The 114,013-nt window shown below is 65.0% G+C and carries 99 protein-coding genes and 2 tRNA genes (1 of these 101 cut by a window edge); 38 read left to right on the top strand and 63 right to left on the bottom strand.

All coding sequences use genetic code 11. The annotated features are described in order from the left end of the window. Positions 1–147, top strand: the 3' portion of a protein-coding gene (locus tag ACUJB0_RS24655; protein WP_161090664.1) for a hypothetical protein. Its footprint begins 54 nt before the window's first position; only the last 147 of its 201 coding nucleotides appear in the window; its start codon lies off the left edge, out of view; it ends in the stop codon at positions 145–147. Here ACUJB0_RS24655 and ACUJB0_RS24650 read toward each other — a convergent pair. The 7 genes from ACUJB0_RS24650 to trhA all read right to left on the bottom strand — a co-directional run bounded on the left by ACUJB0_RS24650 (position 137) and on the right by trhA (position 5,015). Then, complete coding sequence (locus ACUJB0_RS24650; RefSeq protein ID WP_444847527.1) at positions 137–874, bottom strand: LytR/AlgR family response regulator transcription factor; 738 nt, start codon at positions 872–874, stop codon at positions 137–139. The two genes, ACUJB0_RS24655 and ACUJB0_RS24650, sit on opposite strands and share 11 nt — an antisense overlap. A 3-nt stretch (positions 875–877) precedes the next feature. Further along, positions 878–1,957, bottom strand: a complete 1,080-nt coding sequence (locus ACUJB0_RS24645) for a sensor histidine kinase (protein WP_444847526.1) — start codon at positions 1,955–1,957, stop codon at positions 878–880. 3 nt (positions 1,958–1,960) lie between these two features. Further along, the gene (locus tag ACUJB0_RS24640; protein ID WP_444847525.1) at positions 1,961–2,668 is read right to left on the bottom strand and encodes a LiaF transmembrane domain-containing protein; all 708 of its coding nucleotides are present in this window, start codon (positions 2,666–2,668) and stop codon (positions 1,961–1,963) included. After that, on the bottom strand, positions 2,665–3,042 hold the full coding sequence (locus ACUJB0_RS24635; RefSeq protein ID WP_161090660.1) for a LiaF transmembrane domain-containing protein: 378 nt from the start codon (positions 3,040–3,042) through the stop codon (positions 2,665–2,667). The genes ACUJB0_RS24640 and ACUJB0_RS24635 overlap by 4 nt, the downstream gene beginning before the upstream one ends. Positions 3,043–3,147: 105 nt before the next feature. Then, positions 3,148–3,306, bottom strand: a complete 159-nt coding sequence (locus ACUJB0_RS24630; RefSeq protein ID WP_175047973.1) for a hypothetical protein — start codon at positions 3,304–3,306, stop codon at positions 3,148–3,150. Positions 3,307–3,475: 169 nt separating this feature from the next. After that, complete coding sequence (locus tag ACUJB0_RS24625; RefSeq protein ID WP_161090659.1) at positions 3,476–4,357, bottom strand: LysR substrate-binding domain-containing protein; 882 nt, start codon at positions 4,355–4,357, stop codon at positions 3,476–3,478. A 40-nt stretch (positions 4,358–4,397) separates the two neighbouring features. Continuing rightward, positions 4,398–5,015 (bottom strand): PAQR family membrane homeostasis protein TrhA, encoded by a 618-nt coding sequence (gene trhA, locus ACUJB0_RS24620; RefSeq protein ID WP_444847524.1) that lies wholly within the window; start codon positions 5,013–5,015, stop codon positions 4,398–4,400. 255 nt (positions 5,016–5,270) lie between these two features. On the opposite strand from trhA, the gene ACUJB0_RS24615 reads away from it, so the two are divergent. The 5 genes from ACUJB0_RS24615 (at position 5,271) to ACUJB0_RS24595 (ending at position 11,990) form a co-directional block, all read left to right on the top strand. Further along, complete coding sequence (locus tag ACUJB0_RS24615; RefSeq protein WP_444847523.1) at positions 5,271–5,666, top strand: BlaI/MecI/CopY family transcriptional regulator; 396 nt, start codon at positions 5,271–5,273, stop codon at positions 5,664–5,666. Further along, a complete protein-coding gene (locus tag ACUJB0_RS24610) occupies positions 5,663–7,513 on the top strand; it encodes a peptidoglycan DD-metalloendopeptidase family protein (protein WP_444847522.1) in 1,851 nt (616 codons plus the stop codon). Before ACUJB0_RS24615 ends, ACUJB0_RS24610 begins: the two co-directional genes overlap by 4 nt. Positions 7,514–7,598: 85 nt before the next feature. After that, positions 7,599–9,731 carry a TonB-dependent receptor plug domain-containing protein gene (locus tag ACUJB0_RS24605; RefSeq protein WP_444847521.1) on the top strand — a complete coding sequence of 711 codons (2,133 nt, stop codon included), beginning with the start codon at positions 7,599–7,601 and terminating at the stop codon, positions 9,729–9,731. 11 nt (positions 9,732–9,742) lie between these two features. Continuing rightward, on the top strand, positions 9,743–10,843 hold the full coding sequence (locus ACUJB0_RS24600; RefSeq protein WP_444847520.1) for an acyltransferase family protein: 1,101 nt from the start codon (positions 9,743–9,745) through the stop codon (positions 10,841–10,843). Between the two features lie 25 nt (positions 10,844–10,868). Further along, a complete protein-coding gene (locus ACUJB0_RS24595; protein WP_444847519.1) occupies positions 10,869–11,990 on the top strand; it encodes a patatin-like phospholipase family protein in 1,122 nt (373 codons plus the stop codon). Here the strand turns inward: ACUJB0_RS24595 and ACUJB0_RS24590 are convergent, their stop codons facing one another. After that, a complete protein-coding gene (locus tag ACUJB0_RS24590; RefSeq protein WP_444847518.1) occupies positions 11,991–13,682 on the bottom strand; it encodes an FAD-dependent oxidoreductase in 1,692 nt (563 codons plus the stop codon). Positions 13,683–13,747: 65 nt separating this feature from the next. Continuing rightward, the gene (locus ACUJB0_RS24585; protein ID WP_444847517.1) at positions 13,748–14,095 is read right to left on the bottom strand and encodes a hypothetical protein; all 348 of its coding nucleotides are present in this window, start codon (positions 14,093–14,095) and stop codon (positions 13,748–13,750) included. Positions 14,096–14,244: 149 nt separating this feature from the next. Between ACUJB0_RS24585 and ACUJB0_RS24580 the strand changes: the two genes are divergently transcribed. Further along, positions 14,245–15,333, top strand: coding sequence for a type II asparaginase (locus ACUJB0_RS24580; RefSeq protein WP_444847516.1), 1,089 nt, complete (start codon positions 14,245–14,247; stop codon positions 15,331–15,333). Between the two features lie 4 nt (positions 15,334–15,337). Here ACUJB0_RS24580 and ACUJB0_RS24575 read toward each other — a convergent pair whose 3' ends face one another. Then, positions 15,338–15,961 (bottom strand): flavin reductase family protein, encoded by a 624-nt coding sequence (locus ACUJB0_RS24575; RefSeq protein ID WP_444847515.1) that lies wholly within the window; start codon positions 15,959–15,961, stop codon positions 15,338–15,340. Positions 15,962–16,068: 107 nt separating this feature from the next. Beyond that, positions 16,069–16,554: a septal ring lytic transglycosylase RlpA family protein gene (locus ACUJB0_RS24570; protein ID WP_444847514.1), complete on the bottom strand. Its 486-nt coding sequence runs from the start codon at positions 16,552–16,554 to the stop codon at positions 16,069–16,071. A gap of 230 nt (positions 16,555–16,784) precedes the next feature. Here ACUJB0_RS24570 and ACUJB0_RS24565 point away from each other — a divergent pair, with 230 nt between their 5' ends. Both ACUJB0_RS24565 and ACUJB0_RS24560 read left to right on the top strand, forming a co-directional pair. After that, the gene (locus tag ACUJB0_RS24565; RefSeq protein WP_444847513.1) at positions 16,785–18,722 is read left to right on the top strand and encodes a CocE/NonD family hydrolase; all 1,938 of its coding nucleotides are present in this window, start codon (positions 16,785–16,787) and stop codon (positions 18,720–18,722) included. Positions 18,723–18,824: 102 nt separating this feature from the next. After that, on the top strand, positions 18,825–20,927 hold the full coding sequence (locus tag ACUJB0_RS24560) for a TonB-dependent receptor (protein ID WP_444847512.1): 2,103 nt from the start codon (positions 18,825–18,827) through the stop codon (positions 20,925–20,927). Between the two features lie 127 nt (positions 20,928–21,054). Here ACUJB0_RS24560 and ACUJB0_RS24555 read toward each other — a convergent pair whose 3' ends face one another. The 10 genes from ACUJB0_RS24555 to ACUJB0_RS24510 form a co-directional block, all read right to left on the bottom strand. Next, positions 21,055–21,468, bottom strand: a complete 414-nt coding sequence (locus ACUJB0_RS24555) for a DUF6691 family protein (RefSeq protein WP_444847511.1) — start codon at positions 21,466–21,468, stop codon at positions 21,055–21,057. Then, positions 21,465–21,893 (bottom strand): YeeE/YedE family protein, encoded by a 429-nt coding sequence (locus ACUJB0_RS24550; protein ID WP_444847510.1) that lies wholly within the window; start codon positions 21,891–21,893, stop codon positions 21,465–21,467. Before ACUJB0_RS24550 ends, ACUJB0_RS24555 begins: the two co-directional genes overlap by 4 nt. A gap of 61 nt (positions 21,894–21,954) precedes the next feature. Further along, the gene (locus ACUJB0_RS24545) at positions 21,955–22,659 is read right to left on the bottom strand and encodes a hypothetical protein (protein ID WP_444847509.1); all 705 of its coding nucleotides are present in this window, start codon (positions 22,657–22,659) and stop codon (positions 21,955–21,957) included. 76 nt (positions 22,660–22,735) lie between these two features. Then, entirely contained in the window at positions 22,736–23,197 is a 462-nt protein-coding gene (locus ACUJB0_RS24540) for a hypothetical protein (RefSeq protein ID WP_444847508.1), read from the bottom strand. 119 nt (positions 23,198–23,316) lie between these two features. Beyond that, a tRNA-Arg gene (locus tag ACUJB0_RS24535) sits at positions 23,317–23,391 on the bottom strand. Between the two features lie 106 nt (positions 23,392–23,497). Next, positions 23,498–23,574, bottom strand: a tRNA-Pro gene (locus tag ACUJB0_RS24530). 71 nt (positions 23,575–23,645) lie between these two features. Next, entirely contained in the window at positions 23,646–24,995 is a 1,350-nt protein-coding gene (gene glmM, locus ACUJB0_RS24525; RefSeq protein WP_444847507.1) for a phosphoglucosamine mutase, read from the bottom strand. A 12-nt stretch (positions 24,996–25,007) separates the two neighbouring features. After that, positions 25,008–25,859 carry a dihydropteroate synthase gene (gene folP, locus ACUJB0_RS24520; protein ID WP_444847506.1) on the bottom strand — a complete coding sequence of 284 codons (852 nt, stop codon included), beginning with the start codon at positions 25,857–25,859 and terminating at the stop codon, positions 25,008–25,010. Positions 25,860–25,930: 71 nt separating this feature from the next. Next, entirely contained in the window at positions 25,931–27,814 is a 1,884-nt protein-coding gene (ftsH, locus tag ACUJB0_RS24515; RefSeq protein WP_444847505.1) for an ATP-dependent zinc metalloprotease FtsH, read from the bottom strand. Between the two features lie 202 nt (positions 27,815–28,016). After that, on the bottom strand, positions 28,017–28,718 hold the full coding sequence (locus tag ACUJB0_RS24510; protein WP_161082378.1) for an RlmE family RNA methyltransferase: 702 nt from the start codon (positions 28,716–28,718) through the stop codon (positions 28,017–28,019). Between the two features lie 43 nt (positions 28,719–28,761). On the opposite strand from ACUJB0_RS24510, the gene ACUJB0_RS24505 reads away from it, so the two are divergent. Further along, positions 28,762–29,232: a YhbY family RNA-binding protein gene (locus ACUJB0_RS24505; RefSeq protein ID WP_117009902.1), complete on the top strand. Its 471-nt coding sequence runs from the start codon at positions 28,762–28,764 to the stop codon at positions 29,230–29,232. 63 nt (positions 29,233–29,295) lie between these two features. On the opposite strand, the gene ACUJB0_RS24500 is transcribed toward ACUJB0_RS24505, so the two are convergent. The 12 genes from ACUJB0_RS24500 to ACUJB0_RS24445 form a co-directional block, all read right to left on the bottom strand. Then, positions 29,296–29,778, bottom strand: a complete 483-nt coding sequence (locus ACUJB0_RS24500) for a DUF4149 domain-containing protein (RefSeq protein ID WP_117009901.1) — start codon at positions 29,776–29,778, stop codon at positions 29,296–29,298. Beyond that, positions 29,778–30,254: a transcription elongation factor GreA gene (gene greA, locus ACUJB0_RS24495; RefSeq protein ID WP_161082377.1), complete on the bottom strand. Its 477-nt coding sequence runs from the start codon at positions 30,252–30,254 to the stop codon at positions 29,778–29,780. The genes ACUJB0_RS24500 and greA overlap by 1 nt, the downstream gene beginning before the upstream one ends. 113 nt (positions 30,255–30,367) lie before the next feature. Next, positions 30,368–33,598, bottom strand: a complete 3,231-nt coding sequence (gene carB / locus ACUJB0_RS24490) for a carbamoyl-phosphate synthase large subunit (RefSeq protein ID WP_444847504.1) — start codon at positions 33,596–33,598, stop codon at positions 30,368–30,370. A 1-nt stretch (position 33,599) separates the two neighbouring features. Further along, positions 33,600–34,763, bottom strand: a complete 1,164-nt coding sequence (gene carA / locus ACUJB0_RS24485) for a glutamine-hydrolyzing carbamoyl-phosphate synthase small subunit (protein ID WP_444847503.1) — start codon at positions 34,761–34,763, stop codon at positions 33,600–33,602. Positions 34,764–34,986: 223 nt separating this feature from the next. Further along, entirely contained in the window at positions 34,987–35,415 is a 429-nt protein-coding gene (locus ACUJB0_RS24480) for a toxin-antitoxin system HicB family antitoxin (RefSeq protein WP_444847502.1), read from the bottom strand. Between the two features lie 314 nt (positions 35,416–35,729). Beyond that, positions 35,730–36,719, bottom strand: a complete 990-nt coding sequence (locus ACUJB0_RS24475) for a heparin lyase I family protein (RefSeq protein WP_444847501.1) — start codon at positions 36,717–36,719, stop codon at positions 35,730–35,732. Positions 36,720–36,859: 140 nt separating this feature from the next. Further along, positions 36,860–37,270, bottom strand: coding sequence for a heme-binding protein (locus ACUJB0_RS24470; protein WP_161082374.1), 411 nt, complete (start codon positions 37,268–37,270; stop codon positions 36,860–36,862). A 36-nt stretch (positions 37,271–37,306) separates the two neighbouring features. After that, positions 37,307–38,227, bottom strand: coding sequence for a patatin-like phospholipase family protein (locus ACUJB0_RS24465; RefSeq protein ID WP_444847500.1), 921 nt, complete (start codon positions 38,225–38,227; stop codon positions 37,307–37,309). Positions 38,228–38,279: 52 nt separating this feature from the next. Continuing rightward, positions 38,280–39,632: a Gfo/Idh/MocA family protein gene (locus ACUJB0_RS24460; protein WP_444847499.1), complete on the bottom strand. Its 1,353-nt coding sequence runs from the start codon at positions 39,630–39,632 to the stop codon at positions 38,280–38,282. Between the two features lie 16 nt (positions 39,633–39,648). Further along, positions 39,649–40,983, bottom strand: coding sequence for a DUF3472 domain-containing protein (locus tag ACUJB0_RS24455; protein WP_444847498.1), 1,335 nt, complete (start codon positions 40,981–40,983; stop codon positions 39,649–39,651). Positions 40,984–41,003: 20 nt separating this feature from the next. Further along, positions 41,004–43,985 carry a TonB-dependent receptor plug domain-containing protein gene (locus tag ACUJB0_RS24450; RefSeq protein WP_444847497.1) on the bottom strand — a complete coding sequence of 994 codons (2,982 nt, stop codon included), beginning with the start codon at positions 43,983–43,985 and terminating at the stop codon, positions 41,004–41,006. A gap of 93 nt (positions 43,986–44,078) precedes the next feature. Further along, the gene (locus ACUJB0_RS24445; RefSeq protein ID WP_444847496.1) at positions 44,079–47,366 is read right to left on the bottom strand and encodes a TIM-barrel domain-containing protein; all 3,288 of its coding nucleotides are present in this window, start codon (positions 47,364–47,366) and stop codon (positions 44,079–44,081) included. 270 nt (positions 47,367–47,636) lie between these two features. On the opposite strand from ACUJB0_RS24445, the gene ACUJB0_RS24440 reads away from it, so the two are divergent. From ACUJB0_RS24440 to ACUJB0_RS24415, 6 genes are read left to right on the top strand one after another with little or no spacing between them, the layout of a single operon-like run. After that, the gene (locus ACUJB0_RS24440) at positions 47,637–48,767 is read left to right on the top strand and encodes an SIS domain-containing protein (protein WP_444847495.1); all 1,131 of its coding nucleotides are present in this window, start codon (positions 47,637–47,639) and stop codon (positions 48,765–48,767) included. Then, a complete protein-coding gene (locus ACUJB0_RS24435; protein WP_444847494.1) occupies positions 48,754–49,770 on the top strand; it encodes an ROK family protein in 1,017 nt (338 codons plus the stop codon). Before ACUJB0_RS24440 ends, ACUJB0_RS24435 begins: the two co-directional genes overlap by 14 nt. A gap of 25 nt (positions 49,771–49,795) precedes the next feature. Beyond that, on the top strand, positions 49,796–51,151 hold the full coding sequence (locus ACUJB0_RS24430; protein WP_444847493.1) for a D-tagatose-bisphosphate aldolase, class II, non-catalytic subunit: 1,356 nt from the start codon (positions 49,796–49,798) through the stop codon (positions 51,149–51,151). Positions 51,152–51,184: 33 nt separating this feature from the next. After that, positions 51,185–51,952 carry a DeoR family transcriptional regulator gene (locus ACUJB0_RS24425; protein WP_444847492.1) on the top strand — a complete coding sequence of 256 codons (768 nt, stop codon included), beginning with the start codon at positions 51,185–51,187 and terminating at the stop codon, positions 51,950–51,952. Beyond that, positions 51,949–53,055, top strand: coding sequence for an N-acetylglucosamine-6-phosphate deacetylase (gene nagA, locus ACUJB0_RS24420; RefSeq protein ID WP_444847697.1), 1,107 nt, complete (start codon positions 51,949–51,951; stop codon positions 53,053–53,055). Before ACUJB0_RS24425 ends, nagA begins: the two co-directional genes overlap by 4 nt. Positions 53,056–53,066: 11 nt before the next feature. After that, positions 53,067–54,875 carry an MFS transporter gene (locus tag ACUJB0_RS24415; RefSeq protein WP_444847491.1) on the top strand — a complete coding sequence of 603 codons (1,809 nt, stop codon included), beginning with the start codon at positions 53,067–53,069 and terminating at the stop codon, positions 54,873–54,875. A gap of 15 nt (positions 54,876–54,890) precedes the next feature. On the opposite strand, the gene ACUJB0_RS24410 is transcribed toward ACUJB0_RS24415, so the two are convergent. Further along, positions 54,891–55,664, bottom strand: a complete 774-nt coding sequence (locus ACUJB0_RS24410) for an alpha/beta fold hydrolase (RefSeq protein ID WP_444847490.1) — start codon at positions 55,662–55,664, stop codon at positions 54,891–54,893. 124 nt (positions 55,665–55,788) lie between these two features. Next, the gene (locus tag ACUJB0_RS24405; protein ID WP_444847489.1) at positions 55,789–56,835 is read right to left on the bottom strand and encodes an RNA-guided endonuclease InsQ/TnpB family protein; all 1,047 of its coding nucleotides are present in this window, start codon (positions 56,833–56,835) and stop codon (positions 55,789–55,791) included. A 119-nt stretch (positions 56,836–56,954) separates the two neighbouring features. Here ACUJB0_RS24405 and ACUJB0_RS24400 point away from each other — a divergent pair, with 119 nt between their 5' ends. Next, positions 56,955–58,265 carry a M24 family metallopeptidase gene (locus ACUJB0_RS24400; RefSeq protein WP_444847488.1) on the top strand — a complete coding sequence of 437 codons (1,311 nt, stop codon included), beginning with the start codon at positions 56,955–56,957 and terminating at the stop codon, positions 58,263–58,265. Between the two features lie 6 nt (positions 58,266–58,271). Here the strand turns inward: ACUJB0_RS24400 and ACUJB0_RS24395 are convergent, their stop codons facing one another. Then, positions 58,272–60,167: an FAD-dependent oxidoreductase gene (locus ACUJB0_RS24395; RefSeq protein WP_444847487.1), complete on the bottom strand. Its 1,896-nt coding sequence runs from the start codon at positions 60,165–60,167 to the stop codon at positions 58,272–58,274. A 251-nt stretch (positions 60,168–60,418) separates the two neighbouring features. Here ACUJB0_RS24395 and ACUJB0_RS24390 point away from each other — a divergent pair, with 251 nt between their 5' ends. Beyond that, positions 60,419–60,952 (top strand): phasin family protein, encoded by a 534-nt coding sequence (locus ACUJB0_RS24390; protein ID WP_444847486.1) that lies wholly within the window; start codon positions 60,419–60,421, stop codon positions 60,950–60,952. 7 nt (positions 60,953–60,959) lie between these two features. On the opposite strand, the gene ACUJB0_RS24385 is transcribed toward ACUJB0_RS24390, so the two are convergent. Beyond that, positions 60,960–61,622: a glutathione S-transferase family protein gene (locus tag ACUJB0_RS24385; protein ID WP_444847485.1), complete on the bottom strand. Its 663-nt coding sequence runs from the start codon at positions 61,620–61,622 to the stop codon at positions 60,960–60,962. 181 nt (positions 61,623–61,803) lie between these two features. On the opposite strand from ACUJB0_RS24385, the gene ACUJB0_RS24380 reads away from it, so the two are divergent. Both ACUJB0_RS24380 and ACUJB0_RS24375 read left to right on the top strand, forming a co-directional pair. Then, positions 61,804–62,616: a MipA/OmpV family protein gene (locus ACUJB0_RS24380; RefSeq protein ID WP_444847484.1), complete on the top strand. Its 813-nt coding sequence runs from the start codon at positions 61,804–61,806 to the stop codon at positions 62,614–62,616. 56 nt (positions 62,617–62,672) lie between these two features. After that, a complete protein-coding gene (locus ACUJB0_RS24375) occupies positions 62,673–63,530 on the top strand; it encodes a CPBP family intramembrane glutamic endopeptidase (RefSeq protein WP_444847483.1) in 858 nt (285 codons plus the stop codon). Between the two features lie 4 nt (positions 63,531–63,534). Here the strand turns inward: ACUJB0_RS24375 and phoR are convergent, their stop codons facing one another. The 7 genes from phoR to pstS form a co-directional block, all read right to left on the bottom strand. Further along, positions 63,535–64,848 carry a phosphate regulon sensor histidine kinase PhoR gene (gene phoR / locus ACUJB0_RS24370; RefSeq protein WP_444847482.1) on the bottom strand — a complete coding sequence of 438 codons (1,314 nt, stop codon included), beginning with the start codon at positions 64,846–64,848 and terminating at the stop codon, positions 63,535–63,537. After that, the gene (locus tag ACUJB0_RS24365) at positions 64,848–65,537 is read right to left on the bottom strand and encodes a response regulator (RefSeq protein WP_117009873.1); all 690 of its coding nucleotides are present in this window, start codon (positions 65,535–65,537) and stop codon (positions 64,848–64,850) included. The genes phoR and ACUJB0_RS24365 overlap by 1 nt, the downstream gene beginning before the upstream one ends. Before the next feature lie 10 nt (positions 65,538–65,547). Then, positions 65,548–66,261, bottom strand: a complete 714-nt coding sequence (phoU, locus tag ACUJB0_RS24360) for a phosphate signaling complex protein PhoU (protein ID WP_008447308.1) — start codon at positions 66,259–66,261, stop codon at positions 65,548–65,550. 37 nt (positions 66,262–66,298) lie between these two features. Beyond that, on the bottom strand, positions 66,299–67,099 hold the full coding sequence (pstB, locus tag ACUJB0_RS24355; RefSeq protein ID WP_117009871.1) for a phosphate ABC transporter ATP-binding protein PstB: 801 nt from the start codon (positions 67,097–67,099) through the stop codon (positions 66,299–66,301). A gap of 33 nt (positions 67,100–67,132) precedes the next feature. After that, the gene (gene pstA / locus ACUJB0_RS24350; RefSeq protein ID WP_444847481.1) at positions 67,133–68,002 is read right to left on the bottom strand and encodes a phosphate ABC transporter permease PstA; all 870 of its coding nucleotides are present in this window, start codon (positions 68,000–68,002) and stop codon (positions 67,133–67,135) included. Next, positions 67,999–68,997, bottom strand: coding sequence for a phosphate ABC transporter permease subunit PstC (gene pstC, locus ACUJB0_RS24345; RefSeq protein WP_117009869.1), 999 nt, complete (start codon positions 68,995–68,997; stop codon positions 67,999–68,001). The genes pstA and pstC overlap by 4 nt, the downstream gene beginning before the upstream one ends. 149 nt (positions 68,998–69,146) lie before the next feature. Further along, a complete protein-coding gene (pstS, locus tag ACUJB0_RS24340; RefSeq protein ID WP_444847480.1) occupies positions 69,147–70,193 on the bottom strand; it encodes a phosphate ABC transporter substrate-binding protein PstS in 1,047 nt (348 codons plus the stop codon). A gap of 295 nt (positions 70,194–70,488) precedes the next feature. On the opposite strand from pstS, the gene ppk1 reads away from it, so the two are divergent. Both ppk1 and ACUJB0_RS24330 read left to right on the top strand, forming a co-directional pair. Further along, positions 70,489–72,585 carry a polyphosphate kinase 1 gene (gene ppk1, locus ACUJB0_RS24335; protein ID WP_444847479.1) on the top strand — a complete coding sequence of 699 codons (2,097 nt, stop codon included), beginning with the start codon at positions 70,489–70,491 and terminating at the stop codon, positions 72,583–72,585. Between the two features lie 45 nt (positions 72,586–72,630). Next, positions 72,631–73,098, top strand: coding sequence for a SixA phosphatase family protein (locus ACUJB0_RS24330; protein ID WP_444847478.1), 468 nt, complete (start codon positions 72,631–72,633; stop codon positions 73,096–73,098). A gap of 277 nt (positions 73,099–73,375) precedes the next feature. Here ACUJB0_RS24330 and ACUJB0_RS24325 read toward each other — a convergent pair whose 3' ends face one another. From ACUJB0_RS24325 to ACUJB0_RS24315, 3 genes are all read right to left on the bottom strand, one after another. After that, positions 73,376–74,488: a polyamine ABC transporter substrate-binding protein gene (locus ACUJB0_RS24325; RefSeq protein ID WP_444847477.1), complete on the bottom strand. Its 1,113-nt coding sequence runs from the start codon at positions 74,486–74,488 to the stop codon at positions 73,376–73,378. 79 nt (positions 74,489–74,567) lie between these two features. Next, a complete protein-coding gene (fliD, locus tag ACUJB0_RS24320; protein WP_444847476.1) occupies positions 74,568–75,947 on the bottom strand; it encodes a flagellar filament capping protein FliD in 1,380 nt (459 codons plus the stop codon). A gap of 338 nt (positions 75,948–76,285) precedes the next feature. Beyond that, on the bottom strand, positions 76,286–77,644 hold the full coding sequence (locus tag ACUJB0_RS24315) for a CoA transferase (protein ID WP_444847696.1): 1,359 nt from the start codon (positions 77,642–77,644) through the stop codon (positions 76,286–76,288). Positions 77,645–77,745: 101 nt separating this feature from the next. Between ACUJB0_RS24315 and ACUJB0_RS24310 the strand changes: the two genes are divergently transcribed. Then, positions 77,746–79,047, top strand: a complete 1,302-nt coding sequence (locus tag ACUJB0_RS24310) for a citrate synthase (protein ID WP_444847475.1) — start codon at positions 77,746–77,748, stop codon at positions 79,045–79,047. Here the strand turns inward: ACUJB0_RS24310 and ACUJB0_RS24305 are convergent. The 3 genes from ACUJB0_RS24305 to alr form a co-directional block, all read right to left on the bottom strand. Further along, a complete protein-coding gene (locus ACUJB0_RS24305) occupies positions 79,028–79,348 on the bottom strand; it encodes a PilZ domain-containing protein (protein ID WP_444847474.1) in 321 nt (106 codons plus the stop codon). The two genes, ACUJB0_RS24310 and ACUJB0_RS24305, sit on opposite strands and share 20 nt — an antisense overlap. Before the next feature lie 72 nt (positions 79,349–79,420). Then, on the bottom strand, positions 79,421–80,797 hold the full coding sequence (radA, locus tag ACUJB0_RS24300; protein ID WP_161087716.1) for a DNA repair protein RadA: 1,377 nt from the start codon (positions 80,795–80,797) through the stop codon (positions 79,421–79,423). Between the two features lie 4 nt (positions 80,798–80,801). Then, entirely contained in the window at positions 80,802–81,896 is a 1,095-nt protein-coding gene (gene alr, locus ACUJB0_RS24295; RefSeq protein WP_444847473.1) for an alanine racemase, read from the bottom strand. A 128-nt stretch (positions 81,897–82,024) separates the two neighbouring features. Between alr and lplT the strand changes: the two genes are divergently transcribed. Then, entirely contained in the window at positions 82,025–83,287 is a 1,263-nt protein-coding gene (gene lplT, locus ACUJB0_RS24290; RefSeq protein ID WP_444847472.1) for a lysophospholipid transporter LplT, read from the top strand. Between the two features lie 7 nt (positions 83,288–83,294). Here the strand turns inward: lplT and ACUJB0_RS24285 are convergent, their stop codons facing one another. The 4 genes from ACUJB0_RS24285 to tsaB all read right to left on the bottom strand — a co-directional run bounded on the left by ACUJB0_RS24285 (position 83,295) and on the right by tsaB (position 86,665). Beyond that, positions 83,295–84,269, bottom strand: a complete 975-nt coding sequence (locus tag ACUJB0_RS24285) for a DUF1853 family protein (protein WP_444847695.1) — start codon at positions 84,267–84,269, stop codon at positions 83,295–83,297. Positions 84,270–84,390: 121 nt separating this feature from the next. Beyond that, positions 84,391–85,476 carry a uracil-DNA glycosylase family protein gene (locus ACUJB0_RS24280; RefSeq protein ID WP_444847471.1) on the bottom strand — a complete coding sequence of 362 codons (1,086 nt, stop codon included), beginning with the start codon at positions 85,474–85,476 and terminating at the stop codon, positions 84,391–84,393. A gap of 8 nt (positions 85,477–85,484) precedes the next feature. After that, entirely contained in the window at positions 85,485–85,955 is a 471-nt protein-coding gene (rimI, locus tag ACUJB0_RS24275; RefSeq protein WP_444847470.1) for a ribosomal protein S18-alanine N-acetyltransferase, read from the bottom strand. Next, entirely contained in the window at positions 85,952–86,665 is a 714-nt protein-coding gene (tsaB, locus tag ACUJB0_RS24270; RefSeq protein ID WP_444847469.1) for a tRNA (adenosine(37)-N6)-threonylcarbamoyltransferase complex dimerization subunit type 1 TsaB, read from the bottom strand. Before tsaB ends, rimI begins: the two co-directional genes overlap by 4 nt. A 97-nt stretch (positions 86,666–86,762) precedes the next feature. On the opposite strand from tsaB, the gene ACUJB0_RS24265 reads away from it, so the two are divergent. After that, positions 86,763–87,191 carry a thioredoxin family protein gene (locus tag ACUJB0_RS24265; protein ID WP_444847468.1) on the top strand — a complete coding sequence of 143 codons (429 nt, stop codon included), beginning with the start codon at positions 86,763–86,765 and terminating at the stop codon, positions 87,189–87,191. Positions 87,192–87,206: 15 nt separating this feature from the next. On the opposite strand, the gene ACUJB0_RS24260 is transcribed toward ACUJB0_RS24265, so the two are convergent. The 3 genes from ACUJB0_RS24260 to ACUJB0_RS24250 form a co-directional block, all read right to left on the bottom strand. Beyond that, positions 87,207–88,271, bottom strand: coding sequence for an MBL fold metallo-hydrolase (locus tag ACUJB0_RS24260; RefSeq protein WP_444847467.1), 1,065 nt, complete (start codon positions 88,269–88,271; stop codon positions 87,207–87,209). A 120-nt stretch (positions 88,272–88,391) separates the two neighbouring features. Beyond that, positions 88,392–90,665, bottom strand: a complete 2,274-nt coding sequence (locus ACUJB0_RS24255; RefSeq protein ID WP_444847466.1) for a xanthine dehydrogenase family protein molybdopterin-binding subunit — start codon at positions 90,663–90,665, stop codon at positions 88,392–88,394. 18 nt (positions 90,666–90,683) lie between these two features. Continuing rightward, positions 90,684–93,803 carry an EAL domain-containing protein gene (locus ACUJB0_RS24250; RefSeq protein ID WP_444847465.1) on the bottom strand — a complete coding sequence of 1,040 codons (3,120 nt, stop codon included), beginning with the start codon at positions 93,801–93,803 and terminating at the stop codon, positions 90,684–90,686. Between the two features lie 174 nt (positions 93,804–93,977). Between ACUJB0_RS24250 and ACUJB0_RS24245 the strand changes: the two genes are divergently transcribed. Then, positions 93,978–94,487 (top strand): DUF1993 domain-containing protein, encoded by a 510-nt coding sequence (locus ACUJB0_RS24245; protein WP_161087207.1) that lies wholly within the window; start codon positions 93,978–93,980, stop codon positions 94,485–94,487. 11 nt (positions 94,488–94,498) lie between these two features. Here ACUJB0_RS24245 and ACUJB0_RS24240 read toward each other — a convergent pair whose 3' ends face one another. Together ACUJB0_RS24240 and ACUJB0_RS24235 are read right to left on the bottom strand one after the other, a co-directional pair. Next, positions 94,499–94,687, bottom strand: a complete 189-nt coding sequence (locus ACUJB0_RS24240; RefSeq protein WP_117010535.1) for a DUF1289 domain-containing protein — start codon at positions 94,685–94,687, stop codon at positions 94,499–94,501. Next, entirely contained in the window at positions 94,687–95,244 is a 558-nt protein-coding gene (locus tag ACUJB0_RS24235) for a DUF1415 domain-containing protein (protein ID WP_444847464.1), read from the bottom strand. The genes ACUJB0_RS24240 and ACUJB0_RS24235 overlap by 1 nt, the downstream gene beginning before the upstream one ends. 226 nt (positions 95,245–95,470) lie before the next feature. Between ACUJB0_RS24235 and ACUJB0_RS24230 the strand changes: the two genes are divergently transcribed. Together ACUJB0_RS24230 and fabI are read left to right on the top strand one after the other, a co-directional pair. Beyond that, positions 95,471–96,847 (top strand): transglycosylase SLT domain-containing protein, encoded by a 1,377-nt coding sequence (locus tag ACUJB0_RS24230; RefSeq protein ID WP_444847463.1) that lies wholly within the window; start codon positions 95,471–95,473, stop codon positions 96,845–96,847. A gap of 209 nt (positions 96,848–97,056) precedes the next feature. After that, positions 97,057–97,848 carry an enoyl-ACP reductase FabI gene (fabI, locus tag ACUJB0_RS24225; protein ID WP_161091635.1) on the top strand — a complete coding sequence of 264 codons (792 nt, stop codon included), beginning with the start codon at positions 97,057–97,059 and terminating at the stop codon, positions 97,846–97,848. A gap of 62 nt (positions 97,849–97,910) precedes the next feature. Here the strand turns inward: fabI and ACUJB0_RS24220 are convergent, their stop codons facing one another. Continuing rightward, a complete protein-coding gene (locus tag ACUJB0_RS24220; RefSeq protein ID WP_444847462.1) occupies positions 97,911–98,447 on the bottom strand; it encodes a serine/threonine protein kinase in 537 nt (178 codons plus the stop codon). Continuing rightward, entirely contained in the window at positions 98,444–99,235 is a 792-nt protein-coding gene (locus ACUJB0_RS24215) for a thioredoxin domain-containing protein (RefSeq protein ID WP_444847461.1), read from the bottom strand. Before ACUJB0_RS24215 ends, ACUJB0_RS24220 begins: the two co-directional genes overlap by 4 nt. Positions 99,236–99,606: 371 nt before the next feature. On the opposite strand from ACUJB0_RS24215, the gene ACUJB0_RS24210 reads away from it, so the two are divergent. Next, entirely contained in the window at positions 99,607–101,010 is a 1,404-nt protein-coding gene (locus tag ACUJB0_RS24210) for a DEAD/DEAH box helicase (protein WP_444847460.1), read from the top strand. 118 nt (positions 101,011–101,128) lie between these two features. On the opposite strand, the gene ACUJB0_RS24205 is transcribed toward ACUJB0_RS24210, so the two are convergent. Both ACUJB0_RS24205 and ACUJB0_RS24200 read right to left on the bottom strand, forming a co-directional pair. Further along, the gene (locus tag ACUJB0_RS24205; protein ID WP_444847459.1) at positions 101,129–101,290 is read right to left on the bottom strand and encodes a hypothetical protein; all 162 of its coding nucleotides are present in this window, start codon (positions 101,288–101,290) and stop codon (positions 101,129–101,131) included. A gap of 261 nt (positions 101,291–101,551) precedes the next feature. After that, positions 101,552–101,944: a helix-turn-helix domain-containing protein gene (locus tag ACUJB0_RS24200; RefSeq protein WP_444847458.1), complete on the bottom strand. Its 393-nt coding sequence runs from the start codon at positions 101,942–101,944 to the stop codon at positions 101,552–101,554. A gap of 74 nt (positions 101,945–102,018) precedes the next feature. On the opposite strand from ACUJB0_RS24200, the gene ACUJB0_RS24195 reads away from it, so the two are divergent. From ACUJB0_RS24195 to ACUJB0_RS24155, 9 genes are all read left to right on the top strand, one after another. Beyond that, positions 102,019–102,843, top strand: a complete 825-nt coding sequence (locus ACUJB0_RS24195) for a class I SAM-dependent methyltransferase (RefSeq protein WP_444847457.1) — start codon at positions 102,019–102,021, stop codon at positions 102,841–102,843. A 65-nt stretch (positions 102,844–102,908) separates the two neighbouring features. Then, positions 102,909–103,463 carry an RNA polymerase sigma factor gene (locus tag ACUJB0_RS24190; protein WP_444847456.1) on the top strand — a complete coding sequence of 185 codons (555 nt, stop codon included), beginning with the start codon at positions 102,909–102,911 and terminating at the stop codon, positions 103,461–103,463. 19 nt (positions 103,464–103,482) lie between these two features. Then, the gene (locus tag ACUJB0_RS24185; RefSeq protein ID WP_444847455.1) at positions 103,483–103,800 is read left to right on the top strand and encodes a hypothetical protein; all 318 of its coding nucleotides are present in this window, start codon (positions 103,483–103,485) and stop codon (positions 103,798–103,800) included. Continuing rightward, positions 103,793–105,049, top strand: a complete 1,257-nt coding sequence (locus ACUJB0_RS24180) for an MFS transporter (RefSeq protein WP_444847454.1) — start codon at positions 103,793–103,795, stop codon at positions 105,047–105,049. Before ACUJB0_RS24185 ends, ACUJB0_RS24180 begins: the two co-directional genes overlap by 8 nt. Before the next feature lie 116 nt (positions 105,050–105,165). Then, the gene (locus tag ACUJB0_RS24175) at positions 105,166–105,357 is read left to right on the top strand and encodes a hypothetical protein (RefSeq protein ID WP_175001269.1); all 192 of its coding nucleotides are present in this window, start codon (positions 105,166–105,168) and stop codon (positions 105,355–105,357) included. Between the two features lie 218 nt (positions 105,358–105,575). Then, entirely contained in the window at positions 105,576–106,541 is a 966-nt protein-coding gene (locus ACUJB0_RS24170; protein ID WP_444847453.1) for a LysR family transcriptional regulator, read from the top strand. Positions 106,542–106,605: 64 nt separating this feature from the next. Beyond that, positions 106,606–108,573, top strand: coding sequence for a glycoside hydrolase family 97 protein (locus ACUJB0_RS24165; protein ID WP_444847452.1), 1,968 nt, complete (start codon positions 106,606–106,608; stop codon positions 108,571–108,573). Positions 108,574–108,583: 10 nt separating this feature from the next. Beyond that, entirely contained in the window at positions 108,584–110,758 is a 2,175-nt protein-coding gene (locus tag ACUJB0_RS24160; protein ID WP_444847451.1) for a glucosidase family protein, read from the top strand. A gap of 127 nt (positions 110,759–110,885) precedes the next feature. Continuing rightward, on the top strand, positions 110,886–113,891 hold the full coding sequence (locus ACUJB0_RS24155; protein ID WP_444847450.1) for a TonB-dependent receptor: 3,006 nt from the start codon (positions 110,886–110,888) through the stop codon (positions 113,889–113,891). Positions 113,892–114,013 lie beyond the last annotated feature (122 nt).

Here is a 114,013-nt window from a genome sequence, read left to right as displayed (position 1 = left end):
ATCGACGCCACCGTCGGTGCCGCCCATGCGTGGGCCTACCTCAGCGCGCTCGACGTGCCGCAATCGACCATCCTGAGGGTGCTGTCCAGCACCGGCCAGCGGCGCGCCTCCGACCCGCAAGCGGCGCGCCAGCTGACTACTGGATGACCGCGCGGATCTTCTGGTAACCGCTGCGGCTGACCGGAACCTTGCCGCCGTCCTTGAGGATGGCGACGTAGCTGTCCTTGGTGGCCTGTTCGATGCGGTCGACGCAGGCGATGTTGACGATCCACGAGCGGTGAATGCGCAGGAACTGTTCGGCGTCCAGCTGCGCCTCCAGCTCCGCCATGCGCTGGTTCTTCAGGTAGGACTTGCCCTCCGAGCGGATCTGCACGTAGTCGTCCTGCGCCTCGATGACCTCGATCTTGTCGCTGTTGATGACGTGGACCTTGGCGCCGTCGCGTATCAGCACGCGGCCGAGCGGCTTGTTGCGGGAGGCCGCCTCGCGCACCATGTTCTCGACGGCGGCGTCGCCGTCGCCCTTGCCCAGGTTGGCGCGCGCGTGGGCCAGCGCTTGGTCGAAGCGCTGCTGGCTGAAGGGCTTCAGCAGGTAGTCGAGCGCGTGGAACTCGAAGGCCTTGATCGCGTACTGGTCGTAGGCGGTGGCGAAGATGTAGCGCGTCTTGCGACCCGCCAGCTCGGCCACCTCGAAGCCGTCCAGCTTGGGCATCTGTATGTCCAGGAACACCAGGTCCGGCGCCAGCTCGGTGATGGCCTTGACGGCCTCGAAGCCGTTGGCGCATTCGGCCACCACCTCCACATCCGGGTGCTCGGCCAGGTACTCGCGCACGACGCCGCGCGCCAGCATTTCATCGTCGACGATGATGATACGCATGCTCTACTCTCCTTCTTCGCCTGTTTGCGCGGGCATCGCGATGTCCACGCCAAAGCTGTTTTCGTGACGTCCCCAGTGGATGCTGGCTTCGTGCTTGTAGGCGCCGGACAAACGCTGGCGCACATTGGTCAGGCCGATGCCGTGGCCCTCGCTGCGGAGGCCCGACATGTCCGGGTCCACCGGATTGTCGACGCGGATGTGCAGCATCGAACCGGCGCGGCGCGCCGTCACCCGTATCGTGCCGCCGTCCGGCATGTTGCAGATGCCGTGCTTGACGGCGTTCTCCACCAGCGGCTGGATGATCATCGGCGGCACCAGGCAGGCGGCGGCTTCCGCCTCGACCTGCTCCTCCACCTGCAATCGCGCGCCGAAGCGCACCTGTTCGATCGCCAGGAAGTGGCGTATCAAGCGCATCTCCTCGTCCAGCGTGACTTTCTTGTGCGCCTCCATGCCCAGGCTCTGGCGGAAGAAGCTGGCCAGTTCCAGCGTCATGCGGCGCGCCGCCTTCGGGTCCTGCGAGGTCAGCGCGCTGATCGAATTGAGGCTGTTGAACAGGAAGTGCGGATCGATCTGCGTGCGCAGCATGCGCAGCTCGGCCTCCTGCGCCATCAGCAGCGATTCCAGCTCGCGCTGTTCGGCGCTCTTGGCGCGCACGAACTCGATCACCAGGTAGTGCACCGCCGCCGCGAAACCGTACAGCAGGATGCCCAGGCCGACGATCAGCGCCGACAACTGCGGGCTGAAAGCTATGCCGGCCCACGACACACCCAGCATCTGGCAGGCGCCGTTCCAGGCGCGCCCCACCGCCAGCCACAGGAAGCCCGACACCGCCGCCGCCACCGTCAGCACCAGCGCTGTGGCGGCCGGCCGCTTGCCGCCCAGCGGATAGGCGCGGCACACGTAGTAGGCCGAATAGCCGGCGGCGAACGCGTACAGCAGGTTCAGTGGAATCGCGAACGCCATGGCGTTGGCCAGCGGCGCGTCGCCCGCCAGCGAGATCACGCCGCCCAGCGCGATCCCGAGGAACAGCCACACCAGCAGGTAGATGACGATGCCGCGCCGGCTGGAGGAAATCTCCTGCATGCTTTAGTTACGCACTTCCAGGCCGCCCATGATGGCGTAGCCACGCACGACCAGGCGCTTGGCCGGCGTTGGAGGCGGCACGGTCTTCTCCTCGAAGCCGCCCATGATCGGCGTGCCTTCCAGGACCACGGTCCAGTCGACCGGCACCTTGATGGTGATCCCGCCGAACATCGAGAACACGTTCAGCACCGCCTCGCCGTTGATCGAGCATTGACGCAGGTCCAGGTCGCAGCCGCCCATCACCGTGGTGATCTCGCCGCCGCGGAAGTCCGGCGACGTGATGCGGCGCTTGAAGCCGCCCATGATAGCCGTGATGTTGACGACCGAATCGTCGCTGGTCTTGTCCAGCATGTCGGCGCGCGGCTCGAAGAAGGAGCGGCCGGTGGTGGACTTGAACATCACCGACAGGCCGGCGGCGATCAGTATCAAGGGCCACAGCGAACGCCAGGCGATGTCGATGAAGCCGGTCTCCTTCAGCAGGATCAGGCAGCCGACCAGTATCAGCGCGCCGCCGACCACGGCGCCGGACGTGGTGCGGGTCTGCACCACCTTCAGGATGCCGAAGAAGATCAGCGCGGTGGGCCACAGGTGCAGCGTGAAGTCCAGGTCCAGCCAGCCCAGGTTATCGAGCAGGAACACCATGCCGATGATGACGACGGCCACGCCGACGACCAGTTGCGAGGCGGGATCGCGTTGACGTTTCGAGCTCATTTCTGCTCCTTGATCGAGGCGGAGATATTTTCCAGCAAAGGACGCAGCACCAGGCCGATGCCGCAGGCGACCACCAGCGCGGGCCAGGTCTCGCCGAAGCCCAGGCCCCAGATGTGGTTGAAGGAGACGTACCACCAGCCGGCCAGGAAGATCTCCCACAGGCCGTTGAGGAAGTAGCGCGGCGTGGTCGGCGGAATGATCTTGGTGACGCCGGAGATGACCAGCAGCCAAGGCCACCAGCGCCAGAAGTTCAAGGGGTTGAAGTCCAGTTCGATGATGTCGGCGCGGTCCAGCAGCAGCACGGTGCCGGCGATGACCAGCGCCATGCCCCAGACCATTTGCTGGCGCCAGCGGTAAGCGGTGTGAATACTCATGTCAGTCCCCAAAGTCGGTATGGATGTAACGATACCGGGGAACCGCGGGCGGGGAAACCGCTATTCGGCGAACGGCGGAAAAGGGCCGGTGAACGGCGAAAAAAATCAGCTGCGGCCGTTACCGACCTTTTGTTCGAACCCCATCATGCCCCAGCCGAGCTGACGCCGGATCTCGTCCGGGGTCGGCGGCGGCTGGACAGCGTGGGATCGGCGCTCAAGGTAGGCGCGCACCAGGAACTTCGATGGATGAGTAGTCTGCGACATGATGGCCTCCCTGCGGTGCCGACGCGTTGTTGGTGCCGATATTCGAGGCTATCGGCTCACCTGCTGCCGGAGCGCTCACCGGGTTGGTCCGGGTGCTGCTCCAAGCACGCAAGGCCAGTGTAACGCCGCACCCGATAGGTATCTGTACGGCGCCGCACACTGTGCCGCTTCAGAGTTTCTGCTGCAGGAACTCGAGGAAGCAGCTGATGCGCTGGGCCAGCTGCGTGTTGCGGTAGTAGACCGCGTGGATCTGCTGGCAGTAGCCGGTGTTGGCGTCTTCGAGGATGCGCACCAGGCGGCCGGCCTCGATGTCGGCGCGGGTCATGAAGTCCGCCAGGCAGACGATGCCCTGGCCGGTCAGCGCCAGCTGGCGCAGCGTCTCGCCGCTGGAGGCCGCGATCGACGGCGTGATCGTCAGGCTGTTGCCGGCCGCGTGGCGCAGCGGCCAGTTGTTGCCCTGCTCGTACTGCGCGAAGCCGATCAGCGAGTGGCGCGCCAGCTCCTGCGGCGTGTCCGGCGTGCCGTGGCGGCGCAGGTATTCCGGGCTGGCCAGCACGTGCAGCGGGCTCGATGTGAGCGCGCGCGCATGCAGCGTCGAATCGGTCAGCGTGCCGATGCGGATGGCGATGTCGGTGCGGTGCTCGATCAGGTCGGTGATCTGGTCGTTGCTGCTCAACTCCAGCTTGATCTCCGGGTACAGCGCGCGGAACTCGGCCATGTGCGGCACCACGCAGTGGAGCATGAACGGCGAAGCCGCGTCCACGCACAGGCGGCCCGCAGGCTTCTGGCGACGGATGCGGATGGTTTCCTCGGCTTCTTCCATCGCGCCGAGGATGGCGCGCGCGCGTTCGAGGAACAGGTGTCCCTCTTCGGTCAGTTCCATGCGGCGCGTGGTGCGGGTCAACAGCGAAGTGGCCAGCTTGTCCTCGAGCCGCGACAGCGCGCGGCTGACGCCGGACGTGGTCTGGCCGAGGTGGACCGAGGCGGCACTGAGGGTGCCGCTGTCGATCACGGTGATAAAGGTTTTCAGGTCGTCGGAATTAATATCCACTGGTGCTCTACTCTCGAAATCCTACAGTTGTACAGGTGCTTCACGCTACATACAGCAATACCGCGCCAAAATGGCAAGCGCTGCCGCCCAGCACGAACAAGTGCCAGACGCCGTGGCCGTAGCTCCATTTGTGGTCGGTGACAAAGAAGGCGATGCCCACCGTGTACACCACGCCACCGGCCGCGAGCCAGGCGAATCCGTTCCAGCCCAGCGCGTCGATCAGCGGGCTGGCGCCGATCACGCCGACCCACCCCATCGCCACGTAGATCAGCAGCGAGAGGACGCGCGCGCCCTTGGCGAACCAGATTTCCTGCAAAATGCCGATCAGTGCCAGTCCCCAGACCACGCCGAACAAGGACCAGCCCCACGGTCCACGCAGGCTGACCAGCGTGAACGGCGTGTAGCTGCCGGCGATGAGCAGGTAGATGGCGCAATAGTCCATCTGCCGCAGCACGTCCTTGGCGCGGCCGCGCAGGCTGTGGTACAGCGTCGACGTCAGGTACAAACCCAGGAGCGTGGCGGCATAGATGCTGAAGCTGACCACCTTCCACGCGTCGCCGCTGCGCGCCGCCAGCACAATCAGCAGCGTGCCGCCGATTGCCGCGAGCGCGGCGCCCACGGTGTGAGTGATGCTGTTGAAGCGCTCTCCGTAATACATATGTGTTTCCAATACAGTGAGGCAGCAGCGGAAAGCTGCGGCCTCAAGCATTGTATAGCGCATTTCATAACGGTGCTGCGGGTTTCACCTTGCCGCCTGTTCCACGCGACTGTACACAATTTGGCAATTAGCAAAAACTTAATCGTAACATATAAGGAATTAATGCAAAGCAATGTTACAAATTTTTAGACAACAATTGACGGGCATGTGACATCTGTCGCATAATCATCCCATCTGTCGCAGAAAGGCTAACCCATGAGCATCCCGATTCCCATCCCGTCGGTCACCGAGCTGACCTTGCTGAAAGCGCTGTGGAAACAGCAGCCGCTGAGCGCCCGCGAGCTGCACGACGCCGTCGCCGACGAACTGGACTGGTCGTTCTCGTCCACCCGCAAGACGCTGGAGCGCATGCTGGACAAGCATATGCTGGCCCAGCACACGGCGCATGGCGTCAACGTTTACAGTGCGCGGCTGGAAAAGGTCGGCACGCTGGCGGCCTTCGCGCACGATTTCGGCAGCCGCGTGATGGAGATGGCGGCGCCGCTGCCGGTCACCATGTTCACCGGCAGCAAACTGGTCGACCAGGCCGAGCTGGCGCAGCTGGAGCAGCTGCTGCAGGATTGGCCGGCCGACGAGGGCGGCAAGCCATGATGCTGGCCTATGTGATGCTGTTCAAATGGATGCTGGCCAGCGTCAGCTGCGTGCTGGCCGGTACGCTGGTGTGGGCGCTGCTGGCCGTCGCGCTGCGCCGCTGGCCGGCCCTGCTGCCGCGCCGCGCGCTGTGGCTGGCGGCGCAAGGCGTGACGGCCGGCGCCGCGCTGCTGGCACTCCTGCCGCACAGCGCGCAGCACAGCCTGGCGCCGACCGTGACGCTGAGCGCGGCCGAGTCGTCCGCCATCCGCGATGCGCTGCCGTCGCTGGCCGATTCGCAGGCCCTCCGCGACACGATGCCAGCGCCGGCCGAATCGCCGGCCCTCCGCGACACGCTGCGGGCGCTGGCCGGCGCGACGACGCAGCATACATCCGTCGGCATCGCCCCCGCCGTCGCCGTCTCAGCGACCGTCCCATCCTCCGCCTCAGCAGCCGGCCCGGCGGCCGTCACCCCGACTGCATCGCAGGTGCAAGCCAACGATGCCGGCGATTCCGATCTGCCTCCCCTCACCCTGATCCTGCCCGCCGCCTGGACGCTGGTATATGCGGCCGGCCTCGCGTGGATGCTGGCGCGCTGGCTGCGCGCACGGCGCGTCTGGCGCGGCTTGCTGACCGCATCACAGCGCCTGTCGCCACAGGAGCTGCGGGCGCACGGCGCCTTCGACACCGCGCAGCTGACCGAAATCGCCAGCCACCACCTGGCCGTGAAAGAGACCGACGCCGCCATTTCGCCGATGCTGGTCGGCGTACGGCGCCCGGTGCTGCTGCTGCCTCGCCACCTGCGCGGCTTCAGTCCCGAGCAGCAGCACATGGTGATCGCCCACGAACTGCACCACTGGCGCGCACGCGATCCGCTGTGCCTGGGCGTGGCCGCCTTGCTGCAAACGGTATTCTGGTTCAACCCCGCGCTGCGCTGGATGAACGGCAAAATGGAATGGGCACTGGAGCTGATCTGCGACCAGCGCGTGCTCGCCGGACGCCCGCAACAACAGCGCAAACAATACGCCGCCGCCCTGCTGCTGCAATGGAAAGCGCAAACGGCGGCGATGCCGACCGGCGGCGTGGCCTTCGGCGGCATCGACGGCGCCACCGCCACGGCACGCATCCGCCAGATGCAGCAGGCGGCGCTGCCGGTGCCCAGCAAGGCCGCAGCGTGGAGCGTGGCCGCATTGATGGCCGCCGTGCTGGCCGGCGGCGCCCTGCTGCAGCCTGCGCTGGCCTTCAATGTGGATCGCCAGCTTACGCCCGCGCCAATGCTGGCCGTACCTCCTACCGGCGCGGCGATGCCGACCGCGCGCCCGGCGGACGGTAGCCCAGCAGCCGCTCCTACCGCCAATGCAGCGATGCAGGCGGCGCAGCGGACGGGCGACGGCGCAGCGTCAATGGCGTCTCCCGCCGACAAAGCCTGGCGCAACCCACTGGACAAGATGCGCGTCACAGGCCTGTTCGGCGTGCGGCGCGATGTGCTGGTCACGCCGCATAAAGGCATCGACATCGCGGCGCCGAGCGGCACGCCGGTGCATGCGGTGGCGGATGGCGTCGTGGTCAGCGCCGGACAGCTGACCGAGAACGCCAGCCGTTACGGCAAGACAGTCATACTCCAACACGGCGCACAGCGCACACTGTACGCGCATCTGACCAGCATGAACGTCAAGCCCGGCGCCATCGTGAAGGCCGGTCAGCAGATCGGCACCGTCGGCGAAACCGGCTTCGCCACCGGTCCGCATCTGCATTTCGAGGTGCGGCAGGACGAAACGTCAATCGACCCCGCCACCAAACTGGCCAACCTGGACGCCGTCAGCACCAGGCACGCCCTGCTTGTGCGCCGCCAGCAACTAGGCTACTAAGCTCCCCCTAAACGTTCCCCAAACCGCAGCCACCACACTGCGGGCGGGGGAACTATCGCCCGCGTTTTTGAAGACAAGGATGAATATGCAGCTACATCACATCGCCGGCAGCCTGTTGCTGCTCGCCGCAAGCGCCCACGCCGCAGACAACGAGACGCCGCAACCGCCGCAGGTCAAGGTGAGCGGACTGCGCGCCGACCAGCGCCAGCGCGAGACCACCACCAGCATCATCGTCAACCACGAAGACATCATGCGCCAGGGCGACCAGACCCTGGCCGATGTGCTCAAACGCCTGCCCGGCATCAGCATCACCGGCGTACCGGGACGCGGTGGCACGATCAGCATGCGCGGCCTGGGTAACGGCTACACGCAGATCATGCTGAATGGCGAACCAGTACCTGCGGGCTTCTCGCTCGACGCCATCGAACCGGAAGCCATCGAACGGATCGAGATCATGCGCAGCGCGACGGCGGAGTTCAGCAACCAGGCGGTGGCCGGCACGATCAACATCATCCTCAAGAAAACCATACGGCGCGGCCAACGCTCGGTGAGCGCCAGCCTCGCGCGGCAAGCCGGCGTCGACACGCCGGCTTTGTCCGCGACGCTGTCGGACCAGGATGGCGGCTATTCCTACAGCCTCGCCGCGACGTTGACGCGCAACCGCACCGCGGCATCGTTCAACGACCTGGAAGAACTGAGCAACGCAAGCGGCGCCCTCGTGGAGCAGCGCCGCACGGCGAAGAAGGAAACCGGCCGCATCGACGCCCTCACTCTCACGCCGCGCCTGAACTGGACCTTCGCCGGCGGCGATACGCTGACCTGGCAAAGCTTCGCCAACCTGCGTCACTTCGACAAGATCCACAGCGAAGACGAGACCGCGCAGCTCGGCCCGCACAGCGAGTATCCGCGCAACCAGAACCATTTCGCCGCCAACTTCGTCACGCTGCGCAGCGACCTGAATTGGACACATCTGCTGGAGAGCGGAGCCAAACTGGAAACCAAGCTGGGACTAAGCCACAACCGGCGCACCGGCACCTTCGACTTTGACGGCATGGATGTCGACGGCAAGCCCTCCGGCCGCCACCACGTCGACTCCGGACCGTCGGAAACCAGCGTGACGGCCAGCGGCACCTACCGCCATCCGGTGGGCGAGCACCATGCGATCGCGCTGGGCTGGGATGCCAGCCACGCGGTGCGCAACGAGGATCGCAACGAGACGCTGTTCGACGGCAGCGGCGCGCAGACCGGCAGCAACAACGCCGACTACCGCGCCAACGTCAACCGCCTTGCCCTGTTCGCGCAGGACGAGTGGCAGGTCACCGAGCGCTATTCGCTGTATCTGGGCCTGCGCCACGAAAGCCTGTCCACATCCAGCCGCGCGAACGCCGCCAACGCGCCGGATGCGCTGGACTTGCGCTCGCAGGTGTGGAGTCCCTCGCTGCAATCGCGCTATCAACTGCCGAACAAGGACGTGTTGCGGCTTGCCGTCAGCCGCACCTACAAGGCGCCGCCCTTGTCGCAGCTGGTCCCGCGCCGCTACACCAACGACAACAACAATAACGAAACCAATCCCGATGAACAAGGCAACCCGAACCTGCGGCCGGAACTGGCCTGGGGCATGGACGCGGCTTATGAGCACTATCTCGGCGCGGGAGCGCTGGTCAGCGCCAGCACCTATGTGCGCCGCATCCGCGACGTGACCATGTTCCGCCTGTTCCAGCAAGACGGTGAATGGGTGGAAGCGCCGTTCAACAACGGCAACGCCAACGTGTACGGGATCGAGCTGGAAGCCAAGCTCCCGCTGTCGTCCAAGCTGGACCTGCGCGCCAACATGTCGCGCAACTGGTCGCGGGTGGACAGCGTGCCGGGGCCGGATAATCGGCTCGAAAACCAGGTGCCGTTCACGGCCAACCTGGGTGCGGACTATCGCCTGCCCGGTGCGGCGTGGACCTTGGGCGGTAACCTGAACTACCAGGCTGGCGGCCCTGTACGGCAATCGGCGCTGGTGCTGACGAACACCAGCCCGAAACGCGAGCTGGATCTGTACGCGTTGTGGAAGATGGACGCGAAGACGCAGCTGCGCTTCTCGGCCAGCAACCTGCTGCACCAGCAGTCCTTCGAGGCGCATGGATACGTCAATGACCAGGGGCGCCGCTACCGCATTTCGCAAACGCCGACCAGCGCCACCTTGCGCATCCTGCTGGAGCATCAACTGTGAACGGACACCCGTTGAGAAACCGCCATATCGACACCTTGCGCGGCGCAGCCATCATGTGCGTGCTGGTGCTGCACTTTACACTGGCTTACGGGCTGAAAAACAGCCCGCTGGGCGACATCCTGTCCGGCTGGCTGCTGCGCGCGGCGCTCCAGGGGAACTTCGGCGTGACGATGTTCTTCACCGTATCCGGCTATCTGATCACATCGATGTCGCTGCGGCGCTGGGGCGAGCTGTCGCGGATCGATATCCGTACATTCTATTTATACCGTTTCGCGCGCATCATGCCCGCCCTGCTGCTGGCGTTGGCGATCATCGTGGTGCTGGGGACTTTCAACGTTCCCTTCTTCTCCAACTCGGACGGCGACGTGGCCCGGCCGGCCAGCTACTTCTTCGTCGCCGCCGGATCGGTGCTGACGTTCTGGCACAACCAGCTGATGCAAACCGCCGGCTACTTCAACTACTGCCTCAACGTGTACTGGTCGCTGTCGGTCGAGGAGATGTTCTACCTGCTGCTGCCCCTGTCATGCCTGCTGCTGCGCCGCAGCTGGATGATCGTTCTGCTGTGCTGCGTCGCCATCGCGGCCGGGCCGCTCTACCGCAGCCAGCACACCGACAACGAAATCTATTTCATGTACGGCTACCTGGCCTGCTTCGACGCCATCGCCATCGGCTGCCTGACGGCGATGCTGGCGCGGCGCGAAGTGCCGGACGCGCGGCAGGGACGCCTGTTGCGCATCGCGGCCGGCATCGCGCTAGCGGCGCTGTGCCTGCGCGGCATCGAAGGCCACGAAGTGTTTGGCTTCACGCTGGTGTCGTTGGCGAGCGGTGTTTTCCTGCTGGGCAGTTCGGCGCCTTCCGCGACGGAGCGCGCGCCGCGCGTGTCGGTGCTGCGCTGGTTCGGCAGGCACAGCTACGAGATCTACCTGTTCCACATCATCGTGCTGGCGGGCATGCGCAACGTGGTGGACAAGGCGCATCTGAGCTACGGCGCCCGGCTGCCATGGCTGCTGCTGTTCCTGTGCCTGACGGCGCTGGCCGCCGCCCTCGTCGCCCGCTACGTCTCCGAGCCAGCCAACGCCGCCCTGCGCAGGACACGGATCAAGAGCATGTAGCGCCTGTTGTGGTATGGTTCGGCTTATGACGCAAGCACAAATTCAACCTTGGCAACAATCGTATAAACCGTATAAACGCTGCATGGTGCTGGGCGGGGGCGGATTCCGCTTCGGCATGTACATCGGCATGTACGCCGCACTGCGGCAGGCCGGCCGCGCGCCCGACGTGCTGCTGGCCAGCTGCGGCGGCGCGATCGCGGCCACCATCATCCACAACCTGCCCGACCCTGAGGCGCAGCATGCCTGGCTGTCGTCGCGTGAGATGTACCAGTTCTGGTGCAGCCTGAAATCGACCCAGCGCGCGGACCTGATGGGCAGCTTGATGCGCGCCGCCAAACGCAAGCTGTCGACCGCCAAGGCGCCCGTGATCCCCGACCTGTTCGGCGACTACCTGTTCGAGATCCCGTCGCAACTGCCCTTCCCGCCCGCCACCGGCACGCCGGACGTGGACGTCGCCATCATCGGCGGCAAGCTGCTGTTCGACGAATCGGAAGTGGGCCAGCCGCGCGCGGGCCGCAAGCTGTTTGCGGAGACGGTGTTCTGCGGCGAGCAGGCAGCCGCGCTGCTGCAAGGGATGCAGTCGCCGCTGAGCGACACCCGCTGGGGCCAGCACGCAGTCGCACACGACCTGCTGGTCGACGGCAGCGTGCCGCTGGCCGACGCCGCGCGCATCTCCATCGCCGACATGATCTACTTCCGCTGCCAGCAATATCGCGGCCAGGAGTACATCGGCGGCGTGCTCGATCTGTTCCCGGTGGAGATCGCGCGCCGCCTCGGCGCGGAAGTCATCATGGAATTCAAGGAAGCCTTCGACCAGGTGTTTGCGATTCCCGCCTGGCGCTCGGTGCTGGGCATCGACGGCAATGCGCGGCTGCGCTATGCCAACACCCACCTGGCCGATATGCGCATCGATTCGTCGGACGTGTCGGTGGTGCTGGCCAAGCAGCAGCTGCAGCAAAAGCTGGACTGGCGCCGCAACCGCATCGAGCTGGCGATGCCGCCAACGTACGACACCTTCGTCCAGCACATGAACGACCAGTGGCAGTACGGCTACGACCGCGCCATGGAGGCGCTGGCGCACCCGCCGGGCAAGCATCCGGCGATCCGGCGATCCACCCGCTACAGCAAGCCGCTGCGCAGCGTGTGATCAGTCGCTGGCCAGCACCTGGTGCAGCGACTGCACCGCCGCCGAACCTTCGCCCACCGCCGCAGCCACGCGCTTGACCGAACCGCTGCGCACATCGCCCACGGCGAAGATGCGCGGACGGCTCGTTTCCAGGAAATGCGGGCTGCGCTCCAGCGGCCAATCCTCCATCGGGACCTGAGGGCCGGTCAGCACGAAGTGCTTGTCATCCAACTCCACGCAATCGCCCAGCCACGCGGTGTTCGGCTCCGCCCCCAGGAACAGGAACAGGTGGCGCGCGGGCGCGGTCTTCACTTCGCCGCCGGCGGTCTGCCAGCTGATGCGTTCAAGCTTGTCTTCACCCTGCAGCGCGACGATCTGTTTGCGCGTATGCAGCGTGATGTTGGGCGCGGCCTCGATGCGCTGGATCAGGTAGCGCGACATGCTGGCGGCCAGGCCGTCGGCGCGCACCACGATGTGGACGTGCTTCGCGTGCCCTGCCAGGAATACCGCCGCCTGTCCCGCCGAATTGCCGCCGCCGACGATCACCACTTCCTCGTTGGCGCAGAAGGTCGCTTCCATGAACGAGGCGCTGTAATAAACGCCGCAGCCTTCGAAGCGCTCCAGTTCCGGCAAGTCCGGCTTGCGGTAGCGCGCACCAGTGGCGATGACGATCGAGCGCGCGCGCAGACGCTCGCCGCTGTCGATGGCGATCTCGAAGTCCGGGCCCTCGCAGTCGACGGCGCTCACGCGCACCGGCACCGCCACCTCGGCGCCGAACTTGCGCGCCTGCGACAAGCCGCGGCCTGCCAGCGCCTGGCCGGAGACGCCGGTCGGGAAGCCAAAATAGTTTTCGATCTTGGAGCTGGAGCCGGCTTGGCCGCCGGGGGCCTTCGAGTCCAGCACCGCCACGCTTAGACCCTCCGAGGCCGCGTACACGGCGGCCGCCAGTCCGGCCGGCCCGGCGCCGACCACCACCAGGTCGAAGGTGCGGCCGTCGATGTTGTCGGAACTGAGGCCGATGCTGTCGGCCACCTGGCGCAGCGTGGGATGGCGCAGCACCTCGCCCGACGGCGTGACGATGGCCGGGATGTCGGCCTCGGTGACGCCGAAGCGCTCCATCATCTCCGCCGTTTCGGCGTGCAGTTCGGTGTCGAAGTAGGCGGTGGGCTGGCCGTTGCGGGTCAGGAAATGGCGCAGAACCAGGGTCGCCTGCGAGTGGCGCGCGCCGAACATCACCAAGCCGCCGGCCTGGTCCTGCATGTAGGCCACGCGCCGCAGGATGTAGGCGCGCATGATGGTTTCGCTCAGCGCGGCTTCCGAGATCACCAGCGTGCGCAGGGATTCCTCGCTGATGACGATGAATTCGCCGTCGGCCACCACGCGCCCGGTGGCGACGGCCGCGCGGCCGGCCAGCGTGCCGATTTCACCGGTGAACATGCCGGCGCCGTGGGTGCCGTGGACCACCGCGCCGCCCAGCGCCGAGGCGCGCTCGATCTCGATCGCGCCGGAGATGATGACGTACATGGGGATGTGGCGGTCGCCCTGGCGGAACAGGATGTCGCCGGCCTTGAAGTGGCGGCGTTCGCCGTAGCGGCTCAGCAGTTCGAATTGCGCCTCGTTCAGCGCCGGCAGGATTTGATGGCGGCGGTTGCCGATGTCGGTCGATGCGGCTTCCGGGAGCGCGCCCTGGCCCCCTGCGGTTTTTGGTTCCATGCCCATGCGTTTCCTCAGTCAATGTCCGCCCATGATAGCGCTAAACGCGCCCGACGGCAGGCGAGCTATCTGCAGAGCTGGTTCCAGTTTTGTTCGAACTCGGAGGGCGAGACATCCTGCGCCAGCAGGGTCAGGTCGCGCGCCACCGAAATGTAGCGCTGGTAGCCGATGTAGGCGCCGAACGCGTCCTTGGCGTTGAACTCGCCGCAGGTGGCGCCACCCTTGCCGACCACCTGGTTGCGGAACATCGCCGAGGCCGGTTCGCGGACCTTTTCCTTCACATATTTCTCGCCCAAACTGGTCAGCGTCGCGGCTTCTTCCTGCCGCTTTTCCGCCGCGCTTTTACCGCAGGCGGCCAACACGGCCATCAGCGCCAGCACCGCGACCCTGCGCGTGGTGTTAGCAAAGTTCATAATATTTTCTCTTTTATAATTTTCTTACGGCAATTATCTATGTAAACATGATCTCACGCCACCCATAACGCGGCAACGGTCCGCATTGTTGACATGCGGGCTATTTGTTACTATCTCAAGCTTTACAACTAGCTCGGTCAGGAGATCGCATGACGCACCCAATCCCCGCACGGTTTCTTAAAGCAGTGTTCGCTTGTGCAATGTTGCTCAGCGCCTATGCCGGGGCAGCAGAAAAAGCCGCCGCGCCGCTCGCGCATGTGACCATCCTGGCCACCGGCGGCACCATCGCCGGCAGCGGCGCCACCAGCACCACCACGGTCGGCTACACGGCCGCCACCGTCGGCGTCGACCGCCTGATCCAGGCTGTGCCGGAACTGGCCAAGGTGGCGCAAGTGAAGGGCGAGCAAGTGTTCCAGATCGCCAGCGAAAACATGAGCAACGAGCATTGGCTGACCCTGGCCAAGCGCGTCAACACGCTGCTGGCCCAGCCTGACGTGGACGGCATCGTCATCACCCACGGCACCGATACGCTGGAAGAGACCGCCTACTTCCTGGACCTGGTCGTCAAGAGCAAGAAGCCGGTGGTGCTGGTCGGCGCCATGCGTCCGGGCACCGCGCTGTCGGCCGACGGTCCGATCAACCTGTACAACGCCGTGCTGCTGGCCGCCAGCCAGGAAGCCGTCGGCAAGGGCGTGCTGGTCGCGATGAACGACCAGATCCACGGCGCCCGCGACGTCACCAAGACCAACACCTCGACTCCGGACAGCTTCAAGACCACCGAGCTGGGCATGCTGGGCTACATCCAGGGCAACAAGCCTTACTTCTACCATGTGTCCACCCGCAAGCACACGGTTGACACCGAGTTCGACATCAGCAAGCTCGACGCGCTGCCGCAAGTCGACATCGTCTATGGCTACGCCAACGTCGGTCCGGTCGCGCTGAACGCGCTGGTGGCCGCCGGCGCCAAGGGCATCATCCACGCGGGCGTCGGCGACGGCAGCCTGGCCACCAAGGTCCTGCCTTCGCTGACCGCGGCCCGCAAGCAAGGCGTACTGATCGTGCGCGCCGCGCGCGTCGGCCAGGGCATCGTGGCCCGCAACGGCGAGGCCAACGACGACGAGCTGGACTTCGTTGTGGCCGATACGCTCAATGCACAGAAGGCACGCATTCTGCTGATGCTGGCGCTGACCAAGACCAGCGACAGCAAGGAAATCCAGCGCATGTTCTACACCTATTGATCCATCAAGGATAGTCTGGCCGCCGCATGCGGAACAGGCTGTCCCGGTTGATCTCGAAGTAATCGGCAGGGCCGCCCGCGCGCAAGATCGTCCGCGACCCTGCCGTGTCATATACGCCGTCGCGCAGCAGGTCGCGCGCGATGTGCACCCCCACCACTTCCCCCATGATGAGCCAGCCATCGGTCGGCGCGCCGGATGCGTCCTGCAGGCGGATGATCTGGCTGCATTTGCATTCGAACGCGACCGGGCTCTCGGCCACGCGCGGCACCCCGACGATGGTTGACGGCGCCGGCGTCAGGCCGGCCAGCGCGAACTCGTCCACGTCCGCAGGCGCCGGCGCGCAGGTGGCGTTCATCGCCTCGGCCAGCGGGCGCGTGGCCAGGTTCCATACGAACTCGCCGGTCTGCTCGATGTTGTGCAGCGTATCCTTGCGGCCCTGGCTGGAAAAACCGATCAGCGGCGGCGTGTAGTTGAAGGCGTTGAAAAAACTGTAGGGCGCCAGGTTCAGCGCGCCTTCCGCGCTGCGCGAGGATATCCAGCCGATCGGGCGTGGTCCGACGATGGCGTTGAAGGGATCGTGCGGCAGGCCGTGGCCCAGCGCGGGCTGGTAGAAATAGCGGTCTTCCATGCTGGCTCCAAATGACGCGTTTGCGCCGGTGCGGCATTTTCGCACAAGCCCTGGACTGGCGTTTCCAGCCTGTCGTCCCCTTCTTTTGCGGTGACTGCCGCGCCGGCTCAGTGCGACTTGCCGGACGGGGCCGATGCGGCCTCATTCTTGGGCGGCAGCTTGAGCGGCGTGACGGCCACCGGCGCAACGCCCTCTTCCTTCATGCCCAGCTTGTCGGCAGTCTGGGGCGTGACGTCGATGATGCGGCCCGGCACATACGGACCGCGATCCTTGACCACCACGACGTCGCTCTTGTTGTTGTCCAGGTTGGTCACCTTGGCAACCGTGCCCACCGGCAGCGTCTTGCTGGCGGCGGCGTTGCTGTCGGGCTTCATGGCCTCGCCATTCGCCATTTTCTTCCCGTGGAAGCGGCGGCTGTAGTACGAGGCCTTGCCCCTGCGGGTCCGGCCGGAACGGTCGCGATGACGGTCCGATGGCGCCACTTGCCGCGCTTTTTCCGCCGTTGCCTGCTTCTCGGCCCGCTCCGCCTGGACAGGAACGGCCAGCAGCAGCCACAGCGCCGGCCCCAACAACAATGTGCGCAGCATCTTCATAAGGCCATTCTAGGCCGTTCGGGTGGCGCGCCACGCGCGGTAGCTCCCATTCAACAAGCACCCTGTGGGTTGTTAACAAATTCTGTGGATAAGGCTGTTAACAAGGATCAAGCGCCGAAGACAAGTCGCTGTTTTTAAAAGAAAAATACCTGCTGCGCAAATTTGTCGCAACCAAAGTTATCCACTGGCATTACACTAGGCGGGTTTGACTTCTTATTGACAAGGAATTCATGAAACCACGTCTTAGCGCCCTCTTCCTCGCCCTGATGCTGGGCGGCCTCTCCCTCCAAGCCAGCGCAGCCGCCCCTGGCGCCGAGCCGAAATACAGCTTGCGCGAACACTACACCAAGTACGAATTCCGCATCCCGATGCGCGACGGCGTGCGCCTGTTCACCGCGGTCTACGTGCCCAAGGACGCCGGCAAAAGCTATCCGTTCCTGATCCAGCGCACGCCGTACAGCGCGGGTGTGCAATCCGGCGGCGAACTGCACTATGGCGTGGACTTCTATCCGGAGCACATCGGCCCGTCCCAGGAGTTCGAGGACAGCGGCTACATCTTCGTCAAGCAGGACGTGCGCGGCCGCTACATGTCCGAAGGCAAATGGATCGAAATGACGCCGCACGTCAATCCTGCGCGCGCCAAAGGCCAGGGCAACGAGAGCGAAGACATGCACGACACCGTCGAGTGGCTGCTGAAAAACGTCGCCAACAACAACGGCAAGGTCGGCATCCTGGGCACCTCGTATCCCGGTTTCTACACCTCGGCCAGCATCATCGATTCGCATCCGGCGATCAAGGCGGCCTCGCCGCAGGCGCCGGTGACCGACCTGTTCATGAACGACGACTCCTACCATGGCGGCGCCTTCATGCTGGCGGCCAACTTCGATTTTTACTCGGCCTTCGTGGAAGCGGAAAATCCGACGCCGCTGCCGAAGACCTGGGACCATTTCGACTACGGCACGGCCGACGGCTATGAATTTTTCCTCTCGCACCTGACGCTGTCCAACATCACCGGCACGATGACGCCCAAGCAGCGCGCGCTGCTGCTGCCGACCATCGAACACTCGACCTACGACACCTTCTGGAAAAGCCGCAACATCGCGCCGCACCTGAAGAACATCAAGGCCGCCGTGCTGACCGTGGGCGGCTGGTACGACGCCGAGGACCTGCAGGGGCCGCTGACCACCTACAGCACGATCAAGCGCAACAACCCCGGCATCTACAACGGCTTGGTGATGGGTCCGTGGTCGCACGGCGCCTGGGGCCGCGCCGACGGCAAAAGCCTCGGTTACATCAAGTTCGACGCCAAGACCGGTGAGCAGTTCCGGAAAACCATGCTCTATCCCTTCTTCGAACAGCACCTGAAAGGCGTGCCGAACAAAAACGTGTCGGAAGTCTATGCGTTCGAGACCGGCAGCAATGTCTGGCGCAACTATGCCGCCTGGCCGCCAAAGCAGGCGCAGCCACGAACGCTGTTCCTCGGCCCGAACGGCACGCTGGGCTGGAAGCAGCCGGCGGCAGGCGAGGCCTACGACGAATACGTGGCCGATCCGCGCAAGCCGGTGCCGTTCACGGCCTACCCGGCGCAGGGCGCGCCGAAGGAATACATGGTCGGCGACCAGCGCTTCGCCTCGTCGCGGCCGGACGTGTTGACCTACCGCAGCGAGGTGCTGGAAGAGGATGTCACGCTGGCCGGGCCGGTCAAGCCCAGGCTGTTCGTGTCCACCACCGGCACCGATGCCGACTGGGTGGTCAAGCTGATCGACGTCTATCCGCCCGCCTATCCCGGCGCGGGCGAGGACGAGGAGCGCGGCCCCGACGTGCCGAAGCCGACCCTGACCATGGCCGGCTACCAGCAGCTGGTGCGCGGCGATCCGCTGCGCGGCAAGTTCCGCAACAGCTTCGAAAAACCGGAACCGTTCACGCCGGGCAAGGTGGAGGCGGTCAACTACGCCATGAGCGATATCAACCATACCTTCCGGCGCGGCCACCGCATCATGGTGCAGATCCAGAGCTCGTGGTTCCCGCTGGTGGACTTGAATCCGCAGACGTTCGTGGACATTCCGAAAGCCAAGCCGGAGGACTTCCAGAAGGCCACGCAACGGGTATATCACGCGCCGTCGATGTACTCCGGAATTGATGTGCAAGTGCTGCCCGGCTTGCATTAATCCTTGCTTTGGGGGCATAATTTAGTTGATAACGATTCTCATCTAGCCAGCGAAAGTGTCTTTCCGACGAAGTAGCCAGCCACACACTACTTCAAGGACATCATGGCACTGAACAAAAAACCGCTGGCATTGATGCTGGCCAGCCTCACCCTTTCCAACGCCGCGCTGGCTGACTCCGGCGCGGCGCCGGAGCAGACAATGAGCACCGTCACGGTCACCGGCGCGGCCGAAACCGGCTACCGCCCCACCGCCGCCAGCACCGCCACCAAGATCGAGGCCCCGCTGCGCGACATACCGCAAACCGTCAACGTTGTGCCGCTGGAATTGCTGCACGACCAGGGCGCGAATTCGCTTCAGGATGTGCTGAAGACCGTGCCGGGCATCGGCCTGTCGACCGGCGACGGCCAGCGCGACCAGGTGACGATACGCGGCTTTAGCGCCATCAGCGACCAATTTGTCGACGGGATGCGCGATGATGCGCTGTATTTCCGCGACTTGTCGAATATCGAGCAGGTCGAGGTGGTCAAGGGGCCCGCTTCCGTGCTGTACGGCCGCGGTTCGTCCGGCGGCATGATTAATCGCATCACCAAGAAGCCGGGCATGGACCGCAGCGAAGTGAGCGCGCAGGCCGGCAGCTGGGGCCAGAAGCGCGGCGAATTCGACCTGGCGCGCAATCTGGGCGAACGCGGCGTCGCCTTCCGCGTCACCGGGGCGGTCGAGGATTCCGACAGCTACCGCAACCAGCAATTCCTGAAGCGCGAGGCGCTGGCGCCGTCGCTGCAATTCAAGCTCAGCCCGGATACGCTGTTGCTGTTGCAGGCCGAGTACCTGCACGACAAGCGCCTGACCGACTTCGGCATCCCGTCTTACCAGGGCCGGGCTGTGGACGTGGCTCCGGGCACCTACTACGGCGCCGCCAATGCCAAGGACTTCGACTACAGCGAATCGCGGGTGCATGCCTTCGGCTTCACGCTGGATCACCGCATCAACCAGCAGTTTTCGATCCGCAACGCCTTCCGCCGCTACGATTACTCGCTGGACCGCAACAATACGCTGATCGGGTCGGTCAACGAAACAGCCAAAACGGCTACTCTCACGCGCGGCAACGTGGCGCGCGATGAAGATGGCTACACCAACCAGACCGAGCTGACACAACGCGCCGAATTGGCCGGCATGCAGCATCAGGTGCTGTACGGCGTGGAGTTCGGCAAGCAGAACAAGGACCAGCTGGTACGCTCCCAAGCCAATGTCGCGACCGTGTCATTGTTCAATCCAGTCGCGCCGGTTGTGCCATTTACCGCCGGTGGCGCGCCTACGGCGAACAATCTGGGGATTTTCAAGGTCAGCAGCGCCTACGTGCAGGATCTGGTGACGATGTCGCCGCAATGGAAGGCCTTGGCCGGCGTCCGCTACGATAAATTTGAGCAGGAAACGGTCGAACGCCGCGTTGGCGTGGCCAGCGTGGCCCGCACCGACCGCAACTGGAGCCCGCGCGCCGGCCTGGTGTACCAGCCGGATACAGTCCAGTCCTACTACGCTTCGTTCAGCCGTTCGTTCCAACCGTCGGGAGAAGGCTTCGCTTTGGCGGTCAACAATGCCGATATCGCGCCGGAAATCACCAAAAACAAGGAAATCGGCGCCAAGTATGACCTGTTTGACGGCCGCGCCTCGGCGGGCGTCTCGTTGTTCCAGTTGACGCGCACCAATATGAAATCGTCCGATCCAGTCACCAACAAGCTGATTCCGCTCGGCACCCAGCGCACCAGCGGCTTGGAACTGACCTTCAGCGGCGATCTGGGCGCAGGATGGCAGGCCTGGTCGGGCTATTCCTATCTGGACGCGTCCATGCTGGCATCGATCGCCAAGGACGACGGTCAGCCGGTGCAAGGCAAACGGCCGACGCTGACGCCCAAGCATAGCGCCAATCTGTGGGTCAGCAAGGCGCTGGCCGGCCACTTTGGCGTCGGCGGCGGCCTGAACTATGTAGGCAACCGCTTTGCCAATCCGGGCAATACCGTGGTCCTGCCGGGCTTTGTGACGGCGGACGCGATGGCCTATTATCGCGACCGTGGCATCGACCTGACGCTGAACGTGATGAATCTGCTGGACAAGGCCTACATCGTGGCCGGCCACGGCAGCAGCAAGAACCTGAACCTGCCCGGCGCTCCACGCTCGGTGCGCTTGACGGCGCGTTACCGGTTCTAAGCGGCCCGAACGTCCGGGTTGTTAACAAATTCTGTGGATAAGCTTGTTAACAAGCCGGACCGGGCGACGCTAAGCTGCTGTTTCGAAAGCAAAATAATCCATTGCGCAATTTTGTCGCAGCTGTAACTTATCCACCGCGACGCCGCTCGATCAGCTCGAATATTCCCATTCCAGCCAGCATCGCCAGAACAAAGACTATCGCCTTCGGCAAGCCCATGCCCAGCCCGACAAGAGCAGGGCCGGGGCAGAAACCGGCTATTCCCCAACCCGCGCCAAATAATATCGAGCCGATTACCAGACGGCGGTCGATGTGGGTGGCGGATGGCAGCTTTATTTCAGCGCCCAACAAAGTGGTCTTGCGGCGGCCGATATAGGAGAAAGCAAAGAATCCTACCGCAATCGCGCCACACATGACGAATATCAGGGAAGGATCCCATTTTCCCGCCAAATCCAGAAAACCCAGCACTTTGGCCGGGTTGGCCATTCCAGAAACAATAAGGCCCAGGCCGAACAGCAGGCCGCAAAGAAAAGAGATAATCATAATACATGCCTGATCAAGTAGACGCTGACAAAACCCGTCGCCATGAATATCGCGGTCGCCGCTATCGAACGTGGGGACAGCCGGGATATTCCGCAGACACCGTGCCCGCTGGTACAGCCGGATCCGTAACGCGTGCCGATACCAACCAATAAACCGGCCCCGATTAATACACCATAATCCGCATCGATTCGGGTTTCAGGCCATGCGTGGAATATGCCATATACCAGCGGCGCCAATATCAGGCCGAGAACAAAAGTAATGCGCCATAGTATATCGCCGTGCACTGGGCGTAGCAGGCCACCGATAATTCCGCTAATGCCGGCTATGCGTCCATTCAACAAAATCAGCAGCGCCGCCGCAGCGCCAATCAGGACGCCGCCCAGCAGCGCGGACCAGGGTGTGAAGCTCAGACTATCGATGACCATTCGAGACTCCTATGGGTGCGCGCCAGAAAGCGGCGCGAACAAGCTAATTATTAGCATAATTCTACTCACCCAGCAGAGCGAGGGACTCCAACCATGCCGCTTTCCACGGCCGCAGGTCCGGCTGGGTGGCGAATGCTTTTTTCAGATGAGACATGGGAACGCGATACACGTCGTTCAATCCCAGCGCCAATGTGACTGGATTCCACAGATGAGTATTTTTCCCGGCACGGGAATTCTTCCTGACTCTGGCGCCATCGTCGCCGAATATGCCGATGCCGCTGGCCAACGATTTCTCCAAGTCCAGTTTCGCCATGCCGCCGAATATACGGAGCACCTCGTCCTTTGTTATTCCTTTCAGAATCTCTTTAGGCGGCGGAGCGACCGGATCTACTTTCGGATGCAATATACTTTCCAGCAGATTGGCTATATCTCGCTGAAAGAAACGCAGCGCGTCCAAAGGCATGGTGATGCCCGGCGGTTTGAGTTTAAAAGATATTCGATCCGAATCGCGCGTCATGCGGATTAATACATCGCCGGCGCCGGCGGCCAGGCGCTTGGTATCTTCGATATAAAATATCGGTGCGGGATACCGGGTAATGCCCTCGGCAAATAACCCGGCATATTCCTCGGAATAATCCAGCCACACATGAGGTGTTATACCTGCTTCCACTAAACGCGCCAGGTCCCAGGCGTTGCCGGTCTGCGCACTTAGCCATGCACAAGTCTCTTCAGTAGTGGCATTATTGGGAATTGTGCCGGATGTCATTTTCTTCTCTCAAAATATACGGATGCCGCAGTGTACCAATAATACGCGCGGATCAGGCTCCCCCCGGCGATCCCTTTTATTTCTTGAAAATGGTCGCGGAGTCCTTGCCGGTGGAGCGGCACTGCGCCGGGAGTTTCTTCTTCATCAGCGCGTCTTCGAACGAGACCCAGACATGATTGGACTTGTCGGACGTCGGCATGGTGAACACCACTTCGTCGTCTTTGTCATAGAAAATCGTGAACGCCGGGCCTTCCTTGCCATTGCTGTCCTGTCCACTGTAGACCTGCAACTCGACATGGCCACCGGCGTCTTCAAAACCGGCGATTGCACGCCCTGCGCGCTCGTAGTCGCATTTCGGGCCCGACTGGCTGTAATGGTAGTCAAACGACGGCACGCCGCGCTTGTCGATGCTCCATTTGCTTAGGATCAATGTACGCTTGACAGCCCCCTCGTTTTTCGCGAGGTTGATGGTGCCGGTAAAAGCCTGGGCGTAAGCCGAGGCGCATAAGACCATCAGGAACAGAAATTTCTTTTTCACGGCGTAACCTGCATTAAAAATGACGGCAGATATTACCAAGGAAAAAGATTGCATGCCGCACAATAAAAGCCGACGCATTCGGCTCGGCACTATTGGGGGTGATTTGGAGGGGAGAAGAATGGTCCGCCCGGAGGGAATCGAACCCCCATGATCGCTTTAGAAGAGCGAGGTCCTATCCGTTGAACGACAGGCGGTTTTCATGTAGTCAGTATTCTAACCACTAGCGGCAGCTTTGTACGACTTTGATCCATCGCACAAATGAAAAACGGGTCGTCTTTCGACAACCCGTTTTAAAGTTTTTGGTCGGAGTACAAGGATTCGAACCTTGGACCCCCTGGTCCCAAACCAGGTGCGCTACCGGGCTGCGCCACACTCCGAAGACAGTATTCTAACGCTTGCCACCCTCTACGTCAATGCAAGGCCAGCTAATTATTTCACTGCTGAAATCTTACGCAGCCAGCTGGACTTCCACTTTGTCGGCGATACGGCGCGCCATCGACTCCGCATCGCTGGCGTTACGTGCTTCGACCATCACGCGGATCAGAGGTTCCGTGCCGGAGGCGCGGATCAGCACGCGGCCGCTGTCGCCCAGCTCGCGCTCGACCAGTTCCTTTTCCGCGACCATGGCCGCGTTCTTGGTCCAGTCGAAGCCCGGCGAGACGCGCACGTTGACCAGCGTCTGCGGGAAGATCACCAGCTCGCCGGCGCACTGCTCCAGCGATTTGCCGGCGCGCTTGAGCGCCGACAGCACTTGCAGCGCCGAGATGATGCCGTCGCCGGTGGTGTGCTTGTCCAGGCACAGCAGGTGGCCCGAGCCCTCGCCGCCCAGCAGCCAGCCCTTGTCCTTCATCACTTCCAGCACGTAGCGGTCGCCCACCTTGGCGCGGGCGAAGCCGATGCCCTTCTCTTTCAGCGCCACCTCGACCGCCATATTGGTCATCAAGGTACCGACCGCGCCAGCCACCGGGCCGGTCGCCAGGCGATCCATGACCATCAGGTACAGCAGCTCGTCGCCGTTGTACAGGCGGCCATTGGCGTCGCACATGATCAGGCGGTCGGCGTCGCCGTCCAGCGCGATGCCGAGGTCGGCGCCGTGGGCGCGCACGGCGGCGGCCATGGCTTCCGGCGCGGTGGCGCCGTGGCCCAGGTTGATGTTGAAGCCGTCCGGCTTGTTGCCGATGGCTACCACCTCGGCGCCCAGCTCATGGAACACGTGCGGGGCGATGTTGTAGGCGGCGCCGTGCGCGCAATCGACCACCAGCTTCAAGCCGCGCAGGTCCAGCTCGTTCGGGAAGGTGCTCTTGCAGAACTCGATATAGCGGCCGTGGGCGTCGTCCAGGCGCTTGGCGCGGCCCAGTTTTTCCGACGACACACAATCCATCGGCATGTCCAGCGCGGCTTCGATTTCCAGCTCGACCGCGTCCGGCAGCTTGGTGCCCTGGTCGGAGAAGAATTTGATGCCATTGTCCTGGAACGGGTTGTGCGATGCTGAAATCACCACGCCGGCCGACAGGCGGAGCGCGCGCGTCAGGTAGGCGATGGCCGGGGTCGGCATCGGGCCGGCCAGCATGACGTCGACGCCGGCGGCCGAGAAGCCCGCCTCCAGCGCCGCCTCCAGCATGTAGCCGGAGATGCGGGTGTCCTTGCCGATCAGCACGGTCGGGCGCACCGCGCCGCCGCGGGCGCCGGCCAGTACCTTGCCGGCCGCGTAGCCAAGGCGCATGACGAAGTCCGGCGTGATCGGCGCCACGCCCACCAGGCCACGGATGCCATCGGTTCCAAAATATTTACGTGACATTGTGTGTTCTCTTTATCGTTGTAGGTTAGTACCTGCCTGCCATACTTTAAGCGCATCCACCGTTTCCGCCACGTCGTGCACGCGGACGATCAGTGCGCCCTGCGCCACCGCCGCCAGCGCGCCGCCGACGCTGCCGGCCATGCGTTGCTCGACCGGCTTGCCAGTCACCGCGCCGACCATCGATTTACGCGACAGGCCGGCCAGCAGCGGCACGTCCAGTTCCGCGATCAGCTGCGCGGTGGCTTTCAATAAGGCGTAATTATGCTCCACAGTCTTACCAAAGCCAAAACCCGGATCGATGCATAGTCGACGCGGATCAATACCTGCCTCCGTCAGCGCTTCGATGCGCTCGCGCAGGAAGGCGGTAACTTCGGCCACCACGTCGGTGTAGCTGGGCGCCAGTTGCATGTGCAAGGGGTCGCTTTGCATGTGCATGATGCAGAGGCCGCAATCGCTATCGCGCACCGCGGCGATCGCGCCGGGCGCGCGGAAGCCGTTGATATCGTTGATCATGTCGACTCCGGCAATGATGGCTTCGCGCATCACCTCTGGCTTGTAGGTATCGACCGAGATCGCCGGGCCAATGTCGCGCAGCGCGTACAGCACCGGCATCACGCGCTGCAACTCCTGCTCCAGCGGCAGCGGCGGCGCGCCAGGACGGCTGGACTCGCCACCGACGTCGATGATGTCGACCCCGTCCAGTATCATCTGCTCGGCATGGGAGATGGCGAACTCCAGCGACTGGTGCTGGCCGCCGTCGGAGAAGGAATCGGGGGTGACGTTGAGGATGCCCATCACGCGGGCGCGGGCACGCTCGCCCCGCCACGGGAAATTGAAACGGCCGAACTGTAAAGTGGATCGCATGTGAAACCGGAAGAAAAATAAAAAAAGGGCGAGGATCGCTCCCCACCCTCCATCGCAGAGCTCAGCCTTTATCAGGCTGGTGCCGTCACGCTAGGCGATACGCCCGGGCCACCGTCGCTGGGCGGATGCTTGCGGATCGTCACGCCGGCTTTCGGTGCGCGCGGCTCCAGGCCGGACATGATGTCGTTGATCTGGTCGGCATCGATGGTTTCCCATTCCAGCAGCGCCTTGGTCATCACTTCGACCTTGTCGCGGTTCTCTTCCAGCAGCTTGCGCGCCAGCTTGTATTGCGTGTCGAGAATGCTGCGGATCTCGGCGTCGACCATTTGCTGGGTCGCTTCGGAAATCGTCTTCGAGGCGCCGCCGAAGAAGCCGTCGTTCTGGCTGTCTTCGTAGACCATCACGCCCATGCTGTCGGACATGCCGAAGCGGGTCACCATCGAGCGGGCCAGCTTGGTGGCGCGCGAGAAGTCGTTCGAGGCGCCGGTCGACATTTGGCCGACGAAGATTTCCTCGGCGATGCGGCCGCCGAACAGGATGGAAATCTCTTCCAGCATCTTGTCCTTGTAGCCCGAGATGTTGTCGTGCTCAGGCAGCTGCCAGGTCAGGCCCAAGGCCCAGCCGCGCGGCATGATGGTCACTTTGTGGACCGGATCGGCCTTCGGCAGCAGCTTGGCGACCACGGCGTGGCCGGATTCGTGGTACGCGGTGTTGCGGCGCTCTTCCTCGCGGATGATCATCGACTTGCGTTCCGGACCCATGAAGATCTTGTCCTTGGCATCTTCGAAGTCAATCATGTCGACCAGGCGCTTGCTGCGGCGCGCGGCGAACAGGGCTGCCTCGTTGACCAGGTTGGCCAGGTCGGCGCCCGAGAAGCCAGGCGTGCCGCGGGCCAGGATGTCGGCCTTGACGTCGGTACCGATAGGCACTTTGCGCATGTGGACATTCAGGATCTGTTCGCGGCCGCGGATGTCCGGCAGGCCGACCGATACTTGACGGTCGAAACGGCCCGGACGCAGCAGCGCCTTGTCCAGCACGTCGGCACGGTTGGTGGCGGCCACCACGATCACGCCGGACGATGCTTCGAAGCCGTCCATTTCCACCAGCAGCTGGTTCAGCGTCTGTTCGCGCTCGTCGTTACCGCCGCCCATGCCGGCGCCGCGATGGCGGCCGACCGCGTCGATCTCGTCGATGAAGATGATGCAAGGCGAATGCTTCTTGGCGTTCTCGAACATGTCGCGCACGCGGCTGGCGCCGACGCCGACGAACATCTCGACGAAGTCCGAACCGGAGATCGAGAAGAACGGCACCTTGGCTTCGCCGGCGATGGCGCGCGCCAGCAGGGTTTTACCCGTGCCCGGAGGACCGACCATCAGCACGCCGCGTGGAATGCGGCCGCCCAGTTTCTGGAACTTGCTTGGATCCTTGAGGAAGTCGACGATCTCGTTGACTTCTTCCTTCGCTTCGTCGCAACCGGCGACGTCGGCGAAGGTGACGGTGTTATTGGTTTCGTCCATCATGCGCGCCTTCGACTTACCGAAGGAAAACGCCCCGCCCTTGCCGCCGCCCTGCATCTGACGCATGAAGAAGATCCACACGCCGATCAGCAACAGCATCGGGAACCAGGAAACGAACACTTGCTGCAGGAACGATGGCTCTTCAGGCGGACGCACGTCGAAGTGCACGCCGTTGTCGCGCAGGTCGCCGACCAGGCCGCGATCGAGGCCGGTGGCGGTGGCGCGTACCTTGGTGTCGTCGCTACGGGTGGCCGTGATGTTGGCGCCTTCAATCACCACATCCTTGATGCGCTTGGCCTTGACCTCATCCAGCAAATCGGAATAAGCGATGGGTTTGGCGCCGGCGGTGACGCCGTGGCTGTCAAACTGCTTGTACAGCATCAGCAGCAGCAAGACCACTACCACCCAGATGGCTGATTTGGAAAACATGTTATTCACGAAAACTCCTTGGATGCAGGGCGCATCTTTTAACCGATAGCTAGAAACCCGATTTTACTCGCAATAAGCAGGCGGTGCCAGAAGCCCGCCTGCGCGTGCGGCCAAAATTCCAGCCGTAAAACACATTATTTGACCAAAATACCGGTGCGATCAAGTCAAAACTGATACACACCGTGCCGATGTGCGGCCCATGCGTCAAATATCAAGGGCGAACCGGGGGGAAATCGTCCAATTCCAGCGGTTGCGACGAGCTCATGCCTTCGGTCGGATTTTTCAGGCCGCGCCCCAGCAGGAAAATCTCGGAGGATTTGTCGCGGCTGGCTTTCGGTTTTTTCTGAATCACGGTTTTGAATTCGCGGCGGAATTTAAGCACGATATCGTTAAAACCCATGTCTTTAAAACATTTCACCAGCAGCGCGCCGGTCGGTTTCAGGTGAGCCTGGGAAAATTCAATTGCCAAATCGATCAGATGTTCCATGCGCGCGGCGTCCGAATCCGGGATGCCGGACAGGTTGGGCGCCATGTCCGACAGCACCAGGTCGACTTTTTGACCTTTGACATGATCTTCCAACAACTGCAGCACCTCGGGCTCGCGGAAATCGCCCTGGATGAAGTGGAAGTCGGCGATCGGCTCCATCGGCAGCAGGTCCAGGCCGATCAGCGTGCCGTTGATGCCCCCGCCCTCCTTGCCGGCCAGCTTGCGGCGCGTGTACTGGCCCCAGCTGCCGGGGGTGCAGCCGAGGTCGACGATGACCTGTCCGGGCTTGATCAGGTGCTCGTCCTCATCGATCTCCTTGAGCTTGAAAGCGGCGCGGGCGCGGTAGCCCTCTTTTTGCGCTAATTTCACGTAAGGGTCGTTAATGTGGTCGTGCAACCAGTTTTTGTTTAATTTCTTCTTCTTCATTCGCGTAGAATACTGCCTTTAAGGGAACCACTAAAAATATATTATGCAAAAACTTACACCTGTTGAGCGCAGCGCTCTGCGCGCCGAAGCGCATGGTCTCAAGCCCATCGTCCTGATCGGCGAGGCTGGCCTGACAGCCAACGTCCTCAAGGAAATTTCGCTGGGACTGGACTCGCACGGCCTGATCAAGGTCCGCGTGTTCGGCGACGACCGCGAAGCCCGCGCCGAAATGTACGACACCATCTGCGAGAAGCTGGATGCGGCCCCGGTGCAGCACATCGGCAAGCTGCTGGTGCTGTACCGTCCTAAGGTTGAAACGGAAAAAGCCCGCTCGACCTCTGGCAAGGGCCTGCGCGAAGTCACCATCGTCAAGCCTAGCCCAAGCGGCACCAAGCGTCCGTCGGTGACCAAGGTACTGCTCAAGGGGAATGAACGCGTGACCCAAGGCGGCAATATCAAACGCGCCAAGCCACTGCAGAAGTCGACCAAGAAGAGCGCACTGGGCTCGAAATAAGCCAGCTGCATCGTCCTTTCCCGCCTGGGAAAGGACGAAACTGTTATTACCGTTATTACTGTATTACTGTTTCACCACCAGCCACGCGGCCAGCAAGCTCTGCACCAGGTAGATGCTGCTGGAAATGCCGTGCAATACGCCGAACTCGTTCTGAGCGGCGCCATCCATCACCCCGCCCGGCCCCGCCGCGGCACGCAAGGCGGCCATCATCGGTTGCAGGCCGAAGTGCGACACCAGCGTGCAAGCCAGCATGGTCGAAACGATCAGCAACAGCATGCGGCGCGTCTTGGCGGCCGAGTTGGCGGCCGAACCGGCAAAGATGCCGCCCGTCTCCGCGCCCTTGCTCACCCACAGCAGCACCAACATCACCAGCGCGCAGCCAATCGACAGCCAGGCCTGGTTCTTGAACAGGCTGGCGGCGATCGTGCCGGCCAGCACCCGGTCGCTCAGCGTGGCGAACAGCGTCGGCGCGGCCAGATAGCCGACTGCCCACAAACTGCCCGCCCACAGCGTCGCGACCAGCAAACGTGTACGCGCAAGCAGCATCAGATGTATCGCACTTCCAGGATTTCGTATTCGCGCGGGCCGGACGGCGCCTGCACTTCCACCACGTCGCCGGCCGACTTGCCGATCAGCGCGCGGGCGATCGGCGAGGTCACCGACACCTTGCTCAGTTTCAGGTCCGCTTCGTCCAGGCCGACGATCTGGTAGGTCACTTTCGCGCCCGATTCCAGGTCTTCCAGGTCCACGGTCGAGGCGAACACCACGCGGCCATCGGCGTCCAGCTGGGTTGGGTCGATGATCTGTGCTGCGCTCAGCTTACCTTCCAGTTCGGCGATGCGGCCTTCGACGAACGCCTGGCGCTCCTTGGCGGCATCGTACTCGGCGTTTTCCGACAGGTCGCCATGCGAACGCGCTTCAGCAATCGCGTCGATCACGATACGGCGTTCTTTGGTCTTCAACTGGTGCAGCTCTTCTTTCAGGAGCTCTGCGCCGAACTTGGTAAGTGGAACTGAAGTCATGTTTATATTTACTCTGTTGTTACAATGGAAAACCACAGAGGCCACGCCAACCTGCAGCGCGAGCTCTGTGGTTAAAAGGTACTGTTTTTCGTCACCGGGGCAACGAAAGAACCTTAGTGTAAGGTTTTATGCAGCCCTTGTAAATCGTACACTTGCAACTCGTCCAAATGACGGATGCCTTCGACCGCCGCTTCCGCGCCGGCGATGGTGGTGTACGTGGTCACGCGCGAGGCCAGCGACGAGGTGCGGATGGCACGCGAGTCGGTGATGGCGCTGCGCTTCTCTTCCACCGTGTTGATCACCAGGACGATCTCGTGGTTCTTGATCATGTCGACCACGTGCGGACGGCCTTCGACCACCTTGTTCACCGGCGTGACCGGGATGCCGGCCGCCGCGATGACGGCGGCGGTACCCTTGGTCGCCACCAGCGTGAAGCCGATGTCCACCAGGTCGCGCGCCACTTTCACGGCGCGTGGCTTGTCCGACGATTTCACCGACAGGAACACCTTGCCCGACTTCGGCAGCTTGATGCCGGCGCCCAGCTGCGACTTGACGAAGGCTTCGCCGAAGGTCTTGCCGACGCCCATGACTTCACCGGTCGATTTCATCTCAGGTCCGAGGATGGTGTCGACGCCCGGGAATTTCACGAACGGGAACACGGCCTCCTTGACGCTGAAGTAAGGCGGCACGACTTCGTGCGTGATGCCCTGCTGCGACAGGGTCTGGCCGACCATGCAGCGCGCGGCGATCTTCGCCAGTTGCAGGCCGGTGGCCTTGGACACGAACGGCACGGTGCGCGATGCGCGCGGGTTCACTTCCAGCACGTAGACCACGTCGTGCATGACGCCGTCGCGTTCCTGCTTCTGGATCGCGAACTGCACGTTCATCAGGCCGACCACGTTCAGGCCCTTGGCCATCAGCGCGGTCTGGCGCTTCAGTTCATCGATGGTTTCCTGCGCCAGCGAGTAAGGCGGCAGCGAGCAGGCCGAGTCGCCCGAGTGCACGCCGGCTTGTTCGATGTGTTCCATCACGCCGCCGATGAAGGTGGTTTCGCCGTCGGAGATGCAATCGACGTCGCACTCGATGGCGTCGTTCAGGAAGCGGTCCAGCAGCACCGGCGAATCGTGCGATACCTTGACCGCTTCGCGCATGTAGCGCTCCAGGTCGCGCTGCTCGTGGACGATTTCCATCGCGCGGCCGCCCAGCACGTAGGAAGGACGCACCACCAGCGGGTAGCCGATTTCCTGAGCCAGCGCCAGGGCGTCGGCTTCGGTGCGCGCGGTGCGGTTAGGCGGCTGGCGCAGGTTCAGCTTGTGCAGCAGCTGCTGGAAACGCTCGCGGTCTTCGGCGGCGTCGATCATGTCAGGCGAGGTGCCGACGATAGGCACGCCGTTCGCTTCCAGGTCCAGCGCCAGTTTCAACGGGGTCTGGCCGCCGTACTGCACGATCACGCCGACCGGCTTTTCCAGTTCGACGATTTCCAGCACGTCTTCCAGCGTCAGCGATTCGAAGTACAGGCGGTCCGACGTATCGTAGTCGGTCGACACGGTTTCGGGATTGCAGTTGACCATGATGGTCTCGTAGCCGTCTTCGCGCATCGCCAGCGCCGCGTGCACGCAGCAGTAGTCGAATTCGATACCCTGGCCGATACGGTTAGGACCACCGCCCAGCACCATGATCTTCTTCTTGTCGGTCGGATTGGACTCGCACTCTTCATCGTAGGTCGAGTACATGTAGGCGGTGTTGGTCGAGAACTCCGCGGCGCAGGTGTCCACGCGCTTGTACACGGGACGGATGTTCAGCTCATGGCGCTTGGCGCGCACGGTCTTGGCATCGGTCTGCAGCAGGAAGGCCAGGCGGCGGTCCGAGAAGCCTTTTTGCTTCAGCTTGTACAGCGTGTTGCGGTCGATCTGCTCCAGCTTCTGCGTGTCCATCCACAGTTCCAGGTCCACGATCTCTTTAATCTGGATCAGGAACCATGGGTCGATCTTGGTCAGCTGGTGCACTTCCTCCAGCGTGAAGCCTTGCGCGAACGCGTCGCCCACATACCAGATGCGCTCAGGACCTGGCTCGCCCAGTTCCTCTTCGATCTTCTCGCGGTCCTTGGTTTTTTCGTTCAGGCCATCGACGCCCACTTCCAGGCCGCGCAGCGCTTTCTGGAACGATTCCTGGAAGGTGCGGCCGATCGCCATCACTTCGCCGACCGATTTCATTTGCGTGGTCAGGTGGTGGTCGGCGGTCGGGAACTTCTCGAACGTGAAGCGTGGGATCTTGGTGACGACGTAGTCGATCGACGGTTCGAACGAGGCCGGGGTCGCGCCGCCGGTGATCTCGTTGCGCAGTTCGTCCAGCGTGAAGCCCACGGCCAGCTTGGCCGCGACCTTGGCGATCGGGAAGCCGGTGGCCTTCGACGCCAGTGCCGACGAACGCGATACGCGCGGATTCATTTCGATGACGATCATGCGGCCGTCGGCCGGGTTGATCGAGAACTGCACGTTGGAGCCGCCGGTGTCGACGCCGATTTCACGCAGCACCGCCAGCGAGGCGTTGCGCATGATCTGGTATTCCTTGTCGGTCAGCGTTTGCGCAGGAGCGACGGTGATCGAGTCGCCGGTGTGAACGCCCATCGGGTCCAGGTTTTCGATCGAGCAGATGATGATGCAGTTGTCCGCCTTGTCGCGCACGACTTCCATCTCGTACTCTTTCCAGCCGATCAGCGATTCTTCGATCAGCAGTTCGGAGGTCGGCGAAGCTTCCAGGCCGCGTTTGCAGATGGTCTCAAATTCTTCTTCGTTGTAGGCGATGCCGCCGCCGGTGCCGCCCATCGTGAACGAAGGACGGATGATGACCGGGAAGCCCAGCGTGCGCTGCACGGCCCACGATTCTTCCATGGTGTGCGAAACGCCCGACTTGGCCGAACCCAGGCCGATCTTGGTCATCGCGTCCTTGAACTTGGAGCGGTCCTCGGCCTTGTCGATGGCTTCCGGCGTGGCGCCGATCAGCTCAACCTTGTACTTGTCGAGCACACCGTGGCGATGCAGGTCCAGCGCGCAGTTCAGCGCGGTCTGGCCGCCCATGGTCGGCAGGATCGCGTCCGGCTTTTCCTTGGCGATGATCTTCTCGACGACCTGCCAGGTGATCGGCTCGACGTAGGTGACGTCGGCCATTTCCGGGTCGGTCATGATGGTCGCAGGATTGCTGTTGACCAGGATGACTTTGTAGCCTTCTTCGCGCAGGGCCTTGCAGGCCTGTGCGCCGGAATAATCGAACTCGCAAGCCTGGCCGATGATGATCGGGCCAGCGCCAATAATCAGAATACTTTTAATGTCTGTACGTTTAGGCATCTTATTTTTTCTCCGTTGCTTCCATCATGCCGATGAAGCGGTCAAACAGGTAAGCGACGTCAGTCGGGCCAGGCGATGCTTCAGGGTGGCCCTGGAAGCAGAAGGCCGGCGTGTCGGTGCGGGCGAAGCCCTGCAGCGAACCGTCGAACAGCGATTTGTGGGTTACGCGGCAGTTGGCCGGCAGGGTGTCCGGGTCCACAGCGAAGCCGTGGTTCTGGGAGGTGATCAGCACTTGTTTGCTGTCCAGGTCCTGCACCGGGTGGTTGGCGCCGTGGTGGCCGAACTTCATCTTCAGCGTTTTCGCGCCGGAGGCCAGGCCCATGATCTGGTGGCCGAGGCAGATGCCGAACAGGGGCAGCTTCTTCTCCATGAAGACCTTGGCGGCGGCGATCGCGTAGTCGCACGGCTCAGGGTCGCCTGGGCCGTTCGACAGGAACACGCCGTCCGGGTTCAGCGCCAGCACGTCGGCGGCGCTGGTTTGCGCCGGCACCACGGTGACTTTGCAGCCGCGCGCGGTCAGCATGCGCAGGATGTTGCGCTTGACGCCGAAGTCGTAGGCGACCACGTGGAATTTAGGGTCCGTCAGTTTGCCGTAGCCTTCGCCCAGCGTCCATTCGGTTTCGGTGTACTCGTACTGCGACTTGACGGTGACGACCTTGGCCAGGTCCATGCCGGTGATGCCTGGGAAGGAACGGGCCAGGTCCAGCGCTTGCGCTGCGGACGGCTCATTGCCTTGGGTGCCCACCAGGATGGCGCCGGATTGGGCGCCCTTCTCGCGCAGGATGCGGGTCAGCTTGCGGGTGTCGATACCGGCGATGGCGACGATGTTCTCGGCCTTCAGGTAATCGGACAGCGACTGGGTGGAGCGGAAATTGGAGGCCATCAGCGGCAGGTCACGGATGATTAAACCGGCTGCGTGGACTTTGGTGGATTCGACGTCTTCCGGATTGACACCGGTATTGCCGATATGCGGATACGTCAGGGTGACGATCTGGCGGCTATAGGAAGGATCGGTCAGGATTTCCTGATAACCGGTCATGGACGTATTAAAGACTACCTCGCCGGTTGTATGACCGGCGGCGCCGATCGAAAAACCTTTGAAAATAGTTCCGTCAGCGAGGGCCAGTATGGCTGGAACGGCAGGGCCAGAAAAAAATGGCGGCAAGGGCAACTCCTGATAAAGTTACCGTAGCTGCGCCACGTCAGACGACCGTCGTGTGTCCCCCGCCGTCGCAGGCCGGGGTGGAAGGTCAATTGATGATGGAGTGAGTGGTAGTCGCTACGGTAGAGGTGAGATTGGCTAAACCTTTGAATTATAACCAAATCTCCCCTGCTTGGCAATGGACCGCCGGCGAAATACCGCCAAATTTTCCACTGGCGGCGCCGCTTTATTTACTTGCAATATAGCCGGCGGACTTAGGCGCCGACTCGGCCGGCAGTTGCGGCAAGCCCTGCCGGCCTATGTAGTCGGAAATCGCGACAGACAGCAATTGATTAATGCTACACCCTTGCAACTGCGCCAGCTCCGCGACATCTCGATGCAAGCTGCGGGGAATACGTAGCGCAACCTTTCCGCTGAAACCAAACGGCTGCATCGGCTCGGCAATCGGCTGACCGTGCGCAAGCGAGACCGCGAGCCAGGATGCAGCCGCCTTATCCAAATTGATTAACGCCTCATCAGCAGTCTCGCCTTCAGCAACACACCCTGGGAACTCATGGATATAAGCGGTATAGCCGCCCGCCTCATCAGGCAAGAGCCGGCGGACATAAGGCCGCGAAAGAACGGCTCGGACTTTGCTTTCATATTTCGCCACCATCGCACTCCCCTCGTAGAAATCTTTCCCATTGCGCCACGTCGTCCAGCAAGGTGTCGACAATACTAGCGGCCGTCCCCACCGTTACGTCCCTACTGTGGTCAGGAATACTAAGCGGCCGCGACAGCTCGGATTTCGCTGCATCGCCAGCAATGTCTTTTTTATCTTGGCCAGGTGCTTCGGAGTCATGGCATCACAGCGATATCGCTGGCGATATCACATTATAGGCATGCGGACTGCATGCTGCCTCGATTCTCCAATAGAAAATGCCGCCTGGTTTTGAGCCAGGCGGCATCCAAGTACTGCGCGGCTCTCGCCTAGTCGTTCCAATCCCTCAGGCGCATCTGCCTGAAGTAGATGATGCGGTCGCTGCGCCCTTCGGTCGGCATGCCCGACCATTGGTACCAGCCCCAACTCATCTGATGGCGCTTCGGCTGGTCGGGCTGCAAGGTCGGGCCCGTATATTGGAACCAGGGCTGGTCGTCCATCAACGCGATCAGATAGCCCTTGCCTTCCGGCTTGACCGGATCATTGATCGGCTTGTTGGGCGCATCGTCCGCATAGAAGATGAACTGCACATGATGATACCCGCCACGGTCAATCGTGATGTCCCAGGACTTCCCTTCGACATAGCCGTTCGGGCCATTCGCATCCCAGCAGACTTCCGTTGGCCAGACCTGCTTGTCCCAAGCCGACTTGGGATAGTCCACGCTGAAATTAAGCCGCTTGCCGATCAGGTTCAAGGCCATGACGGGATTGCCGTATTGGCAGCCGGCCGGCAGCGCCTTGGGCACCGACTTGAGCTGCCAGATCAGGCCGCTACCGACCGGGTGTTTGGCGTCACCCTTCATGTCGAAGTCCCAGTTCTTGTCCAGCTTGAACTCGATGTCCACCACATACTTCCGCTTCGCATCCACGTAAAAGGACGTCAACTGCGTGCGATATGGCGAGGTCGGCGTGAAAGGGCTGTCCGAGGCCAGCAGCGCGACCCTGGTGGTGGGAGTCTTATCGTCGGGATCTTCGATATGGACGATATGCCCAAGGCACTTGCCGTCCTGGTCTAGCCCCTTGGGTCGCCCGCAACTGCCATCGTTGGTGATCGCGGTGGAGACGACGTCAGTGCCGAACTGCATCGTCGCCACGTTGCGCACGCCGAGGGCGTTGACGAACGGCTGGTCGCCATTGAAATTGAAGACGCGCGGCTTGCCGCCTGAGTCCGGGTCGGTGCCGGGCATGACGTGGTCGGTCTGCGCATGCAGCGGTGCGGCCGCCAGCAGCGCCAGGGCCATGGCCATTGGTGTTTTCATTACCCCTCCTGAATAAGTGGAAATGCAAAAATAACACCGATTCCGAAGATGGTGTCAAAAGTGCATTGTTATTTTTTTCAAAACCCTGGAGGGCAAGCCTGGCCGGATGGCCAGGCGGTTTCGGCAGGACGCCGAAGGGATTAGTTCAGCGCGGCGATGCCGGCCTTGGCCACCTGTACATCCTCGGCCGACTTGACGCCCGAGACGCCGACGGCGCCGACGACATGGCCGTCAACGATGATGGGCACGCCGCCCTCCAGCAGGCCGTCGGCCATCGGCGCCGGGGCGCTCAGGAAGGCGGTGCGGCCGTTGTTGATCATGTCTTCGTAGATCTTCGATTCGCGGCGGCCCAGCGCCGATACGCGTGCCTTGGCCGGGGCGATGTGCGACGACAGCGGCGCGGCACCGTCCTGGCGCTGCAGCCACAGCAGATGGCCGCCGTCGTCCACGATGGCGATCACGACTGGCCAGTTGTTGGCCACTGCCTCGGCTTCGGCGCCGGCGGCGATCTTCTTGATGTCGGCGAGCGACAGGTATGGTTTGGTTTGCATATGTTCTTCCTTCTTATTGGACCGGATATTGTACTGCTATGGCTTGCGCTTCGCTTCCAGTTTCTGTTTGATCTGCCCCATCACCTGCGCGGCGGCCTGCTCGCCCGCCAGGATCGCCTGGTTGCGGCCGGCGAAGTCGTTGCCGGCCATCTTGCCCAGGCTCGGCGAGATCACCACGTCCGCATCCTTCAATTCGTACTGGTTGATGCGCTGGCCCATGATGCTGAAGGTCTGCATGATCACGTCCAGCGAGCTGACGGTCGCCTGCACGTCGGCCTGGGTCGAGATGTTCACGGCGATGACGAAATCCGCCCCCATGTCGCGCGCGAAGCGCACGGGCACCGGCGCCACCAGGCCGCCGTCCACGTAGGAGCGGCCGTTGATGACCACCGGCTGGAACACGCCCGGCACCGACGACGACGCCCGCACCGCCATGCCGGTATTCCCGCGCTGGAAGAGGATAGGCTGGCCGGTCTTCAAGTCCGACGCCACCGCGCCGAACGGGATCTTGAGCTTTTCGATCGGCTGGTTGTTGACCGCCTTGTTGACGTAGGTCTGCAGCGCCTCGCCTTTCAGCACGCCGGAGCTCTTGCCGAACAGCGGCACGGCCCAGTCGGAGATCGCCGCTTCGTCCATGTCCATCGCCACCTTTTGCAGCTGGAAGCCGCTGTTACCGGCCGCGTACAGCGCGCCGACCACGCTGCCGGCACTGGTGCCGACCACGATGTCCGCGTAGATGCCCTGCGCCTCCAGCGCCTTGATCACGCCGATGTGGGCGAAGCCGCGCGCGGCGCCGCCGCCCAACGCCAGGCCGATCTTGATTTTCTTGGGCGGCAGGGGCTCCGGCACCGCCAGCGGCGCCGAAGGGGTTTCAATCGAAGGATTGGTCTTGCAGCCGACGAAGGCGGCTGCGGCAAGGATGGTTAAAGCGGCAAGGGAAAGGCGGCGTGATGACATGTAGGTTTCAATCTGCTTTGCTAGGTTTAGGCGCAGCAGATTGTAACCTACCTTACAGCGCGAAGATCGGCTTGCGCGTCTTCCAGGCCCCGGCCGTGAAGTCGGGGAAGTCCAGCGTCTGGAAGTTCTGCGCGATCGACTGCTCCGACAGCGGCGAGATGGCGCTCCACGTCACCGCGTCGTAGATATCGATCGGCATCGGCGCCCTCGCCTTCAGCGCTTCGATGAAGGACTGGATGACGAAGAAATCCATGCCGCCATGGCCGGCGCCCTCCGCGTCCTTGGCGTACTTTCGCCATAGCGGATGGTCGTACTTATCCTGGTACGCCTGGAAGTCCTCCCACTGGTGCGGCTTGCTCTTGCCCTCGATGTGGATGGAATTGTTCACGTCCATCCACAGCCCATCCGTGCCCTGCACGCGGAAACCCAGTGAATACGGGCGCGGCAGCGAGGTATCGTGCTGCAGCATGATGGTCTCGCCGTTCTCGCAGGCCAGCGTGGTGGTGACCACGTCGCCCAGCTTGAACTGCACCTTCGCGCTCGGACTGGCCGCGCCGCCGGGCTGCTTGACGATGTAGTCGTGCAGCCCGCGCGCCTTGGTGGCGAAGCTGTTGATACGCGTGAAGCGGTTGCCGCGGTTGATGTTGGTGTACATCGCGCACGGGCCGATGCCGTGACTGGGATACAGCTCGCCGTTGCGCTGCACCGAATGCGCCGTGCGCCACTTGGCCTCCGACCAGCCGCCGGCGCCGAACTCCACGCCGCCGCCATACGGCTTGGCCGGGTCGCCGCTGTTGAACTTCACCGCGCGCAGGTCGTGCTGGTAGCCGCCCTGCAGGTGAACCAGCTCGCCGAACAGGCCGGAACGCACCATCTGCAGCACCGCCATCACGTCGCGGCGGAAGCACACGTTCTCCAGCAGCATATACGGCGTATTGGTCTTGAGCTGCGTGTTCAGCACATCCCAGTGGTCCTGCAGTGTGATGCCGGCCACCACCTCGCAGCCGACGGCCACCTTGGCCTGCATGGCGGCGATGGACATCGGCGCGTGCCATTCCCACGGCGTGGCGATGATCACGCCGTCCAGCGCACCGGCGTCCAGCATGCGCTTGTAGGCTTGCGAATCGCGGTCCTCGCCAAAGGTCTTCGGCTTGGCCTTGCCGGATTTTTCCACCTGCTTGAGCGCGCGGCCAAGCATGATCGGCTCGATGTCGCACAGCGCGACGACTTCGACATCGTCGCGGCGCAGCAGCTCCTGCAGGAGCACCTGGCCGCGCATGCCGGCGCCTATCATGCCGATGCGTACCCGCTCGCGCGTGGCGGCAAAGGCCTTGGGCATCATCAGGCTGCCCGCCAGGGCCGCGCCGACGGTCAGGAAGTCTCGTCGATTAAAAGCTGAATTCATGTCACTCCTTCTTGTTTTATTGCTGCGGCAGCGTGGTCACATCCACGGCCGGCTGCTGGCCGGTGGCGGGACGGGTGAAGTTCTGGTTCACGGGAACATAGCCGGCGAAGAAGCCGCCGTTCCGCAAATAGAACTGGCCGTTATCCAGGCCGCCGGCGTAATCCATCCGCTGGGCGTTGGTCACGGTGGCATCGCCGGTGAAGCGCGCCTTGGTCACCTCGGACCACGCGCCCGACACATCGCGGACCCACTGGTTTCCGAACGATACACGCCGGCCGGTATAGCCCTTGGTATCGATGAAATTCTCCAGGAAGGAGTAGGATCCCGTCAGATAAGTGGTGGTGGCGGGACGCTTCCAGGTTGCGATAAAGCGCCACACGCCCAGCTCCGGCGCGTAGAACCACGCCGAGTAGTCGGTGGCGCCAGCGCCGTCCGGCCGCGCGCGCGTGATGAAACGGTAGGTGTTCCCGCTGATCCAGTTGTAGCTCAGGTGGGACTGGCCGCCAGTGCCCTCGCCGCCGAAGCTGTTGTCCACCACGCCCGCGCCCTTTTTAACCAACGTGGTCTTGCCGCCGCCGTCCGGATCCCATACCGAGAACAGCACCCAGCGTTCGCTCGGCGACTTCACCTGGATACCGAAGTAGCCCTGGCCGAAGCCGTTGGCCATGTAGTAGGAGCCTTCCGGATCCTGCCCCGCCGGCACCGTTACCTCGTTGTAGAAGTATTCGGTGTTGGCCGGCGTGGTGTAGCCCAAGTGGACCGACGGCCCGCGCCGCGACCAGTAGTAGTTGGCCGGATCGTCGGCGTAGTTGATGACGGCGTTGGTGGTCACGCGCAGTGCCGAAACGTCGCCGAAGTAGCCGCCGTCCTTGCTGACGCCTTGCAGATCGACCTTGACGTAGCCCGGCGCCGCGATGTGGACGGCGCCGACCTGGTAGGTCCCGCCGCCGTTGGCGGACAACTTCACCAGGAACGGCTTGCCGTTGACGGTGACGCGTATCGTGCTGCGGGTACTGCCGGCCAGCCGGGCGTCCAGGCCCAGCGTGACCGAACCTGCGGACGCCATGCGGAAGTAGGCGCTGGTGACCGTGGCGGGGTTGCTCCAGTTGGCCAGGCCGTTGCCGTTAATTTCCTCCTCCGCGCCAGCCGGCGCACTGGTGATAAAGGCATTGCCGGCCAGCGCCACCGTCTTCGCATTGACAGCGGCCAAACTGGCCTGCGACTCGCTCGTCGTCACCTGCGCGGCGGTTTGTACTGACTGGCCTCCGGTGCTTTCGCCGCCGCAGGCGCTCAACATCAATGCCGCGGAATACAGGAACAATCGTCTTTGATTCAAAGGTCGTTGTTTCATGATGCGCTCCTCAGGAAGGGTCAGAAGAACTTGTAGTTGGCCGAGAACGAATACATGCGGCCGAACAGGTTCTGGCTGTGGTTATAACCTTCCCAGCCGTTTGGATCGTACGTCGGCTGCTTGTCCAGCAGGTTCTTGATGTTCAGGCCCAGCTCCAGGTTCTTCATCGGCTTCCAGTTCAGGCCCAGGTTGACCGTGTAATACGACGGCGCGCCGCCGCACAGGTTCTCCGGCAGCGCGACCGAGGCGGCCGTGCATTTTTCCGGCGTGTTGTCCTTGTCCCACGGGCCGTACGCCCACTTGGTCTTGCCGGTGTAGTTGACGAACATGCTGGTGACGAAGTTACGGTACGCCCAGTCGGCATTGAAGGTGGCGCGCACGCGCGGCGAGTCGTAGAAGCCGACCACGTTGCCGGTGAAGCCGGTGCCGTCCTCGGAGTTGTAGGTCTCGCGCCGGCGAATGGTGGCCGAGACGCCGGTGTTCAACTTGCCGTACTCGCCCAGCGAGAAGCGGGTGCGGGCATCGACGTCGATCCCGTCGAGCAGCGTGCGGCCACGGTTCGAGTAGGAGTTGATCAAGCCACCCAGGTTACCGACCGAGTACTTCGGCACGCCGCCGGCGCAGGCCGCGGTGTTGGCCGGGTTGTTGCACATCGCGGCGACGGCGGCCATGTTGCCACGGTCGGCATCGGAGATCGGGTTGCGGATCGCGGCGGTGGTGCCGGCCAGCGCCGGGCCGTATTTGTCCACCAGTTGCGTGAACAGCTCATTGAAGTCCTGGCGCACGATCTCGTTGCGGCGATAGACGAACCAGTAATCCACCGAGATGCTGACATCCTTGGCCGGTTGCAGCACCAGGCCTGCGGTGGAGATCTTGGCCTTCTCCGGACGCAGCTGCGGGTTGGGCGGCGTCAGGCCGCCGACCGTGGTCGAGCAGTTCGAGTTAAGCAGGTTCTTGCCCAGCTCCGCTTCGGCCGGCGTGACGGACTTCATCAGCAGCTTGGCCATCGCGTTGGTCTCGTCGCAGCGCACGGTGTCGCGGATGCCGCCCACCTGCGCGAACACGCCGCCGCTGCCCGATTCGGCCAGGTTGGGCGCGCGGAAGCCTTCCGAGTAGGTGCCGCGCACCATCACGTCGGGACGCGCGCGCCACAGCACGCCGATCTTGGGCGCCAGGTTGGCGGCGAAGTTCGGGTACTTGTCCAGGCGCGCGGCGGCGTTCACTTCGAGTTTGTCGGTGACCGGTATCACCACTTCGCCGAACACGGCGGCCACGTTGCGCTGGCCGTCGAACCAGGAGCCGCCCTGCTGCGTGATGTAGCCGTTGGCGGCGTCCTGGTTGCCCGGCGTGTAGAAGCTCTCGCGCATCAGGTTCACGCCGAATGCGGCGCGCACTTCGCGCTCACCCAGCTTGGCGATAGTGCCTTCGATCTTGCCGTCCCAGGTGATCAACTTTGTCCAGGACTGGATGTCGAAGGTCGGATAAGCGGCGCGCAGCAGTGCACCATTGGCGTCGCTGATTTCGCCGAACTTGTAGGCCGGGTTGTCGGCGATGTAGGTGCGGCCGGTCGCCGCGTCGGTGGTGAACGGGCCGAAGGCCTTGGCGAAGCCCTGGGTGTTGATGTTGATCGTCTGGTACAACGTCGAGTGGCTGCCCGCCACGCTGAGCGCCGTCTCGAAGTCCCAGCCGCCGCCGATGCTGCCGCGCAGGCCGACCAGGCCCCGGTAGTTGTCGTCCTCGTTGGTCTGGCCGAAGTGGCCGGGCGCGTCGAGCATGATGTAGTTCAGCCCCGCCGCGCCGCCCATCTTGGCCGCCATGTCGGCATCGAGCTTGCCCTTCAGGTAGACGTTGTTCGGGCCGAGATACGGCGTGACGAAGGTGTTGAGCGTGGTGCCGGTGTTACGCGCGAACCAGTTGCTGGTGCTGCCGCTGTTAAAGCTGCGCGGGCCGTTCTCGCCGCGCAGCTTGATGTGCGTGTAGGCCGCTTCGGCGAAACCTTCCAGGTCGCCGCCCAGCTTCATGCGGCCACTGAGGTAGCCGGTGACACGGTCCGACGTTGGGCCGGTGTCCAGCTGGTACGGCAGCGAGTTCCATACGCAGCGGGTGCCGGCGGCCTCGGTGATGGAGGTGTTGCAGCCATTGACCGCGCGCTGGGTGCGGGCGTTGTTCTTGGATTTGTCGAACACGAACAGCGTGCCCGGGTTCACCACACCCGGTTCGCTGCCGGTGCCGATGCGCATGCCGGAGACGAAGGTCGGGTTGTTGACGTAGAAGTAGTCGGGGCGCTTCAGGTAGGTGTCGGCCAGCGCGATGCGGTCGCGCTGGTAGACGTTGACCGAGCCGTAGACATTGTAGCCGTCGGTGTTCAAGTCACCGAGGCCGTAAATGACGTTGGCCTGGCGCTCGCCGTAGGACTTGACGTTGGTCGACGTGTCGGCGGTGGCGCGCGCTTCCAGGCCCTGGTAATTCTTCTTGGTGATGACGTTGATGACGCCCGCCACCGCGTCCGAGCCGTAGACGGCCGATGCGCCGTCGGTGAGGATCTCCATGCGCTCGATGGCGGCTGCGGGGATGGCGTCGATGTTGACGAACATGGTCTGGAAGCCGGCCGGCGCGCCGTAGAACGACAGGCGGCGGCCATTCAACAGCACCAACGTGCCCTGCGCGCCAAGGCCGCGCAGGTTGGCCTGCGAGGCGCCATCGGAGCCGGTGAACATCGAGCGGAAGTCCTGTTGGGCGGGGCGCGCGGCAGGCAGGTTGTCCAGCACCTGCAGCAGCGTGCGGGCACCCATGTTTTCGATCTGCTTGGCGTCGACCACCTGCACCGGCGACGCGGTTTCGGCGTTGATGCGTTTCAGGCTGGAGCCGGTTACCTCGACTCGTGGAATCGTCTTGTCGTCCCTCGCGCTTTTCTGTGCCTGCTCATCCAGGTCATCGGCTGCCAGCGCAGTCGAGGCCAGACCCACCGCCATCATCGCGGCCACCAGTTTTTTCATGTGCATCATAGTCTCCCTGTTATTAGTGGTTTATTTACGGCTGCAACCGCCCCTCCCCGGTCCGCAGAGGGGCTCTTACTTGTGAAAATGGAGGTCAGGTCAGCGCGGCCGGACGGTGCTGCCCTCGGTGCCTATCAGGACCGCGTTGGCCCAGTTGCCGCAGACCTGGGCCGGCTTGCCGCCGTGCGCGCCCAGGGTGCGCAGGCTGAGTTGACTCAGTCCGCGCACATCGATTTCCGGCTTGACGACGGCCGGTGCGGCGATCAGGCCACTGTCGTACAGCAGGCGTTCGCCGCTCCAGACCTGGAACTGCATGCCACCCGCGCTGCGGCAGCTGTCGTCCACACCCAGGTCGGCGCGCAGCAGGTTCCAGTTGCCGGACAGTTGAAGGTCCACACGGCTGGACGGGCCTACGCCGAGGCCCTTGCGGAACCACAGGCCGTTCATGCGCATCTCGTTTCCATGGGCGGGCTTGTCGCGGCTGACGTTCTTCGGCAAGGCCAGGTCGGACAGGAACTGCTGTACTTCCGGGCCTTCCTTCGGCTGGTAGGCCATCACGCGGAACTCGGACAGCGTGATCGGCTGGACTTCGCTCGGCACGGCGGCGTTAAAGGCGCGTGCGGCCGGCGCGGCGGCGGCCGTCACCATTGGATCGGTGGCGGAGGCGCCGTCGCCTTCGGGGTTCTGCGTGCTCATGACGCGGAAGCGCAGCAGGCGGCCGGCGGCCGGCGGGAAGCTGATGGTTTGCGCTTCCTTCTGGAGTTTCAGCTGGCCGCGCTTGATCGGCTGGCCCCAGTCGCCGTTGTTATCGCCCATGTAGATTTCGTAGTCGCGGATCTGGCCGTGCTGCCAGTGCTGGTCGTTGCGCGGCGCGATCTCGATGCCGTCGATCAGGCGGCGCTCGGTGAAGCCGATCACCCATTCGTGCGGACCGCCCTGCACCGCCGGGCTGCGCGTGGTGCGGAACCACGTGGCGGGGTTGTTGTCGAAGGCGTTTTCCAGCGGGTAGCCGGTCTCCTCGGCCGGACGGTTCATCACCATCATGGCGTCGGCCGGGATGGCGCGGCCCAGCACCGGGGCGGCTGGGAAGGCGTCGTCGGCCACCGTCCGCGCGGGGGCGGCCTGCACGGTGAAGCGCAGCGGCTGGCGGATGTCCTGGCTGGCCGTCTTGACGTGCAGCGTGCCCAGTCGCTCGGCCGCGTCGAAGTACCAGCCTTCGGCGGCGGCATCGAAAGCGGCGCGGTCGGCCAACGGCGGCAGCACGGCATCGCCGGCGCTGACGGCGAACGGACGCTGGCGCGCCAGCATGCGCAACGCATAGGCGCGGCGCGCAGGCTGGCCGGCGTAGCTGCCCACCACCGGTTCCACGTCGACCGTCACGCCATCGTCGGCGGCGTTCATGCGGATCAGCTGCTGGCTGAAGGCGCCGTCCTGGTATTTGCGGGTGTTGCCGTCGTCTTCGTACAGCGTGAATTCGGAGGCGCCTTGCGGATACAGGTCCAGCGTCAAGACGTCCTTCGGTTTTTCGCCGTCGTACAGCATCTCCGGGTACATCGGCAGGATGGCGCCGGCGCGCACGAACACCGGCAGCTTGTCCAGCGTGACGGCGAGGTCGATATCGCGCCCGCCCTTGCCGGCCGTGGCCTGGCGGCCATCCCAGTAGTCGAACCAGCGGCCCTGCGGGAGGTGGATGCCGCGGCGCCAGCCCTGGCTGACCGCCTGGCTGCGGTACACCGGCGCCACCAGCAGGTCGCGGCCCAGCAGGTACTGGTATTTGTAGGCTTCGGTGTAGGCCGCCGGATCGTCCGGGTTATCCCACATCAGGCCGCGCACCAGCGGCGCGCCGTTCTGCTCCGTCTCGCGCATCAGCGTGTACATATATGGCGTCAGGCGCATCTTCAGCTTCAGGTAGCGGCGGTTGATACTGACGTAAGGCTCGGCGAACCACCACGGATGCTTGCGCTCCGCCGCCGCCCAGCCGGACATCCCCATCAGCACCGGCGTGAAGCTTTTCCACTGCAGGTCGCGCGTGTAGGTCTCCGGGCTGCCGCCGAAAATCGCGTCGACGTCGCCGGTGGCATAGGCCTGGCCGGACAGGCCGGAGCCGATCAGCGTCGGCACGTGCCAGCGGATGTAGTCCCAGCTGGCGCTTTGGTCGCCGGTCCAGGTGACCGCGTAGCGCTGCGTGCCGGCCCAGCCCATCACGGTCCAGATGAACGGGCGGCCGTCGGAATTATTCAGGATGCCGTCGTAGGCGGACTTGTTGGCGTCCAGCGAGAACTGATAGCCCTTGCCAGTCCAGGCCACGTCCAGCTTCTGCACGCGGGTGCCGGCGGTGCCGACCTCCCACGCCATTTTCTCGACGCCGTTCTCGGTCCACAGGCCGGTGCGGAAGCCGTATTTCGCCAGGCCCTGCACCGTCTCCGGCAGCGCCGAATAGCCGCAGCCATAGCCGTCGTTCGGCAGGATCCAGCCGCCCGGCATGTCATGCTCGCGGTACTGGCGCGCCACGGTTTCGATCACGTCCGGCGTCTTGCCGGTCGGGCCGTCGGTCCAGCCTTTGGGCACGGTGCCGGGCTTCTTGACGTTGTCGCCGTCGTTGTAGCAATCGGCGTCACCGAATTCCAGCGCCCAGCGTGGCAGCATGCGCGCGCGGCCGGTCCATTCGGTGTAGCGGGCCAGCACGTCGCGCAGGTCCTTGCCGACGAAGTAGTAGGCGTCGAAGCGCGCCTCGTTATGCTCCAGCGAGATCTGATCGTTCTGGCGCAGGTCGTAGCTGCCGTCGGACCAGGTGTTGCGCAGCATGCCCCAGCCGCGTGAGCTCATCAAAAACGGCGCGGGGCTGGGACGGTCGCCCTCTTCCCAACCACCGGAGTACGACACCTGCAACTGCTTGCCCTTGAACTCATAGCGGCCGTTCTGCTGGCCGCCGCCGAAGAAGCGTTCGGCCTTGTCGCTGCTCAGCGTTTGCACGCTTTGCTTGTCGCCCAGCTCCAGCGGCTGGATCTCGCGCCACAGCGGCTGGGCGTCGCCGGCGCGGAACAGGCTGAAACGCAGCGGCTTGCGGTCGATGCGCAGACTCAGGGCCGGCGTGCGGATCAGGATATGGTCGGCCTGCTCGCTGACGCTGTGCTCCACCGTGGCGGCCGGCGTGGCGACGACGATGGGCGCGGCCTTGTCGCCGGCGCCGGTCAGGTCCGATTTGGGGCCGGCCCAAATATGCAGCACGTCGGCGCGCGGCAGGCTAACCTGTATGTGGGCGCCGGTGTCGGTGACCAGGTCCCACTGCTGGCCGGCGCCAGCGGTGACGGTGCGCAAATTGCCGATCGGGGCGGCCAGCAGGGGTGCGCTGGCCAGCAAGGCGGCGGTGACGAAAATCTGTTTCATAGTTTGCTTCTCGAAAGAAAAGACGTTGCGATGCAATTACTCTAGGAATAAAAACAAAGCAGGTCAACAAAAAGAAAGAGAAAATTTCAAAAATATGCGGCAAATCTTTCGTATTGATAGTTGATCGAATAACAAACTTTCGTTTGCGTGGCTAAATCGGTACAGCTTGCGATAGCACGTTACTCTCGCAACTTTCTTTTTGCTTTCGAATTTGACATTTCGAAAATAAGACCTTATTCTTTCGATGACTTAACCAGACTAATTCTTTCGATGACCAACCTACTCCAGCGTGCCCCCCAAGCCTGGCGCGATATCGGCGGCCTTGATACCGCCGAAGAAATCGTCCATCAGCCAGCCCTCTGGCGCGAGCTGGCGGCGCATCTCGCCGCCGAAAAAGACAGCATCGCCGCCTTCCTCGGCGACACCCTGGTCAATCCGCAGCAGCGCGTGATCCTGACCGGCGCCGGCAGCTCGGCCTATGTGGGCGAGATTATCGCCGACGAAATCAACGCGGCCTGGCCGTGCCAGGTGCGCGCCATCTCCACCACCAGCCTGTTGACGCATCCGGCGCTGTACCTGGAGCGCAGCGCGCCGACGCTGGTGGTATCCTTCGCCCGCAGCGGCAACAGCCCGGAAAGTACGGCGGCGGTTCAACTGGTGCGCGACATGGTGCCGACCGCGCGCTTCCTCAACATCACCTGCAACGCCGACGGCGCGCTGGCCACGCAGGCCGATGGCGACGCCTTCAACCTGATGATGCCGGCCGCCAGCTGCGACCGTGGCTTCGCCATGACCTCCAGCTTCACCTGCATGCTGCTGGCGGCGCTGTGCGTGCTCGATCCCGATTTCCAGCCGGAGCGTCTCAACACGCTGGCCGCCTTGGGCGAGAAGGCGCTGGCCGCGTGGTCGGCGCCGGTGGCGGAACTGGCCGCGCAGCGCGTGTCGCGCGTGGTCTACCTGGGCAGCGGTCCGCTGGAAGCGCTGGCCAAGGAGGCGGCGCTGAAGATCCTCGAACTGACCGCCGGCAGCGTGCTGGCGATGGCCAACAGCGCGCTCGGTTTCCGCCACGGCCCCAAGGCCGCGCTCAACGCCGAGACGCTGGTGGTGCTGTTCCGCAGTTCCGATCCGCTGTCGCGCCGCTATGAGCACGACCTGCTGCTGGAGCTTCAGCGCGACCAGGTGGCGGGCCGCTGCCTGACCGTGGGCGCGGGCGCCGACATCGGCATCGACGCGCCGGCCTGGCCCGATGCGTGGCTGGCGCCTTTGTGGCTGCTGATGGCGCAGCAGTATGCGCTGCACCAGTCGGCGTTGCTGCAGCTGCGTCCCGATAATCCTTTCGCCGGCGGCACCGTGAATCGTGTCGTGCAGGGCGTCACCATCTACCGCCATGACGAATTCTGAACCACGCGGCTATCACGGCATCGACATCGGCGGCACCAAGATCGAGCTGGTGGCGTTTGCCGAAGAAGGCCATGAACTGAAAGAAGTCCACCGCGAACGCATCGCCACGCCGGGTACCGATTTCGCCGAGTTCCTGCTGGCGATCCAGGGCCTGGTGGGCCGCGCCGACAAGGCCCTGGGCCTGCGCGCGCCGGTGGGCATCGGCCTGCCCGGTGTGATCGACAGCGCCACCGGGCGCCAGCTCAGCTCCAACGTGCCGGCGCTGAATGGCCGCGCCGTGGCGCATGCGCTCAAGGATGCGCTGGAGCGGCCGGTCGCTGTCGGCAACGATTGCCAGTGCTTCGCGCTGTCGGAAGCGCAAGGCGGCGCGGCGCACGGCCAGTCGACCATGTTCGGCGCCATCATCGGCACCGGCGCCGGCGGCGGCTACTGCGTCGACGGCCGCCTGCTGCGCGGCGCCAACGGCGTGGCCGGCGAATGGGGCCACTGGCCTCTACCGGCTTCGCAATTGATGCCGCAGATGCCGCCGCAACCTGCACCGTCACAGGCGCAGCAGATGTCGCAGCAATTGGCGCCACAGTCGGCCGCCGCGCTGCCGGTGCTGGACTGCCCATGTGGACGGCGCGGGTGCCTGGAACGTTATGTCTCCGGCCCCGGCATGAGCCGGCTGCATCTGCACCTCGGTGGCGGCGACGAGACGCCGGCGGCCATCGTGGCGCAGGCGCGGGCCGGTTCGGCCATCGCCGCCAAGACCATGGCGCTGCACGCCGACCTGCTGGGCCACGCACTGGCCACGCTGGTGCTGACGCTGGACCCGCACGCGATCGTGCTGGGCGGCGGCCTGTCGCAACTGGCCCACCTGTACGACCAGCTGCCGGCCGCGATGCGTCGCCACCTGTTCCCCGGCGTGCGCGTTCCGCCCATTTTGCCGCCCAAGTTCGGCGACGCCGGCGGCGCGCGCGGCGCCGCCCTGCTCGCACGCCAGCAATTCGCCAAACCCTGACTCATCACCGACCAAGCCAGCGACCATGAAAACTACCGAATCCCTGTCCCCCGTCCAGCAAATCGTCGCCGCCCACCGGCGCGGCGAGGCCGTCGGCTTGTACAGCGTGTGCTGCAGCCATCCGAGCGTGCTGCGCGCGGCGATGCGGGTGGCGTCCGACTACGGCACCGTGCTGCTGGTGGAGGCCACCTCGAACCAGGTCGACCAGTTCGGCGGCTACACCGGCATGACGCCGTCCGCCTTCCACGAGTACGTGCACAATCTGGCGCGGGACCAGGGCTTCCCGTCGGAGCGACTGGTGCTGGGCGGCGACCATCTCGGCCCCAACGCCTGGCAGCACCTGGACGCGGCCACCGCCATGCAGCACGCGGAGACACTGATCGCCGCCTACGCCGCCGCAGGCTTCCACAAGATCCACCTCGATTGCAGCATGCGCTGCGCCGACGATCCGCAGCACCTGAGCGACGAGACCATCGCCGCCCGCTCCGCGCGTTTGTGCGCCGTGGCGGAAAAAGCAGCCGCACAAGCCGGCCTGCCGCCGCCGGTGTACGTGATCGGCACCGAAGTCCCTATCCCCGGCGGTGAAGCGAACCTGGCGCAGGCCGGCGCGGTCACCTCGCCCAAGGCCGCCGCGCGCACGCTGGACGTGCACCGCCTGGCCTTCTTCGCGATGGAACTGCACGATGCCTGGCGCCGCGTGATCGCCATGGTGGTACAGCCGGGCGTGGACTTCGACCACAGCCAGATCCAGCACTACGACGCGGCGCAGGCAAGCGCGCTGTCGGCCTTCGTGGCCGGCCAACCGGGCCTGGTGTTCGAGGCCCATTCCACCGACTACCAGCGCGAATCGGCGCTGCACGAAATGGTGCGCGACCACTTCGCCGTCCTCAAGGTCGGCCCGGCCGCCACCTTCGCGCTGCGCGAAGGCCTGCAGGCGCTGTGCCGCATCGAGGAGGAGCTAGTGCCCGCCGGCCGGGCCTCGCGCCTGATGCAGGTGCTGGACGAGACCATGCTGGCGCAGCCCAAGCATTGGGCCAAGCACTATCCCGGCAGCGGCGCCGAACAGCGCCTGCTGCGCCGCTACGGCCTGAGTGACCGCTGCCGCTACTACTGGGGCGAGCCGGCGGTGACGGCCGCCGTCGAGCGCCTGTGCGCCAACCTCGATGCGCTGACGATCCAGTTGTCGCTGCTGAGCCAACACCTGCCGGACCAATACCTGCAGGTCCTGCAAGGCCAGTTGGCCGCCAGGGCCGGAGCGCTGCTGGAGCATAAAATCGGCCGCGTGCTGGCGCAATATGCGCGTGCCTGCAACCGCAACAACGCCCACGATTCCGCGTCAAATGCCGGCGCGCCTGCTGGCAGCGCGGCCGCGATCTGTTAAGCTCGACATCTTTGATCATCTGACAGCAGAACAATGCGAAATACCAGTCAACGCCGCGCCTCCATCCTGCAGGCGCTCACCCGCCACGGCTCGGTCCAGGTGGCCGCGCTGGTGGACCAGCTGGGCGTGTCCGCCGTCACCATCCGCAGCGACCTCAGTGCGCTCGAATCGCAGGGACTGGCCACGCGCAGCCACGGCGGCGCCACGCTGGCGCGCACGCCGCCACCCGAGCAGACCATCCCGCAAAAGGACGCGCTGAACCACGAACAGAAGGAGCGCATCGGCGCCTGGGCCGCGCGCATGGTGCAGCCGGGCGATAACATCATCATCGATTCGGGCACCACCACCATCTCGCTGGCGCGCCACCTGCACGAGGCGCAGAACGTGACGGTGATGACCAATGGCCTGAACATCGCGTGGGAACTGGCCGACGCTCCCGGCGTCGACCTGATTTTGACGGGCGGCCTGCTGCGCAAGCAGTCGCTGTCGATCCAGGGCACGCAGGCCGAGGCCTGCCTGCAGGCCTACAGCTTCGACAAGCTGTTCCTCGGTGTCGATGGCCTCGACCTGCAGTTCGGCGTCACCACCCACCACGAGGCCGAGGCTAGCCTGAACCACAAGATGGTGGAGCGCGCCAAGAAGATCATCGTGCTGGCCGACGCCTCCAAATTCGGGCGTGTCAGCCTGCACCGCATCGTGCAGCTGGACCGCGTCCATACCGTCATTACCGACGCCAGCATCAACGCGGAATACCGCGACGGCCTGCTGGCGGCCGGCATCGAACTCCTGATAGCGGAATAACAGTGTCAATCAGCGGCAAAATCCTTACCCCTCAAGGCTGGATCACGGGCAGCATCGCCTTCGACCAGCGCATCCAGTCCATCCAGGCCGACGCGCACGCCGACGCCGGCCTGACCATCCTGCCCGGATTCATCGACCTGCACGTGCACGGCGCCGCCGGCGTCGACATCATGCAGGGCGGCGATGCCGGCGCCACGGTGGCGCGCAGCCATGCGCGCCACGGCACCACGGCGCTGTTGGGCACCACCATGACGGCCACCGACAATTCGATCCGCCGCGCGCTCACCGGCCTGGCCGGCGTGATCGCCGAGCGTCCGGCCGGCGGCGCGCGCGTGCTGGGCGTGCACCTGGAAGGCCCGTTCCTGAGCATTCACAAGCTGGGCGCGCAGCCGGCCGACGCAGTGGCGGTGGCCAGCCTGGAACTGGTGCGCAGCTACCACGAGCTGGCGCCGATCCGCGCGCTGACCATTGCCACCGAAGTGGACGGCCACCTGGACCTGATCCCCATGCTCAAGCAGATGGGCATCCGCGTGCAGCTGGGCCACAGCAATGGGAGCTACGAGGACGGCGTGGCGGCGCTCAACGCCGGCGCGGCCGGCTTCACCCACCTGTTCAACGGCATGACGGCGCTCAACCACCGCCATCCCGGCATCGCCGGCGCCGCGCTGGCGCATGCCGAATACGCCGAGATCATCCCCGACCTGCAGCACGTGCACGAGGGCGCGATCCGCGCGGCGCTGCGCGCCATCCCGCGCCTTTATGGCGTGACCGACGCCACCTCGGCCACCGGCATGCCGGACGGCGAGTATGGCTTGGGCAGCCAGCGCGTCTACAAGTGCCTGGGCTGCGTGCGGCTGGCCACCGGCTCGCTGGCCGGCTCGGTGCTGACCATGGACCAGGCGCTGCGCAATTTCGTCGGCCTCGGGCTGGACCTGGCCGACGCCTCCAACCGCCTGTCGCTCTACCCCGCCGACTACATCGGCGAACCGGAACGGGGCCGCCTGACGCCGGGCGCCTGGGCGGACATCGTTGTCCTCAATGCCGATCTGCAGCCGGTGGCCGTCTTCGTTGAGGGCCAGGCCGTCGATCTTACTTCCCACTGAACGGAGTCCCGATGCAAGCCACCCTGTCCAACGCCCCCGCCCGCGCCATGGGCTTTCTGCTGTTCATAGCCGGGATGGGAGGGCTGTTGTACGGGATCGACGTCGGCATCATCGCCGGCGCCCTGCCCTATCTGGAATCGACGGCGTCGGTGGCGTGGAAGCTGAGCGCGCAGCAGTTGGGCTTTATCGTGGCGGCTGTTCTGCTGGGATCCGTGCTGTCGTCGCTGTTCGCCGGCGCGCTGGCCGACCTGGTGGGACGGCGCGCGGCGATGGTGCTGGCCGGTGCTCTGTTCACCGCGAGCATACCGCTGATCGCATTGGCCGACGGCTACCTGGCGCTGATGCTGGGCCGTCTGCTGCAGGGCATCAGCGGCGGCTTGATCGGCGTGGTGGTGCCGTTGTACCTGGCCGAGTGTCTGCACGCGCGCCATCGCGGGCGCGGCGCGGCGCTGTTCCAGCTGCTGCTGACCATCGGCCTGGTGGCGGCCGCGCTGATCGGATTGTTCCAGGCGCGCGAGGTGGAAACCGCCACCGCCGCAGCACAGAGCCTGGAAGCGGCGGCGCGTGCCGGCGCGGTGTTCGCGGCCAAGGATCACGCGTGGCGCAGCATCTTCTGGATGTGCCTTGCGCCTGGCCTGGTGTTCACGCTGGGCGGCCTGCTGCTGTCGGAGTCGCCGCGCTGGCTGGCGCGCAAGGGCCACATCGCGCAGGCCCGCGCGGCGCTGCTGCGCACCCGTCCCGCCGCCGAGGCGGATGCGGAGCTGCGCGAGATCGAACAGGCGCTGTCGCCAGCTGCGGCGGACGGCGGCGCGGCGGATGGCGACCGCCTGCTAAGCCGCCGCTATGTGCTGCCCTTCCTGCTGGCCTGCCTGGTGCTGGCGCTGACGCAGGCGACCGGCATCAATTCCATCCTGGCCTATGTGGTCACAATCCTGAACCAGGCCGGCCTGCCCGGCGCCACCGCCAACATGGCCGACGTTGCGCTCAAGGTGCTCAACGCGGTGCTGACGGTGGTGGCGGTGGCGCTGGTCGATCGCAAGGGCCGCAAGTTCCTGATGATGCTCGGCACCGGCGGCATCGTGGTGGCGCTGGTGATGGCGGGCCTGCTGTTCCGCAGCGTCGAGGGCGAGCAGCGCGACGTCTCCGCCATGCTGCAGGCGCGCACCCATGGCGACGTCCTGGAACTGCACCTCGATCCGGAGACCCTGCGCGCGCTGGGCGCAACACCGGCCGACAGCGCCGCCATGCAGCTGTCGATCGCTTATTCCTACGGCCCGTTCACCAATGTGCAGAGCCGCCGCAGCGACGATCCTGCCCTGCCGCTGCTGCGCGTCGCGCGCGAGGACACGGTGCAGGCGGATAGCGTGATCGGCGCCTTCTTCCGCCGCCTGCATTTGAATCCGTTTGCCGATCCGGCCGAAGCGGTGGGCGCGCCGCTGCGCATCGAGCAGGCGCACCTCTCGGCGGTGCCGCCGGCCTCGCACGGCTGGCAGGTGGCGCTGGCGATCTGCCTGTTCGTCGCCAGCTTCGCGGTCGGCCCCGGAGTGTGCGTGTGGCTGGCGTTGTCGGAGCTCATGCCCAACCGCATACGCTCCAACGGCATGAGCGTGGCGCTGCTGATCAACCAGTTCGTGTCGACCGTGATCGCGGCGGTGTTCCTGCCGACCGTCGGCCAGTACGGCTACGCCACGCTGTTCTTCTACGGCGCCGGCTGCGCGCTGCTGTACTTCCTCACCGCCGCCTTCCTGCTGCCCGAGACCAAGGGCAAGACGCTGGAGGAGATCGAGGCGCACTTCTCGCGCCGGCGCCAATCAGCCTAGTCGACCTGGCCGCGCTCAGGCCAGGCAGGCTTCGAGCGAGGTTTCCAGCAGTGGGAAGTGGCCGCTGTCGACCATGCGCAGGCTGGCCTGCGGGAAGATGGCGCGCCAGAGCGGGCCATCGTGTTCGGCGTCGATCATCGGGTCGTGGCGGCCGAACAGCACCGACACGGGACCGTTGAAAGCGCTGCGGCCCGGCGCGCGGAAGGTGGCGGCGAAATCGTCCGAGATGGCGACCGCGCTCACGCCGTCGAACCCACCCGGCTGCTGCAGCACCTCGACGAAATGGCGCGGCGCGTCGCCCGCCTGCGGGCCGAAATACAGGGCCGGCACGTCCGGCAGCAGTTGCAGCGCGCCGAACACGTCCCAGAAGCGCGCGCGGCCCGGTGCCGCGTCGAAAGCGGCCAGCGCCGCCGTCACCTTGTCCGCATCGGCATGGCCGGCATTCAGCGCCAGCGCGCGCCGCGCCAGGCGCAGCGCGGCCTGTTCGGGATTGTAGGTCGGCGCCAGCAGCACGACGCGCTCCACCGACTCGGGCGCGTGTTGCGCCAAATGGGTGGCCAGGTGCGCGCCGAAGGAGCTGGCCATCACCGTCATCGGCGCGCCGTGCTCCTTCACGCTGCGGCGAAATTCGACCAGCGCGGCTTCCAGCAAATCCAGATAGGGATGCGGCGCACACGGCGTGGCCGGCGGCTGCTGCCACCATTGCACCTGTTGCGCCTGCGGGTAGCGCGTGCGTTCGACTTCAACGCTCATGCCAGGGCCGCCGTGCAGATAGAAAATCGACGTCATGGTTCCTCCTTGAGTGGACATGGTCTCAAGCCTAGCGCAGGCATATTTTTTTGGCAAGCGTGCAACTGGCTGATTGACTTCGCCGCGCGCTGTGTTCAAATAAGCGCTTGACGTCCTCCCCGCCCTAAAGAGCGGAGATTCCTACTGCTAGCGTCGCACGTCCGCGACGGAGAATATTGACCGCAGCATTTCGATCACGATCATGTACAGCACCGCAATCGCTACAGCACCATTCTCTTACTCCAAGGTCTGCGATACCCTTCGGCCTCGTATCGGGCAAAGCGCCGCAATGCGAGCAGACCTGGGTGGTGAAACGTTCGTCGACTTCCTCGAACCAGGCGCCATGCTTAACAGCCTTGTACGCCAGTTGTGTACGGAAGGACGACCAGCCGACATCGTAAACCGACTTCGCCATGCTGGTTTTGGCGAGCCCCTGCGCGTTGACATTGCCGACCACGATATAGTCGAAGGCGGCGATGATCGCGCTGGTACGGGTGTGCAGAAAATTGAGTCTGCGGTTGGCGATCTTGGCGTGGATGGCTTTGATCCGCCGTTTCTTGCGCGCGCGCTGGGCACACGCCAGCGCCGCCTCGGCTTCCCGGTAAAAGTGAGGCGCCTCGATGGCGCTGCCGTCGCTCAATGTCGCCAATGTCTTCAGGCCCAGATCGATGCCGCCCCCACGCACGGGGGCACGGACCGGTGCAGGTTCTACCTCGACGACAATATTGAGGAACCAGTTGCCGCGACGGTCGCGCGAAAAGTTGGTGCCATCGAGAATTTTCCCTTCCGGCAGAGGGCGCGAGTAAAACACGCGAAACGTGCGGCCGGCGAACCGGAACGCGTTGCCTTCGCGCTTGAGTTCACGCCCCTTCAACGGCACCCAGCCCATCGCTTTGCGGCCACGATAGCGCAAGTAAGGCCGATGCGACGTGGCACGCGAGGTGGCGTAACGCTGGCAGATGTCGTTGACCGTGCCCGAATGCAGGCCAAGCTCCTTCGAACAGCCAGTGGTCAGCTTGATCAGGTCAAATCCTGTGTGCCAGCGCCGACCGAAACGCAACGCGTCCTTTTGTCGATCGTTGCAGTAGTTCCAGACGAAATTGACCGTCCGTGCTTGCTGGTTCAGCAGGCCGCTCAAGGATTTGACGCGATATCGGTAAACCAGTTTCATACATGTTTGACCATAGCGGAACGCTTGAGTTCCGTATTTTTGTCCCTCGCATCGACTCCTGCGGAGTCGGTTCCTTTCACTCCTCGCCCAAAAGGACGAGGTTTCTCGGAACAAATCTGATGAAAAAATATCTCCTTGCCCTATCCCTGCTGCTGGCCGCCGCGCATGCGCCGGCGCAGGTGCTGCCGCTGCGCGAACAGGCGGCCGTGATCAACCAGCTGTTGGCCGAACGCTTCGACAAGCTGCTGCCGGACATGATGGCGCAGACCGGCATCGATATGTGGATCGTGGTCTCGCGCGAGTACAACGAGGATCCGGTGTTGAAGACCATGCTGCCGGCCGAGTGGCTCAACGCGCGCCGCCGCACGGTGCTGCTGTTTTACCGCGATCCGTCCAGCGGCCGCGTGGAGCGGCTGGCGGTGGCGCGCTACAACGTCGGCGACAGCATCGCGGCGGCGTGGGACATGAAGAAGTTCCCCGATCAGTGGGCTGCGCTGGCGGACTTGGTCCGGCAGCGCAAGCCGCACAAGATCGCGCTCGACACCTCGCGCCATTTCGGCCACGCCGATGGCATCGACCATACCGACTACATCGAGCTGCTGCAGGCGCTGCCGGCCGAGTATCGCGCCCGGGTGGTGTCGGCCGAGCCGCTGGCGGTGCGCTGGCTGGAGACCCGCACCGACAGCGAGATGCGGATCTATCCGCAGATGATCGAGGCCACACACCGGATCATCGACGAAGGTTTTTCGGAACGCGTGATCACACCCGGCGTCACCACCAGCGAGGATGTGGTGTGGTGGTTCCGCCAGAAGATCCGCGACCTGGGCTACGACACGTGGTTCCATCCGTCGGTGGAGATCCAGCGCCAGGGCAAGGACCAGCCGGATGGTGGCGTGATCCTGCCCGGCGACCTGCTGCATGTGGATATCGGCATCACCTACCTGCGCCTGAACACCGACGTGCAGCAGCATGCCTATGTGCTCAAGCCCGGCGAGACCGCCGCGCCGGCCGCGCTGGTGCAGGCCTTCGCGCGCGCCAATCGTCTGCAGGATATCCTGACGGCGCAGTTCCGCCAGGGACGCACGGGCAACCAGGTGCTGGCGGCTGCGCTGGCGCAGGGGCGCGCCGAGAACCTGAACCCGGTCATCTACACCCATCCGATCGGCTACCACGGCCACGCGGCCGGCCCCACCATCGGCATGTGGGACATGCAGGGCGGCGTGCCTGGCAGCGGCGACGAGCCGCTGCGCCACCGCACCGCGTACTCGATCGAGCTTAGTGCGGCGACGGCCATCGAGGGCTACGCGCAGCCGGTGCGCATGATGCTGGAGGAGGACGCGTACTTCGACCAGGCCGGCGTGCGCTACATCGGCGGGCGCCAGCAGGAGCTGCTGCTGGTGCCGCGCCGCCCTTCTCCTGTGGCGCAGTGAGAAGCGTCAGGCCTTGCGGGTGAAGCCGTCGTCGCTCCACGCCTCGCTGCCGACGCCGTGGCGCACGAAGAACAGGCCCTCAGGATCGTACTGCCGCTTGGCGCGCGCCAGCCGTTCGTAGTTGGCGCCCCAGAACGCGTGCTGCCAGTCGGTGATGAAGTAGTCGCTTTCCGACACGTAGGAGCCGGCCTTCGGTGCGGCCTGGCGCAGCGCGGTCATCGCCCGGCCAATGGCGGCGGCCCGTTCGCGGCCTCGCTGCGCGGCCGCCTGTGCGGCCGCCTGCGCGCCGTGCGCCGCTTTCGCGCCTTGCGCGGATTGTGCGCCCTGCCCGGCTCGCGCACCTTGCGAGGATTGCGCGTCCGCCGCAGCCGGCATGCCGGGATAGCGCGGGCCGTCGCCGCCGGCGATGATGGCCAGCGCGAACGCGCCCAGCACATCGGGATTCATGGCCGTGTCGCGTGCGGCGGCCAGGTCGGCGGCCGAGGCACCGGCCAGGCCCTTGTTGAAGTGCAGGCCCACGCGCCAGTGCCGCGTGGCGCGGAACAGCGCGTCGGTCAACTGCGCCTGCTGTTCGGCCGCCAGCAAGGTGGCCGGCAGCCACGCAGACTGATAGCCGTGGATGAACCAGCCCGCGTCGGCCGCGTCGCCCTTCCACACGCCGTGGTGCGCGGGTGCGCCGGGACGTTCGTCGGCCAGCATGAAGCCCGGCGCGTATTTCTTGAAGAAGGCCAGGTTCCAGAACTGCCGCGCCGGCAGCGCCACCACGCGGAACGGCTGTTCCAGCGCATACTCGGGCCGCTCGCCCAGCCAGGCCAGGAACGGCGCCCACACCGCCTCCGCCTGCTTCTGGTCCAGTCCCTGGAAGACCATCGATACATCCACCGTGTTGCCGGTGTTGAAGCCGATCTGCTCGCCCCACGTCGAATTGAACAAGGCGCTGGCGTAGAACGCCACCACCTGCGCGATCAGCGCGCGGTAAGCCTCGTCCGAAGCCGCCTTGATGGTGAAGAACACCGCGCCGAAGTTCTCCGGCAGTTCGCGTGTGCGCAGCGTCAGCCGCGTGACCACGCCGACGCTGCCGCCACCGCCCCCCTTCAAGGCCCAGAACAGCTCGGGATTGGTGCGGGCGTTGGCGATGCGCACCTGGCCGTCGGCGGTCACCACCTCGGCCTCCAGCAGGCCGGCGGCGGCGGTGCCGTAGTTCTTCGAGAAGCTGCCGAAGCCACCGCTCTGCACCAGCCCCGCCACGCCGACCGTGGTGCAGCCGCCGCCCTGCACATAGCGCCCGCCGCGCGTGGTGACGGCGTCGTAGGCATCGATCCACATCGCGCCCGCGCCCAGCGTGACGGCCGGCTGCGGCGCATCGTCGCAGCCCTGTGCGACGAAGGCCGGCTGCAAGGTGGCCTCATTCATCTGGCGCGTCCACACCAGCAGCGAATCGGGCGCGTCCGACGTGCCCTGGTAGCTGTGGCCACCGCCCTTGACCACCAGCCGCAGATTGTGCTCGCGCGCGAAGTTGACCGCCGCCACCACATCGGCCGTGGTCCGCGCGGCCACCGCGTAGGCGCTCGGCTGCGAGGACCAGGCGTCCAGCCAGCCGCTGGTCTGGGTCAGCGCCGGCTGGTCGCCGATCGCGTAGGTATTGTTGAGCTGCTCCAGCGCGGCCACGCAGGCCGGCGCGGCGGCGCTCCCGGCGCAGGCGGCGAACGGCGCGTCCAGCTTGAGCAGGCGGCCATCGACGCGCTGCCCCAGCTGCTTCCACGCGGCGGCCGACGGCCAGCCGGCGTCGCCCGGACGCACGCGGCGGCGCGGCGCGGTGCGCGCGGCGCTCAAGGCAGGCAAAGTGGTGAGCGACATCAGCGGCAAGGCCGCCATCGACTTGAGCAGGCTTCTTCTTTTCATGGGTGGCTTTCATGTTTGATGGAGACAACGCCACCTTAGCGCAGCGGCCGCCCGCGGGTCCATCGCTATGTGGCGAGACGGACAGGCGCGGGGCGAAGCGGATATTCTGTTGACCTCGCTTAACGAATCATGCCTGCAAGCTCCAGGGTGGCAAAAAGCCGCGCGACCTGCGAAGATAAGTACGCAGGCGTCCGGCCAGAGCGCCTGCGCGAGCACGCAAAGTTTGGCCCCACACCCACCAGGAGAAGTACATGAATTCGTTTGTGGAAACCATTTCGCCAGCGGCAAAGAATCACGTGGAAGCCCGTATCGACTATTTCAGCGACCTGACCCTCGCCGCCTTGCAATCGGTGCGCCAACTGTCCGATGTGAACCTGCAGTTCGGCAGGGACTGGCTCCAGGCTTCCACCGAAGCCTGCCGCACGGCGCTGCTGACTCCGCCCGGCGAGCGCACCACCGCCGATGTCCCTGGCGCCGACCAGCTGATGCAGAAGGTGCAAGACTGGCAGCAGCAGGTGAACCAGATCGCGACCGACTTCCAGGCCAGCATCAACCAGGTGGTGCAGCAGCATGCGCCGCAGACGGCCCGCACCGCCTCCGAGCTGGCGGCCGCGGTCACGCAGAAGGCCGCCGCCCAGGCCGACCAGCACCTGCGCAGCCAGACGGCGGTGGCCAAGGAGATCCACGATCAATCGCGCCAGTTCGCCAACATGGCGGCGCAAAACGGTTCGATGGCGCAGCCGGCCTCGATGCAGAGCGCTGACGACAAGGGCAACAAGAACTGAACGACGGCTATAAAAACCGTTCCGGGATGTCTTCGACGAACGGGTACATCGAGAAGTAAGGCTTGGCCTCGTCCAGTACCCGCTTGACCGAGGGCCGCGTCACCAGCCGCTCGAAGTAGTCGTTGAGCTGCTGGTATTCCTCGGGGAACGGCAGCAGCGTGGCGGCGTAAAACAGCGCGGGCGCCGCCGCGCAATCGGCCATACTGAACTCCTCGCCGCACATCCAGCGGCGCGTGGCCATGCGCTTCTCGATCATCTTGTACGCCGTCTTGAGCTTGGTGCGCTCCCTGGTCTGGTCGCACTGCATGCCGCTCAGGTGGGCGCCGACGATGGTCTGCACCGGCTCCTGCACATAGTGGTCGAAGAAGCGGTCCCACAGGCGCACGTCCAGCGCCGCCTCCCAGTCGGCCGGGATCAGGTCCTGCGGGCCGGGGAAGTAGCGATCCAGGTATTCGATGATGACCGACGTCTCCGGCACGTCGCGGCCGCGCTCGTGGTCGCGCAGCACCGGGAATTTGCACAGCGGCCAGATCGCCTCCAGCTCGGCGCGGTCGCCCTCCTCGCCCAGGTTGATCAGGCGCTTGTCGAACGGCGTGGCGTTTTCGTACAGCGCGATCAGCACTTTGTGGCAGAACGAGGCCAGCGGGTGGTAGTACAGGGTCAGGGACATGGTCGGCTCCGGGTTTCCAGTGTCAGGCACCGCCGCGCGGTACCAAAGAATTCAGCAGATGATACTTCAGACAAGCTGATAGCGGCGGACAGGAAATGTTGCGACACTGCGCTCCGTCATCGCCGGGCCACCTCAAACAAGCGCCGGCGGACCTCCGAACCACCACACCACAGGATCTTCCATGCGCCTTGCCGCCACCCTCGCTCTCGCCTCTCTTTGTGCCGTCAGCAGCAACTGCTACGCCGACGCCCTCGAACTCCCGTCCTCGTCGGGCCCGCAGACCGCGCCCGCCGCCGGCGACAGCCTGACCCTTGGCGCCGGCCTGGCCTATGTGCCGGAATACGCGGGCGCCAAGAAGAGCCGCGTGGTGCCGCTGCCCTACCTCGAACGCACCTTCGACAATGGCTTCTTCATCAGCACCATGCGCGGCGCGGGCTTCCAGACCAGCGTCTCGGGCGTCGGCCTGAGCGCGGCGCTGACCTACGGCGGCGCGCGCGCCGACCACAAGCGCAACATCTTCGACGGCTCCGACGCCCTCAAGGGCATGGGCGACATCGAAGGCGCGGCGCAGGCCGTGCTGGCCGCCAGCTACCAGGTCGGCACCGTCGGCCTGAGCCTGAGCACCACGCAGAACCTGGCGCACCGCGACCACGGCGCCACCTACAGCCTGGGCGCGTCGATGCCGCTGTACACCACCGCCAGCGACCAGGTCGGCCTGAGCGCCTCGACCGAGTACGCCGACAAGAAGCACATGCAAACCTATTTCGGCGTGACCGCCGCGCAAAGCGCCAACTCGGGCTACCAGGCCTACACCCCCAAGTCCGGCTTCACCAACGTCACGATGGGCGTGAACTGGAACCACGTGCTGGACAAGAACTGGTCGGTGCATTCCGCCGCCGGCTTCTCGCATCTGACCGGCGACGCCGCCGACAGCCCGCTGACCAAGCGCAAGACCACGCCGATGCTGATGACAGGCATCGCCTATAAATTCTAAGCGGCTTAGCCCGATGATATTATTGAAGGAAACTCAACTCACCGGTTCCTTCAATAATGCCTCTACTCACACTGCTTACCTTTGTCGCCCTCGCGCTGTCCGTGGGGGCCGTCTGGCTTCAACCCTCGTCGCGCCGTCCTTTCGCCCCATGGCAGGCCGTGTTTGCCGCCGCGCTGCTGTGCGGCTGGCAGGCCGGCGTGCTGCAGGCGCCCGCCCTGGTGGCGCTGGCCCTGTTCGCCGGCGCGGCCTGGCTGACGGATGGCGTCTCCCAAAAATTTCTGCGGATAGTGTTCGGCGTGCTCACGCTGGTGCTGGCGTTCGCGCTGGCGATCCACAAGCTGCCGGGCTTTAACAATCCTGTGGTGATCGCGGGGGTCGTGTTCTCGGAGGGCGGCAAGCCGTTCACGCAGTATGCGAATTTCGACAAGGGCGCGGTCGGGCTGATCCTGCTGGCCTTCATCTGCCGGCGCGCGACGTCGTGGCCGGAGCTCAGCGCGGCGCTGAAGAAGACCTGGCCGGTGCTGCTGCTTACCGTGGCGGCCGTGATGGGCGCCGCTACCGGCGCCGGCTTCGTGCATCCGGCGTTCAAGGTGTCGTCGCTGACGCTGACCTTCCTCGCGGTGAACCTGTGCTTTACCGCGGTGGCTGAGGAGGCTTTCTTCCGTGGCTTCGTACAGGCGCGGCTGGCGTCGGCGCTGTCGGGCTTGCGCTACGGTTCGTGGGTGGCGCTGGTTTGTTCGGCGCTGCTGTTCGGCGCCGCCCATCTGGCGGGCGGCCCCGTGTACGCCGGGCTGGCCGCGCTCGCGGGCCTGGGCTATGCCTACGCGTATCACGCCACGCAGCGCATCGAGGCGCCCATCCTCGTGCACTTCGCGCTCAACGCCGTGCACTTCGTTTTCTTCAGCTATCCGTGAGCGCCTAGTTCAGCAACAGCTCCGGCTGCGCGTGGACGATGGCGGTCTTGGGCAGGCAGACGATGAAGGTGCTGCCCTTGCCCGCCTCCGAGCGGATCTGCAAGGTCGAGCCGTGCCGCAGCAGCACGTGCTTGACGATCGCCAGGCCCAGGCCGGTGCCCTGCGTCTCGCGCGAGCGGCTCTTGTCGACGCGGTAGAAACGTTCGGTCAGACGCGAGATGTGCTCGGGGCTGATGCCGATGCCGGTGTCTTCCACCAGGAACTTGACGCCGCCTTCGAACTCGCGCCACACCAGGTGGATCTTGCCGCCGGCCGGGGTGTAGCGCACCGCGTTCGACGCCAGGTTGCCGAAGGCGCTGTGCAGCTCTTCGTAACTGCCCATGACGTCCGGCCCGTTGACCGACATCGTGATCTCGTGCTTGCCCGCCGACAGCGCGCGCGCGTCGCGCAGCACCTGTTCCATCAGCTTGGGCACGTCGACCTGCTCCGGCCGCATCGGATAATCCACCGACTCCAGCCGCGACAAGGTCAGCATGTCCTCGATCAGGTGCTGCATGCGGTGGCCCTGCTCGGTCATCAGCTTCAGGTGCGCCGAGCGCGTTGCCGCGTCCAGGCCCTCGGAAGCGGCGATCTCCAGGAAGCCGACAATCACCGTCAGCGGCGTGCGCAGCTCGTGCGAGGCGTTGGCGATGAAGTCGCGCCGCATCTCCTCGATGCGCTCGGTCTCGGTGGCGTCGTGCGTCACCAGGATCTGGCGGCGGTTCTCGAACGGGATGATATGCACGATCAGCTTGCGCTCGCGGAAGCTGATCGTCAGCGGCTGCTCGTAGCGGCCGAGGATGATGTAGTCCATGAAATCCGGACTGCGCACCAGGTTGGTCACGCGCATGCCCTTGTCGCGCTCGTGCGTGAGGCCCAGGTGCTTCTCGGCGGCCGGGTTGCACCACTCCAGGAACAGCACGTCGTCCATGATGACCACGCCATCCGGCAGCAGGTGCATGGCCTGCCGGAAGCGCGCCAGCCATTCGGTCAGCTCGGCCTGGTTCTTCTCGTCGTCGCGCCGCATGCGGTACAGGCGCGAGAAGATGTTGGTCCACGCGCCCCAGCCGTCGGGCAGCTTGGCGCTTTGCGGATCGTCCATCCAGTTGCTGAGCTGGTACAGGTAGGTCAGCTGCACGAACACCATCACCATCATGGCCAGCAGCGCCAGCACCAGGCCGTGGATCCAGCCGAACATCCAGCCCAGCGTCGCGCAGCCCGCCAGGATGATGGCCGTGCGCAGCGCCGCCGGCACCCAGAACACCAGTTTAGGATTCATTATTTCTCCGACAGCATGTAGCCCACGCTACGCACCGTCTTGATCAGATGCTCGGCCTCCTTCAAGGCCTTGCGCAGGCGCAGCACGTGGACGTCGACGGTACGCTCCTCGATCACCACATGGTCGCCCCAGACCTTGTCGAGCAGCTGGCTGCGCGAGAACACGCGCTCGGGATGGGCCAGCAGGAACTTGAGCAGCTTGTACTCGGCGTGGCCGATGTCGATCTTCTGCTCGTCCATCGACACCGTGCAGCTGACCGGGTCCAGCATGACGTTGGCCGCGCGCATGGTGGCCTGGGCGTGCTCCGGGCTCTTGCGGCGCAGCAGCGCCTTGGCGCGCGCCAGCAGCTCGCGCGGCGAGAACGGCTTGGTGACGTAGTCGTCGGCGCCGCTGTTCAGGCCGGCCAGCTTGTCCTCTTCCATGCTCTTGGCGGTCAGCATGATGACCGGGATTTCATTGAACTGACGGTCGGAGCGGATGCGCGCCAGCAGGCGCAGGCCGGTCTGGTCGGGTAACATCCAGTCCAGCAATATCAGCTGGGGGGTCTTGGTCTGGATGAAGTCCCAGGCTTCGGCGCAGCTTTGCACTGCGCAGCAGTTCCAGCCCGCTTCGCGCAGCGAGAACGTCACCAGCTCGACAATGGCTGGCTCGTCCTCGACGATCAGTACGGTGGTTTTATCAGATGCCATGTTCTCTTATTTACTCAGCTTGCGCCGGCACGTCGTCCGGTATCGGTGCGGTCTTGGTGTGGCGGATGTCCTTGCCTTCGACGACGTAGATGACGTATTCGGCGATGTTCTTGGCGTGGTCGCCGATGCGCTCGATGGCCTTGGCCACCCACAGCGTATCGAGCGCGGCCGAGATGGTGCGCGGGTCTTCCATCATGAAGGTGATCAGGTTGCGCATGATCGAGCGGAACTCGTGGTCGATCACGGCGTCCTGGGCGATCAACTGCAGCGCCTGCTTGCCGTCGTTGCGGGCAAACGCGTCCAGCGCGTCGTGCAGCATGTCGCTGGTGTTGTTGGCGATGCCGCGCACCATCTCGTAGTGGTTGACGGTCACGGCGCCGCGCGCGTGGAGGGCTTTGGCGGTGCGGGCGATCTTGGTGGCCTCGTCGCCGATGCGCTCCAGGTCGGTGATGACCTTGATGGTCGCCATGATGGTGCGCAGGTCGTTGGCGGCCGGCTGGCGGCGCACGATCAGGTGGCTGCAGGCGTCGTCCAGCGACACTTCCAGCTGGTTGACGGCGTCGTCCTCGCGCATCACGCGGTCGGCGCGCTCGGGATTGCCGATGCGGAAGCAGGTCATGGCGTCGAGGAATTGGGTCTCGACGATGCCGCCCATCAGCAGCACCTTGCTGCGTATGGCTTCCAGTTCGTTGTCGTACTGTTTGGATGAATGTTCACCGATCATGCTGCTCTCCGTAGTCGATTTGCTATTATAAGTGCGATCAGCCGAAGCGGCCGGTGATGTAGTCCTGCGTCTCTTTGCGCGCGGGATTCATGAAGATCTGGTCGGTCTCGCCGAACTCCACCAGCTCGCCCAGGTACATATAGGCGGTGTAGTCCGAGCAGCGCGCCGCCTGCTGCATGTTGTGGGTGACGATGGCGATGGTGTAGTCCTGCTTGAGCTCGCTGATCAGCTCTTCCACCTTCGAGGTCGAGATCGGATCCAGCGCCGAGGTCGGCTCATCCAGCAACAGCACGTCCGGCTTCACCGCCACGCCGCGCGCGATGCACAGGCGCTGCTGCTGGCCGCCCGACAGCGACAGGCCGGACTTGCTCAGCTTGTCCTTGACCTCGGTCCACAGCGCGGCCTTTTTCAGCGCCCATTCCACACGCTCGTCCATCTCGCCCTTGGACAGGTCTTCGTACAGGCGCACGCCGAAGGCGATGTTGTCGTAGATCGACATCGGGAACGGGGTCGGCTTCTGGAACACCATGCCGACCTTGGCGCGCAGCATGTTGACGTCCTGGCCCTCTTCCAGGATATTGCGGCCGCGGTACATGATCGAGCCCTCGGCGCGCTGGCCCGGGTACAGGTCGTACATGCGGTTGAGCGTGCGCAGCAAGGTCGACTTGCCGCAGCCCGACGGGCCGATGAAGGCCGTGACCTGCTTCTCGTGGATGTCCAGGTTGACGTTGGTCAGGCTCTGGGTTTTACCGTAGAAAAAATTCAGACCCGAAATCTCGATGGTTTTACGTTTGCCGTTCATCGGCACCACATTCTCTTGGCTCAGTTGCGTATTCATTATTGATCGCTTTTATCAGTTTAATTCGCAGGTTTAATTCGGGACTTTTTGGCTGAACAGGGTGCGCGAGATGATGTTCAGCGCCAGCACGCTGAAGGTCACCAGCAGCGCGCCGCCCCAGGCCAGCTCGCGCCAGTTGTCGTACGGGCTCATGGCGAAGCCGTAGATCACCACCGGCAGGTTGGCGATCGGCCGGTTCATGTCGGCGCTGAAGAACTGGTTGTTGAGCGCGGTGAACAGCAGCGGCGCGGTCTCGCCGGAGATGCGGGCCACGGCCAGCAGCACGCCGGTGATCACGCCGGCCTTGACGGCGCGCAGGCGCACCAGCATGGCCACCTTCCAGCGCGGCGCGCCCAGCGCGAAGGCCGCTTCCAGCAGGCTGTTGGGCACCAGGCGCAGCATGTTGTCGGTGGTGCGGACCACGACCGGAATCGCGATCAGCGCCAGCGCCAGCGAACCGGCGTAGCCCGAGTAGTGGTTGACGGTGGCCACGTACAGCGCCCACACGAACATGCCGATCACGATCGACGGCGCCGACAGCATGATGTCGGTGACGAAGCGGGTCAGGCTGGCGATCTTGTTTTCCTCGCCGTACTCGGCCAGGTAGATGCCGGCCAGGATGCCGATCGGCGTGCTCACCAGCGTGGACAGGCCGACGATCATCAGGCTGCCCAGGATGGCGTTGGAGACACCGCCGCCCTCGCTGCCCGGCGACGGGGTAGGCTGCGTGAACAGGTGCAGGTTGAGCGCGCCGAAGCCCTTGACGGCCAGCGTGACCAGGATCCAGGCCAGCACCAGCAGGCCGACCGACATCGCCAGCACGGACAGGGCGATGCCGACGCGGTGCGCCAGCAGGCGCTTGCGGTAGACCGGATTGACCGGCGAAGTGGTAGCTTGCTTCATTTGACGCCTTCCTTGCGGGACATGCTCGCCAACATCAGCTTGGCGGAGGACAGAACAATAAACGTGATGACGAACAGGATCAGCGCCAGCGCGAACAGCGACGAGGTGTGCAGCGGCGTGTCGGCCTCGGCGAATTCGTTGGCCAGGGTCGAGGCGATCGAGTTACCGGCCGCGAACAGCGACCATGACAGCTTGTTGGCGTTGCCGATGACGAAGGTCACGGCCATGGTCTCGCCGAGCGCGCGGCCCAGGCCCAGCATGACGCCGCCGACCACGCCGGTCTTGGTGTATGGCAGCACGATCTTGCGCACCACTTCCCAGCGCGTGCAGCCCAGGCCGTAAGCCGATTCCTTCAGCACGGCCGGCACGATCTCGAACACGTCGCGCATCACCGAGGAGATGAAGGGGATGATCATCACCGCCAGGATCAGCGCGGCGGTCAGGATGCCGATGCCCATGGTCGGGCCGCTGAAGAACTGGCCGATGATCGGCAGGTGGCCCAGGGTGTTTTTCAGCAGCGGCTGCACGTAGTCGCCGAACAGCGGCGCGAACACGAACAGGCCCCACATGCCGTAGATGATGGACGGCACGCCGGCCAGCAGCTCGACCGCCGTGCCCAGCGGGCGGCGCAGGCCGGCCGGGCAGATTTCGGTGAGGAACAGCGCGATGCCGAAGCTGACCGGGAAGGCGATCAACAGCGCGATGCCGGAGGTGGCCAGCGTGCCGACGATGGCGATCGCCGCGCCGTATTTTTCATTGACCGGATCCCACTCGACGGTGGTGATGAAGCCCGGGCCGAATTCCTTGAAGGCCGGCCAGGCGCCCACCACCAGCGAGATGATGATACCGAGCAGCACCGCCAGCACGGACAGCGCGAACAGCATGGTGGTCTTGTGGAAGATGAAATCCTGGATGCGCTGGTTGCGCATGGTGCGTTGCAGGGCGCGCAACGCGGCGTGCTCCGCTGCGCTTGCCTGGGCGGTGCTGGCCTGCATAAGCGGCTCCGATTTGGTCAGGGGCGTGGAAGTGATATCAGCGCTCATTATGGTTGTCTCGTTGATGTAAGCTAGCCTGCGGCGCCCGGTCGGGCGGCGCAGGCTAACCCCCTCGCCGCCAATTGCCGGCGGCGAAGGGATGGTCCCGATTAGTAGATGCCCTTGCCCGATGCATCTTTCAGGTTGGCTTTCCAGGAATCCTGGATCAGCTTGACGACCGACGCTGGCATCGGTACATAGTCCAGATCGGTCGCGGCGGCGGCGCCGTTCTTGAAGGCCCAGTCGAAGAACTTGACGACTTCCTTGCCTTTGGCTGCGTCAGCCTGGGCTTTGTGCATCAGCACGAAGGTCGCGCCGGTGATCGGCCATGCGTTCTTGCCTGGCTGGTCGGTCAGCACCACGGCGAAGCCTGGGGTTTTGGCCCAGTCGGCGTTGGCGGCGGCGGCCTTGAAGAACTCGTCGTCAGGCTGCAGGAAGTTGCCGTCCTTGTTTTTCAGCTGGGTGTGCGACATCTTGTTTTTCTTGGCGAAAGCCCACTCGACGTAGCCGATCGCGCCCTTGATACGCTGCACGTTGGCGGCCACGCCTTCGTTGCCCTTGCCGCCCACGCCCACGGCCCATTTCACGGCAGCGTCGGCGCCGATCTTGGTCTTGAATTCAGGGCTGGTTTTCGACAGGAAGTCGGTGAACAGGAAGGTGGTACCCGAACCGTCGGCGCGGTGCACCACGGTGATTTCCTCGGCTGGCAGCTTCACGCCTGGGTTCAGCGCGGCGATCGCGGCGTCGTTCCACTTGGTGATCTTGCCCAGGTAGATGTCGGCGATCAGCGGGCCGGTCAGTTTCATCTGGCCCGGGGTGATGCCGTCCAGGTTGACCACGGCGACCACGCCGCCCATGATGGCTGGGAACTGCATCAGGCCTTCGGCGTCCAGTTCAGTGGCGCTCAGCGGCTTGTCCGAGGCGCCGAAGTCCACGGTCTTGGCTTTGATCTGCTTGATGCCGGCGCCCGAACCCACCGACTGGTAGTTCAGCACGTTGCCCGAGGCGCTCTTGTACATATCGGCCCACTTGGCGGCGATCGGGTACATGAACGAGGAGCCGGCGCCGGTCATATCGGCGGCGGAGGCGGCGGAGGAGAATGCCATAACAGCAGACACACCTACTACCAGGGAAGAGATCAGTTGTTTGAGTCGCATTACAGGTCCTTTTGGTTTATGACAGGTTAGGATGCTGCGCAGTCTACCGGGACTATATGACAGGTTTATGACATGACCGAAATATGTCAAAAATAGTTATGCCGCAGCCCTCTCCCCTATGGAAACAGGCCATGTGCCGCTATATATTACGCTGGCGTTGTCATAATCGGCGCGCCGTCCACGTCATTTATGACAAACGATGTCATGGACTTGTCATATTTCTTATTTACACTGTTGCATCATTCTGCCGCGATACAGGCTAGAATGAGACTACCTGCAAAGTGAACAAAAAGACATGAAGCCTGACTTGCATGCTGAAGTAAACAAGAACTCCGCGTTTCTGGACCGGGAACTGTCGCAACTGATGTTCAACCGGCGCGTGCTGGCGCAAGCCGAAGATAAAAGCATCCCTTTATTAGAGCGCCTGCGCTACCTGTGTATCGCCAGCAGCAACCTGGACGAGTTCTTCGAAGTGCGCGTGGCCAGCCTGCTGGCGGCCGGCAGCGTCGAGGGTTCGCTGTCCAACCACCCGGCGCTGGTGGCCACGCTGTCGCGCATCAGCGCCGAGTGCCACGCGCTGGTGGCCCACCAGTATGAAATCCTCAACCAGGAAGTGCTGCCCCAGCTGGCCGCCAACGGCGTGCACCTGGTGCGCCACAACGAACGCAACGAGGCGCAGCGCGCCTGGGTCAAGGAATACTTCGACACCGAGGTGCGCCCGCTGCTGACGCCGATCGGCCTCGATCCGGCCCACCCCTTCCCGCAAGTCGTTAACAAGAGCCTCAACTTCATCGTCTCGCTGTCCGGCAAGGACGCCTTCGGCCGCGGCACGGCGATCGCCATCGTCAAGGCGCCGCGCGTGCTGCCGCGCGTGATCCGCCTGCCCGACCATCTGTCGAAGAGCGGCGGCGTGTCGTTCTGCCTGCTGTCGTCCATCATCCATGCCCACATCTCCGACCTGTTCGCCGGCCGCGAGGTGATCGCCTATTCGCAGTTCCGCGTGACGCGCGACTCCGACCTGTGGGTCGACGAGGACGAGGTCAAGAACCTGCGCCAGGCGCTCAAGGGCGAGCTGCAGGGCCGCCAGTTCGGCACCTCGGTGCGGCTGGAGGTGGCCAAGAACTGCCCGCCCGAGCTGTCGCAATTCCTGCTCGACCAGTTCGGCCTGCACCAGAGCCGGCTGTACGCGGTCAACGGCCCGGTCAACCTGGTGCGCCTGACCGAGATCATGGACCATGTGAACAACCCGGCGCTGAGCTTCCCGCCGTTCTATCCCGGCATCGCGCAAAAGCCGGGCAGCCCGGACATCTTCGCCGCGCTGCGCGACGGCGACATCCTGCTGCACCACCCCTACCAGTCGTTCCAGACCGTGATCGACTTCATCCGCAGCGCCGCGCTCGACCCGGCGGTGGTGGCGATCAAGCAGACCATCTACCGCACCGGCATGAACTCGGACCTGATGGAGTCGCTGATCCTGGCCGCGCAGTCGGGCAAGGAAGTGACGGTGATCGTGGAGCTGAAGGCGCGCTTCGACGAGGAGGCCAACATCAACTGGGCCGACAAACTGGAGCAGGCAGGCGCCCAGGTGGTGTATGGCGTGGTCGGGTTGAAGACCCATGCCAAGGTGGCGCTGGTGATCCGCCGCGAAGAAAACAAGCTGCGCTTCTACGCCCACCTCGGCACCGGTAACTATCACCCGACCACCACCAAGTTCTACACCGACTTCGGCCTGCTGACCTGCCATCCGGGCATCAGCCAGGAAGTCAACGAGGTGTTCATCCACCTGACCAGCCTGACCAAGCCGCACCGGCTCACGCACCTGTGGCTGGCGCCGTTCGCGCTGCACAACGAGATCATCAAGGCGATCCGCAATGAGGCGCGTATCGCGCGCGCCGGGCGGCCGGGGCGGATTATTGTTAAAATCAATGCACTGGTCGACGAATCGGTGATCCGCGCGCTGTACGCCGCCTCCAAGGACGGCGTCAAGATCGACCTGATCGTACGCGGCGCCTGCATGCTCAAGCCCGGCGTGCCGGGACTGTCGGAGAACATCAAGGTGCGCTCGATCATCGGCCGCTTCCTCGAACACAGCCGCATCTATTATTTCCGCAACGATCTTGCGCACGACGTCATGCTGGCCAGCGCCGACTGGATGAGCCGCAACCTGTTCCGCCGCATCGAGGTGGCCTTCCCCGTGCTGGACAAGGCGCTCAAGCGGCGCGTGCTGAACGAGGGATTGAATCCGTATTTAAAGGACAATATGAACGCCTGGGAACTGGAAGCGGACGGCCACTACCAGCGCCGCAAGCCGCGCGGCAAGCAGATGCCCTTCAGCGCCCAGCAGCACCTGATGGACACGCTGGGCATGCGCGGCGCCCATCTGGGAGAATAAGGACGGACCGGGGATCTTTTTTCACATGTCGTTGGGGAGAAAAATATGGATCTCATTTTGTGGCGGCATGCCGAAGCCGAAGAAGCGCAAGCGGGCATGGCCGATCTGGAGCGGGCGCTGACGGCCAAGGGGCAGAAACAGGCGCGCCGCATGGGCCAGTGGCTGGACTCGCAGCTGCCCGACAGCTGCCGCGTCCTGAGCAGCCCGGCGCTGCGCACCTTGCAGACGGCCGAGGCGCTGGGCCGCAAGTTCAAAATCCACAGCGATTTGGCACCGGGGGCCGATCCGTCCGACATCCTCAAGGCCGCCAACTGGCCGGCCAACAAGGATACGGTGCTGGTGGTCGGCCACCAGCCGACGCTGGGCCAGGCGGCCTCGCTGTTGCTAACCGGAGACGACCTGGAGTGGGACATCCGCAAGGCCAGCGCCTGGTGGTTTGCCCAGCGCGTGCCCGGCGACGCCATGAGCGTCTACCTCAAGGCGGTGATGGCGGCGGACCTGGTGGTGAAATAAAAGTTTCCGCTGGGCTTGTAAAGCGGCACCCTTCTGCTAAAGTTTAATCGTAACAACTTGAGGGAGGGCTACCATGTTCACCTTGCTCGCGATGGGCATTTTCGGCGGGATGATTGCCTTGGTAGTGTACGAGATCATCGAGGAAACGCGCGGCAGCAAACATAAACTGATCGACCGCTATCACGAATAGCCTAGGCTTCATTGAAGCAGCATCGGCGCCAGTGGCGTGTCCGGACCGGACCCGCCTCTCGCGCCGATCGTCGTTTTTGAGGCTGACTTACAAGCCGGTCTTGAACTTGGTGTAGATGCGCGTGATGTTGCGGCGGATGTCGGCCGGCACCGCTTCCGGCGCGGCCATGCGCTGCTTGTCGGCGTCGGACAGGAACACCGTCTTATTGCCGGCGATATCCTTGCGCACGAACTTCAGGCTGGCCGTGTTCGGATTGGCGTAGAACACCTTGTTGGTCAGGCTGGCATGCACTTCCGGCCGCAGGATGTAGTTGATCCACAGGTGGGCGTTGTTCGGATGCGGCGCGTCGGCCGGGATGGCCATGGTGTCGAACACCAGCGCGGCCGGGGTCTTCGGCACCAGCACCTCGATCACGTTGCCGTTCTTCGCATCGATCGCGCGCTGGCGGGCGATGTTGATGTCACCCGACCAGCCCAGCGCCACGCACACCGCGCCGTTGGCCATGTCGTTGATGTAGCCGGACGAGCTGAACAGCGTCACGTTCGGACGGATGGATTGCAGCAGCTTGCCCGCCTCAGTGTAGTCGGCGGCGTTCTTCGAGTAGGCCGGCTTGCCCAGGTACAGCAGCGCGGCCGGCAGCACCTCGGACGGCGAATCGAGGAAGGACATGCCGCACGACTTGAGCTTGGACGCGTATTTCGGATTGAAGATCAGGTCCCAGGCGTTGTCCGGCATCGGCATGCCGCCCAGCGCGGCCTTCACCTTGTTGACGTTGATGCCGACCGTGGTGTAACCCCACAGCCAGTCGACCAGGTAATCGTTGTTCGGATCGATGCCGGCCAGCTTGGCCTGGATGGCCGGGTCCAGGTTCTTCAGGTTGCTCAGCTTGGACTTGTCGAGCTTGCGCAGCAGCTTGCCGTCGATCTGCAGGCGCGCCCATTGCGCGGTCGGCACCACGATGTCGTAGCCCGACTTGCCGGCGGCCAGTTTGGAATTCAGGATTTCGTTGTTGTCGAAGACATCGTAGCGGACTTTGATACCGGTTTCTTTTTCAAAGTTTTTAACGGTGTCGTCGGCGATATAGTCCGACCAGTTATAGATGTTGAGGACTTTCTCCTCTTGCGCCTGAGCCGCAACCTGCCCCGCGACGGCCATCAAGCCAGCCGCCACCAGCACCGCACCAACGAACTTCCCTGCCATAGCCCCTCCGTTTGGAATCAATCACAAGCCGTGATGATCGGGCATAGCCAGTTTCGACGCAAGGAATTCGTTAGAAAAATCATCCCAGGATATCGAACAGCGAGCCGGAACTGCCGGCCGCGCCGTTGAGGGCGCTTCCGGCGCCGGTCTGGGCCTGGGCCGTGTACAGCGCCGCCAGCGCGGTGGCCTGGGCGGTCAGCGCCTTGGTCAGCACCGTGCGGCGGCCGTTGATGCTGGTGATTTCGCGGCCCAGCAGGCCTGCCTCCTTGCTGATCACGCTGCTGTCCGAGGTGAACGCCGCCGCCTTGGACGACAGCAGGTCGGCGATGCCCTTGCCGCCGTTGGTGAACAGCTTGCCGACGCCGGCCGAATCCGAGGCCAGCGCGGCCTGCAGCTTCTTGTCGTCGACCAGCAGCTGGCCGTTGCTGTCCTGGGTGACGCCGGCCGCGTTCAGCGCCGACAGGGAGACGCTGCCGCCGCCCGTCTTCAGCAGCATGCCCAACTGGCTGGTGACCTGGCCCAGCGCGGTGTCGGACTTCAGGTCGCCCTTTTGCAGCGCCTGCAGCTTCTTGTTCAAATCGTTGTAGGCGCTGACGAAGGACTTCAGGTTGGTGCCGATCTGGCTGGCGTCCTGGGTGATGGTGACATCGGTCTTGCCGGCGCCGGTCAGGGTCAAGGTCGCACCGGGGATGGCCTTGTCGAGCGTGTTGGTGGCGCTGGTGATGTCCTTGCCGTCGACGTTGACGATGGCGTCCATGCCGGCGCCGGTCTGCTTGAGTTTCTGGCTGCCGTCGGGATCGAAGGCCAGCAGGTTTTTCAGCGCGGCGTCACCGCTGACGCTGATGCGCATGGTGTTGGCCGCGCCGCTCTGGCCGGCGATCGCCAGCGAGAACTTGCCGTCGTCGCCCTTGACCACCTTGACGTCGACGCCGGCCGCCTTGAACGCGGCGGCGATGCCGTCCAGCGTGTTGTTGCTGCTGTCGATGGTGATGGACTTGCCGGCCGCCGCGCTGTTGAGCGCGAATCCCTTGTCGCCGCCTGTGGTGCCGAAATCGATCTTGACGGTGGTGACCGCGCCAGAACCGATCTTGGCATCGGCGGCGGCGAAGGCGTCGCTGGTCAGGAACTGGCCCTGGGCCAGCTGCTTGACGTTGATCGCATAGGTGCCGGCCTTGGCCGCGCCGGTGGAAGCGGCGGTCAGCACATTCTTGACCGAGGTGGCGGCGCTGGTGCTCAAGCCGCTGCCGGTGAGTCCGGCGGCGATCGACTGGAAGTTGGCCAGCGCGCTTTGTAGCTGGCCGAGTGCCGACAGCTTGGTCTGGTCATTCTTCAGCGTGGTATTGAGCTTGGTCGCGGCCTTGTTCTGCGACGCCATGGTCTGCTGGACGCGATTGTAGATATCGTTCGACACCGACGGACTGCCGGTATTGGTACTGGAATTGATGCTGGAGGTCGCCATGATACGTTCCGCCTGAATTGGTTACATAGTATGCAACATGGGCGAAATTCCAAAGCGCCGAACAGAGCGGCTTTTCTTGCGCTCTTCCAACTTGGGGTCAAGTCTGGCATTCGGACACGAGCTCTACCAAGCAATTGGGGTCAAGTCTGGCATTCGGACACGAGCTCTACCAAGCAATTGGGGTCAAGTCTGGCATTCGGACACGAGCTCTACCAAGCAATTGGGGTCAGGTCTGACATTCGGACACGGCCTCTGCTGTAGCAGCCACTACGGCAGAGGCCGTGTCCGAATGCCAGACTTGACCCCACGCGGGTTACGGCAGAGCTCGTGTCCGAATGTCAGACTTGACCCCATTTTGGTGGCGACGATCCCAGCTTGGTGGCGGGCCGATCCCAGGTCATTGGGGTGCCGTCGATGGCTACCGGTGGCACGTACCGCCGCGCTGGTCCCCACGCTGTCTGTTCTAGTTCTGGCGCCAGGTCCGCTTCGGTGGCCGGTGCCAGCGGTTGCGTGGCCACCCTCTCCGACGGCGACAAGCCGATCAGTAACAGCGCGGTGCGCGCCAGCGACAGGCGCGCTTGCGTGGTCCGCCCTTCCTCCACCCGGTGCGTCAGCCCGCGCACCACCGCCGCCGCCATCAGATAGCCCGTCGCGTGATCGAGCGCCTGCACCGGCAACGGCACCGGCTGGTCCGCGTTCCGCCAGCGCATTCCGCGCTCGGCGATGCCCGCGCTCATCTGCACCAAGCTGTCGAAGCCGCGCCGTCCGCTCAATGGCCCGGTCCAGCCGTACGCATCGAGCGCGACATCAACCAGGCCGGGATTCAGGCGCCGCCGTACTCCGTCGCCAAATCCCAATCCCTCCAGCGCCGCTGGCCGATAGCCGTGCACCAGCACATCCGCCTGCGCCAACAGGGTTTCGAACACGTCCCGGTCCCGCGCCAGACGCAGGTCCAGCCGCGCGCAGCGCTTGCCCAACGTGACCTCCGGAATCACGCCCGGTTCGTCCCACGACGGTGGGTCGATGCGCAGCACGTCAGCGCCGTAGCCGGCCAGGAAGCGCGTCGCCACCGGCCCGGCCAGCACCCGCGTCAGGTCCAGCACCTTCAGCCCCGCCAACGGCCGCGACGGTGTCGGCGCCCAGCCGGCGTGGAAGCTGCCTTCGCGCGCGGTCAACGCGAGCAGCGCCTCGGCCGCCACGGCCCGCCCTTGCTCGTGCGCCGCCCATTCAGCGCCCGAGCGCATCATCGCCGCGCAGCCGCCCTGCGCCACCACCGCCGCCTCCAGCTCGGCACCGCGCCAGCCGGCCACCGCCCGCGCCACCGCCTCGCGTTCCGCCGGCGTGCCCAACACCGCCAGCGCCGCGTCGCGATGATGCGGGGCGTTGGTGTGCAAACGTATCCAGCCATCGGCGGTGCGGTAGTCGCCGGCCACCGGGTCCCATGCCGGCGGCCGCTCCCAGCCCACCGGCTGCAGGGACCAGCCGAACCACATCGACGCGAGCCGGCGATCGACCGTCACCTGCACCGACTTGCCACCTTGCGCCGCGATCAGTTGCCGCACCGCCAGCGCCGCCGCGCCCACCGAGGCCGCCGCCAGCTCCGTCACCGCGTAGCACGACCGCAGCTCGCCCTCGCCGGCAAACGTCACGCACTCGCGCGATGGCAGCGACAACGCGGATACAATGGCTTCTAACATTTTAGACATGAGCGCTCCGGTAATTGATATGCTGTTTCCAGCTTAGGAGCGTCCACAAAGAGCGTCAATCTTGACTTGAAGTATCAACATAGGAAACCAAGATGGTCTGGATGACGGCGGCGGAAGCGCTGCACGTATTGAATGTTCTCCCGCAGACACTGTACGCCAACGTCAGCCGGGGCAAGATACGCGCCAAATCCGACGAGGCCGATCCGCGCCGCAGCCTCTACCACCGCGACGATATCCTGCGCATGGCCGCGCGCAGCAACGGGCGCCGCAAGATCGAGGCGGTCTCCGCGCAGGCCATGCAATGGGGCGACCCGGTGCTGCCTTCCGCCATCTCCACCGCCGCCGACGGCCGCCTGCTGTACCGAGGCCTCGACGCCACCGTGCTGGCCGACACCGCCACGCTGGAAGACATCGCCGATTTGCTGTGGGAAGCTGAACCCGGCCAGGCACTGGCCGCCACCGCAGCGGCCGCGATGGTGACAGCAGCCGACATGGTGGCCAGCGCAACGGCAATCGGCCCAACAGCGGCCTTCGCACCGGCCCGCTCAACGGCAGCCTCCGCGTCGGGCCGCGCGATGGCGGACGCCGCAACGGCAGGCGGCGCAGCGGCAGCCTTCGCGCCCGCCGGCGCACTGGGCGCCGGCCTGCTGACCCTGGCGCTGCGCTGCGCCAGCGATACGCCCTCGCTGTGCCGCCCAGCCGCCGAACTGCGCGCCGAGGCCGCCAGCATCCTGTCCACACTCACGCAGGCGATGATCGGCCCGGAGCCGGCCGGCCAAGCCGCGCCAAACACGATCAGCGCCCGTCTCGCCCGCGCCTGGCAACGCCCCGCCGCCGAAGACCTGCTGCGCCGCGCGCTGGTGCTGATGGCCGACCATGAACTGAACGCCTCGACCTTCGCCACCCGCGTCGCCGTCTCGACCGGCGCCTCGCTGGCGGCCGGCGTGTTGGCCGGGTTCACCACGCTGACCGGCCCACTGCACGGCGGCGCCTCGGCCGAATTCGCACAGCTGATCGCCGCCGCCCGCCAGCACGGCGCCGACGAGGCGGTCGCGAACTGGTTGCAGAGCGGCCGCCCGCTGCCCGCCTTCGGCCACAAGCTCTACGCGGAAGGCGACCCGCGCGCCCGCGCCCTGCTGAAGTTATTGCCGGAATTGCAGCCGCACGCCGCCCTCGCCGCCGCGGCAGAAGCGCAGGCGGGAGAATTGCCGAATATTGATTTCGCGCTGACCGCGCTGGCCACCGCCCATGAACTGCCGGACGACGCGCCCTTCATCCTGTTCGCGCTGGGCCGCTGCGTCGGCTGGCTGGCGCATGCACTCGAACAAGTGCAAGCCCAGCGCCCGATCCGCCCGAGAGCCCGCTACGTCGGACCTATCGCAGGAACTTGTTGACAGCGCTGGTGGTGATGGAATCCATGTTCAGGAACTGGAAACCGATCTTGAAATGATCGCCGCTGAAGATGCAATACGTGACCTTGGAGCGGCAAGTGAGCACCTGCGCCTTGCCGTCGATGAACAGCTCGAACGACAACTGCCCCATGTGCCCGGCCTCCAGCTTATGCTCGAAATTAAGCGACAACCCATGGGCGCTGATGTCGATGGTGCGCCCCTGCATCGGCGGCAAGCCGTCCATCACCACCACCGCCTTGGCCCGCACGATCTTGCGCGCGACCGACCTTTGATCAACTGACACTATCTGTTCCTTTGTGCGTATTCAGTTACTAATTATTCAGTATTACCAATTACAACACGTAACAATACAACGTTATTGGATTTCGCGCAGCTTATTGAAGGCATCGTCGATGCGATCGACCGCGATGATGGTCATGCCCTCGATCGGCTGCTTGGGCGCGTTGGCGGTCGGGATCATCGCCGTCGAGAAGCCCAGCTTGGCCGCCTCGCGCAAACGCTCCTGGCCGCGCGGCGCCGGACGGATCTCGCCGGCCAGGCCCACCTCGCCGAACACCACGAAGCCGCGCGGCAGCGGCTTGCTGCGCATCGACGAATTAATCGCCATCAGCACCGCCAGGTCGGCCGCCGGTTCGGTGATCTTCACGCCGCCCACCGCGTTGATGAACACGTCCTGGTCGAAGGCCGCGATACCGGCGTGCCGGTGCAGCACGGCCAGCAGCATCGCCAGCCTATTTTGCTCCAGACCGACCGACAGCCGGCGCGCGTTAGGCAGGTGGCTGGCGTCCACCAGCGCCTGGATTTCGACCAGCAAGGGACGCGTGCCTTCCTGCGTCACCATCACGCAGGAACCGGGCACCTGGTTGTCGTGCTGGGACAGGAACAGCGCCGACGGATTCGACACGCCCTTCAAGCCCTTCTCCGTCATGGCGAACACGCCCAGCTCGTTGACCGCGCCGAAACGGTTCTTGATGGCCCGCACCAGGCGGAAGCTTGAATGGTTGTCGCCCTCGAAGTACAGCACCGTGTCGACAATGTGCTCCAGCACGCGCGGCCCGGCCAGCGCGCCTTCCTTGGTCACGTGGCCGACCAGGATGATCGTGACGCCGGTCTGCTTGGCCATGCGCGTCAGCTGGGCCGCGCACTCGCGCACCTGCGCCACCGAACCTGGCGCGGAGCTGAGCGCGTCCGAATACACGGTCTGGATCGAGTCGATCACCGCCACTTCCGGCTTCAGGTCGGCCAGCGTGCCGAGGATTTTCTCCAGCTGGATCTCGGCCTGCAGCTTGAGGTCGCGGGCGTCGATGTTGAGCCGCTTGGCGCGCAGCGCGATCTGCGCGCCGGATTCCTCGCCGCTGACGTACAGGACTTTTTTCAGGTGCGACACATTGGCCAGCGCCTGCAACAGCAGGGTTGACTTGCCGATGCCAGGATCGCCGCCGATCAGCACCACGCCACCCGCCACCAGGCCGCCGCCCAGCACGCGGTCGAATTCCTCGATGCCGGTGCCGAAGCGCGGCACGTCGATGGCGTCGATGTCGGCCAGCGACAGCACCGGCGCGGTCTGCGCCAGCGACAGATGCTGCGGCTGCGAGTAACGGTTGTTGCCGCCGGCCTCGATGACGGTCTCCACCATCGTGTTCCACTGCTGGCAGGACGAACACTGGCCGGTCCACTTGGTGGCCGTGCCGCCGCACTCGCTGCAGGTGTAGTTGGTTTTAGCCTTGGCCATGCGCTCAGCCTTCCTGCACCGGCACGCGCTGCGCCAGCGCGCACATCAGCTCATAGCCGATGGTGCCGGCCGCCTCGGCCACCTCGTCGATCGGCATGCCGCGGCCCCACAGCGTGACCTTGCTGCCCACGCGCGCCGACGGCAGGCCGGTCAGGTCCACGGTCAGCATGTCCATCGACACCCGCCCCACCAGCCGGGTGCGGACGCCGTCCACCAGCGCCGGCGTGCCCATCGGCGCGCTGCGCGGATAGCCGTCCGCATAGCCGCAGGCCACCACGCCGATGGTCATCGGGCCCTCGGCCTGGAAGCGGCTGCCGTAGCCGACCACGTCGCCGGCCACGATGTGCTGGATGCCGATGATCTCGCTGGTCAGCGTCATGGTCGGTTCAAGGCCGAACGACTCGGCCGTGGCGCCGCCCGGCGAGCCGCCGTACAGCATGATGCCGGGACGGATCCAGTCGTTGCGCAGGGTTTGCTGGTGCATCAGCACGCCGGCCGAATTGGACAGGCTGCGCGCCCCCGCCAGGCCGGCCGTGCCCAGCTCGAAGCGGCGCACCTGCTCGGCGATCGGCAGCAGCGGATGCTCGGCGTCGTCGGCATTGGCGAAGTGGGTGATCATGGTGATACTGCGCACGCAGGCCATGGCGCTCAGGCGCGCGTGCGCGGCGGCGTAGGCGTCCGGCATGAAGCCGAGCCGGTTCATGCCGCTGTTCATTTTCAGATGCAGGTCAAATTTGATGCCGCGCGCGGCCAGCCCGGCTTGCGCCGCTTCCAGCCACGCCAATTGCTCGTTGCAATGGACGGCGGCCTGCAGGTCGTAGCCGGCCATGGTGTTCAGGTCGGCCGGAGCGAAGAAACCTTCCAGTAGCAGGATGGGCTTTTTCCAGCCCAGTTCGCGCAGCCGCACGGCGTAGTCGACTTCGACCAGCGCCAGGCCGTCGGCGTCGGCGAAGCCGCGCATCGCCCGCTCCAGTCCGTGACCGTAGCCGTTGGCCTTGACCACGCCCCAAGCCTTGGCGCCCGGCGCCTGGGCCTTGGCGCAGGCCAGGTTGTGCTTCATGGATTCGACGTGGATGGTTGCAGCGATAGGCCTGGACATAAGCAATGTGAGCAAAATGGCGAAGGCCGTATTTTACCGTGCGGCGGCCGATCCGCATGGCTCAATTCTTGGGGATACGATCAAAGCATGGTATAAAGCAAGCCAGATATGTTTTCAGGCATCCCAGAATGAATCGTGGTTTCTATACCATCATGGCAGCGCAGTTCTTTTCGTCATTGGCGGACAATGCGCTGCTCTTTGTCGCGATCGACCTGCTAGTCACCATGAAGTCCCCGGCGTGGATCACGCCACTGCTGAAGCTCTCCTTTACGCTGTTTTACGTGCTGTTGGCTGCATTTGTCGGCGCTTTCGCCGATTCCATGCCCAAAGGCAAGGTCATGTTCATCTCCAACCTGATCAAGGTTGCCGGCTGTCTGCTGATCTTCGCGCACGTCCATCCGCTGCTCGCTTATGCGCTGGTGGGCTTCGGCGCCGCCGTCTATTCGCCCGCGAAATATGGCATTCTGACCGAATTACTTCCCGCAGAGAAACTTGTCGCGGCCAATGGCTGGGTTGAAGGCCTGACCGTGATGTCGATCATTTTCGGCACCGTCATGGGCGGCAAGCTGGTCGGCGGACAAGTGTCCTCCTTCCTGCTAGGCCTGGACTTCCCGCTGATCGACACCGGCATCGACACCCCGCCCGAGGCGGCGCTGTGCGTGGTGGTCGGCATTTACATGCTGGCGGCGCTGTTCAACACCCGTATCCCGGACACCGGCTGCGTCTATGGCCACCAGGAACGTAACCCGATCAAGCTGATCACCGACTTCGCCAACTGCTACGGCCTGCTGTGGAAGGACAAGCTGGGGCAGATTTCGCTGGCTGTCACCACGCTGTTCTGGGGCGCCGCGCAGACACTGCAATTCATCGTGCTGGAGTGGGCCAACCGCACCCTCAAGCTGAGCTACGAGCAATCGACCAGCCTGGTCGGCGTGGTCGCCATCGGCGTGGCGCTGGGGGCCGTGCTGTCGGCGCGCTTCATTTCGCTGCGCAAGTCGCTGACCGTGATCCCGATGGGCATCGCCATGGGCATCATCGTCATAAGCATGACGATGGTGAAATCGGTGGCGCTGGCCTACCCGCTGCTGATCCTGGTCGGCCTGCTGGGCGGCTTCTTCCTGGTGCCGATGAACGCGCTGCTGCAGCATCGCGGCCACGTGCTGATGAGCGCCGGCCATTCGATCGCGGTGCAGAACTTTAACGAGAATTTGTCCATCCTGACCATGCTGGCCATGTATTCGCTGATGCTGCGCGGCCACCTGAACCTGGATGTGATCATCGTGCTGTTCGGCCTGTTCCTGGCCGGGACCATGTTCTTCATCATGCGCAAGCATGCGGCCAACCAGCGCGAGTTCGATTCGGTCGCGCTGATCGGCGAGCTGAAACACTGACCTTGCTTTAAGCCGGCAGCGCCCCGTCCTGGCGGCGCTGCGCGGCTTGGGCGCGCCAATCGTCGGGTACGACGAAGCCCCGGCTGCGCTCCACCAGCCATTCCCCTTGCTGCTCCAACTCCGCCACCATCACCGGCGCGAATACTTGCGCCATGTGGTCGTGCAGTGCGGCCAGCAGTTCGGCCTTGTTCATCGCGGTGGAGTCCAGGGGCGTCTTCAACGGCGCCAGCCAGTGCAGGCGCGGCATGATGGCGTAGCGGTCGCCTTGCAGGCCGGCGGCCTGTTGCAGCGTGATCCAGAAGCCGTTGCAGTGCGGTTGCGAGATGCCGGGCATCGGTTCCGCGCCCTCGCCGCCGGGATAGAACAGCCAGCCCTTGACCAGCGCCTGCGCCCGCGCCACCGGCTGCGGCAGCAAGGGTTGCGCGGCCGGGTGGCTGGCCAGTGACAGCTGCTTGTCGAAGATCTTGCGCATCTTGGCGCCCAGCGTGTCGGCCAGGTTGGGGCCGATCAGGCCGTTGAAGTCGGCGCCGGCGTCGCTGGCGTCGAGCAGGTAGAACTTGGTGGCGAATTCAAGGTGGACCAGGTCGTCGCCGTCGCGCAGCAGGAAGTCGAATTCGCCGACGGTGTCGTTGCGGCTGGCGCGAACCTGCAGGCCGTGCGCGACCAGCTGGCCGTGCTCGGCGAAGTAGAAGGCCATCAGCTTTTCCGCGTACAGGCCGAGGCGCGAGTAGTGGCGGGTGCCCAGGGCGGCGTCCAGCGGGATCGGATCCTGCTCCAGCGCGGCCAGCCAGGCGGCTGTCTCGGGCGATATGGCACCCAGCGTGGCGATGCGGCCTTGCCAGTGCGGCGAGGCGGGGTCCAGCAGGTCGGGCGCGTCGAGCAGCCAGGCGAGCGCGCGCACGTGCGGGCGGGTCAGGTGTCCCCAGCGTTGTTCGAAGCGGAGTTGATAGCTGTCCGCTGGCGCGTGGCCGGCGAGCGCCATGGACGGCGATGGAGTCTCCGGCACGTGCCCGCTGAGCGCCTCGGACGGCAACGAGTTCTCCGGCGCGTGTTCGGCGAGCAGCCCGGATGGGGATGGGCTCGCCGGGGCGGCGGGCGGCTGGCTAGTCACGGGCGGCCTTGGCCAGGCACAGGTCGCCCCAAGCCTTGGCCTTGTCTTCCGGCCGGCGCAGCAGGTCGTCCGGGTGATAGGTGGCCACCACCGGCAGTTCGGTCGCGCCGTAGCGCATTACCTTGCCGCGCGCGACGGGGCCCATCATCAGACCCTTGGCGGCGTACTGGCCGAAGGTCATGGCCATCGCGGCGCCGGTCAGCGCCAGCTCGCGGTCCAGGAACGGACGGCAGGCCAGCAGTTCTTCGCCGCTTGGTGCGCGGTCGGCGCCGTCGGCGTCGGATGGGCGGCATTTGACCAGGTGGGTGACGTAGACGTCCTGCTCCGGCTTGAGCGCGATGGCCTTCAGCATATTGTCCAGCAGTTGCCCCGCTTCGCCGGCGATAGATTGGTTTTCCTTCTCGTCCAGGCGGGTCGGCGCGGCGGCGATGGCCATCCATGTGGCATTGGCGGCGCCGCGGCCGTTCACGGCGTTGCGGCGCGTTTCGCACAGGTTGCAGCGGGTGCAGGTGGCGACGGCGGCTTTCAATCCGGCCCAGTCCATGGCGGCGATGGCCTCGTCGCTGACCGGCTCCGCGCGCGCGGGCGCAGGCGCCTCGTCGAACCAGGCGGTGGAGTCGTCATCCGAAGCGGCGGCCGGCTCGTCCAGCGCGCGCGATGGCGCGGCGGCCGGTGCGGGCGAGGCGACAGCGGCGGGCGGGAACGATGGCGCGTCTGCCTGCGCGGGCGAAGCCACTGCGGCCGACGCGAATGGCGCGGAAGATGGCGCGGCCGACGATGCATGCGATGGCATGGCGGGCGGCGCGGACGATGCCATGACGGCCGGGGCGGACAATGGCGCGGGGGCCATTGCGGGCGTAGGCGCAGGCTCTGGCTCCCGCGCCGGGGCTGTCGGCGGCAATGCTTCAGCAACCGGCGCCGGCTCGACGCTGCGCGCCGGCGGCGCTTCGGCCATCACCGGCATCGGCTCCCCGGCCTGCACATCCTGCGCCACAGGCTCGCCGGCCACGCACGGATTGCGCAATTTCCATTGCACGCCCACGCCCATCTCATCGAGGAACACGGCACTCCTGGCCATCGTCTGACTCATAAACTGAACCGCATAACGATTGCGTCCTCGCGTTGCTGATTGGCGGCCGGGTAGTAGCCCTTGCGCCGACCGATCTGTTTAAATCCGTAGCGCTCATAAATCTCCAGCGCCCGCGTGTTCGATGGCCGCACCTCCAGCAACACCGACTCCATGCCCAGCCCGCGCGCGCAGGCCACGGCCTGGTTCAGCAGGAAGCGCCCCAGGCCCTGCCCCTGCTTCTCCGCCGATACCGCCACGTTGAGCAAATGCGCCTCGTCGACGATCGCCATCAGCAGGAAATAGCCCAGCAAATCGCCCTGCTGGTCGCGCAGCACCCACGCCTCGTAATTGCTGTTGAGCGAATCGATGAAGTTGGCCATGCTCCAGGGATGCGGATAAACGCTCTCCTCCAGCGCCACCACATCGGGCAAATCGGCCTGCCGCATCGGCTCGTAATTGAGCCGCGCCAGATCCCACACCTGCTTCATGCGCCACCCTCGGCGGCCTTGGCGGCCGCCATGTCGCGCCGCTCGGCCTGGGTGTAGGCGATCTTGTTCCGCAAATACAGCGGCTGCGCCTCGGCCGCCGTCACCGTCTGCCCGGCCGCCAGCGCGATGGCCGCCAGCTGCGCGATCTGCTCCGCATGCGGCATCACCTCGGCAAAACCGCCGCCGGCAAACGCCTCGGCATAGGCCGACAAGCCATTGCCGCAAGCGACCGGCGCGCCCTGCGGCTGCACGGCCTCGGGCGCCGACAGCGCGGGCGGCAGCACTGGGACTGGGACCGGCGCCGGCGCGGCGCCGTCCGCAAAGCGATACTGCGCCCAGTACACCTCGCCCATGCGCGCATCGAGCACCGCCAGCACCTCGGCGGCGCCGTGGCGCTGATGGCAGGCCAGCGCCATCGCGTCGAGCGTGACCACCGGCACCACCGGCAGGTTGCCGCCGAAGGCCAGGCCCTGGGCGATCCCGCAAGCGGTGCGCACGCCGGTGAACGAACCGGGGCCGGAGCCGAAGGCGATGGCGTCGCAGTCTTTCAAGGCGATACCGGCTTCGGCCAGCAGCTCCTGTATCATCGGCAGCACCGATTGCGAATGGGTGCGCACGCCCGAGGACACGCGGCTGATGACACTCTCGCCCCGCAGCAGCGCGACGGAGGCCAGTTCGGAGGAGGTTTCAATGGCAAGAATAATAGGCATGGCGTATTTTAACCTGCCGGACTGGCAGGCGCGACCCCGCGCGGGGATGTAGAATACGCCTCTTAGGCGCAGAGGCCGCCGTTAGCCGACCAATATCATGCACAGTTTGACCCTCAATTCCGACAATCGCGAAGAGATCGCCGCCGCCCTGGCCGGCGACCGCTGGATCGTGGCCTGCCTGTGCGCGGCCTGGTGCGGCACCTGCGCGACCTACCGCGCCACGTTCGAGGAGGTGGCCGCGCGCCATCCGGACAAGCTGTTCGTCTGGATCGACATCGAGGACCATGCCGATGTCGTGGGCGACCTTGACGTCGACAACTTCCCCACCCTGCTGATCCAGCACCACGAACTGGTGGCCTTCTTCGGCACCATGCTGCCGGACGCCGGGCTGGCGCACCGGCTGGTGCTGGCCCAGTCCGCGCAGAGCGACGCCGAACTGGCCGCGCTGGCCGCCAGCAGCGAGGAGCGCATCGGCTGGCAGGCCGACTGCAACCTGCGCACCCTGATGCGCAACGCGCTGGCCTGAACCTCCGGCCAGCAATCAGACGCTGTCGGACGCCACCGGCAATGCCTCCAGCTTCCAGCGCAGCATGCCGCCGGCCAGGTTGGCGACCTTGCTGAAGCCGGCCTTGGCCAGCAGCACGCTGGCCTGCGCCGAGCGCACGCCCGAGCGGCACACCGCCACCACCGGCCGGTCCTTATCCAGCTCGCCCGCGCGGTCCATCAGCTGCGACAGCGGCACCAGCCGCGCGCCTTCCAGGTGTCCCAGCTGGTCGATGAACTCGGGCGCCTCGCGCACGTCGACGATCTGCACTTCGGCCGCGTGCTCCAGCAGGACCATCGGCTCGATCTCCCACACGCCGCTGAAGCGCAGCGTCAACGGCGCCCAGTCCGGCGTATCCGGCGGCGGCGCGTTGCCCTCCGGCTGGCCGCAGCGCATATTGGCCGGCACCGCCACCGCGATCAGCTTTGGATGCGGCAGGTGGAGGTTGTTCATGTGTCCCGCAAAATCGCCCTCGTCCACGTCGCCGCCCAGGCGTGGATTGAAGCGGCGCTCCTCGGCCACGCTGGTCACGGTAATGCCACGGTAGTCGTGGGCCGGATAGAGCAGGCAGGCTTCCGGCAGCGACAGGATCTGCCCGCGCACCGAGGCGAACAACTGCTGCGGACTGCCCTGCTGGAAATCGGTGCGGCCGCAGCCGCGTATCAGCAGGCTGTCGCCGGTGAAGGCCATGCTCTCGTCGTCCAGCACGAAGGTCAGGCAGCCGTTGGTGTGGCCGGGCGTGGCGCGCACGGTCAGGTGGCGGCTGCCGAAATCGATGCGGTCGCCGTGGCGCAGCGGCCGGTCGGCCAGCTGCGCGCCGGCCGCCGCCGCCAGCGCGATGGCGCTGCCGCAGCTCTGGTGCAGGCGCCAGGCGCCGGTGACGTGGTCGGCGTGGACGTGGGTATCGAGCGTGGCCAGCAGGCGCAAGCCCAGCTCCTTGAGCAACGCCATGTCGCGCGGCACCTGCTCGTAGACCGGATCGATCAGCAGCGCCTCGCCGCCGTCGCCCAGCAGATAGGTGTAGGTGGAAGACGTCGGGTCAAATAGTTGGCGAAAAATCATAATGACTGGTCCCTAAAAAAAAGCAACTTTGGGGTCAAGTCTGACATTCGGACACGGCCTCTGCCGTAGCGGCGCCGCTAGGGCAGAGGCCGTGTCCGAATGTCAGACTTGACCCCAATTTTATATGGTCAAAGGCAGGGTGCGCAGGCGCTTGCCGGTCAGCTTGAAGACGGCGTTGGCGACCGCAGGTGCGATCGGCGGTGTGGCCGGTTCGCCCATGCCTTCGGGATGCTCGGCGCTTGGCATGATGATGATGGTCTCCACCTCGGGTGCCTGGTTCAGGCGCAGCACCGGATAGTCGTTGAAGCTGGTCTGCTCGACCTTGCCGTCCTTGATCGTCACCGCGCCATACAAGGCCGCCGACAGCCCGAATACCACCGCCGATTCCACCTGCTGCGCGATGATGTTGGGATTGACGGCGATGCCGCAGTCGACCGCGCATACCACGCGGTGCACGCGGATTTCCGCGCCTTCCACCGATACTTCCGCCACCTGCGCGACGATGGTGCCGAACGACTGGTGCAGCGCCACGCCGTGCGCGCGTCCCGCCGGCGCGGCGCCGGCCTTGGCCACGGCCGCATCGAGCACCGCCAGGTGGCGCGGGTGCCGCTTCAGCAGGCCGCGCCGGAATTCCACACTGTCCTTGCCGGCCGCATGCGCCAGCTCGTCGATGAAGCTCTCTTTGAAGAAGGCGTTGTGCGAGTGGCCGACCGAGCGCCAGTACCCCAGCGGCACCGCGCTGTCGACGATCACGTGCCGTATGCGCTGGTTGGGGAATTCGTACTGCATGTCGAACTCGCCCTCGACCGTGGTCTTGTCAGGCCCGCCGGGCGGCAGGCCGAGGTTGCGCTTGAAGAACTGGTGCGACACCGAGCCGCTGGCCGACTTGTTGTCGTAGCCGAGCACATTGCCCGCCGCGTCCAGGCTGGCGTTGAAGCGCGCCAGCGCGGCCGGGCGGTAGACGTCGTGCGTGGTGTCGTCCTCGCGCGACCAGATCATCTGCACCGGCAGGCCGCCGGTGTGCCGCGCCACCGCCACCACCTGCGACACCATGTCGACATCCAGCCGGCGACCGAAGCCGCCGCCCAGCATCGTCACCTCCAGCACCACCTTGTCGGTCGGGACGCCGGCCGCCTGCGCCGCCGTCTCCACCGCGAAGCCGGGCGACTGCGTCGGCGCCCACAGGAACACGAAGCCGTCCTTGACCTGCGCCGTGCAGTTGACCGGCTCCATCGCGGCATGCGCCAGATAAGGTGCGCGATATTCCGCCGTCACGGTCTTGGCGACGCCGGCGGCCTTGCCTTCCACCGCGTCCATGTCGCCTGACTTGTGGTAGGCATGGCCCGAGTCCGAGTCCAGTTTGGCCGCGAACTCGGCGTAGATGGCGGCGCTCGTCAGCTTGGCGTTATCGCCGTCGGTCCACTGCACCGGCAAGGCCAGCGCGGCCTGCCTGGCTTGCCACCAGCTCTTGGCCACCACCGCCACGCCTGCGCCGGCGCCAGTCTTGGCCGGCAGCGCGCTGGAGAAATCGACCACGCGCAGCACGCCCGGCATCTTCAGCACCGCGTCCGCGTCGACACTGGCGACCCGGCCGCCGATCACCGGCGACATCCGCACCGCCGCATACACCATGCCCTGCGGACGCACGTCGAGGCCATATACCGCCGTGCCGTTCACCTTGGACGGCGTGTCGCGGCGCGGCTGCGGGCGGCCGATCAATTTGAAATCCTTGGGCGACTTCAGGCGGATCTCGCCCGGCTTGGAGGTGGCGGCTGCCACCGCCAGCGCGCCATACGCCAGGCGCCTGCCGTCGGCGTGGATGACGAAGCCTTCCTCCGTGCGGCAGTCCTCCGCGCGCACCTGCCACTGCGCGGCGGCTGCCGCCACCAGCATGGCGCGCGCGGCGGCGCCGGCTTCGCGCATCGGTTGCCACGCGTCCTTCACGCTGGACGAGCCGCCGGTGATGATCAGGCCCAGCTCGCGCGCGACCTTGCCGACGGTCCAGCTGACCACCGCCTTCAGGTCGCCGTTGTCGTCCGGGTGGAACGGCAGGCCGTCCTTGAGCATGGCGATATTGCCGTAGATTTTATCGTGCGGCGCCTGCACCAGCCGCACCGCCGACAGCGGCACGTCCATCTCCTCGGCCACCAGCATCGGCAAGGCGGTGTGCACGCCCTGCCCCATCTCGCTGCGCGCCATGACCACGTTGACCATGCCGTCCGGCGCCACCGCGACCCAGCCGTTGAGCTCCACCGCGTTGCCGACCACCGGCATCGGATGCGAGGCGTGCAGGCGCTGGCGCGGCGGCATCGCGCCCCAGCCGACCACCAGCGCGCCGGCGGCGGCCACGCCGCCAAAGATAAAGCGGCGTCGTCGTTTGGACTGTGGCTGCATGCGGTCTCCCTTGTTTGGTTATTGGTGCCAGCGCGCCAGCATGTCGCTGGCCGACACCGGTTTGCTGTAGAAGTAGCCCTGCGCCTGGTGGCAGCCGTGCCGCAGCAGGAAAGCGGCCTGCTCCTCGGTCTCGACGCCCTCGGCGATCACGGACAGGTTCATGCTCTTGCCCAGCTGGATGATGGCGATGGCGATGGCTTCGTCGTTGACGTCGGTCGAGATGTCCTTGATGAAGGAGCGGTCGATCTTCAGCGTCTGCACCGGCAGCTGCTTCAGGTAGGCCAGCGACGAGTAGCCGGTGCCGAAATCGTCGATCGCCAGGCCGACGCCGATCGAGTGCAGGTCGTTGATGAAGACCATGGCGTCGCCGGTGTTCATGATCACCGACTCGGTCACCTCCAGCTGCAGGCGCTCCGGCGCCAGGCCGGTCTCGCGCAGGATGTCGGCCACCATGTTGACGATGCTGCCACGCTCGAACTGCTTGGCCGACAGGTTGACCGCCATCTTCGGCACCTGCAGGCCGGCTTCCTGCCAGCGCATCATCTGGCGGCAGGCCTCCTCCAGCACCCACTTGCCCAGCTGGTTGATGAAGCCCGTGTCCTCGGCCAGCGGGATGAAGCGGATCGGCGGCACCAGGCCCAGTTCCGGATGGTTCCAGCGCACCAGCGCCTCGACGCCGATCAGGCGGCCGGTGTCGATCTCCACCTGCGGCTGGTAGTTGAGGAAGATCTCGTCCTTCTCGATCGAGCGGCGCAGGAAGGTCTCCAGCCGCAGGCGCTCGACGCCCTCGCCCGTCATCGACGGCGTGTAGAAGCTGTAGCCGTTGCGCCCGCGCGCCTTGGCCTGGTACATGGCGACGTCGGCGTTCCGGATCAGCATATTGAGGTCGACCGCGTCCTCCGGGAACACGCTGATGCCGACGCTGCAGGTGACGAACAATTCGTGCCCGGCCACCATGAACGGCTGCTCGAACATCTGCACCAGCTTCTCGGCGACCTGGCTGGCGCCGAACTGGTTCTCGATATTCTCCAGCAGGACGATGAATTCGTCGCCGCCCAGGCGCGCCAGCGTGTCGCCCTCGCGCAGGCGCTCCTGCAGCGCCTTGGCGACCTGCTTGAGCAGCTCGTCGCCGATGTGGTGGCCCAGCGTGTCGTTGACGTTCTTGAAGCGGTCCAGGTCGATGAACAGCAGCGCCAGCTGCTCGCCGTCGCGCGAGGCGCGCTGCAGCGCGTGCTGCAGGCGGTCGTGGAACAGCAGGCGGTTCGGCAGCGCGGTCAGCGGGTCGTGGTGGGCCAGGTGGTCCAGCTTTTCCTGCGATTCCTTGGCCTTGGTGATGTCGCTGAAGACGCCGACGTAGTGCGTGGTCTCGCCGCGCGTGTCGCGCACCGCGCTGACCGTCAGCCATTCCAGATACAGCTCGCCGTTCTTGCGCTGGTTCCAGATCTCGCCGCGCCAGAAGCCTTTTTCCACTTGGGCCTTCCACATGTCGGCGTAGAACTCGGTGTCATGGCGGCCGGAGCGCGTCAGCGTGCGGTCGCGGCCCAGCGCCTCGGCCTCGGTGTAGCCGGTGATCTGCGTGAAGGCCGGGTTGACCGCGACGATGATGCCCTGGTCGTCCAGCACCACCACGCCGTCGGCGATGTGCTCGATCACGGTGGCCGACAGGCGCAGCTTCTCCTCGGCCTCCTTGCGGGCGGTGATGTCGGCGTACACCCAGATGCTGCCCTCGTTGGCGCGCTTGTTGTCGAGCGCGTAGCCGCTGACCATGCACCAGAACAGGCTGCCGTCCTTGCGGCGGTAGTGGCGCTCCTCGTTGAAGTAGTCGCCCTCGGACAGCGACGGGTACTGGCGCGCGCCGGCCGATTCGAAATCGAAGGAGTTGGGGAACACGATCGATGTCGAGGCGCCGGTCATGGCGCCCGGCTCGTAGCCGAACAGCTCCTCGCAGCGGCGGTTGACCGAGACGATCTTGCGGTTGCGGACGAACATCACGCCGAACATGACGTTGTCGAGGATGGCGCTTTGCTCGGCCAGCAGCGCCTCGATGCGCATCTCGTTGTGCTTGCGCATGCTGATGTCGGAGATGATGCCGTCCACCCAGGGCGCGTTGCCCTCGCCGTCGTGCGGCTGCGGCTGGCCGTTCTCGGCCACCCAGCGCTCGGTGCCGGAGGCGTCCAGGATGCGGTATTCGACTTCGTACGGCTGGGCGCCGCGGATCGCCTCGGAGACGGCGCGGCGCTGCTTCTTGCGGTCTTCCGGCGCGATCAGGTTGGTCCAGGAGTGGGTGGTGCTGCGCATGAACTGGGCGGCGGAATAGCCGGAGATCTCCTCGATGGCGTCCGACACGAAGTCGATCGGGCCGTCGGGGCGGAAGCGGAACACCGCGCCCGGCACCTGGGTGACGATGGTGCGGAAGCGCTCCTCGCGCTGGCCGATATCCTCGAACAGGCGCTTGATCGCCACCCGCATCTGCTCCAGCTGGCTGGCCAGGCGGCCCAGCTCGTCGCTGCCGACCAGGTCCAGCCGGGTTTCGAAGTCGCCGTGCGACAGGCGGTCGGAGAAGCGCATCAGCTTGCGCAGCGGCTTGATCAGGCGGGAATTGAGGAACAGCACGATCAGCAGCAGCGACACCATCAGCTGCCCGGCCAGCACGAACACATAGGACAGCTGCTTCTCGCGCAGCTCCTGCTGGCTGCGGGCGTCGTCCATCTCGACCGTGATGCGGCCGATGCGCTCGCCGCGCACCAGGATCTCGCGCTCGGCGCGGTACACATTGCCGGCCGCGCGGCGCGGCGAATGCACGCTCATGAACTGGGTGTCGGCCTGGCCGACCACCTCGACCTGCAGCACCGACTGGTCGCGCATCACCGACTCGACCAGCGAATGGGCCGACTCGGCGTTCATGTTCCACAGCGATTCCTGCATGCCCAGCGCCAGGATGTCGGCGTTGCGCTGCAGCGATTCGTTGAGCGCCACGCGCGCCGACTGCTGCTCGTGCACGCCGATCAGCAGATAGCTGCCGATGATGGCCGGGATGACCAGGCCGCCGAACACCACAAGCAACAGCGCTCCATAGATCGAGAGACCGTACAGGGCGCCGAGCCGGGTACGCAGCCGTTGATAGAGGGCGCTAATCATGCACCGGTACGCCGTCTTGATAAGTTTGCATCATCTGTGTATAGGGGGTTCGTCGCGCAAACTTTAGGGTTACTTGATGGAATTATGCACGGAAACTGGCGAAAAAGTCATGCTCCCAGCAAAAAACCCACAGGCAGGCTATCATCGCGGCTCCATTCAACAGAGGGCTCCGCCATGACCACATTCTCCATGTACTCCGCCTCCATCCCCGTGTTCAAACAGATCCTGAACAGTCTGCTGGCCATCCTCGACAAGGCCGAGACCCACGCGGCCGAGAAAAAGATCGATCCGAACGCGCTGCTGCAGTTCCGCCTGTTCCCGGACATGCTGCCGTTCACCCGCCAGATCCAGATCGCCTGCGACTTCTCGAAGGGCGCGGCGGCCCGCCTGGGCGGCCTGGACGTGCCTTCGTACGAGGACACCGAAACCAGCTTCGCCGAACTGAAGGCCCGCATCGTCAAGACCCTGGCCTACATCGACAGCGTGCCGGCCAGCGCCATCGAGGGCAGCGAGACGCGCGCCATCACCACCGGCAGCGGCGAGAAGACCAAGCACTTCACCGGCCAGACCTATCTGTTCCACTACGCGCTGCCGCACTTCTTCTTCCACGCCACCACGGCTTATGACATCCTGCGCCACAACGGCCTGGACATCGGCAAGAAGAACTTCATCGGCACGTATTGATCAGTTATTGATCAGGTGTTCCGGCGCGGGTAGCCCTGCGCCAGGATGCGCTGCCACACCAGTTCCTTCTGCTCGGCGCTCATCGACACCCAGTGCGCCACCTCGACCACCGACCTGCCGCAGCCGCGGCAGATCTCGTCGAAGGTGGTCGAGCACACCGCCACGCACGGCGTGTCCGGCCGGACCGGCAGGTCGGCCATCATTTCACCTTCATCAGCTTGTCCCAGCCGTCATGGCCCAGGGCGCGCAGCGTCTCGATGTTCTTTTCAAAGATCTCGCCGGCCTCGGGGAAGGCTTCCACCGCGCGCTCCACGCTGTCCTCGCGCAGCAGGTGCAGCGTCGGGTACGGCGAGCGGTTGGTGTAGTTCTCGATGTCGTTCGGGTGGGTGTCGGCGAACTGGTAGTCCGGATGGAAGCTGGCCACCTGCAGGATGCCGTCCAGCTCCACGTCCTCCAGCGCGGCGTCGGCCACGTCCAGGAATTCGTTGAAGTCCTCGAAGTCGGCCAGCACGTTCGGATGGATCAGCATGGTCGTGTCGACCTTCTCGGGCGAGGTCTCGGCCAGGTATTCCAGTTCCTCCAGCAGCTGGGCCAGCAGCGCCTCCGGGGTGTCGGCGTCGCTGACCACGTAGCGGATCTGCTTTTTCACATGGACGGCCTTGGCAAACGGACACAGGTTCAGGCCGATGACGGCCTGCTCCACCCAATTGACGGTCTCGGCGATGACGGCGTCGTGATCGATGGCGGGGCTACTCATAATTCAATTCCTTGGTGACTGCTCAAAAGCGGAATTGTACGCACTCTTTGCGGGAACTCATACTTCCGCGATTTTGCTGGCATTTTCTGCTTATTTACGTGGAACGATTGCATAAAAGAATTCGTCATCCTGCTGACATATTTCTTGACTCGACCGGGCGACCTTCGTACACTCCACGTTTATTCATAGTCCGATCGATGTTGCTGGTCGATAACAATGGAAAACTATGCAAGCACGTATTTCTAAATCCGCCGCCCTGGCGACGCTGCTGGCCCTGATGGCGCCGGCGATGGTCCAGGCGCACGATGAAGCGCCGGGCCTGCCGGCGTCGTCGATGCCGCTGTCCGCCCTCCCCAAGTCCCCCGCCCTCGATGTCTCCTCCCTGAAAATCAACAAGCCGGCCAAAGCGGTCGACGAGGATGCTTTCCGCGAAAAAGACGTGTGGGGCCGCATCCGCAGCGGCTACGCCATCCCGGACATCAACAACGAGCTGGTGGCCAAGCACGTCAACTGGTACGCCACCCGTCCCGACTACATCAGCCGCACCACGGCGCGCGCCTCGCGCTACCTGTTCCACGTGGTCACCGAGCTGGAGAAGCGCGGCATGCCGACCGAGCTGGCGCTGCTGCCGTTCATCGAGTCCGCGTTCAACCCGCAGGCGCTGTCGAGCGCGAACGCGGCCGGCATGTGGCAGTTCGTGCCGGGCACCGGCCGCGACTTCAACCTCAAGCAGGACGCCTTCAAGGACGAGCGCCGCGGCATCCTGGCCTCGACCGACGCCGCCCTGACCTACCTGCAGCGCCTGTACGACATGTTCGGCGACTGGCAACTGGCGCTGGCCGCGTATAACTGGGGCGAAGGCTCGGTGCAGAAGGCCATCAAGCGCAACCAGGCGGCCGGCAAGCCGACCGACTTCGAGAGCCTGGCCGAGCTGATGCCGGCCGAGACCCGCAACTACGTGCCCAAGCTGCAGGCGGTCAAGAACATCATCGCCAATCCGGCCCAGTACGGCCTGAACCTGCCGGCCATCGACAACACGCCGTACTTCACGGCGGTCGACAAGACCAGCGACATCGACCTGACCATCGCCGCCCACCTGGCCGAGCTGTCGGTCGACGAGTTCAAGGCGCTCAACCCGCAGTTCAAGCGCCCGGTCATCACCGGCGACGAGGAGACCAAGATCCTGCTGCCCAAGGAAAACGCCGCCAAGTTCCACCTGAACCTGGCGCAGTGGGGCAAGGAGCTGTCGACCTGGACCACGCACAAGATCACCAGCGCCCGCGAAAGCATCGGCACCCTGGCCTCGCGCTTCCACACCACGCCGGAAGTCATCCGCCAGGCCAACAACATCCCGCAGAAGACGCTGCTCAAGGCCGGCTCCACCATCCTGGTGCCGAAGATCTCCACCTCGGCCAGCGTGGACATCTCGCCCGAGGTGGAGCGCAACGCCACCGTGGCCTTCGAGGCCGAGCGCGAGCGCACCACCGGCAAGTCCGGCTACAAACTGGCCAAGGGCGGCAAGACCGCCAAGTCCGGTCCGGTGGCGCTGGTCAAGGCGCACGTGCCGCGCGACGCCCACAAGTCCCGCCACCGCGGCAATTAAACAGCCAACGCAGCCCGCCCGGCCCCGGCCCGGGCGCATGCCGCCGGGGCCGCCGCAGCGATCAAAGGTTGCAGTCGCGGCCCAGTCGCCCTACAATCTTGGTCTTGCGGCGGCCGGCAACGGGCCTCTCACATAAATAACAACCCCACTGACGTCGCCAGCCAGCTGTTCAAGGCAAGACTAGGCGCGCAGTTGCAATTGGAGTCACTATGGCGTTCTTGCAAGGCAAAAAAATCCTCATCACCGGTTTGCTGTCGAACCGTTCCATCGCCTACGGTATCGCCAAGGCCTGCCACCGCGAGGGCGCCGAGCTGGCCTTCACCTACGTCGGCGAGCGCTTCAAGGACCGCATCACGGAATTCGCCGCCGAATTCGGCAGCAGCCTGGTGTACGACTGCGACGTCTCGAGCGACGAGCAGATCGCCGCGCTGTTCGCCGACCTGGGCAAGAGCTGGTCGCAGCTGGACGGCCTGGTGCACGCGATCGGCTTCGCGCCGCGCGAGGCGATCGCCGGCGACTTCCTGGACGGCCTGACCCGCGAGAACTTCCGCATCGCCCACGACATCTCGGCCTACAGCTTCCCGGCCATGGCCAAGGCCGCGCTGCCGCTGCTGAAGGAAGGCTCGTCGCTGCTGACCTTGTCGTACCTGGGCGCGGTGCGCGCCATCCCTTACTACAACACCATGGGCCTGGCCAAGGCTTCGCTGGAGGCGTCGGTGCGCTACCTGGCGGAAAACCTGGGCAAGCTGGGCATCCGCGCCAACGGCATCTCGGCCGGCCCGATCAAGACCTTGGCCGCGTCCGGCATCAAGGACTTCGGCAAGCTGCTGGGCTTTGCCTCGTCGCACGCGCCGCTGCGCCGCAACGTCACCATCGAGGAAGTGGGCAACACCGCCGCCTTCATGCTGTCGGACCTGGCCTCCGGCATCACCGGCGAGATCACCTACGTCGACGGCGGCTTCTCGCACGTCATGGGCCTGAACGCCGAAGACTACCTCTGATCGCAGCCGCGCTGACGCTCACGACGCCCGGCCATGCCGGGCGTTTTTGTTTGCGCGGCGGATTACAGGTGCTCGTGCACGACGCGCAGGCGGTGGCCGGTCAGCGCCGCGAGCTCGTCGCGCAGCCGGTCCAGCATCCGGCCCTCGACGAAGCCGAAGCCCAGGTGGCCGTAGGCCCAGCCGCTTTGCCATTCGGCGATGCTGCTGGCCGTGCCGCAGGCGGGACAGCCCAGGCTGCTGTCGCCCTCGCCTTCGTACCAGGCCTCGGTCGGCGGCGACCAGGGCAGGTCGAAGTGCGTGGCGCCGCAGTGCGGGCAGACGAAGGGGCCGACATCGCCCTCGCCGGCATGGAACACGGTGCGCTCGGTGACGATGTGCAGGCCGGCGCACAGCAGGTCGTGCCCGAGCGCGTTCTCGTGCGCCCAACGCGCCGCGGCGGGGCCGTAGCGGTACAGGGGCAGGTACGCCTCGTCCAGCAGCGGCGGGCCGGGCAGGATGATCTCCCGCTCCACCAGCCACTGCCGCACCTTGTCGGCCAGCGCCGGCGCCTCCTCGGCGGTGGCGTCGATATCGACGATCCAGTAGGTGTGCACGCTCATGGCAGCTCCTTCAGGCCGGCGGCGACCTTGTCGCAGTCGTCGCGGGTTGGCGTTTTCAATGGCGACAGCCCCAGCTTGTCCACATGCCAGGCGCGCATCGCATCCTTTTCTTCGGCCGCCAGCTTGCGCATGTCGGCCGCGTCGGCGCGCGAGGTGCGCGCCAGCATCAGCGTGGCGGCCTGGTTCAGGCCCGCCTGATGCACGCCGCTCCACGACTGCAGCGCTTCCTGGTAGGCCTTGGCGTGGTCCGGATAGCGGTTGGCGCACTTGCCGGTGGCCTGCCGCAGCATGTCGCGCCGTATCATCTGCCGCAGCGCGCCCTGCTCTTCCGCGCTGAGCGGCGCGGACGGCGCCTCTTGCTCGGGCTCCGGCTCGGCGGCGGCGACCCGCTCGGTCGGCGGATCGGCGATGATCGCGTTGACCTTGCCCAGGAACGCTTGCGCGCCGGTGGGGCGGCCGCTGATGTCGCCCAGCAGCTTGCCCTTGCCGAACACATACTGCATCGGCACGCCGTACACCGGCATCAGCTTGCCGAAGTCGGGGATCTGGCGCCACGGCGTCCACTGCACCCGCACGTAGCTGAGCTCGGGCTGGTGCGGCAGCGAGGCCGACATGTCGAACACCCGGTCGGCGCCCTTGCAGTAGCCGCAGCCGGGGTCGGGCGAGGTCAGCTGCACCACCACCAGCTCGTGGCTGGCGACGTAGGCGGCCAGCTCCTGCGGCTTCAACTCCAGCACCGCGCCCGGCGTACCCGACAACATCAACGTCACGACCCACGGCATGAACATGGTTTACTCCGATCAAAACCTCAAAATTATCATATAAATAACTGCGGCGCTGCACAATAGAAAGAGACTGACCTATACAGACCACTCGTAGTGCTGTATAGTGTCGCCTGTGCGCTGCAATGAGCGCGCTGCAACAAAAGCAGCGCCGATTGACCAGCCAGGTATTACTAGCAGCTTCGCAAGCCTTAGCGCATCACCCTGATGTCGCTTATAAAGCCCTCCCGCCTTTGGTGTCGCACCTGACACCGTCCCGGCGCAAAGCTTTTGTGCCGAAATTTCTTTCGATTTTGATTGAGTCATTTCGTTTTGGTAGGCGTAGCTATTTCGCGTTCGGCTTTTGCACGAACGCCGGTTTTTTACGAAAGAACAGCATGACATTTGAAGCACTTGGTCTCAACACGTCCCTCATCAAAGCCCTGACCGACGCCGGCTACACCGCGCCGACCCCGGTACAGCAGCAGGCTATTCCTGCGGCGATCGCAGGCAAGGACTTGTTGGTATCCTCGCAAACCGGTTCCGGCAAGACTGCAGCGTTCATGCTGCCGTCGCTGCACCGTTTGTCCGAGATCGACCCGGCAGCCGCCGGCAAGACTCCGAACCAGGAAATGCAAGCCGCCCGCGCCCGTGGCGAGCGCCCACGTTTCAAAGCCGCACAGCCAAAGATGCTGGTGTTGACCCCAACCCGCGAACTGGCCCTGCAAGTGACCACCAATACCGACAAGTACAGCGTCAACCTGCGCCGCATCAAGGCCGTGTCGATCCTGGGCGGTATGCCTTATCCAAAACAGATGCAACTGCTGGCCAAGAATCCCGAGATTCTGGTGGCAACCCCAGGCCGTCTGATCGACCACATGGAATCGGGCAAGATCGACTTCTCGCAACTGGAAATCCTGGTGCTGGACGAAGCCGACCGCATGCTGGACATGGGCTTCATCGACGACATCGAAAAGATCGTCGAAGCGACCCCGTCGACCCGCCAGACCATGCTGTTCTCGGCCACGCTGGACGGCGTCGTCGGCAACATGGCACGCCGCATCACCAAGGATCCGCAGATCATCCAGATCCTCAGCGCCGCCAACAAGCATGAGAACATCACCCAGCGCGTGCACTTCGTCGACGACCTGTCGCACAAGAACCGCCTGCTGGACCACCTGCTGCGCGACGACTCGCTGGACCAGGCCGTGGTCTTCACCGCCACCAAGCGTGACGCCGACACCATCGCCGACCGTCTGAACATCGCCGGTTTCTCGGCCGCCGCGCTGCATGGCGACATGCACCAGGGCGCCCGCAACCGCACGTTGGACAGCCTGCGCCGCGGCCAGGTGAAGATCCTGATCGCCACCGACGTTGCCGCCCGCGGTATCGACGTGCCGACCATCACCCACGTGTTCAACTACGACCTGCCGAAGTTCCCTGAGGACTACGTGCACCGCATCGGCCGTACCGGCCGCGCGGGCCGCAACGGTCTGGCGATCTCGCTGGTGAACCATGCCGAAGGCATGAACGTCAAGCGTATCGAGCGCTTCACCAAGCAGCTGATTCCGGTCAACGTCATCGAAGGCTACGAGCCGAAGAAGACCGCGTCGGCATCGCGTTCGGCTCCGCGTCCAGGCGGCTGGAAGCCAGGCGACAACCGCGGCGGCGCCAAGCCATCGGGCCAGCGCACGTTCAGCAAGCCGGGCGCACCGCGCAAGGAAGGCAGCACCGGCGGCGGCTACAAGGGCAGCAACCCACGCAGCACCGACGGCGCACGCCGCAGCTACGGCGACCGTTAATCGGTAGTCCGCTGAATTAAAAAGCCCCCGCCTGCCTGGACGCGATCAAAATCGCGCCCAGTGCCGGCGGGGGCTTTTTGCATTGAGGGCAGCGTTCAGCCAAGGGAAGTCCTCGCCTTCAACGCGCGCGTAGTTGTTTTCGCCGTAGCTCCACGATTTCAATATGGTGCCTTCGGGGAAGAAACAGTGATTTCCATTGGTAGCCGTGGATGCCCGACGGGTCCGCGCCCGGCTCGAACCGGGCCGGATCCGACAGCCAGCATTCGATGGCTTGGGTCATGGCTTCCGACAAGTCTTGCTAGCCGCCACGGCGGCGCAGTTTCTCGATCAGCTTGAGCAGGGTATCGGTGGGCAGTTGCACGCTCATTGTAGTATCCATTCGATTTTCTCCCCTATTTTCTTCGGCTTTCCCATATTTAGACCGGGAAGCTCGGGAATAGTTCAATGCTTGAAAAAATAGAAGAAAGCCGAAGCGGAAATCGAAGCTTTGCTAGAAGGAGCGGCGAAGAGCACTCCGTGTACATACCCCCACGGGCGCGCCCTACTTCCTGGCCGTAATCCGCAAGATCCGGCGGAACGTCGGGCACTCCATGTGGCTGGCGGCCTTGCACACGGCGGCGTGACGCAGACCGTCGCGCATGGTGGTGAGTTTCTTGATGGTGCGGTCCAGATCGTCCGCCTTGGCGGTCAGCAGGTGGCGATCGATCTGCAGGTCGCCGTCGGCGCCGAACATGCCCGCGATCTCGTCGAGCGAAAAGCCGGACGCGCGGCCCAGCGCAATCAACGCAAGCCGCTCGACCACGCCCGCGTCGAATATGCGGCGCAAGCCGTGCCTGCCAATCGACGCGATCAGCCCCTTTTCCTCGTAGAATCGCAACGTGGACGCGGGCGTGCCCGATATCCGCACCACTTCAGCTATGTCCATGCTCGCCATCGCTTGACCTCAAGTTGACTTGAAGTGGCACAGTAGCACTTCCGTATTTCCACGACAAGCGAAAGGAAGACACCATGAACCAGAAGCAAAGCACAATATGGCAAGGCACCGGCGGCAACGCCTGGGTCGCCGCTCAAGGCCTGCTCGACCACATGTTCCAGCCCATCGAAGATCTGCTGATGCAAGCCATCTCGCCCGCCACGCAAAGCCTGCTGGACGTGGGCTGCGGCACCGGCTCCACCACGCTGGCCGCCGCGCGCCGCCTGGGTACACACGGCCGCTGCACCGGCATCGACATCTCCGGCCCGATGATCTCCGCCGCCCGCGACCGCGCCGCGCAAGCCCAATCCAGCGCCACCTTCATCCAGGCCGATGCCCAGCGCCACGCCTTCGAACCGGCCAGCTTCGACGCCATCATCTCTCGCTTCGGCGTGATGTTCTTCGACGATCCGGTCGCCGCGTTCAGGGCGCTGCGCCGGGCCACGCGCGACGGCGGCACTCTGCGCTGCATCGTCTGGCGCGCCCCGGAAGACAATCCCTTCATGACCGCCGCCGAGCGCAGCGCGGCCGCCCTGCTGCCCCAGTTGCCCGCGCGCGTGCCGGACGAGCCGGGCCAGTTCGGCTTCGCCAACCGCGCCCGCGTGCAAGCGATACTGGAGCAAGGCGGATGGCGCGACATCGACATTACTCCGCTCGATGTGGCCTGCAGCTTCCCCGAGCAAGGCCTGCTGCACTACATCACCCACATGGGCCCAGTCGGCAGGCTACTGCAATCGGCCGGCGAGTCCACGCGCCAGCAAGTGGCCGACGTGGCCCGCACCGCCTTCGAGCCCTTCGTCTACGGCGACCAGGTACGCTACACTGCCGCCCTGTGGGACATCCACGCCGGCGCGCGCTGATGTGCGGCGTTGAAATTATTTGCAATTTGCCACAATAAGCGCAGCCGTGGACCGTCTACAACGACATGACACCACCGAATTCAACCACCGAACAGGACATCGCCGCAACCGTGCTGCGCGAGCGCTCGCGCCTCGGGAATTTTATCCGGCGCCGCGTCAGCGACCCGACCGACGCCGACGACATCCTGCAAGACGTGTTCTACGAATTCGTCCAGGCCTACCGCCTGCCGGAGCCGATCGAGCAGGCCAGCGCCTGGCTGTTCCGGGTGGCGCGCAACCGCATCATCGACCGCTTCCGCAAGAAGAAGGAAGTGCGCCTCGACGACCTGGGCTGCGACGACGACGGCGACGACTGCCGCCTGGACCTGCTGCTGCCGTCGGTGGACGGCCCCCCGGAGGACGCCTACGCCCGCGCCACGCTGCTGGAGGAACTGCAAACGGCGCTGGAGGAACTGCCGGCCAACCAGCGCGAGGTATTCGTCGCGCACGAGCTGGACGGCGTGAGCTTCAAGGAAATGGCCGCGCAAAGCGGCGTATCGATCAACACCCTGTTGGCGCGCAAACGCTACGCGGTCCTGTACCTGCGCACGCGCTTGCAAACCCTGTACGACAACGAATGAAACGAAAGGAGAATCTGAAATGAAAAGAAAGCTGGTGTTCCTGCCCATGATACTGCTGGGGGTGGCCTTGCTGGCCTGGGTCGTGATGATGCTGTGGAACTGGGTCATGCCCGGGGTGTTCGCCGGCAGCATGCAAATCGATTATTGGCGCGCGCTCGGTCTGCTGGTATTGTGCCGTATCCTGTTCGGCGGCTTCCGCGGGCGGCACGGCGGCGGCTTCCACGGCGGGCGCGAACGCTGGCAGCGCTGGCAGGCCATGACGCCCGAAGAGCGCGCACAATTCCACAAGGACCGCAGCGCCTACTGCCGTCCCCACAAAGAACCGACACATGACTAAACACGCACCCAAACCCGCACCGACGCCGTTCACCGGCTATCAAAAAACCGTGGTGGCGATGCTGGCCTTCCTGCAATTCGCCGTCATCCTCGATTTCATGCTGATGTCGCCGCTGGGCGCGGTCATCATGCCGGCCCTGCACATCGGCCCCCAACAATTCGGACTGGTGGTCTCGGCCTACGCCTTCAGCGCGGCCGCCTCCGGCCTGCTGACGGCCGGTTTCGCCGACCGCTTCGACCGCAAGAAGCTGCTGCTGTTCTTTTACGCCGGCTTCGTGCTGGGCACGCTGTGGTGCGGCCTGGCGCAGAGTTATGAATCGCTGCTGGCGGCGCGCATCGTCACCGGCCTGTTCGGCGGCGTGATCGGCTCGGTCGTGCTGGCGATCGCCACCGACCTGTTCGCGCCGCAACAGCGCGGCCGCGTCATGGGCCTGATCCAGACCGCCTTCGCCGCCAGCCAGGTACTGGGCATCCCGGTCGGCATCTACCTGTCCAACCAGTGGAACTGGCACGTGCCGTTCACCGCCATGGCCGCCCTCGGGCTGGCCGGCGGCCTGCTGGTGGCGTGGCGCCTGCAGCCGGTCGACGCCCACCTGGGCAAGCCGCAGGAGCACAGCGCCTGGATGCACCTGTTCCACACCGTGACCGAGCGGCGCTACCTGCTGGCCTTCGCCACCACCGCGCTGCTGACCACCGGCGGCTTCATGCTGATGCCGTTCAGCAGCGCCTACATCGTCAACAACCTGGGCATCGACCTGCAGCACCTGCCGACGGTCTACCTGGTCACCGGCCTGTGCACCATCTTCATCGGCCCGCTGATCGGCAAGGTGGCCGACACGGTTGGCAAGTTCCGCGTGTTCATGTTCGGCACCGCGCTGACCATCACCATGGTGCTGATCTACACCAACCTGGGTCCGACCGCGCTGCCGGTGCTCATCGTCATCAACACGGTGATGTTCATCGGCATCTTCTCGCGCATGATCCCGTTCCAGGCCATCGTCTCGACGGTGCCGGCGCAGACCCAGCGCGGCTCGTTCAACGCCATCAGCGCCTCGGTGCAGCAGCTGTCGGGCGGCCTGGCATCGGTGGTGGCCGGCCACATCGTCACGCAAAGCGCGGGCGGCCAGCTGCAGCACTTCAATCACGTCGGCTACGTGATGGTCGGCACCTCGCTGGTCGGCCTGGGCCTGCTGTGGCGCCTGCACCGAGACACCAAGGCGGGCGCCGTGCCGCAGCCGGCCGCCTCATAGCATATTGCTTTCAATAATTAAGAAAACCCAATTTAGTTGCCACAAGGCACTATTTTGAGCATATAATTGCGCTGGTACCCCCCCTCTAACCATACAAATCGAAAGGGAATCAGCGCATGAACGCCAGGAATATGGACGCAGCCTGCTTACGCGCACTGCGCCGCCGCGGCCACTCGGACGCCAGCATCACCGCCATGAGTCCGGAAGAAGCATTTTGTGAATACTGCGCCTACCACGGCATCATGAACCTGCTGCCGGCGACCTTGCAAATGCTGGACAAACTGCGCGGAGAACAGCCGGCGCGCTAACGCCCAGCGGCACCTGGCGTGGCGAGCCCGGATGCGGAACGGCCCGGTCGATTATTCGGCCGGGCCGTTTTCGCATGTGGGCGCCACGCCGGCGACTATGCCGATTTCGTTATCAATCGCCTCGATTGCGTCATTGATCGGCTATGGCTGCACCCCTATACTTTTTTCAACAATTATAAGGGAGATGCCATGACAAAATCGAATAGGTACGCGCCGGCATGAACGCGCCCAACCCCAACTGGTTCCTGCGCGCGCGGCTCAAGACCCGGCAGTTGCTGCTGCTGATCGCGCTCGACGACGAGCGCACGCTCAGCCGCGCCTCCGAGGTGCTGTGCATGACCCAGCCGGCCGCCTCCAAGCAACTCAAGGAGCTCGAGGACATGCTGGGCATCGCGCTGTTCGAGCGGCTGCCGCGCGGCATGGAGCCCACCATCTACGGCGAAAGCATGATACGCCACGCGCGCATGGCGCTCACCAGCCTGGCGCGCGCACACGAGGACATCGTCGCGCTGCGGTCCGGGCTGGCCGGCCAGGTCGACGTCGGCAGCATCATGACGCCGGCCATGCGTCTGCTGCCGCACGCGATCACGCGCGTCAAGCAGCACGCGCCGCAGCTGCGCATCGGCGTGCAGATCGAATCGAGCACCGTGCTGCTGGACCGCCTGCAGCGCGGCGCCTTCGACTTCCTGCTGGCGCGCATGACCAGCCAGCCGGACAGCGCCGACCTGCAGTACGAGGAACTGGGCGCCGAGCCGGTGGTCGTGGTGGCGCGCGCCGGCCACCCGCTGGCCGGACGCGCGCGCCTGAACCTGCGCGAGCTGGCGCTGGCGCCGTGGATCATGCCGCCGACCGGCAGCATCCTGCGCCTGCGCTTCGAGCAGCTGTTCCACAACGCCGGCCTGGAGCCGCCGAGCGACGTGGTCGACACCAGCGAGATCGTGCTGATCACCAGCATGCTGCAGATGAGCGACGCGCTCAATGTGATGTCGGCCGACGTCGCGCAGCACTACCGGGCGCTCGGCCTGCTGGTGGTGCTGCCGATCGAGCTGGCGTGCCAGATGGACCCCTTCGGCATCATCCGCCGGCGCGACCGCCTGCTGTCGCCGGGCGCCGAACTGCTGCTGCAGGCGATCCGCCACCAGGCCATCGCCAGCCATACCGCGTTCGACATGGCAGCAGCGTAAAAGGTGAATGGACGGCTATCGCCCGGCGCGATTAGCATGGCCCAAACACCTACGGAGACCCGCCATGAACCATCCATCCCTCGCGCGCCGCCTGGCTGGCGCGCTGCTTCTCATCGCCCCGCTGGCCAGCCACGCGGCCGCCCCGCTGGAACTGAGCTCGCCCGACCGCCAGCTGCGTGTCACCATCAACACCAGCGACCAGCTCACGCTCGCGGTCAGCCTGCGCGACACCCAGCTGGTGCTGCCCACGCCGATCGGCCTCAAACTGAGCGGCATCGGCACGCTGGGCGAGCACCCGCACCTGACCGGCCAGCAGCGCCACAGCATCGACACCTCGGTGCGGCCGGTGGTGGCGCAGAAATCGCGCGAGGTGCGCGACCACTACAACGCGCTGCGGCTGGACTTCGCCGGCGGCTACACGCTGGAGGTGCGCGCCTACGACGAAGGCATCGCCTACCGCTTCCGCACCGAGCTGCCCGGCCAGGTGACGGTGGAGGACGAGCTGGCGGGCGTGCACGTGCGGCCGCAGGACACGCTGTACTGGCCGCAGGAGAAGTCCATGCAGTCGCACAACGAGCACTATTACCAGGCGCTGGCCGTGAGCGAGGCGGCCGGAAAACTGGTTGGCGTGCCGGCGCTGGTGCGTGGTGGCGGCGCGCATCTGGTGCTGACCGAATCCGGGCTGCGCGACTATCCCGGCATGTACCTGCACGGCGAGGCGGACGGCCTGCGCGCCGTGTTCCCGAAAGTGGCGCTGGCCGACACCGCGCGCGACGACCGCAACGTGCCGGTGACGCAGGAGGCGCCCTACATCGCGCGCACCGAAGGCACGCGCGCCTACCCGTGGCGCATCCTGGGCATCGCCGCCGAAGCCGGTGGCCTGCTGACCAACCAGATGCCCTACCTGCTGGCCGACGCCCAGGAACTGAAGCACACGGAGTGGATCAAGCCGGGCAAGGTGGCGTGGGACTGGTACAACGGCAACCACCTATACAACGTGCCGTTCAAGTCCGGCATCGACACGCGCACCTATCGCCACTATATCGACTTCGCGGCGGAGAACGGCCTCGAATACATCATCATGGACGAAGGCTGGTATGTGCTGGGCGACCTGCTGGCGGTCAAGCCGGCCATCGACATGCCGGCGCTGATGGCGCACGCGAAGGAGCGTGGCGTGGGCATCATCCTGTGGGTGTCGTGGAAGACGCTGGACACGCAGATGAAGCCAGCGCTGGACCAGTTCGCGCGCTGGGGTGCGGCCGGCATCAAGGTCGACTTCATGCAGCGCGCCGACCAGTGGATGGTGAACTACTACGAACGCGTGGCGCGCGAGGCGGCGGCGCGCCACCTGCTGGTGGACTTCCACGGCAGCTTCAAGCCAAGCGGCTTGCAGCGCACTTGGCCGAACGTGCTCACCTTCGAAGGCGTGAAGGGACTGGAGAACGACAAGTGGACCGACAAGCAGACGCCGGAACATGACGTGACCATCCCCTTCATCCGCATGTTCGCCGGGCCGATGGACTACACGCCCGGCGCCATGAGCAACGCCCACCGCAAGGACTTCGTGGCCAGCTTCGACCGGCCCATGAGCCAGGGCACGCGCGCGCACCAGCTGGCGATGTACGTGGTGTACGAAAGCCCGCTGCAGATGCTGGCCGACAGCCCGTCGCAATACCGCGCCAATCCGTCGTCGCTGGACTTCATCCGGCAGGTGCCGGTGGAGTGGGATGAAAGCCGCGTGCTGCACGCGGACCTGGGCCATTACGTGGCGATGGCGCGCCGCCATGGCGACACTTGGTACGTGGGCGCGATGACCGGCGCCGACGGCCGCGAACTGGCGCTCGACCTGTCCTTCCTGGGCGAAGGCAGCTACCAGATGAGCAGCATGGAGGACGGCCCGAACGCCGCCGTCTTCGCCACCGACGTGCAGGCCGGCAGCGCCCGCGTCACCCGCGCCAGCCGCCTGACCATGCAGCTGGCGCCAGGCGGCGGCTGGGCCGCCATCATCCGCCCCGCCAAGCCTGCGCAATAAGGAGAACAGCATGCACATCAAATTACGCGCGCGCGCCGCCGCCCCGGCCGTCGCCCCCGCAACGGCGCTGACCCCAGCGCAGGCCTCGGCGCTGACCACAGCGCTGACCACAGCGCAGGCCACGGCGCCGGTCCCAGCGCGGGTCACGGCGCTGGCCGCAGCGCGGGTCACGGCGCTGGCCGCAGCGCTGGCTGCAGCGCTACTGGCGGCAGGTTGGGCGCAGGCCGCGCCGCCGGCCTTCACGCCGCGCTGGCAGATCGACGGCAACGCGATCCGCTGGCAGGTCGCCGACACCCATCGCGACCAGCTGGAGATGAGCGGCCGCCAGGTCTCGGCGGTGATCGACTACGGCAGCCAGGCCGACGGCACGCTGCTGTTGTCGCGCACCGTGGTGTGGCCGATGCTGCGCACCATCCCCGACGACACGCACGCCAGCCTGATACGCAAGTTCGGCCCCGAAGCCACGCCCGCCATCGCCATCGACGGTTCCCCCGCCGCCGCCGAGCAGCTGCGGCAGGTACGCTTCGACGGCCGTCTCGCGCTGCAATCCCAGGTGGCGCCTGGCCTGCTGCTGACCCGCACCCTGACGCCATCGCCGGACGAACCGGCGCTGGTGGAGCGCCTGGAACTGGTCAACAACGGCAAGACCGCCCGCCGCTACAGCTTCGCCGCGCTGGCGACCAGCGAGACCACGCCCGCCGAACGCGGCACGCACGGCGCCTACGTGATCGAAGTGCGCTCCCCCGCGCGCGAAGGCACGCTGGCGCCAGGCGCGCGCACGCACGTGGACGTGATCATCAGCGGCCGCCTGCAAAACGAAATGGTCTACGTCGACGGCGAAGAAGCCCTGCAGGCGCGCGCCCGCAAGGTCGCACAATGGCGCGATGAGCTGGTGCTGGAAACGCCGGACCCCGTGCTCGACGCCATGTTCGCCTTCTCCAAGGTACGCGCCGCCGAAAGCGTGTTCGCCACGCGCGGCGGCCTGCTGCACGGCCCGGGCGGCACGCGCTACTACGCCGCCGTGTGGGCCAACGACCAGGCGGAGTACGTCAATCCCTTCTTCCCCTACCTGGGCGACCGCGCCGCCGTGCAAAGCGCAGTCACCAGCTTCGGCCTGTTCGCCCGCTACATGAACCCCGAATTCAAGCCGCTGCCCTCCTCCATCGTCGCCGAGGGCCGCAGCTACTGGAACGGCGCCGGCGACCGCGGCGACTGCGCCATGATCTCCTACGGCGCCAGCCAGTTCGCCCTCGCGCAAGGCGACGCCGGCACCGCGCGCCAGCTGCTGCCGCTGATCGACTGGTGCCTGGAATTCACCCGCCGCCAGCGCGACGCCGACGGCATCGTCCATTCCGACAGCGACGAACTGGAAGGCCGCTTCCCGGCCGGCAAAGCCAACCTGTCGACCAACGTGCTGGCCTACGGCGGCCTGTCCGGCGCCGCGCGCCTGAACGCCGCGCTGGGCGACCCGCAGCGCGCCGCAGCGTTGCAGCACGAGGCGCAGGAACAACGCGCCGCCATCGAGCGCTACTTCGGCGCCCACATCGGCGGCTACGACACCTACCGCTACTACGCCGGCAACGACAAGCTGCGCGCATGGATCGCGCAGCCGCTGGCGCTCGGCATCACGGAACGCCAGCGCGGCACCATCGACGCGCTGCTGTCGCCGCAACTGTGGTCGGAGAACGGCGTGCTGACCGAGGCCGGCGACAAGACCTTCTGGGACCGCGCCACGCTGTACGCCCTGCGCGGCCTGCTGAAGGCGGGCGAACTGGAACGCACCATGCCCTACCTGCGCTACTACTCCGGCCGCCGCCTGCTGGGCGAACACGTGCCGTATACGGTGGAGGCATGGCCGGAAGGCCAGCAGCGCCACCTGTCGGCGGAGAGCGGCCTGTATGCGCGGGTGATGACCGAGGGCCTGTTCGGCATCGAGCCGACCGGTTTGCGCAGCTTCAGTTTCGCACCACGACTGCCCAAGGGCTGGCCGCGCATGGCCTTGCGGCGCATACGCGCGTTCGGCGCGGGCGAACAGGGCGAGGGACTGGAGCTGACCACCACGCGCGTTAAAGCAGCGCAGCCGGGACAAGCCACACAGCGCGTGCTGGTGCGCCTGGACGGCAAGATCCTGCTCGACCGCACGTGGGACGGCAAGGCGCCGTTGCAGGTCGCGCTGCCCGATTGACATATATCGTTTCCAGCAACGGTAGTCGCTAAAGATTCATTAGATCGCAAACCCCTCCTTGCCTAGTATGTCTCAGTCGGCTGCCCACGGCAGCCGGCCATCATCATAAAAACGATAAGGAGACATCATGAAGAACCCCATCCGGATGACCGTTGTAGCCCACGCCCTCGCGCTGGCATTCGGCGGCGTCCTGCTCTCGGGCAGCCTGTCCGCGCCAGCGTACGCGCAGTCCAACGCCACCGGCACCATCTTCGGCCAGATCGCCAACGCCAACGGCGCCAGCGTGGTGCTGGAGAACACGGCCACCGGCGCGCGCCGCACCGTCCACCCGGACGCCAGCGGACGCTATCAGGCCACCTCCATGCAGCCCGGCAGCTACAAGGTCATGCTGATGCGCGGCGGCGAGATCGAACGCACGCTGGACGTGGAAGCGCTGATCGGCCAGGGCGTCGAAGCCTCGTTCGACGCCGTGCAGGCGGTCACCGTCACCACCAAGCGCCGTACCATCGACGTCAGCAACACCAACAACGGCGCTGTGTTCACCGCGCGCGAACTGCAGGCGCTGCCCGTGGCGCAAAGCCTGTCGGGCATCATCCAGCTGGCGCCGGGCACCACGCGCGGCAATCCACGCATCGGCGGCGACAGCTTCGGCGGCGCCGGCGTGTCGGAGAACTCGTACTACATCAACGGCTTCCCGGTCACCAACGTGTACAAGCAGATCGGCTCGACCACGCTGCCGTTCTTCGCCATCGCGCAGGCGCAGATCCTGCAGGGCGGCTACAGCGCGGAGTTCGGCCGCTCCACCGGCGGCGTGGTCAACATCACCACCAAGAGCGGCACCAACCGCTGGGAAGCCGGCGCGGTGCTGCAGTACACGCCCAACAAGCTGCGCGCGAAACCTGAGGATACCTACTATCCGCAAACCGGCGCCAACCCGGCCACCGACGGCAAGCTGCTGACCTACCGCGGCTCGAACACCGCCACCGACGTCTTCGGCAGCGCCTATGTCGGCGGCCCGCTGATCAAGGACAAGCTGTTCGTGTTCGCCAACGTGGAGCAGGACCGCTTCACCTCCGGCTACATCAGCAAGGACTCCGATTCGACCAACAAGACCAACGGCTGGACCGAGCGCGATACCCACACGCCGCGCTACCTGGTCAAACTCGATTACAACATCAACGACGACCACCGCCTGGAATTCACGCAGATCCACGACGAGTACAAGAAGACGCAGCAGAACTACGGCTTCGACTACGGCACGCTACAGCGCAACAACACGCGCGCCGACGGCGTGACCGGCGACGGCGCCATCACCAACGACTCGATCCTGAAATACACCGGCTTCCTGACCGACCGCCTGACCGTGACCGCGCTGGCGGGCCGCTTCAAGTCGACCTATCCGCAAAGCGTGGAGGGCTACGTGCCGGGCGTGTACCAAGTCAGCGCGCCGGCGCGCGCGCAGGTGCCGGGGCTGACCTACAACAACCCGCAACCGATCGGCGGCACCATGCAAGTGGAGAACGCGGAGGACAAGCAATCCACGCTGCGCCTGGACGTCGAGTACAAGCTGGGCGACCACGCGCTGCGCGCCGGCCTTGACCGCAACAATGTCTCGTCCATCAACGGCTCCTCGCTGGCGGGCGGCGGCAGCTGGATCTACTTCCGCTCATCCAATCCGAATGCGGCGGTGCCGGGCGGACGCTCGCCGGCGTCCGGCGGCGGCTACGGCACGCAGGGCTACTACGTGGACGAATACCACCAGAGCGACTCGGCCTCGCCGAAGACCGACCAGAGCGCGCAATACCTGCAGGACCGCTGGCAGATCACCGACCGGCTGCTGCTGGACCTGGGCCTGCGCAACGAGCAGTTCACCAACAAGAACAGCTTCGGCGTGCCATATGCCGAACAGCGCCACATGCTGGCGCCGCGCCTCGGCGCATCGTGGGACATGCGCGGCGACAGCAGCCTGAAACTGTTCGCCAACGCCGGCCGCTATCACCTGCAGATCCCCACCAGCGTGGCGCTGCGCCTGGCGGGCAACCCGGTCCACATCGACCACTACTTCACCTACACCGGCGTCGATCCCAAGACCGGCGTGCCGACCGGCCTGACCGAAATCAGCCCGCCCTTCTCCGCCGGTAACGAGTACGGCCAGGCCAAGGACCCGCACCAGGTGGCGGCCAGCTCCCTGGGCGCGACCTACCAGGACGAACTGGCGCTGGGCTTCGAAGCCGCGCTGACGCCGTCCTTCAACGGCGGCGCCAAGTTCACCTACCGCACGCTGCGCAACACCATCGAGGACTGGTGCGACCAGCGTCCGGTGGATGCGTGGGCGCGCCGCAACAACGTCAACGCCAGCAAATACAGCATGCCCTGCCTGCTGGTCAATCCGGGCCGCGGCAACACGCTGGAGCTGGACCTGCGCGGCGACGGCAAGCTGGTGACGGTGCCGCTGTCGGCCGAGGACATGGGCCTGCCGAAAGTGGAGCGCATCTACACGGCGCTGGACTTCTTCCTCGAGCACCCGCTGCGCAACGGCTGGTACGGCAAGGTCAATTACACCTGGTCGCGCAGCCGGGGCAACATGGAAGGCCAGGTGGCGTCCGACATCGGCCAGGCCGACCTGGCCGCCACCACCGCCTTCGATTATCCGGAACTGATGACCGGCGCGAACGGCCTGCTGCCCAACAACCACACGCACGTGCTCAAGGCGTTTGGCTACTACGAGCTGACGCCGGAATGGCGCCTGGGCGCTAACCTCAACATCGCCACCGGCGCGCCGAAGTCCTGCATCGGCAACCTGCCCAAGGCGCTCAACGTCAACAACAACCCGGCCGGCTGGTATGGCGCGGCGACCTTCTATTGCGACGAGAAGCTGACGCCGCGCGGTTCGGTGGGCACGCTGCCGACCGATGTGCGCCTGGCGTTGAACGCGACCTACATGCCGCGCTGGCTCAAGGGCCTGACCCTGAAGGCCGACGTGTTCAACCTGTTCAACAAGCAGACCGACCTGGCCACGCAGCCGGTCTACAACTCGGGCGCGGACACCATCAGCCCGTACTACAACCAGGTGCTGGGCCGTTCGCCTGAACGGCAGGTGCGCTTCACGGCGGAATACAACTACAAGTTCTGACCGTAGGCACAAAAAAAAAGGCTATGTAGCGCCTAAGTGTTGAACGGCTAGCTCCCCCATCGGTCTAAGCAATACGGACTGATGGGAGACGGCGATGAAAAAATTAGATTTTCAAGCATTAG

Source organism: Duganella caerulea, from assembly GCF_040362985.1.
Classification (GTDB): domain Bacteria; phylum Pseudomonadota; class Gammaproteobacteria; order Burkholderiales; family Burkholderiaceae_D; genus Rugamonas; species Rugamonas vulcania.
This window is presented reverse-complemented; position numbering and strand designations above follow the sequence as displayed.

Coding starts and splice junctions, on each gene's coding strand:
- ACUJB0_RS24650 (WP_444847527.1), bottom strand. CDS start 874: ATGCGTATCATCATCGTCGACGATGAAATGCTGGCGCGCGGCGTCGTG.
- ACUJB0_RS24645 (WP_444847526.1), bottom strand. CDS start 1,957: ATGCAGGAGATTTCCTCCAGCCGGCGCGGCATCGTCATCTACCTGCTG.
- ACUJB0_RS24640 (WP_444847525.1), bottom strand. CDS start 2,668: ATGAGCTCGAAACGTCAACGCGATCCCGCCTCGCAACTGGTCGTCGGC.
- ACUJB0_RS24635 (WP_161090660.1), bottom strand. CDS start 3,042: ATGAGTATTCACACCGCTTACCGCTGGCGCCAGCAAATGGTCTGGGGC.
- ACUJB0_RS24630 (WP_175047973.1), bottom strand. CDS start 3,306: ATGTCGCAGACTACTCATCCATCGAAGTTCCTGGTGCGCGCCTACCTT.
- trhA (WP_444847524.1), bottom strand. CDS start 5,015: ATGTATTACGGAGAGCGCTTCAACAGCATCACTCACACCGTGGGCGCC.
- ACUJB0_RS24615 (WP_444847523.1), top strand. CDS start 5,271: ATGAGCATCCCGATTCCCATCCCGTCGGTCACCGAGCTGACCTTGCTG.
- ACUJB0_RS24610 (WP_444847522.1), top strand. CDS start 5,663: ATGATGCTGGCCTATGTGATGCTGTTCAAATGGATGCTGGCCAGCGTC.
- ACUJB0_RS24605 (WP_444847521.1), top strand. CDS start 7,599: ATGCAGCTACATCACATCGCCGGCAGCCTGTTGCTGCTCGCCGCAAGC.
- ACUJB0_RS24595 (WP_444847519.1), top strand. CDS start 10,869: ATGACGCAAGCACAAATTCAACCTTGGCAACAATCGTATAAACCGTAT.
- ACUJB0_RS24590 (WP_444847518.1), bottom strand. CDS start 13,682: ATGGAACCAAAAACCGCAGGGGGCCAGGGCGCGCTCCCGGAAGCCGCA.
- ACUJB0_RS24585 (WP_444847517.1), bottom strand. CDS start 14,095: ATGAACTTTGCTAACACCACGCGCAGGGTCGCGGTGCTGGCGCTGATG.
- ACUJB0_RS24580 (WP_444847516.1), top strand. CDS start 14,245: ATGACGCACCCAATCCCCGCACGGTTTCTTAAAGCAGTGTTCGCTTGT.
- ACUJB0_RS24575 (WP_444847515.1), bottom strand. CDS start 15,961: ATGGAAGACCGCTATTTCTACCAGCCCGCGCTGGGCCACGGCCTGCCG.
- ACUJB0_RS24570 (WP_444847514.1), bottom strand. CDS start 16,554: ATGAAGATGCTGCGCACATTGTTGTTGGGGCCGGCGCTGTGGCTGCTG.
- ACUJB0_RS24565 (WP_444847513.1), top strand. CDS start 16,785: ATGAAACCACGTCTTAGCGCCCTCTTCCTCGCCCTGATGCTGGGCGGC.
- ACUJB0_RS24560 (WP_444847512.1), top strand. CDS start 18,825: ATGGCACTGAACAAAAAACCGCTGGCATTGATGCTGGCCAGCCTCACC.
- ACUJB0_RS24555 (WP_444847511.1), bottom strand. CDS start 21,468: ATGATTATCTCTTTTCTTTGCGGCCTGCTGTTCGGCCTGGGCCTTATT.
- ACUJB0_RS24550 (WP_444847510.1), bottom strand. CDS start 21,893: ATGGTCATCGATAGTCTGAGCTTCACACCCTGGTCCGCGCTGCTGGGC.
- ACUJB0_RS24545 (WP_444847509.1), bottom strand. CDS start 22,659: ATGACATCCGGCACAATTCCCAATAATGCCACTACTGAAGAGACTTGT.
- glmM (WP_444847507.1), bottom strand. CDS start 24,995: ATGTCACGTAAATATTTTGGAACCGATGGCATCCGTGGCCTGGTGGGC.
- folP (WP_444847506.1), bottom strand. CDS start 25,859: ATGCGATCCACTTTACAGTTCGGCCGTTTCAATTTCCCGTGGCGGGGC.
- ACUJB0_RS24510 (WP_161082378.1), bottom strand. CDS start 28,718: ATGAAGAAGAAGAAATTAAACAAAAACTGGTTGCACGACCACATTAAC.
- ACUJB0_RS24505 (WP_117009902.1), top strand. CDS start 28,762: ATGCAAAAACTTACACCTGTTGAGCGCAGCGCTCTGCGCGCCGAAGCG.
- ACUJB0_RS24500 (WP_117009901.1), bottom strand. CDS start 29,778: ATGCTGCTTGCGCGTACACGTTTGCTGGTCGCGACGCTGTGGGCGGGC.
- greA (WP_161082377.1), bottom strand. CDS start 30,254: ATGACTTCAGTTCCACTTACCAAGTTCGGCGCAGAGCTCCTGAAAGAA.
- carB (WP_444847504.1), bottom strand. CDS start 33,598: ATGCCTAAACGTACAGACATTAAAAGTATTCTGATTATTGGCGCTGGC.
- ACUJB0_RS24480 (WP_444847502.1), bottom strand. CDS start 35,415: ATGGTGGCGAAATATGAAAGCAAAGTCCGAGCCGTTCTTTCGCGGCCT.
- ACUJB0_RS24475 (WP_444847501.1), bottom strand. CDS start 36,719: ATGAAAACACCAATGGCCATGGCCCTGGCGCTGCTGGCGGCCGCACCG.
- ACUJB0_RS24470 (WP_161082374.1), bottom strand. CDS start 37,270: ATGCAAACCAAACCATACCTGTCGCTCGCCGACATCAAGAAGATCGCC.
- ACUJB0_RS24465 (WP_444847500.1), bottom strand. CDS start 38,227: ATGTCATCACGCCGCCTTTCCCTTGCCGCTTTAACCATCCTTGCCGCA.
- ACUJB0_RS24460 (WP_444847499.1), bottom strand. CDS start 39,632: ATGAATTCAGCTTTTAATCGACGAGACTTCCTGACCGTCGGCGCGGCC.
- ACUJB0_RS24455 (WP_444847498.1), bottom strand. CDS start 40,983: ATGAAACAACGACCTTTGAATCAAAGACGATTGTTCCTGTATTCCGCG.
- ACUJB0_RS24450 (WP_444847497.1), bottom strand. CDS start 43,985: ATGCACATGAAAAAACTGGTGGCCGCGATGATGGCGGTGGGTCTGGCC.
- ACUJB0_RS24445 (WP_444847496.1), bottom strand. CDS start 47,366: ATGAAACAGATTTTCGTCACCGCCGCCTTGCTGGCCAGCGCACCCCTG.
- ACUJB0_RS24440 (WP_444847495.1), top strand. CDS start 47,637: ATGACCAACCTACTCCAGCGTGCCCCCCAAGCCTGGCGCGATATCGGC.
- ACUJB0_RS24435 (WP_444847494.1), top strand. CDS start 48,754: ATGACGAATTCTGAACCACGCGGCTATCACGGCATCGACATCGGCGGC.
- ACUJB0_RS24430 (WP_444847493.1), top strand. CDS start 49,796: ATGAAAACTACCGAATCCCTGTCCCCCGTCCAGCAAATCGTCGCCGCC.
- ACUJB0_RS24425 (WP_444847492.1), top strand. CDS start 51,185: ATGCGAAATACCAGTCAACGCCGCGCCTCCATCCTGCAGGCGCTCACC.
- ACUJB0_RS24415 (WP_444847491.1), top strand. CDS start 53,067: ATGCAAGCCACCCTGTCCAACGCCCCCGCCCGCGCCATGGGCTTTCTG.
- ACUJB0_RS24410 (WP_444847490.1), bottom strand. CDS start 55,664: ATGACGTCGATTTTCTATCTGCACGGCGGCCCTGGCATGAGCGTTGAA.
- ACUJB0_RS24405 (WP_444847489.1), bottom strand. CDS start 56,835: ATGAAACTGGTTTACCGATATCGCGTCAAATCCTTGAGCGGCCTGCTG.
- ACUJB0_RS24400 (WP_444847488.1), top strand. CDS start 56,955: ATGAAAAAATATCTCCTTGCCCTATCCCTGCTGCTGGCCGCCGCGCAT.
- ACUJB0_RS24395 (WP_444847487.1), bottom strand. CDS start 60,167: ATGAAAAGAAGAAGCCTGCTCAAGTCGATGGCGGCCTTGCCGCTGATG.
- ACUJB0_RS24390 (WP_444847486.1), top strand. CDS start 60,419: ATGAATTCGTTTGTGGAAACCATTTCGCCAGCGGCAAAGAATCACGTG.
- ACUJB0_RS24385 (WP_444847485.1), bottom strand. CDS start 61,622: ATGTCCCTGACCCTGTACTACCACCCGCTGGCCTCGTTCTGCCACAAA.
- ACUJB0_RS24380 (WP_444847484.1), top strand. CDS start 61,804: ATGCGCCTTGCCGCCACCCTCGCTCTCGCCTCTCTTTGTGCCGTCAGC.
- ACUJB0_RS24375 (WP_444847483.1), top strand. CDS start 62,673: ATGCCTCTACTCACACTGCTTACCTTTGTCGCCCTCGCGCTGTCCGTG.
- phoR (WP_444847482.1), bottom strand. CDS start 64,848: ATGAATCCTAAACTGGTGTTCTGGGTGCCGGCGGCGCTGCGCACGGCC.
- ACUJB0_RS24365 (WP_117009873.1), bottom strand. CDS start 65,537: ATGGCATCTGATAAAACCACCGTACTGATCGTCGAGGACGAGCCAGCC.
- phoU (WP_008447308.1), bottom strand. CDS start 66,261: ATGATCGGTGAACATTCATCCAAACAGTACGACAACGAACTGGAAGCC.
- pstB (WP_117009871.1), bottom strand. CDS start 67,099: ATGAATACGCAACTGAGCCAAGAGAATGTGGTGCCGATGAACGGCAAA.
- pstA (WP_444847481.1), bottom strand. CDS start 68,002: ATGAAGCAAGCTACCACTTCGCCGGTCAATCCGGTCTACCGCAAGCGC.
- pstC (WP_117009869.1), bottom strand. CDS start 68,997: ATGCAGGCCAGCACCGCCCAGGCAAGCGCAGCGGAGCACGCCGCGTTG.
- pstS (WP_444847480.1), bottom strand. CDS start 70,193: ATGCGACTCAAACAACTGATCTCTTCCCTGGTAGTAGGTGTGTCTGCT.
- ppk1 (WP_444847479.1), top strand. CDS start 70,489: ATGAAGCCTGACTTGCATGCTGAAGTAAACAAGAACTCCGCGTTTCTG.
- ACUJB0_RS24330 (WP_444847478.1), top strand. CDS start 72,631: ATGGATCTCATTTTGTGGCGGCATGCCGAAGCCGAAGAAGCGCAAGCG.
- ACUJB0_RS24325 (WP_444847477.1), bottom strand. CDS start 74,488: ATGGCAGGGAAGTTCGTTGGTGCGGTGCTGGTGGCGGCTGGCTTGATG.
- fliD (WP_444847476.1), bottom strand. CDS start 75,947: ATGGCGACCTCCAGCATCAATTCCAGTACCAATACCGGCAGTCCGTCG.
- ACUJB0_RS24315 (WP_444847696.1), bottom strand. CDS start 77,644: ATGTTAGAAGCCATTGTATCCGCGTTGTCGCTGCCATCGCGCGAGTGC.
- ACUJB0_RS24310 (WP_444847475.1), top strand. CDS start 77,746: ATGGTCTGGATGACGGCGGCGGAAGCGCTGCACGTATTGAATGTTCTC.
- radA (WP_161087716.1), bottom strand. CDS start 80,797: ATGGCCAAGGCTAAAACCAACTACACCTGCAGCGAGTGCGGCGGCACG.
- alr (WP_444847473.1), bottom strand. CDS start 81,896: ATGTCCAGGCCTATCGCTGCAACCATCCACGTCGAATCCATGAAGCAC.
- lplT (WP_444847472.1), top strand. CDS start 82,025: ATGAATCGTGGTTTCTATACCATCATGGCAGCGCAGTTCTTTTCGTCA.
- ACUJB0_RS24285 (WP_444847695.1), bottom strand. CDS start 84,269: ATGGCGCTCGCCGGCCACGCGCCAGCGGACAGCTATCAACTCCGCTTC.
- ACUJB0_RS24280 (WP_444847471.1), bottom strand. CDS start 85,476: ATGGCCAGGAGTGCCGTGTTCCTCGATGAGATGGGCGTGGGCGTGCAA.
- rimI (WP_444847470.1), bottom strand. CDS start 85,955: ATGAAGCAGGTGTGGGATCTGGCGCGGCTCAATTACGAGCCGATGCGG.
- tsaB (WP_444847469.1), bottom strand. CDS start 86,665: ATGCCTATTATTCTTGCCATTGAAACCTCCTCCGAACTGGCCTCCGTC.
- ACUJB0_RS24265 (WP_444847468.1), top strand. CDS start 86,763: ATGCACAGTTTGACCCTCAATTCCGACAATCGCGAAGAGATCGCCGCC.
- ACUJB0_RS24260 (WP_444847467.1), bottom strand. CDS start 88,271: ATGATTTTTCGCCAACTATTTGACCCGACGTCTTCCACCTACACCTAT.
- ACUJB0_RS24255 (WP_444847466.1), bottom strand. CDS start 90,665: ATGCAGCCACAGTCCAAACGACGACGCCGCTTTATCTTTGGCGGCGTG.
- ACUJB0_RS24250 (WP_444847465.1), bottom strand. CDS start 93,803: ATGATTAGCGCCCTCTATCAACGGCTGCGTACCCGGCTCGGCGCCCTG.
- ACUJB0_RS24245 (WP_161087207.1), top strand. CDS start 93,978: ATGACCACATTCTCCATGTACTCCGCCTCCATCCCCGTGTTCAAACAG.
- ACUJB0_RS24240 (WP_117010535.1), bottom strand. CDS start 94,687: ATGGCCGACCTGCCGGTCCGGCCGGACACGCCGTGCGTGGCGGTGTGC.
- ACUJB0_RS24235 (WP_444847464.1), bottom strand. CDS start 95,244: ATGAGTAGCCCCGCCATCGATCACGACGCCGTCATCGCCGAGACCGTC.
- ACUJB0_RS24230 (WP_444847463.1), top strand. CDS start 95,471: ATGCAAGCACGTATTTCTAAATCCGCCGCCCTGGCGACGCTGCTGGCC.
- fabI (WP_161091635.1), top strand. CDS start 97,057: ATGGCGTTCTTGCAAGGCAAAAAAATCCTCATCACCGGTTTGCTGTCG.
- ACUJB0_RS24220 (WP_444847462.1), bottom strand. CDS start 98,447: ATGAGCGTGCACACCTACTGGATCGTCGATATCGACGCCACCGCCGAG.
- ACUJB0_RS24215 (WP_444847461.1), bottom strand. CDS start 99,235: ATGTTCATGCCGTGGGTCGTGACGTTGATGTTGTCGGGTACGCCGGGC.
- ACUJB0_RS24210 (WP_444847460.1), top strand. CDS start 99,607: ATGACATTTGAAGCACTTGGTCTCAACACGTCCCTCATCAAAGCCCTG.
- ACUJB0_RS24205 (WP_444847459.1), bottom strand. CDS start 101,290: ATGACCCAAGCCATCGAATGCTGGCTGTCGGATCCGGCCCGGTTCGAG.
- ACUJB0_RS24200 (WP_444847458.1), bottom strand. CDS start 101,944: ATGGCGAGCATGGACATAGCTGAAGTGGTGCGGATATCGGGCACGCCC.
- ACUJB0_RS24195 (WP_444847457.1), top strand. CDS start 102,019: ATGAACCAGAAGCAAAGCACAATATGGCAAGGCACCGGCGGCAACGCC.
- ACUJB0_RS24190 (WP_444847456.1), top strand. CDS start 102,909: ATGACACCACCGAATTCAACCACCGAACAGGACATCGCCGCAACCGTG.
- ACUJB0_RS24185 (WP_444847455.1), top strand. CDS start 103,483: ATGAAAAGAAAGCTGGTGTTCCTGCCCATGATACTGCTGGGGGTGGCC.
- ACUJB0_RS24180 (WP_444847454.1), top strand. CDS start 103,793: ATGACTAAACACGCACCCAAACCCGCACCGACGCCGTTCACCGGCTAT.
- ACUJB0_RS24175 (WP_175001269.1), top strand. CDS start 105,166: ATGAACGCCAGGAATATGGACGCAGCCTGCTTACGCGCACTGCGCCGC.
- ACUJB0_RS24170 (WP_444847453.1), top strand. CDS start 105,576: ATGAACGCGCCCAACCCCAACTGGTTCCTGCGCGCGCGGCTCAAGACC.
- ACUJB0_RS24165 (WP_444847452.1), top strand. CDS start 106,606: ATGAACCATCCATCCCTCGCGCGCCGCCTGGCTGGCGCGCTGCTTCTC.
- ACUJB0_RS24160 (WP_444847451.1), top strand. CDS start 108,584: ATGCACATCAAATTACGCGCGCGCGCCGCCGCCCCGGCCGTCGCCCCC.
- ACUJB0_RS24155 (WP_444847450.1), top strand. CDS start 110,886: ATGAAGAACCCCATCCGGATGACCGTTGTAGCCCACGCCCTCGCGCTG.